The following is an 81771-nucleotide window of genomic DNA, read 5'->3' as shown; positions in this document are numbered from 1 at the left end:
GGCCCCGCGCCCCCGCGCCTCTCCGCTTGCTGCCCGGCCCTTGCTGCCACCGCACAAATAGGGGATTCCCGCTCCCTGAACGGACTGCGAGAGCCTTGAATGGATTCCACAGGATTCCCTCGCCTTCCAAAGTGTGGCTGCCCCGGTATAGCGGATCCCGGGGGAATGCCGTCACTGGCCGGGAAATCGAACAGAGACCGCCGCAGCTGGGCTGCGGCGGTCTCTGTCTGCTGTATGCGGAAAAGGCAGTGGAACGGCGCGGGGCGGGCCCCACCCGTTCCGGCGGGGCTCCCGCGGATCAGAGGTCGGCCAGCCAGTCCTCCACGGCCTCCCGAAAGTGGAGGGGAGAGAGCTGGGCTGCGTTGAAGCGGGCGGCCAGCGCCAGGACCTCCTCGCTGTGGAGGGAGAGGTCACAGAGGGCGGAGACGGGCTTCCACACGCCGCGGAGATACTGGTAGCAGAGCAGACCGTAGGCTACGTAGCGCCCCAGTTCCGGGGAGTGGAGCTCGGTACAGACCACCTGATAGGCGTACTGATCCGGAAAGGGACGTACCTCCTCCGTCAGTGCCTTGAGCTTGAAGCGGCGGAGATCCCGACGCTCGTTGGACTGCGTCAGCGCCGGGTGCCGCTGATGATACGGACGTTTCCTCTGAAGCAAAAAAGCTCGCTCCCTTCCATATTTCCTTTTACAAATCCAGAAAACAATGTTATACTGTATTCGCGCTATGGAAAAAAATTCTTACAAATCCAGACGCAGTAAAAACAACATATTCATTGTATCCGCTGGGCGGAAATTGTTCAATACCCAAAGATGGTGTAATAAACCTACGGATGGTGGAATATATTGTGGATGGGAGCGGACGGGATTGATCGCGCTGAGGTTGAGACAGTTGAAGATGGAACGAGGTTTGACCAACTCGGAACTGGCCGAGCTCACCTGTACCCCCCTCTCCACGATCGTGCGGCTGGTGAGCGGTCAGACCACCAATCCCACCTGGGACGTGATGCTGTCCATCGCGGAAGGGCTGGACGTTCCGCTGGACGAGTTCTCCGCCCGGCAGAACAAGCGCACCATCCGGGAGAACGAGATGAATCACATGCAGAAGTACCGGGTACTCGGCAGCAGCGGAAGGCAGGCGGTGGACGAGTGTCTGGAGCGGGAATATGTACAGTGGCTGAGGTTGCTGCAAAAAAAGGGAAGCAGGATCTCCTACAAGGAGACCATCGACCGGATCTATGACCTGGACAAGGAAAAGCTGGACCGCCTGCTCTCCCTGCTGGATGAGCTGGAGAGGAGAGGTCCACTTTAAAATTGGTAGGATCAATATTAAAATTGGAATAGAATTGTGCGGACGTGTGGGGCCGAAATGGTGAGAAAAGGTGGCCTGTACCGGTAAGAATCGGGCGGGAGGGTGCGAGAAGGGGAAATATGCACAAAAAACAGGGGAAATTTGATTTGACGCCATGGTGTATCATAGAAGTGAAATCAGGGGAGAGCAGCTCCCTAAGAAGAGGTGTCAGATATGTCCCTGAAGGTGGAAAAGAGAAACGCGGCGAAGGCCCATAGCGGCGCAAACAAGACGCAGAGCGGGCGGTATCCGCTGGCTCCGCTGTCCAATAACGGCGCGTCCGCCCGGGGCGGCGGCCTGTGGGTGGAGATGGCCAAATACGCCTAGGGCTCGTTTGAATACGGCCTTGCCGGGCATATCGCCGGTCTCCAAATAGGTCCTGCGTCTGAGCTCGTTTCCCGGAAAAAGAGCCCCCAGGAAGGGTTTTGAAAAATGGACCGGCGCCGCATTTGCGGCGCCGGTCCATTTTTTGCGCCGTGGATAACCCGGTTGATTCACGGACCGGGGAATGATATCATAAGGAAGACGACTTGAGGATATGGAGAGCGGATATGAGGAGACTGGCCGTTGGAATTTTAGCCCATGTATGAGCCTTACGCACCTATCCGACACCTTGATATGAAGGAGTTTTTTGGATGGGTAATCAGCAATGGAACATGCAGGTAGAGTTCAGGTTTGATTATGCGACCTACGATTTGAAGATAGTCATTGCGACGGCTGAACAGATCAACGAGCTTTTGGACAGGTTTAATCCCGCCCGAAACAAGAGATCTTCTGCGCAGGAAAATGAATTCTTGCCCACTACTGCGTTCCAAACAATTTAATACATGGAAATATGAAGGACAGGCATCTGTATTGCAAAGTGCAGATCACTGTCCTTTTTATCATATAGTGACCTGTTAAGGAGTGTTTGTCTATGTTATCCTGCGTTTTCCCTTACTACTACGGCTATGAGGCCGACCAGTTTTCCTTTTACCGCATTCCCAAGCTGCTGGTGACGGATGAACGCTTCCGGGGCGTATCCGCCGATGCCAAGCTACTGTATGGGCTGATGCTGGACCGCATGAGTCTGTCTCTACGGAATGGATGGCTGGACGCTCAGGGCCGCGTCTATATCTTCTTCACTGTGGATGAGGTGATGGAACTGCTCTACTGCAAGAGCGAGAAAGCCACCCGCCTGCTGGCTGAGCTGGACAGCAAAAAGGGTGTTGGCCTGATCGAGCGCGTCCGGCAGGGACAGGGTAAGCCGTCTATCATCTATGTCAAAAACTTTGCCGGAAAAGAACAGGCTTGAAAAATCGAAGTTCCAGACTTTCGATTATCGAAAATCAGAGGATGACGGGAGAAGTCTGCCCAGTTCAGACTTTCGGAAATCGAAAATCAAGAGTTTCGTTTATCGAAAGACCAGACATCCGAAAATCGAAATCTAATAAGACTGATAGAGTTAAACTGATTGAGTGAGAAAGAATACTGACCGAAAAAGAATAACTGACTCGCATAGACAGGGGGCCGAGAGGCCCCTTTTTTGATGAACGGAGGTGTCCTGTTGAAAACGATCGCACTTGCAAATCAAAAGGGCGGCGTGGGGAAAACTACCACAGCCGCCAGCCTGGGTATTGGTCTTTCTCGGCAAGGTAAAAAAGTCCTGCTGATCGACGCCGATGCCCAAGGCAATCTGACACAGATGCTGGGCTGGCCCCAGCCTGATGAGCTATCTCCCACGCTGGGCGACCTGATGGGGAAGATCATCATGGATCAACCCATCGCTCCCGACGAGGGCATTCTGGAGCATCGGGAGGGCGTACATCTGCTGCCTGCCAACATCGAGCTGTCCGCCATGGAGGTGACACTGGTCAACACCATGAGCAGGGAGACGGTGCTGCGGCAATATCTTTCCACTGTGGCTGACCGCTACGATTACGCCATCATCGACTGTATGCCCTCTCTGGGGATGCTGACCATTAACGCCCTGACCGCCGCAGACAGCGTGATCATTCCTGTTCAAGCCCACTATCTCCCGGCCAAAGGGCTGGAGCAACTGCTGAAAACCGTGGCTCGTGTCAAGCGCCAGCTCAATCCAGCTCTTGAGATCGACGGCATCCTGTTGACGATGGTGGACAGCCGCACCACACTCTCCAGAGACATTGGTGCTCTGCTTCGCCGCACCTATGACGGACGGGTATTTTCCAGTGAGATCCCCCGTTCTATCCGGGCAGCAGAGGTCAGTGTGGAAAATAAGAGCATTTATGAGCATGACCGCAGCGGCAAGGCGGCGCTGGCCTATGAAAATCTGACACGGGAGGTGATGAAGATTGGCAAGCAGCCTAAAAAACATCGAACTGACCAAGTTCGATGACCTGTTCAAGTCCGAGGAGGAGCGGCAGGCTGACCAGTTGGAGCAGGTGTTGATTGTCCCGGCAGAGCAGGTCTTTCCCTATGCCAGACAGCCCTACGCCATAGAACGGCCCACGGCAGACCTCGTTCGGCTGATGGACAGCATCGAGAAGTTCGGCATTATGGACCCACTGATCGTTCGCCCACGGGAAGCGGGTGGGTATGAGATCGTCGCAGGCCACCGGCGCAATTACTGTGCTGGGGCGGTGGGGATGGATACCCGACCTGTCATTGTTCGTCCGTACACGGATGAGGAAGCAGACATCCTGGTGGTGGACCTGAACATCAACCGCGAGGACCTGCTGCCCAGCGAAAAGGCCAAAGCGTATAAGCTGAAGCTGGATGCCATGAGGCGACAGGGACAACGGACAGATTTGACTTCTCTCCAAAATGGAGAGAAGTTGCAAGGAACAACATCTGTAAAACTACTGTCCGAACAGGTCAATGAAAATGTTACCGCTATTCAGCGATATGTGCGGCTGACAAAGCTCATCCCCGCGCTGTTGGAACAGGTGGACAACGGTAGTCTAAAATTTGTCCCGGCAGCCGACTTCATCTCCCACCTGACCGAAAAAGAACAAACCTACCTGCTGCTGGTCATGGAGCGTGATGAGGTCTCGCCCTCTGTTGGACAAGCCAGGCGCTTGAAGGAGTTGAGCGCCGAGGGCAAGCTGGAGGACAACATCATCGACCTCATCATGTGGGAGGAAAAGCCTCTGGAGCATAAGATCACGCTGGATGGCAAATGGGTACAGAAGCGGTTTCCCAACCACATGACGCCCCAGCAGATCAAAGACCGTATCAATAAGGCTCTGGACCTGCTGGAGCGCACCGAGCGCCGCAGACAGGAAGCAGCGCGTTAGCACCGTCCGTACACACGGGCGGTATTTTTATGCCCAGAATGGAGGTGTTAGGCATTCAACAATCAAGAATACCATGCGGTTTCCCTGTCCGGAGGCAAGGACAGCACAGCCATGCTCCTTTTGATGATCGAGAAGGATATGCCTATTGATGCTGTACTCACCGCAGACACCGGCATGGAATTTCCGGAAATGTACGAGCATCTGGACAAAATGGACGGCTATCTGTTCCAAGAACGCGGTATCCACCTGACTACGCTTCGGCATCCCAAAGGCTTTGAATGGCTGATGTTTGATGAGCCGAAACAAAAGCAGTCCTCCATTGAGAACAGGAAACGGCTGGGTGTTTCTCTTTATGGCAATGGCTGGCCCGGTGTCAAAGTACGCTGGTGTACGGGACAGCTCAAGACCCATCTCATTACCAAGGAGGTCAATCGGTTAAAGGGCAAATATCACGCGCTCCACTATGTTGGCATCGCCGCAGACGAGCCGAAGCGTATCAAGCATGACAGATACCCGCTTGTAGACTGGGGCATCACCGAAAAAGAGGCGCTCCAGATCTGTTACGACCGGGGATATAACTGGGGCGGTCTCTATGAGATCTATCACCGCTGTTCCTGCTGGTGCTGTCCCCTCCAGCGAATCGACGAACTGCGGAAGTTGCGGCACCACCATCCAGAGCTATGGCGAAAGCTGCGGGAAATGGATGAACGGGCGCTGGCCCAATTTGGGCATAATCCTTTGGGACAATTCAAGGCAAACTGGACAGTGGGGGGATTGGAGCAGAGATTTGCGGCAGAGGACGCCCAAGTCTCTGTTTTTGATCATTCCGGCAAGGAGGACAGCATGAATCAGAAGAAAAACGACCCCAAAGCTATTGAGCAGGCAGAGGATATGCTCCGTGGTGTACCGCCCCGCAATATCCTGATCTCCTTTGGCGATGAGCCGCCCAAGAGTTTGGAAGAGCGGATTCAGGAAGGGGACAAGCAGCAGAGGACCCAGAAGAAAAAACGAAAAAATGAGCCTGAGAGGTAACGAAAATGTTTGATGAAGAACGCATGATCGGTGAATACGAGGTGATCCAGTCCACCCATATCGGCGCACGGGAGCTTGTTGTTGGCGTTTATAGCGACAACCAGTATATGTGCGGTTTCTATGTGGAAAATGAAATTTTAGGTAACTGCACAGATGTCGTTGTCAGCGAGGACTATCTGGATATTATGACCGTCTATGCTGAGCGGCTGCAACATCAGGTCCAAGCGGTCATTGCCGAGCGCAAGACGGTCAAAGTGCCATTGACCCCGCTGACAGCCGAACAGTGTTACCCCTTAGATGAGCAGGGGGACTTCCTGGATAAAGTTGTAGCAGTCAAGCCCGGCTCCCTCCGGCATGAATACCGGCGCTGTGACCGGCAGCTCATCTATGTCACCAGCGGGAACGGCGCACGAGCCGAGGCACAGGGACGAGCCGTGTTCGGCATCAATATTTACACCGGGCGCACCTGTGGCCGCTGGGAGCGCAGCGACATCCTAGGCGTTGTGCGCCCGGAGCATATCCCGCCCTGGATCAGGGATAAGGTCAAAAATATCACACGACGGTTGGAGTTGGAGAAACGGGGTGGAGTCAGATGAACGAACTGTTTTTTGAATATCTCTCCATCTCGCCCCAGGGGCGTATTGAATACCTGCAATTTATCATTGATCTTGCCAACATCGCTATCCGTAATCAGGATAACCCCCAAATTGCGGCAGAAACCGTGGAACAGGCATACAAAGCACGGGAACACGCGATAAAGCTATTGGAGGAGGAAAGGAGACGGAAGCGTGGAGAGAAAAGATGCGACGAGCCTTGTTTATGAAGAAGTAAGTATACTGGACACGCCAGCCCTGTTTACGGACTGGCGCATCCATAAAGATACCGTGCCAGAGGGACTGCATTGCTATGAATTGCGCCACACAGATGAGGATTGGGGCATCCCCTGTCAACTGGCTTCTGGGATCATGGTCAACTTCTATGGCAGTATCCTGACAAGCACACCGTTCCAGTTGGACCCCGACGGTAGGTTGAGTCTGGAATATGAGGACTTTTTCTTTTCAGATAAGCACCGTATCGGTATTGAGGATTTTTTCAGAAGCCACCCTCCTGCCGAACGGGATATTGCATCTCTGAAAGTGTTCGAGCGGCGGGATACCGGACTGTTTTTCTCACAGGATGAGGCGGCAGACAATCAAAATGGCTGCATCGGCCATCTACGTGGGGACTTTGGCAGTGGGCGGCAGTTTTATACAACGTGGTGGCCTCATCAGGGAGATCGGCTGAACGGGGCTGCGTTTAAGGAGGATCTTCAGCGAGTAGTGGATTGACTGCGGCAGGGCTGCTCCCCACTGAAGGATTTATCCGCCCTGAAAGGCTTCTGCGCATTGTATGGTTCCCAGTCCGAAATTTCCGGCGCAATTCTACCATCCCACGGATTTCATATTGAAACAAATCGGTTCCAGTATATGCTCCGCTGCTTTCCGCAGAGAGGAGACTATAATTTTTACATCTACTGCTATGACAAGGAGGAGCGTGAACGATCACGCACCGTGCCGAAAAAGAATTCCCGCGTCACGACAAAAAAGCGCCATCGGCCGAAACGCTGATAAGGAGGTATCCATTTGGCCAACAAATATCAATTCATCACCGAGCTGTATCAGGAGACGCTGCTGCGTGTCACCGGCAGCTATGAACGGTGGACCGGCTTTCTCCGTGCAGCTTGTTACAACTACAAATGTCCTTTTGATGAGCAGATCCTGATCTACGCCCAGCGCCCGGACGCGACAGCGGTTCTGGAAATGAACCGCTGGAACCGGCAGTTTGGCCGCTGGGTCAACCGCGGAGCTAAAAGCATCGCTGTGTTTGGGGATGATGGGAAAAGTTTGCTTAAACTCTATTTCGATGTGTCGGACACGCATGAGACCAGACGCGCTCGCCCGCTGCCCATTTGGAAAATGAATGTGGACTTTGAACCGGCAGTCATTGAGACGTTGGAAAACACCTTCGGTGACCTTGCCGAGAAAGAAACACTGGCGGAGGCGGTACGCTCGGCCAGCCACAATGCGGTGGCAGACAATTTGCCGGACTATCTGCGGGATCTCCGGGACTGCTGTGAGGACAGTCTGTTGGAGGAACTGGATGATCTCAATGTAGAGGTCTCTTACCGCAAGGCACTGGAGGCCAGTATCGCCTATATGCTGATGACGCGGCTATCCATCCCGGCAGACCGCTATCTTTTCCCGGAAGATTTCAGCACTGTCTATGATTTCAACACCCCTGCCACCATCAACGCACTGGGCATCGCCACCAGCGATATTGCGGAGATGGGCCTGCGGGAGATCAGCCGCACGGTGATGCAGGCGCAACGGGAGCAGTTTTTTGCAAATCAGAGTCAAATCCAATATGATACAGACAAGGAAGCAAAAAATACTGATGAGGAAAGGAGTGTCCAGCATGGAGATCACTTACAGGATGCAGGAGGGCTTTCAGATCCCGAACCTGCTACTGCCCCAGGAGACGGAGGTACATCTGGGCAAGTACGCAGAGCTGCGGCGGCAGTATTTGATAAAGCACCGCAGGGTGCTCTACATCAATCTGAAGACCAGCGGCAAGCTGGCGGAGCATCTGGCGGAGATCGAGGAGAGCGCCAGAAGGATGGTGGAGCAGACCGTCCAGCAGATGGCCCAGACCGAGGGCGTGACGGAGGAACTGAAAGCCACCGACCCGGTGCGGTGGACGGGGCTGATGAACAACCTCCGGCACAGCGCGGAGGAACTGATCTTGAACGACCTGATTTACAGCTGAATGATGATGAAGAAAACGCCGGAAGTGATGTGCTTCCGGCGTTTTTGGATATCCATCTGATGGAAGCCATCCTTTTGGATGATAAAAGCCGAACTGCCAAGCGGCAGGATATTTTCAATTACTTCCAGACGGAAAAGGATTTTTCCAAGCGCACGGACTTCATCAAAAAGGCCTATCAGGATGTCTGGACGGAGGTTCTGGCGGATGATGTGCGGGTGGGCTATCACAAGCAGGAGGACGGACTTTTAATGTGGGAGGGCAGTTACCTCTCCCGCACTTCGGAATCCGTTTTTTCCTGGGGTGTCGTTACCGAAATGACGGAAAGCCTCATCGAGCGTGGCGAATACAAAATCAAGCTGGGACTGCAAAATGCCCCCGTAATGACTGAGCAGCTTTCCTTTTTCGGTGTGGCTGGGCAGGTTACGCTCTATGAAACGGAGGATGCACAGCCCACCTTATTCCCGCCCCGGCAGGTGCCCCAGATGGTCATTGACAAAGCCCTCTATACAGCGGGTAACAGCTATGGCAGTGCCTACCGCGTGGCGGCCTTCTATATGCGGGAGCATCCCGAAAAAGAAAACGTGGATTTTCTGCGCCGGGAATTTAGTGTAAATAACGGCCGGGGCATCGAACACGATGGCCGCAAGTATGCCGTTTGGTTCCAGGAGGATGGTATCCAGCTGGCCTGCGGCACCAGTGTCCGAACGGGCTATGACCGCACCACGATCATATGGGAACAGGTATCGGCGCGCATTTTGGAGCTGCTGGAGACTGGGACGTTCCTGTCTGCATCGGAGCTGGAACAGGCATCGGACAATGTGTTGATGGAAATGGCAGATGCGCTGCTGATGACGGCCCGCGATCTGAGCGAGGAGGGGCGGGACTTGGGTCTGTTCTCCCAGACACGCGCCATCCATGACCAGCCCAAGGGGTATCCGGAGCTGGATGAAGATATGGCCACCTTTGCGAAAAGCGAGGGTGGACTGACCGCTCTGGCGGCAGAGTACCACGCTTTTTTGAACGCATACGAGCAGGATCACAGCATCATGCATTTCCGACCGTCCCAGTACAACACGCACCGGATCGGCATCGTGCTGGACGGACTGGATCTGCCCCAGCGCAGCTTCACAGCTCAGCCCGATTTTCTGCGCCAGTGTAAAATGTTCATCACCCAGGACGAGATCGACCAGTATTTTCTCGGTGGGAGTGTAGAGAATCGGCTGAGTGTCTATTCCCACTTCTGCTATACCCATTCCTCGGAGGAACACCAGAAGTTTATCAAGGCCAGCTTTGGGGAGTGCAGCGGCAGTTCATGGGATGGATATGACTATACAAAAACCCACAAGGGGCTGGAGATCCGCAGGCAATATGGCAGAAAGGACTACGATACTGTCCGGCTCACCATCCCCAATGTGGTCAAGACCTATGAGCGTTTGATTGCCCAAAAACGATTCCCCGGAGAGTACGCCATCGACAAGATCCCGGAGTATGAAGCGGAGCGGCTGGCTCGCATCGTTTACCATGGCTTTTATGACGTGCCAGCGGAGATCCCGCGCCCTTACCCTGCTGCTGCGGACTTCTACGAGGCCATTCCTTTGATCCGGGAGCAGTTGACTGATCCTGAAAGGATTCGGGAGATGTTGACGGCACTGACCGCTCTGCTGGACGGCACAGATGAGGGGGACCGCCGCTACGACTCCAGAAAAAAGGCTCATGAGCAGCTTTCCCAATATGCCGCGGGCAGTTTCAGCCTGTTCAACCACCGGCATGATGGACAATTTCAGCAACCAGTCAAAACTGAACAGGAGCACACTCCCAAACCGGCAGACATTATAGCCACCTACCAAACGGATGATGAGCGCATCGCCATCACACAGTATCCAAACGGCCAGTATTATGATCTCTATGGCTATGACCCACAGACTGACTTTGCCGCATCTACCGCCGGAGGTTTCACCTTTTTTGAGGAAGCCGAAACAGCTTTGCTATCCCATCGTCCAACGGCAGTACCGGAACGGCAAGAGGATGGCCCTACGGAACCCGAGCGAGAAGAAACGGTAAAGCCGCCATCATCACTGACCGGTCCGAGAAAGAAAGAGCGGCTGGATGCTGCCGCTCCGCTCTATGCAAGCGGCATCAACTACCGCATCACAGATGACCTGCTGGGTGTTGGCACCCCCAGCGAACGGTATGCCAACAACGTAGCCGCCATCCACCTGCTGCATGAACTGGCGGCAGAGAACCGCCCTGCCACAGCAGAGGAACAGCAGGTTTTGGCCCGGTATGTGGGCTGGGGCGGTCTGGCAGACTGCTTTGATCCAAAACATAGTCGGTACGCTGAGTTGAAAGCCCTGCTCTCAGACACGGAATATATCTCCGCGAGAGAATCCACCCTGACAGCTTTCTACACACCACCCGTTGTGATCCGCTCTATTTATGCCGCATTGGAGCGCATGGACTTTTCACAGGGCAATATCCTGGAGCCAGCCTGCGGCACCGGCAATTTCCTCGGTATGCTCCCGGACAGCATGGCGGGCAGCAAGCTGTACGGCGTAGAACTGGATGATGTGTCCGGCATCATAGCCCGGAACCTCTACCAGCAGTCCAGCATCAGTGTCCGGGGCTTTGAGAAGATGGACTTCCCAGACAATTTCTTTGATGTGGCCATCGGCAATGTCCCCTTCGGCCAGTTTAAGGTATTGGACAAGCGGTATGACCGGCTGAATTTGCCCATCCATGAGTATTTTATCGCCAAAACGCTGGACAAAGTGCGTCCCGGCGGCGTCATCGCTTTTGTCACCTCCAGCTTCACCATGGATAAGCGCACCGGCAGCACCCGGAAATACATCGCACAGCGGGCCGACCTGCTGGGGGCCATTCGGCTTCCCAACAACACCTTTCAGGCCGCTGCCGGTACTGAGGTGGTGTCGGACATTCTGTTTCTCCAGAAGCGGGACAGAATGGTGGATATTGAACCGGAATGGGTCCATCTGGCCACCGATGAAAACGGCATCCAGATGAACAGCTACTTCATCGACCACCCGGACATGGTGTTGGGCGAGATGAAGATGGTGTCCGGTCCCTATGGGCCGGAGCCGACCTGCGCCCCCTTGCCGGAGCAGGATCTGAACACCCTGCTTTCCAATGCCATTCAGAACATGCATGCAGAGATCACCGACTATGAGCGCACAGAGGAACTGGGCGGCGAGGATCGCTCCATTGAAGCTGACCCCACCGTCCGAAATTTCTCCTATACCTTAGTGGATGGCAAGCTCTATTATAGGGAGAACAGCCGGATGGACCCGGTAGAAGTAAGCAAGACCGCCGAGAGCCGCATCCGGGGGATGATTGCCTTGCGGGACTGTGTGCGGACCCTGCTGGAGTATCAGACCGAGGACTACCCCGATGAAGAGATCAAAGCACAGCAAGCCAAGCTGAACACCCTCTATGATCGGTTTACCAGAGAATATGGGCTTATCAACTCGCGCGGCAATGCCATCGCATTCTCAGAGGACAGCTCTTACTTCCTGCTGTGTTCGCTGGAGGTTCTGAACGAAAATGGCGAACTGGCGCGCAAGGCTGATCTGTTCACCAAGCGCACCATCCGCAGCCATAAGCCCGCTGAGCACGTGGACACTGCGGTAGAGGGTCTGGCTCTGTCCATAGGCGAAAAGGCACGGGTAGACATGGAGTACATGGAACAGCTTACCGGCAAGAGCGAGGAACAGCTTTTTGCCGACCTGTCCGGCGTGGTATTCCTGAACCCGGACTATGAGCAGGGCGTCAACGACAAGTACATTCCGGCAGACGAATATCTCTCCGGTAATGTGCGGAAGAAACTGGCGTATGTGCAGGCGTTTGCAGCCAGCGATCCGAAGTATCAGGCCAATGTGGATGCTCTGACCCAGGTGCAGCCCACGGACCTGACAGCAAGTGAGATCTCCGTCCGGTTGGGCGCTACATGGCTGAAGCCAGACTACTACCGCCAATTTATCTTTGAGACGCTGGGAACACCCCGCAGCGCCCAGTGGGGTATTCAGGTCCACTATTCCCAGATCACCGGCGAGTGGCGTATTGAGGGCAAAAGCAAGGACAGGGGCAATGTCAAGGCCATCAACACCTATGGCACCAAGCGCATCAACGCCTATGAGATCATCGAGGACAGCCTGAATCTGAAAGATGTCCGTATCTCCGACTATGTGTATGATGCTGATGGGAAAAAGCAAGCGGTTTTGAACAAGAAGGAGACGGCCATCGCCCAGAGCAAGCAGGAACTTTTGAAGGAGGCCTTTTCCGAATGGCTCTGGAAAGACCCGGACCGCCGGGAGAGGGTCTGCAAAGCCTATAATATTCTGTTCAATTCCAACCGGCCACGGGAATATGACGGCAGCCACATCTCCTTTGACGGTATGAACCCGGAGATCACCCTGCGCCGCCATCAGGTCAACGCCATCGCCCATATTCTCTACGGCGGCAACACTCTGCTGGCCCATGTGGTAGGGGCGGGCAAGACCTTTGAAATGGTGGCGGCGTCCATGGAATCGAAACGTCTGGGGCTTTGTCAAAAGAGCCTTTTTGTGGTGCCCAACCACTTGACGGAACAGTGGGCCACAGAATTCTTGCAGCTTTACCCGGCGGCCAATATTCTGGTTGCCACCAAGAAAGATTTTGAAACCAAGAACCGCAAAAAGTTCTGCGGCCGTATCGCGACCGGGGACTATGATGCAGTTATCATCGGCCACTCCCAATTCGAGAAGATCCCCATGAGTGTAGAGCGGCAGAAAGCCATTCTGGAACAGCAGCGGGACGAAATTCTCATGGGCATCAGTGAAGCCAAGCGGGAAAAAGCGGAGAACTTTACCATCAAACAGATGGAGAAAACCCGCAAAGGCATTGAGGCCAAAATCGAAAAGTTGAACGACCAGAGCCGAAAGGACGATGTGGTGACTTTTGAGGAACTGGGCGTGGATCGGCTGTTCATCGATGAGAGCCATTATTACAAGAACCTGTTCCTCTACACCAAAATGCGTAATGTGGGGGGCATCGCCCAGACAGAAGCCCAAAAAAGTTCAGACCTGTTTATGAAGTGCCGCTACCTCGACGAGATCACAGGAGGTCGCGGCATTGTTTTTGCCACCGGAACTCCGATTTCCAACAGCATGGTGGAGCTTTACACCATCCAGCGGTATCTCCAGATGAACGCCTTGCAGGAACAGGGCTTACAGCATTTTGACGCCTGGGCGGCCAACTATGGCGAGACTGTCACCGCCATTGAGCTGTCCCCGGAAGGCACCGGCTACCAGGCCAAGACCCGGTTCGCAAAATTCTACAACTTGCCCGAACTGATGAGTGTATTCAAAAATGTGGCGGACATCCAGACGGCGGATATGCTGAACCTGCCGGTGCCAACTGCCCACTACCATAATGTGGCTCTGAAGCCCTCTGACTACCAAAAGGACATGGTGGCTTCCCTGGCAAAGCGGGCGGAAAGGGTCCGGAACCGGGAGGTGGACAGCAGCGTGGACAATATGCTGCTCATCACCAATGATGGCCGCAAGCTGGCTTTGGACCAGCGGCTGGTCAACCCCATGCTGCCGGATGACCCGAACAGCAAGTCTGCCAAGTGCGCCGAGAATGTATTCGAGATCTGGCAGCGCACCGCAGGTCAGCGCTCCACCCAGATGATCTTCTGCGACCTGTCCACCCCAAAGGACAACGGCGAGTTCAGCGTCTATAACGACATCCGGGACAAGCTGTTGTCCATGGGTATCCCGGATGAGGAAATTGCTTTTATTCACAACGCCAAATCTGAGGCCCAGAAGAAGGACCTGTTTTCCAAGGTCCGGGCCGGTCAGGTGCGTGTTCTGCTGGGCAGTACGGCCCGCATGGGCGCAGGCACCAACTGCCAGCACAAATTGATCGCGCTCCATCATGTGGACTGCCCCTGGCGGCCTTCGGACCTTCAGCAGCGGGAGGGGCGCATCATCCGCCAGGGCAACGAAAATCCAGAGGTGGATATTTATAGCTATGTCACCGAGGGCACCTTTGACGCCTATCTCTATCAGTTGGTCGAAAGCAAGCAGAAATTTATCAGCCAGATCATGACGAGCAAAAGTCCGGTCCGGTCCGCCGAGGATGTAGACGAACAGGCGCTCTCCTATGCGGAGATCAAGGCACTGGCCAGCGGCAACCCCATGATCAAAGAAAAGATGGACCTGGACATTGAGGTGTCCCGTCTGAAGCTGCTGAAGGCCAACCATTTGAGTCAGCGATACGCGCTGGAGGACGCCATCGCCAAGACCTTCCCCAGGGACATTGCGGAAACGAAGGCACGACTGGCGGGATATGGGACAGATATTGCCACAGTGAAGGAGCATACCAGCCCCAATACGGACGGATTCTCCCCCATGACCCTGGCGGGGACGGACTATGCCGAAAAGAAAGAAGCAGGCGGGGCGCTGTTGGCCCTGTGCCAGAATATGCTCTCTCCGGAGCCGACACTGGTGGGCAGTTACCGGGGCCTGACGCTGGAACTGTCCTTTGACAGCTTCGCCCAGGAGTACCGCCTGACTATGATAGGTCAGCTCCGCCATATGGTGACGCTGGGCACGGATGTGTTTGGCAACCTCCAGCGCATGGACAATCTGCTGGAGACCCTTCCCGTGAAGGAACAGACCTGTCGGGAGCGGCTGGACGATTTGCAAACCCAACTGGAAACCGCCAAGGCCGAGGTGGACAAGCCCTTTGTCCGGGAGAATGAGCTGCGGATCAAAACGGCACGGCTGGAGGAACTGAACGCCCTGCTGAACATGGATAACAAGGAACAGCCGGAAGTTGAACCGGAACCGCCAAAAAAATCAAGAGAAAAGGAGTGGGAACGATAAATGGGCTATCAGGAAAGCTGGCTCTATGTGGAGCCGCAACGTCATTTCAACAAGCTGATCCGCGCCTATGAACAGGCAGAACAGGAGGGTTATTACGAGGTAGCCGGGGCGAAGCCGCGCTCTGTCATTATCCTGAAACAGCCTTTTGGCGTACTGCCAGCAGGAACAAAGCTGCTCTGGGTATGCGGAGATCGGTGCTTTCACACATTGGGCGGCATTTTTGGCGGGAAACTGCATTGCGGTGGAAAATTCAGGCTGTTTCCCGTGGAGGAGGTGTTGGATGGTCCCACGGACCGTCGCATCGACGGCGTGGATCTGAACGCCCCCAGACGCAGCGAAAATGCGTATATGACGAGGTACAGCGCCGACAACTATGCCCACCGTTTGCGGGCAGGACTGACGAGGTAGGAGGTATTTGATTTGGCGGATGAATTACGCGAACAGCTTGAAACACAACTGTATGACAAAATGAAAGCGGAAAATACAGCCTATTTGGCGCAGCTCCAGACCCGCCCGGTGGGTGAGATCATTGAGAACGCCTATCAGATCGCATACCGGGAAAATGTGCTGTGTCTGCTCGAAGATTCCACCACTTTGACGATCCGGCAGCTTCAAACGCTGCTGGAAATGCCCGATACGATGGCTGAACTGTATAGCAGCTGGTGTGATCGGGACACAAATGAGATGGAGGTCCTGCGCGAAGGGATAGAATATTGTGCCTCCGATATACTGCGGCACAAGGCGGAGGAACGGTTTTCAGATCCTGCTGCACCAATGTTTGATAAGAGTTTCGACGATGCACACGAAGCTGACGAGCTTTATGAGTGGAAAGCCAATCATCTGCGAAATGAAGAATGTAATCGTACATTTGAGCATCGCGTAGGACTGGCTCATGCCGAAGGGCGTTTTTCGGCGTTCCTGCAGGAATGGGTAAAGGCATATGGTCTGGAACGATGTATGTTCGTTCTCTCCTGCACCATAGCCCAATGCCCAAGCGATGGCCGATATTATCCCCCGGCGCGGAAGGTGACGGCCCGGTTCCATGACCAGCGGGTGCGGTATCAGGGCTTTGCTGACCGATATAGGAACTCGGTCCATCCGGGAATCGTCAATCTGGCGATGGAGGGGTTTTTGCGAATAGAGCTGGAGAAAGGCCATAAACCCCAGTCCAAAGTGCGCCAATCGGAAAAAATCCGATAGCTGAAACAGCACTTTCTAAAGCCGAAAATGCGTGGTGTACTGATTTTGACTGTGATATTTCAAAGAATGTCATCCACAAATCAAAGGAGCAAGTGCAATAGCCGAAAAAGTTAGATTGTTTTGTTTGATGTTTGCAAAAAATGATTGATTTTTCAAAGTGCCTTTGCTAAAATTAGTTTAATTAAAGGAGGTGTTAGTATGTTGACCGAAGAGTTGATCGAATTAGCAAAGAAAGTTTGTAAACAAAAATCAGAAGAGCAAACAATCGAAGTGAAAGCTGCCCACATTGATTGTCCCAAAAGACTGTATGATACGCTATCCAGCTTTTCCAATCAGGATTATGGTGGCATTCTCCTATTCGGTCTTGATGAAAGAACAGATTTTCAAATCGTTGGTATCTATGACCCACAGGACCTTCAAAAGAAAGTGACCGAGCAGTGCTTGCAAATGGAGCCGCCAGTCCGTGCAGTGTTTAGCCTTGCGGAGATAGATGGAAAAAGTATTTGCGCTGCCGAGATTCCGTCTCTGGATATTTCTGAGCGACCTTGCTATTATCGGGGGGCTGGCAGAACGAAAGGTGCGTTTATCCGTGTAGGGGATGCCGATCTCCCTATGACAGATTATGAACTATATAGCTTTGAGTCATTTCGCAAGCACCTCCACGATGATGAGCGTGTTATAGAACGCGCTTCTCTGGATATGTTGGATCAAGACAAGCTTCAGGACTATGTCCGCCAAAAGAGCATAGAGCGTCCCGGTTTTTCTCAACTCACATTGGCACAGGCGCAAGAAATGCTGAACCTGACCAGAAACAATATACCGACATTGGCATCTATCATGAATTTCTGCATTTATCCCCAGGGGTATTTCCCTCAGCTTGCTATCACGGCGGTCGTTGTTCCGGGTACAGAAATCGGTGATATAGACTCTGACGCAGCACGTTTTATCGACAACAAGAGAATCGAAGGCACAATCCCAGTTATGGTTGAAGATGCGCTCAGTTTCTGCAAGCGCAATATGAAAATCCGGACAATTATTGACCCTGATACCGGCGCGCGAAGAGATAAAACAGAGTATCCGGTGGATGCCATCAGAGAGGCCATCCTCAATGCTCTGATCCACCGTGATTATAGTATCCACACGGAGGGCACTCCTGTTCAAATCGACTTTTTCTCCGATAGATTGGAGATCCACAGCCCTGGGAGCCTGTATGGCCGCATGAGCGTGGAGCAGCTCGGCATCGCAAAGCCAGATCTGCGCAATCCCGCATTGGCTGTCATGGCAGAAACATTGACCAGCGCCGAGCATCGGTATTCCGGTATTCCTACGATGCGTCGTACTCTGCGGGAGCACGGTCTCCCGGAGCCGAAATTTGAAAACCGTCGTAACGAATTTGTGGTTATTTTCTATAACGGAGCTGTGCCCCAGGAACCCACCCGCCAACCTGTTGCGGAGAGAACGCTTGACACCTTGGAAGATTTTTGTCGAACGCCTCGCAGCCGGAATGAGATTGCGGAGTATTTGGGTGTCAAAACAACATTTTATGCGATGCAGCACTATGTAAAGCCATTGCTGGAGTGCGGAACACTGGCTATGACGATCCCAGAAAAACCCAAAAGCCGCAATCAGAAATACTATACAGTTTCATCTTCCTGAAATCGGAAGATAGAAGAGGCACGGACAGAAATGTTCGTGCCTTTCTTTATGCCCGGAGGAGGTGATAAATCATGCCCTATGTGTCCAAGGACCAGCTTGCCCAAGCCCGAGAGATGGACCTGCTGACCTATCTGCGGCTTCATGAACCGGAGGAGCTGGTGCATTTCAGCGGCAATACCTATACCACCAGCACCCATGATAGCCTGAAGATATCCAACGGAAAGTGGTGCTGGTGGTCCCACGGGATCGGCGGCAGCACAGCGCTGGATTATCTGGTGGAGGTCCAGGGACTCACCTTGCCGGATGCCGTGGCCCGTATCACCGGCCCCATAAGCACATCCCATCCCCTGCCGAGATCCACCGAGAAAAGTTCGCCGCATTCCTTTCAGTTCCCACCCAGACACGCCGATAACCGGCGTGTTTTTTCATATCTGAGAAGCCGAGAGATCGATCCGGAGATCATCAACCACTGTATCAAGCACGGTCAGCTCTATGAGGATGCCGAGCATCACAACTGCGTGTTCATTGGTTTTCAGGGGGAACGGCCCCGATACGGGGCGCTCCGGGGGACCCTCTCCCAGAGTGCTTTCAAAGGTGATATTCCCGGCAGTGACAAGCGGTTTTCTTTCGCCGTTCCCCGGCAGGCCGGAAGCCGGGGAACCCTCTGCGTGTTTGAGTGCGCCATCGACGCACTCTCCTACCTCACCATCATCAAAGCCAAAGGTCAGGACTGGCGACAGGCCAACTGCCTGTCTCTGGCAGGCATCTACCAGCCGAGAGAGAATGGCCAGATCAAGTTCCCTTTGGCGCTGGACCAATACCTGAAGGACAACCCGCATATCGAAACGGTGGTGCTATGCCTGGACAGCGATGAAGTGGGGCGGGCGGCGTCACGGGCCATTTCAGACCGGCTGGAGGGGTACACCGTCATAGACAATCCTCCGCGCGGTGCGAAGGACTATAACGACCTTCTTCGGCAGCGGCAGAGAGCTGCGGAGCTGAGAACACACCGGCATGGCGAAAATCGCTGATTTCTTTTTCGGCAAAGTAAAAGCAGGACGAGCGCCGTCGGCGCTGTCCTGGCAAGCATAGCATTTGGCTATCCAAATGCGCTTGTTAAGGGGCCAAGCCCCCTAATACCCCCATTCTCACTTGAAAGGAAGTGTCGCTTATCCGAAAGCATACGGTATCTATTCTGCTCCGTCTTGATGAAGCCCAGCACCGCCATCTTCAAAAGCAGGTGGCGGCTTCCGGGCTGTCCACCACGCAGTTTCTGCGGGATCTGATCGAGGGCGTGGAGGTCAAGGCCAGACTGCCCAATGAACTGCCGGAGCTGCTGCGGCAGATCTCGGCGGTGGGCAACAACATCAACCAGATCGCCCGCACGGTCAACACCCGCAAGTATGCCACCAAGGAGGAACTTGCCATGATCGAGACTTTGCTGGCGAAGATCTGGGATAAGGTCAAGGACTGCTGAATGGCTATTATGAAGATCATCGCCATCCGTGACAGGCTGGACAAGCGGGTGAATTATGTGGCCGACCGGCAAAAGACCGCGCTGGACGCAGGTGTGGCCTACGCCGCAAACCCGGAAAAGACGGAACAGACCTTTTTCACCTCCGCCATCCAGTGTCGTTCCCCGGAGACCGCCTACCATGAAATGATGTCCACCAAACGCCGCTGGGGGAAAACCGGCGGTGTCCTGGGCTATCACTTCATTCAGTCCTTTGCCCCCGGCGAGGTGACGCCCGAGCAGGCTCACGCCATCGGGCTGGAATTTGTGAGCCGAATGTTCGGGGACCGATACGAGGTGGTTCTGGGGACTCATTTGGACAAGGTCCATCTGCACAATCACATAATCGTAAATTCCGTCTCGCTGACAGACGGAAAAAAGTATCATTCCAGCCCCGGCAGCTATTTCTTCGAGGTGCGCCCCACCTCGGATGAGTTGTGCCGGGAAAACGGCCTGTCCGTCATCACGCCCCAGGGCAAGGGAAAGCACTACGCTGAGTGGCAGGCAGAGCAAACAGGTAAGCCCACCATCCGCGCGATGATTCGGGAGGACATCGACAGCATCATTGCACAGGCATATACCTTTGATACCTTTCTGATGCTCTTGCAGCGCAAGGGTTATTCCGTGAAAGCCGGTCCCAACCGCAAGTTCACCACCGTCCGGCCACCGGGAGCCAAGCGGGCCATCCGGCTGGACAGTTTGGGCGAGGGGTACACGGAGACGGCGATCAAGGAGCGGCTGGCCCGACAGCGAACCCAGGGCAGGCCGCTCCAATATCATTTGCCGCAGAAATGGTACCAGCTGCGAGGGGTCATCGCCATCCTGCCAAAGAAGAAGATCAAAGGTTTTCACGCGCTGTATCTCCGCTATCTCTATCTGCTGCGGAGATCCCGGCGCACCAAGCTCCGTCCCTTGCCCTTCTCTATCAGGCAGGAGGTGGTGCGCCTGGAGCGGTATCAACAGCAGTTTCGCTATCTGCTGGAGCAGAACATTACTATCTCCGTAGAACTGGAGCAGCGCATCGTCGTTCTGGAATGGGACATTCGGACACTGACCGAAGAGCGCAGACCACTTTATCAAAAAAGGAGACTGACCAGCGATGAAGCACAAAAAATGGAATACAGTTTGGAGATCGACCGCAAGACCGCCTCCCTACGGGAGAACCGCCGGGATCTGGCCCTATGCCGCAGGATACAGGCGGACATACCGCAGGTGTCGGAACAGGTCAGGCAGGCACAGGAGGAAGAACGACCAATGAGAAAGGAGGGACCGCAGCATGAGTACCAGCGGTGAGACTGCCGATCTGATGGTCCGCGAGGGCATCCAGATCACCGAAAGCGCAGTCAAGTTGGCGGGGCTGGGGGCAAAAAATCTGGCGGCTCTGCTCATCGCCCTTGCCAACGATAATCAAAAGCTGGCGGGCAAGACCAATCTGAAACGGCTGATCCACGACGGCGAGGAGCTTGCCGTGTTCTCCGTCAAACGGGAAGATTTGAAGGGTTTCCACATGGAGAGCAAGCGGTACGGCGTACTGTACTACCCCATCATCAACAAGGTGGAACACACCGGGACTGTGGAGATCATGGCAAAGGCACGGGACGCCAAGCAGATCAACCGCATTTTTGAGCGCATGGGCTATCCCGCCCCTGTTCCGGAACAGGCCGCAAAAAAAGAAAAGTCCCGCGTTCCGTTCGAGAACAGCTCAAAGGAGCGCGGGACTGGTGCGAGAGCGTCTACCGTGCCGACTATGACGGAGAGTGAAAAACGGCCTTCCGTCAAGGCGAAGCTGGCGGCGCTTCAGGCGGCGGCGAAAGCCGGTGCAGAGGCCCCTGCCAAGGAGATCAGCAAGACCATTGCAGACAGAACACGATGAGGAGGAATTGTTTTTATGTCGAAATTAGACACCTTCATTCAAGAGAGGCAGCAGCGCTCCGAGGAGTGGAAGGCTCAAAAGACAGCGGAACGGGACGAGTTGAACGCTCTTTCCGAGAGCGGTATCCTGACCGCCACCATGGAGCCCCAGGCGTATCTCCGCTATCTGGATGTGCAGGCGGACAATCCCCGGTACAGCGCATCCAACATTCTGCTGGCGATGGAGCAGAACCCGGAGATCACTTTCATCAACAGCCTGAAAAACTGGAATGACCTGGGGCGCAGCATCAAGCAGGAGGAAACTGGTATGAAGGTCCGTGTCACCGACCCTTATATCAAGGATGGGCGGGAGCATCGGGGCTACAAGGTGGGGCGGGTCTTTGACATTGCCCAGACCACCGGAAAGGGAACTGTCCCCAAGCTGACCTTGCAGGAGAATACCCCTGAAATGGACGCCGCCCTGCGCAAGTTGCTGGATCAGTCCCCTGTTAAGGTCAATACCAGCACCACCACTTATCACGATGCCCTGTATGATCCCGCCAGCCAGGAGATCACCGTATCCACCAACTTGACGGATGGTCAGACCTTTGCGGCGCTGGCCCGCGAGATCGTCCACGCCAAGCTCCACGACCACGGCAGATACCCCTACTATTCCCGCAGTGACTGTGCGCTGGAAGCCGACAGCGTGGGCTATATGCTGTGCCGCAGCTTTGGTATCCCCGGAAAGCAGCCGGACGCCAGCAAGGTCGGCGCACTCTTTGAGGGGATGGAGCCCCAGGACCGGCGCGGCGTTCTGGACAGCTTGCAGCAGATCTTTCAGCGGATGCAGCGAGAGATCCAGCGGGAGATCTAGCCCCAGGAGCGGCGGCAGGAACCGTCCCGGCCTGCCAGATAACAGGAGGAATGGATGATGAAAAAACGAGTATGTTCCATGCTCTGCGCCGTCCTGCTGCTGTGCGGCATGACGGGCACGGCGATGGCAGCCGAGGCAGAGGTGACGGCTGTTGATCCTGCCCAGATGAGCGGTGTATTGGAGCAGGTTCTTCCCCAAGCTGCCCCCATCTATCCCGCAGAGGTGCGCGCCAGTGAGGAAAACGGTGTCCATCGTCTGGAGAAGGTCTACTACCTGACCGCCGGAGATGACCCGGCAGCCATCCCCACCAGGGATTTTGACCGGGAGGGTGTGACCTATACTCTGCTGGATGTTCTGAAAAACGACCAGACGGAAACGGATACCAAGGATCACATCGAGGTCATCACCACAGACAGCGGCACCAAGGATATGGCCGAGATCATCAAGACACTGGAGCCGGAACTGGAGGTCAGCACGGAGGACGGCTACTCCGGCATCCTTGCCCTGAACTACACCTCCATCACCGTAGAAGCGGCTGGCTACAAGACCAGCAGCCGCACAGTGTCCGCCCAACGCACTTACCCCAATCTCTCCGACCCCGACCTCTCTCTGATCCCCAAAACCATCGAAGAGAGCGGACGTACGCTGACTCTGGCAGATGTGGACTGGCAGGCTGCCGCCACCGACCATATGGACGGCTACGATCTGGCCATGCGCTATAACGCCGTGGCCACCTATACCGGAACTGCCACCAGCAAATACACCACCGGCTATACCGTTACGGCAGAGTATGGCGGCGAGATCACCAAAAGTAGCTGCAACACCATCGTCTATACAGCGGTATTCTCCGGTGTGGATAATTCCCCTGCGGATGCACAGGCCGACGGGTCTGAAAGCGATAAAACTTTTAACTATATCCTGTTACTGATCCCGCTGGGAGCAGTGATCCTGGGTGCTGCCGGGTACTTTGGCCGCAAATGGTATCTGCACTATCAGAATAAGAAACGGGGGTATGAATGATGAAACAGCGACTCTCTGCCATGCTGTCCGCCTGCTGTCTGCTGGCGGCCTTTGCTATGCCTGCTTCCGCTTTGGAGTATGACTTTCGAGCTCCGGACGATTATCTATTCGGCCAGCCTACCAGTGATGAGACCATCTATGTCACCACCGAGGAACCGGTCAACCGGGACCGGAGCAAGACTGCCGCCTATGCCCCTCCCGCCTTTGGAAGCCCTACCTCCTATACACTGAACGCCGGAGAACCGCTGACGCCCAATCTGGTAAATCAGGGCGCAAGCGGCTCTGGTATCGGCGTCGACGGTGGTATCACCGTGATGCCGCCCGCATTGTCCGGCGGCACAGCGGATAATACCGATATTTCTGGCGGAAGCGGATATACGGCGGTTACTTCTGACCTCTACTATTCCGGCGGACATCTGGGGACCCTCAAGATCCCGGTCATCGGCCTGTCCGTCAAGGTCTACCAAGGTACGGACAGCGCCGCCCTGAAAAAGGGCACGGGCCATTTTACGGAGACCAGCATCTGGGAGGGCAATGTTGCCATCGCCGCCCATAACCGGGGCGTGAACAACCACTTTGGAAAGATCCACACCCTGTCCGTGGGTGACAGCGTCAAGCTGACCACCAAGCTGGGGATCCGCACCTATGAGGTCTATTCCGTGGAAAAGATCGCCAACGATGACCTCTCGGTGCTGCATGACAGCGGAGAGAATATCATTACCCTTGTGACCTGCGTGATGAACCAGCCCTCCTACCGCTGGTGCGTTCAGGCCAAGGAAGTCTGATTTTTTGACAGCCGCGGGATGATCCGATATGCTGAAAGCACATAAAAACAAGGAGGGCTTCAGTATGAAAAAGGGGTTTCCCGGTTTTCTTGCCGGACTGCTTTGCGGAGGGTTTCTATTTGGCGGAAGTGTCGCATACGCGGCAGGGATCGTGGCAACGCCGTTTTCGGAAATGGACCAGAAACTCACACTGAACGGCAATCCCATCACCCTGACCGGCTACAACATCAACGGAAACAACTACTTTATGCTGCGGGACATTGGCAGAGCTGTGGGCTTTTCCGTGGCATGGAATGGAAGCACCCGCACCGTTGAGATCGACACCGCCAGACCATATGAGGAGGAACAGCCTGCCGATTCTGTTGCGCCAACAGATGGTTCCCGCTATGTTCCGCAAGTTGGAGATACGATCCGCTGCCCTGATGGGACGGACTATACCATCACCGATGTAAGCCGGTGGGATAAAAACGCCTTTGTCAGTGGACCGCTGGGTGAATTACCCCAGCCCACTTGTGATTGGAGCAGTTTTCCGGAAATCGAACTTCCGGCGGCTGAGGTGCGGCATTTTCAACTGGAAAGCGGCGAGTATCTCTTTATCCGCAATCTTTACGAGACGCGGCGGATGCAGTACACGCTCCAGAACCTTGCCGGAAATCATCCGGACACCAGCAAGGACGGAAAGCTGGCCTATGGCGGCAAGGGCAGCCCAGCAGTCAGTATCAAACTTTCCATTCCTTCGGAGATCAGCGCATATTCCTTCTGGCCCTGGCGTGAGAGCGAGATTGAGAACCTGTTCCATTCCTGTCCGCCCGGAACCTACTACATGGAAGCATGGGATGTGTATAAAGATGGTGTGTTTCAGCGCACCGAATATAACATCCGTGCTGTCTGACAACTGAATATCATCCACAAAGCGGTATGCCAACGGCATACCGCTTTCCTTTTACCCAAATCACATCAAGGAGGCCCCTCATGAAGAAAAGAATATTATCGCTGCTCCTCGTTTTGGTGACAGTGCTGGGGTTGTTCCCCACAGCTGCTTTTGCCGCCGCCTCAGAGGAAGAGGCGCTGGGCGAGGTGGATATTTACAACGGCGGCACAGAGATGTCCTATCTGTCCATCAACGGCCGCATCCGCACCCAGATCTATACGTATTACAATCATGTGGACAGCAATGGCCGTGTTCGTGAGATCCCGGCTTATTGCGTCAACCCCAATACCAAAGGCGTCCCGCAGAGCGTGGCTCCCGGCGAGAGCATCCAGTATCTGGCCGAGGAAAAGTCCAGTGATCCCAAGGTGATGGGCATCGTCGCCAACGGCTATCCAACAAAAGGGCTGAGTGAGCTGAAGCTGGAAAACAAGTACCATGCCTACTATGCGACCAAAATGGCACTTTGGTGCTACCTGCTTCCCAATTGGTCCATTGCTAATCTGAAAGTCAATCCCAATCTGACCGGAGTGGAGCTGGACCGTGCAAAAGCAATCCTGGCGGCGGCAAAAAGAATCTATACGAATGGCACCGGATGGAGTGAGATTTTAAGTCCGGAAATCACCTGCACGCCCGACCGCAGCACAGCCTATGATGTCACAGTTAACGAAAAACCCTACAAACAGCAGGTCTTTACCTTCTGGTCCAAAACATGGGTATGCGATTATACCGTGAATGTCGCTTTTACCAATCCGGACAGCGTACCTGTTGGTACCCGGATCGTGGACATGAACAACAACGACATCACCACCATTACCACCAGCGGCACAGGCAATGGCTACGCCGGTAAATTCAAGGTGTTGTATCCTGTGGACTCCATAGCTGGAAAAAGCGGCAACGACCAGCTTTCTTTCAGTACAGATGTCTATAAATATGCCATTTTTTACGCTGTGTGCGCGGAACAGAACAAATACGGTGAACTTCAGAATTACATGGTAGATACCGACCCCACGATCACCAAGCGCCTTTCCACATACAGCAGCTATGCCGATGAGCCGAAGGAGACGCCAGAAACTGGCCTGCGCATCCTGAAGTATGAGACCGGTACTACCGTCCCCCTTGAGGGAGCGCTGTTTGAGGTCATCGGTCCGGATGGCGACACCGTTGGCTTTTTCTCTACCGACCAGAACGGTGAGATTATGATCCCGCTGAAGCTCAGCGGAAACTACACCGTGATCGAGCGCGAGGCCCCGGCCTATTACCTGTTGGGCAAGGACACGGCTAAGAATGTCACCGTGGTCTACAACGAGATGGCAGAAGTCACCTATTATAATGACTCCTACGGAAATCTTCGGGTACAGAAAATCAGTGACATCGGCGAATATCTGTCAGGCGCCACGGTGCAGATCAAGCACATTGAAACAGGAGAGACATTGACCCGCCAGACCGGTGCTGCGGGTGTCGCTGTGTTCGACCAGCTAAAGCCGGGGGCGTGGGAAGTGCGTGAGATCGCAGGCGTCCCCGGTTGGCTGGCTGACACAGATACCGTGCAGACAATCCATGTAGTTTCCGGCTCAACGGCAGATGTGACCATTACGAACAAAGAACTCCCTGGACTGCGCATTATCAAGTATGACCGCCAAACCATGGAGGCTATGCCCGGCGTGACCTTTGAGGTGTTCAAGGATGCCGTCTCCATGGGAAAATTCCAGACAGATGAGTTTGGCGAGATACTGCTGACTGACCTCGCTCCCGGCACCTATCTGGCCTATGAGGTAGATACTGGCAGCGATGACCACATTCTGGACACCACTCCCCAGCAGGTAGAACTTCACGCCGGTGACGGCATCAAGGAATTGCTGTACTTCAACGATGTGAAACCCGGCCTCCATCTGGTAAAGGTGGACAACGCAGACCCATCCAAGGTCATCCCGAACGCTGTTTTTGAGATCAAATCTGTGGCCGGGGACTACGGCCCGGAGGAGTTTACCACCGACCAGAATGGTGAAATCGACCTCTCCAAACTGCCTATTGGTGCGTATGTTGTGACTGAAAAATCCTGTCCCGGCTATATCGTCGATCAGGCACAGCGTATTATCCAGCTCGATGGCAACGAGAACGCTCAATTTGTTTTTACGAACAGCATTAAGCCCACACTGGAGATCATCAAGCTCAGTGCGGATGGTTCGGCGCTGTCTGGCGTAACTTTCCGCATCGCTAAAATCGAGGATGGCAGCCACTACCTTGACCGAACCACCAACGACCAGGGTGAGATCAGCATTTCTAATTTGGAACCTGGGGTCTACTCCATCCGGGAGACGGTGACCACAGCAGATCATATCATTGACCTGCGGGAGTATCATGTGGAGCTTTTCCCCGGAAAGACCAGCACTCTGGTCATCGAGAACCAGAAACGGCCCAACCTGATCGTCTATAAGCATGATGCAGATACGGGTGAACCGGTTGCCAACACCGTTTTTACCGTCCGTGCGGCAGACGGCCATAGCGTGGATGAGATCAAGACAGATGCCAGCGGCAAGGCCGAGCTGAAAAACCTACTGCCCGGTGTCTATGAGATCACGGAGAAATCCGTACCTTCTCCCTATCTGCTGGACGCTCCGGCGCAGCTTGTGACCCTGTGGTCAAATCGGGATCATACGGTCTATTTTGAAAACCATAAAAAGCCCAGCCTGACCGTCAACAAGGTTTGCAGCGTCACCGGCGATCCGCTGGAGGGGACCAAATTCCGCGTGACCTATGCCAGCAACAATACGGGCAGTGGAGAGATCAACGACCTCGGGACTTTCTATACAGATGAGAATGGCCAATTTGTTCTCACCGGCCTGCGTGACGGCTGGTACAAGGTGACGGAGCTGGAGAGTGTTCCAGGCTATTCCATAAAGGAAGCCACGCAGGAGGTCTATATCCAGTCCGGCACCAGTAAAACACTGACCTTTGAGAATACCCCTCTCTCGGCGCTGATCGTCTGGAAGTACGACAGCGTGACCGGTGAGGCCGTGCAGGGCGCAGTATTTCAGGTAAAGTATTTGACTGGCACCAGCGGAACAGGCGGCACGGTCATCGGGACCTACAAGACCTCGGCCAACGGCAGCTTCACCGTGACGGGGCTGAAAGCCGGCACTTACATCGTCGAAGAACTGGCCAGCGACAGCGGCCATGTAATCGACACTGCACCCCAAACCGCCTATATCAGCGGCGCGGAACAGGATGTGGTGCAGCTTTACTTTGGGAACTCCCCCAAGGGAAGCCTGCTGATCCGCAAGATCGACAGCGTGACCCACGCCCCCTTGTCAGATGTGCAGTTCTTTGTGACAGACAGTTCCGGCGCAGTCGTAGGCAACGGAAACGGCTACTTCACTACGGACAGTGCAGGCAGTATCCTGATTGAAAACATTGCCCCCGGCACCACTTTGGTGGCTAAGGAAACCATTGCCAAGTCCGGCTATTTGCTGGATGATACGCCTCAGACAGCACAGATCAAGGCGGGTCAGACGGTCACGCTGGAATTCCGCAACCAGCCCCTGGGAAACCTCATTATCCACAAATTGTCCAGCGCGGATAAGAAAACTCCGCTGGAAGGAGTGCAGTTCAAGATCACCTATTCCGACGGCTCCTTTGTGGATGCCGAGGGCGGCAAGCAGTCCAGCAACGGGTTGTACTGGACGGACAAAAACGGTCAGATCATCCTCTCTGACCTGGCCGGGACCGTCATCGTGACAGAGGTACAGAGCATCCCCGGCTATACCATCGACCCCAATACCCAGAGCCAAACTGTGACCATCAACCCGGACGATACCCAACATCTCTACTTCTATAACGCCCTCATAGGCGGCGTAGAGATCATCAAAGTCAATGAAGCGGACAAGACCGAGCGCATCCCCAACACCACCTTTGAAATTCGGCGCGTCAGCGATGACGCTTTGGTGGACACTGTGACTACCGGGAAAACCGGCAGCGTCTTTGCGACGCTGGAGGACGGCAATTACTATGCAGTGGAGACTGAGAGTGCAGAAGGCTTCAAGCTGGATGACAGCCCCCACTATTTCACTGTGAAAGACGGGAAAACCACCAAGCTCACCGTGACCAACGCACCGATCTCTGGCATCCTGATCCACAAAATTTCCTCTGCCACAGGCAAGGGCATCTATGGCGTCCACTTCCTGCTTTACGATGGACAAAAGAATCCCATCGGGGAGTATGTGAGCGACCAGCGGGGCTATGTCTATATTGACGATCTCACGGAAAGCGGGCGCTATTACCTGCGGGAGTTGGAGAATGAGGGATATATCCCGGACACGGAACTCAAAACCGTCAATGTGAAGGCCGGTGAGACCACAGAGATCACATGGAAGAATACCCCCATTACCGCACAAATTCAGATCGTGAAGAAGTCCGCAGATGATAATCCCATCAACGGTCTGCCTGCCGAGACACTGCTGGAGGGCGCTGTGTTTGAGATCTACGACAAGGCCAATAATCTAGTGGACACCATCAAGAGCAACAGTCGGGGCCTTGCGGTGAGCAAGCCGCTGCCCCTGTCCCGGTATACCATCCGTGAGGTGAAAGCTCCGGCATACTACGCCGTCAACCCCACGGTGATGACGGCCTATCTGGAGCATGAGGGGCAGATCGTCACCTTTGAGGTGGAGAATGACAGCGTTTCCACTGGCGTGAACATCAAAAAGACCGGCCCCGCCGAAGTCATGCCCGGTCAGCCCATCAAGTACACGTTGGCGGGCATCGGCAACACCTCTACGGTACCGCTCCAGTCCTTCTATTGGCGTGATGCCCTGCCCGGTCAGGTGACTTTGGGCCGTATTGTCACCGGCACTTACAATCAGCAGCTCTCCTACAAGGTGGTCTATAAGACCAACCTCTCCGGGGATACCTACCGCACTTTGGCAGACAATCTCTCCACTACAAAAAATTATGTATTGGAGGCACAGCCTGCTGCCCTGGGACTGGCCACCAATGAGCGGGTGACGGAGTTTATGTTCGTGTTCGGCGCCGTCAAGGCCGGGTTTGGACAGGTGGAAACGCCTTATATCTACGGAACGGTTGCTAAAAGCCTGTCCAACGGGACCGGCTTTGTCAATGTGGCGGATGTGGGCGGACTTCATGACGGTCAGTGGGTCATGGGCGTTTCCCGCTGGGTAACGACTGTGTATTCCAAGACCACCGTGACTTTGCCCAAGACCGGCTACTAAGCCACAATGAAGCGAAATCGGGATTTTCGGAGCACCGCCCCCATGTGGGCGGTGCTCTCCCTGCTCGTCCTCTGGCTGGCGGCCATTCTGGCCTACGCCTATGAGGACGGCATGAATGTGTTCGATCTGATGGGGCGTTTCAGCGCGGCGCTGGAGCGCCCCTTTGCTATCCGCTGGACATCCCACACCCTGAAATTTATGGGCATTTCTCTGGTCTGCTACGCAATGGGGATTGGTTTGTACTATGCCAGCCGGGAGAACCGGCGGCCCGGTGAAGAATACGGTTCAGCCAAGTGGGGCAGCGCCAAGCAGCTCTGCCAGAAGTATATGGACCATTCAGCAAGCGGCGGAAATGTGATCCTGACCCAGAATGTGATGATCGGCATGGATGGCCATAAGCACCGCCGCAATCTCAACATTTTAGTGGTGGGCGGCTCCGGCTCGGGAAAAACACGGTTCTTTTGTAAGCCGGGGCTGATGAGCGCCAACTGTTCCTATCTGGTTACAGACCCCAAGGGGGAAATGCTCCGGGCCACGGGGCAGCTGCTTCTCGACGAGGGATACGATGTCAAAGTATTTAACCTGATCGACCCCAGCCAGTCAGACGGCTACAATCCATTCTGCTATCTGAGAGACGAAAAGGATGCTCTGAAGCTGATCGACAATCTCATCAAAAACACCACGCCCCGCAATGCTTCCAGCAACGATCCGTTCTGGGAGAGTGCGACTCGTTCGCTGACGGTAAAAAGTCAGCGGACAAACAACAAAATATAGTTGTTTGGATAACTGGTAATTCGACAGGTGGAATGACGGGGTAACGCCCTGAAACGCCTGCCCTCGGTGGGCGTGCATCGGCTGCAAAGCCGGTGTACGAAGCCCCACGACAACGGCTGAGAGCAACCGTAGCCGCCGTCAACGGAGGCCGAAAGCGGTCTGGAGGCAGACTGTGTTGCCTATAGGCCAAGGGTCTATAAAATACCCATGGTTAGAATGTTCGCCCTGGCAGGCGAACTGACGAATCCGCGAATGTACGGGTCTATAAGAAGACCATATAGAAATGTATGGGTGCGTTCAAGTGCAGCCGGTGTGGTTTAGTAGAAATTTGCCCTACGAACGACCATGTTGTGTTACAGGCACATCCCAGCCGGCAGGCTCATAGCGGAAACCTAAAGGTATAGATGCACAGATAGAATTACCGGAACGAGGAAAGGCAGCGGCTTTCGCAAGGAAGAACCCGGCGAAGAACAATAAGCGGGTGAACCGCTGCTGAAAAGTAGTGATCGAACCGAAGAAGTCCCTGTAATGGGGATGGAGGAATGGTCACAAGTCGAATTGTGGAAACAGGCATTATTCAATCCAATCATAAGGATTCGAGTAAGACCAAAAGGGTCACTTTTCCAAACGGGAGGTAATGCCTTATGCCAAAAGAAAGGAAAAAAGTTCTGTGTATGGACGCCCAGCGGCACGCCGAGTATTACGGGATGCAGCGGACATTTGACGAGCTGTACGCCAAAAGCAAAGCCGGTGAAACATTCACCGGCCTGATGAAACTGGTATTAAGCCCGGACAACATCATGCTGGCCTACAGAAATATCAAGACCAACACAGGCAGCTACACAGCAGGAACAGACAAGCAGAATATCGGTGACATTGGACGGCTTCCACCGGCTGAGGTCATCGGTAAGGTCAGAAAAATTGTCACAGGCAGCGAACACGGCTACCGTCCCAAACCAGTGCGCCGGAAGGACATCCCAAAGCCAAACGGAAAAACCAGGCCGCTGGGTATCCCCTGTATCTGGGACAGATTGGTGCAGCAATGCATCAAACAAATCCTGGAACCCATCTGTGAGGCAAAGTTTAGCAACAACAGCTATGGGTTCCGCCCGAATCGGTCAGTGGAGCACGCAATTTCCCGTACTTACTCCCTGCTGCAACGGGCGCATTTGCACTATGTTTTGGAGTTCGACATCAAAGGGTTCTTTGACAATGTGAACCACAGCAAACTGATTAAGCAGCTCTGGACTATGGGCATCCAGGACAAACAGCTTCTGTTTGTCCTCAAGCGTATCCTGAAGGCTCCTATCCGTATGCCGGACGGCAGCACGGTCTACCCGGCAAAGGGAACGCCCCAGGGCGGGATCATTTCTCCGCTGCTGGCCAATGTGGTGCTCAATGAGCTGGATCACTGGATCGACAGCCAATGGACGGAACACCCCGTGGCAAACCGCTACGGTACATGGCGCACCATCCGCACCTCCGAGGTCTTTGACAAGAGCAAGGGCTACCAGAAAATGCGGAACTCCAATCTCAAAGAAATGTTCATTGTGCGCTATGCGGATGACTTCCGTATCTTCTGCCGGAACCGAGAGGACGCGGAGAAGACTATGGAAGCTGTCACAAGGTGGATTACCGAACGGTTGAAGCTGGAGGTCTCCCCAGAGAAAACACGCATTGTCAATGTGCGAAAGCGATACTCCGAGTTCCTCGGCTTCAAAATCATGGTGTACCACAAGGGCGGAAAGTATGTCGTGAAGTCCCATATCTGTGACAAAAAGCTACAGTTGGAAGAAAGCAAGCTCGTGGAGCAGGCAAAGTGCATCGCAAAACCAGCCCAAGGGCGAACGCAGTCAGAGGAGATCGGCCTGTTTGACGAAATGGTGTTGGGCATCCAGAACTACTACAGGATTGCTACCTGCATCAGTCTGGACTGCCGGAAAATCCACCGCAGAGTCATGACAGTGCTGACCAACCGTCTGAATACGGAGACCGGCTCTCAGCTCGTCCGGGAGGGCGGTGCCATGACGGACAGCGAAAAGGAGCGTTTCGGCGCTTCTCAAATGGTGCGGTATGTGTCTGGTATCAACCGGCCAATCTACCCCATTGCGTTCATCAAGTATAAAACCGCAATCGGAATCAGCGCCGCAGTCTGCTGCTTCTCTCCGGCGGGGCGGAAAAAGATACACGATAATCTGGAGATGGATACGACCCTGTTTGCGTATCTGCGGGAACATCCGCCGAAGGGCCACAGCCTGGAATATGCCGATTGCAGGCTCTCCCTGCTGTCTGCCCAGAAGGGCAAGTGCGCTGTCAGCGGCGAATGGTTCTTGCAGCCGGACAGCATCGTGTGTCACAAGAAGGCTCTAAAGGAGCAAGGCGGCCAGGAGCGATACAGCAATCTGGTGCTGCTCCACAGGCGGTATCTGCCCTTGCTGACCGACCAGGACGCTGCCGCTCTCAAGAGTATCTGTAAGAAACTGACTGTAACAAGAAAACAACTGACCAAAATCAACAGCCTGCGCGCCGCCGCAAAACTGGCGGCAATCTGAACAACTTTCTATTGGTGATTGATTAAATGCCTGATAACACAATCGATGGAACGCCGGATGCGGTGAAAGTCGCATGTCCGGTGTGGAGTGGGGGAAAATCCGGCGATTACTTCAAAGGATTACCTATCACTATAAGCCGAGATCGCTTTGGACTCCGCCCTGATGCTATATCTCATGAGCGAAGCGCCCCCGGGGGAGCAAAACTTCGAGACGATGATGCTGATGATGGAGTACGCCCAGGTGCGGGAGGAGGACGAACAGTACCGCAGCCCGCTGGATATGCTCTTTGAAGTGCTGGAGGAAGAACAGCCCACCCATGTGGCTGTCAAACAGTATAAGGTGTTCAAGCAAGCTGCCGGTGTTGTATGCTCTAAAAGACTTCTTAATCAAGCGGTTGGGAAGTCTCTTAGAACACACAACCTAAAACCGAAGAAAGGAGCGCAAGTTATGAGAAAAAATGAGAAAATCACAGCTCTGTACGAACGACTGAGCCGTGATGACTTTGGCAAAGATGATGACCAACAGCGTGAGAGCAATTCCATATCCAATCAAAAGGCTATGTTGGAGGAGTTCGCCGCACGGCAGGGCTTTACAAACATTGTCCATTTCACGGACGATGGTATCAGCGGCACTTGTTTTGACCGCCCCGGATTTTTAGCCATGATGAAAGAGGTTGAAGCCGGAAATGTGGAATACCTCTGTATCAAGGACATGAGCCGCATGGGTCGTGACTATCTGAAAGTCGGTCAGATTATGGAAATCCTGCGTCAGCGTGGCGTTCGCCTTATCGCCATCAATGACGGCGTGGACAGTGCCAGAGGGGACGATGATTTTACCCCTTTCCGCAACATTATGAACGAGTATTACGCCAGAGACACCAGCCGTAAAATCCGTTCCACTTTCCAGTCCAAAGGCAAGTCCGGCAAGCACCTCACAGGCACGGTCATTTACGGCTATCTTTGGAACGAAGCCAGAGACCAATGGTTGGTTGACCCCGAAGCCGCCGAGGTGGTCAAGCGCATCTTTGCCATGACGATTGACGGCTACGGTCCGTATCAGATCGCCAGCAAGCTGAAAGAAGAAAAAGTCCTCATTCCGTCCGCTTACCTTGCCCGGCACGGCGAGGGCGTGAACAAAAATAAGACCTTCAAAGATGTGTACGGCTGGGGTTCTTCCACCATCTGCAACATTCTTGAAAAGCGTGAATATCTGGGACACACCATCAACTTCAAGACCCGAAAGCACTTCAAGGACAAGAAAAGCCATTATGTCCCGGAGGACGAATGGACAATTTTCGAGAATACCCATGAGCCTATCATTGACCAGCAGACCTTTGACCTTGTGCAGAAAATCCGTGGGAATGTCAGACGCTACCCAGACGGCTGGGGCGAAGCAGCTCCCCTCACGGGCTTGCTCTATTGCGCCGATTGCGGTGGCAAGATGTATGTCCACCGCACCAACAACGGCAAGCGTATTTCTCAATATACCTGTTCCCAATACAGCAAAGTCCCAGTTGGAAAGCTCTGCACGACACAGCACCGTATCAATGAAGATGTGGTACTGTCCCTTGTCTCTGAAATGCTGAAAGCCATTGCCGAGTATGCGAAGCATGACCGAGCCGAGTTTGTCCGTGTGGTGCAGGAAGCGCAGTCCAGCCAGCAGACGGCAGAGGTCAAGAAACAGCGGACACGCCTTGCCACCGCAAAGCAGAGAGTTTCCGAGCTGGAAGTCCTGCTCTGCAAAATCTATGAGGACAACATTTTAGGAAAGCTGTCCGACAGCAGATACGCCACTCTGGACGCTCAATACGAAAAGGAACAGTCCGAGCTTACCGTTGAAATCTCCGATCTGGAAAAGGCTATCAAGAGCTACGAGAAGCACGAAAAGGACGCTGACCGTTTTATCGCTCTGATTGACAAGTATGAGAACTTCGACAAGCTGACGATTGCCATGCTCAATGAGTTTATTGAGAAAATCCTTGTGCATGAGCGTGACCGCAAGGGCAGTATTCAGACCACACAGGAGGTCGAGATTTACTTCAATTTCGTGGGTCGTTTCGTTCCCCCTGCGTTTGGCGAAGTGGAGCTTACCCCGGAGGAATTAGAGGAAATCCGCAAGCGTGAGGAACGCAAGGACAGGCTCCACCAGAACTACTTGAAGCGGAAAGCCAATGGTAAACAGAAAGAGTATGAGGAGCGCACGAAAGCCAAGAAAAAAGCGGAGATTGAAGCCAGAAAACAGGCAATCCGCACCGAGGATATTGCCAGAGGGGTATTTATCCCGGTGAGCAGTTTGCCGCAGCTGGGACCGAGAAAGGGAGCGTGATTTTATGAAAGAGTTGAAACCGAGAATCCATGAGAACGGTATGGACTATGTGTTGGTGGGCGACTACTATGTGCCGGACTTGAAGCTGCCGGAGGAACGCCGACCTATTGGGCATTGGGGACGCTTGCGCCAGTCCTATCTGAAATTGCACCGTCCCATGCTTTACAACGAGCTAATTTTGTCCGGCAGGCTCCACACCGTCGTTGCCGATCTGAACGAGCAGGCGGCAGACAGGCTGGACTTGATTATCCGGCAGATGATGAAAGCCGAGGGCGTGACCGAAGCCATGAAAGCGGAAAATCAGATGTTATGGGTGCAGTCAATGAACTCCATCCGCTGCCGGGCAGAGGAAATCATCAAGACGTAACTAATCTACTGTTGAGAGAGGTAAAGCTATGATTTTGGAAGCCATGTATAATGGGGAGTTTTATCCCTGCGAGACAGTTGTACCTACATCACCGGAATACCGAAAGGCAGTCATAGCCTGTGAAAAGCTCATGGAGCAGTTGTCCCAGCGGCTCAGCAAAGAGGACTATGAGCTGGTGCAGGAACTCCGGGCGCAGACAGCAATCGCCCAATGTGAAGAAAGTGAAAGTCACTTCAAGTATGGCTTTTCCGCTGGGCTGATGTTCAGCAGGAAGCCCATGAACAAGTGCAGCAGAAGAAAGAAAAATAGATGAAGAAAGCCGCCTGAGCAGAAAGAAACTGTTCGGGCGGTTTCAGCATTCGCCAGTAGATTTATTCACACTCTTGTGATAAAATTTACTACAATAAAGAGCGTGATAGCACTAATTTTATGGGGGGATGCTTAATGAATAGAATTTTGAAAAAATTTTTACAGCGGGGTGTCGATTTAAGTCCTGTGGGAGTTGAACTCCGTGAGGATAATACAAATTATTTTTGTACCCCAAAAGGGGCATCGGTTTTTGGATGGGCAGGGATAGATGGTATCCACTTCTGTTTCATTCGTGGATTTGGAGAGATGGTTTTCTCTGTCAGCCCCATGAATACTTCTCCTGATTATGTTCATCCAGTAGCTGAAAATTTTACCGACTTTCTGCGGCTTATACTGGCTTGTGGTGATGTGGCGGCAGTGGAACAAGCGTGGATGTGGAACGAAGCACAGTTTGAAGCCTTTCTCAATGAAAACCCTACAACCCAGGAACAACAGCAAACTTTATCGGAAATTTCAGAGAAGATGAATTTGTTGTCTATGGAACAACCGTGGACATATATCAAAAACCTGCAATCTTCCTTTGATTACAGTCAGATTAAATACACAGAAGATTATTACGATAATGATATGACTTCAGAGGCAGAATTGGTTGCCCCTGAATGGAAGGTCTACTTTGATGGAGATTTCTGGGGACATCGAGGTAAAGACCGTGCCGGAAAAGAGATCAAGCTGGATAAACAATTCGATTGGGCTGGATATCATTGGGTAATTCCGGCAGCTTATTCATGTAGCAAAGGACTTGTCGTTGATTTTTGTATGCGAGTTGATTCAGAAAGCATCCGTGACTTCATGAAAAAATGGAATCTGGACTGGGAAAATGACTCATGTGAAAATTTTACCCGTGAGCAACAGATGCAGATGGAATGGGAAAACCCACTTTGTTTTAACTTCAAACCTTGCTTGAAGTTAAACGAGAAAATATTACAGACAACCCATGGCTGCGCTGTGAGCTTTAATCCTTGTCTGCCAGATGGCGTTATCAATGAGTTGGAAGCAAAATGGGCAATCGACCATTATGGGCTGGATAGTACTTATGGCTGGGTCATATGCAGAGACGTATTTCCTTGGGGAACCAAGCATCACCCTGAAATCAATAAACTTTTTCTTACAATGGAGCAGCAACCAGGACAAGTTCCAGGCTCACATTTCAAAGTTCACGCACCCGGAGATTCATTTATGTTTTCCCATCCTGTTAGCGGAATAACCCATACACTGACCGTGCAGGAAATAGAACAGCAGACAGTTCCTCAAAATAGTTTTGGTTCTGATCGCTGGATTTATCCGACACATTATATTGCCATGAGTTATACACTTACCCCTGAACCGATGGAGAACATTTCGGTTTTTGACTGTGATGAAGGCGATAGACCGATAGAAGTTACACCAGACGATCATTCGTTCCGTCCAGTTGGCAGTAGTTCCTGTTTTGTTGTTGGTGTTATTGGTGGTGCAGATGGTCCGACAGCAGTTATATATGGAACAAATTCACAAGAAAAACTTCATGCTGCTTGTTCTGCTCTGCACTTTGAACCGGTTGGTGATGATGTCGAGTGGCGTATCGTGTTCAATGTTACGCAGTTTGACAAAGAAACATTCCCAATTATCTAAAAATACCCTTAGAACTCTAAGGGCGCACTTCTATACTCTCTGTCGAGAGTAGTGCGTCCTGCGGAGCTTCATTCCCGGTCAGCAGAAGAAAACTGCACGACCGAGAATGTTTCGTCACTTCGTTCCGTCAAGGTGGCTACACCCCCTTGCGCCGCTAAAGCGGCTATCCCCTGTGGACTTGCCGTCCGCAAACGGTTTTGACAAACCGTTCGCCGCCAGCAAGTTTGAAAATCAAGAATCTTAATTTGATAAAGGAGTGTGATTCTATGAAAAAGAAATTACCCATAATCCTCTTGGGTGTTATTTTGGCTTGTGTGTTGGTTTTCGGTTTCCTTTATGCAAACAATGACATTGGTAAAACCGCAAACAGTTTAGAAGCAGACATTCGCCAATCTCAAAAAATTTTGGATGATTGGATTGTTGATGGAAGCATTTCCGACACAATGGCTGCATTTATTTCTTACCCACAGGACAAGACAGACCACACTTTTTCTGTCTATGTAAATCGCCCTGGCTTGTCTTTTGGATATTTCTTCCGTGGTGGTGGAGATATAGTTGAGGTTGATGATTACATTGCAGAGTTTGTTGTTGAGGGAAATAACGAAAGGGCATTTATCTCAATGAATACCCAAAATATTGTTCGACTTGAAGTAGATGATGGCAACGGCATTCAGGTGATTGATATTGATAGTGGCAAGCCTTTCGCCATTGTCCTGCCCCTCAATGTAGGAAACATCTGTTTCTATGATACGAATGGAAATGTTGTGGAATATCTTCGCCAACAACTTTGACCAACTTCAATTTACCGAACTGAACACAACAACTGAATACCGAAAAACTGACCGTTGACTGGTCGCAATCTGCGAAAAGTTGACGGTCTTTTTTTATCCCCAAAATCAAAAAAGGAGGTCAATCCCAATGACAAAACCGAAAACCCTCGACCAGCTCCGAGCCGAAAAGGAACGAGCTGAGACGCAGCTTGCACAGGAACAGCACAAGCTGGAGCGTCTGGAGAACAGAAAGAAGTATCTGGAGAAAGGCGAACGCACCAAGCGCACCCACCGCCTTTGCAATCTGGGCGGCACGATTGAGAGCCTTGCCCCGGAGGTCAAAGATCTCACACGCACCGAAATGACAGAGCTGATGGAACACATCTTTTCCCTGTCCGAAGTCCAGCGAGCCGTCCGTCACATGGCGATTACCCATATCAGTCAAGCGAACAGAGAAAAGGAGTTGAAAGCCGATGGCACTATTTCATCTGAGCGTCACGCAGACTAAGCGAAGCGCAGGACAGTCCGCTATTGCTTCTGCCGCCTACCGTGCCGGGGAGCGATTGTATAGCGAGTATTACGGCGAATACAGCGACTACACCCGCAAGGGCGGCGTGATCTGCTCCGACATTCTCCTGCCGTCCCATGCACCGCCAGAATACGCAGACCGCCAGACCCTATGGAACGCCGTGGAAAAAGCCGAGCGTGGAAAGAACGCCCAGCTTGCATACAGCTTTGACATTGCCTTGCAGAATGAATTTTCCCTTGAGGAAAACATCGCTCTTGCAAGGCAATTTTTGTTGGAGAACTTTGTGAGCCGTGGCATGGTGGTTGACTTCGCCGTACACCAGCCAGACCGGGAGGACGGCGGCATACCAAACCCGCATTTTCATGTGCTTTGCCCCATCCGCCCCATCGAGCAGAACGGCAAATGGGGACTAAAGCAACGCCGGGTGTATGAGCTGGACGAGGACGGCAACCGTATCCGGGACGCAGACGGAAAGTTTGTGTTCAACGCCGTTCCCACTACCGACTGGGGCAGTCCCGAAACGCTGGAATACTGGCGGCAGACATGGGCGGAGCTATGCAACGCCAAGTTTGCGGAAAAGGGGCTTGACGTTCGTATCGACCACCGAAGCTATGAGCGTCAGGGCGTGGAGCTTCTTCCCACCGTCCACGAGGGCGCAACCGTCCGGGCAATGGAGAAGAAAGGCATACGCACCGAAAAGGGCGAGTTCAACCGCTGGATCAAGGCAACCAATGCCGTTATCCGGGACATCAAGAAGAAAATCGCTCTCCTGTTCGATTGGATTGCCGAAGCAAAAGCAGAGCTTGCCAAGCCGCAGGCCCCCGACCTTGTTTCTCTGCTGAACGCCTATTACACCCAGCGCAGAGCCGGGGCGTATTCGCAGAAAGGCAAGGTCAGCAATCTAAAGGAGATGAACGAGACTTTCAATTATCTCCGGGCAAACGGCATTTACTCCCTTGAAGATTTGGAAAGCCGTGTCAGCGAACACAGTGCTGCCACAGAGAGCTTGAAGAAAACGCTGGACGAACAGACCGCCCGAATGAAAGCAATTAAGCAGCTCTATGACAGCTCCGCTGCTTTCCAGAGCTTGAAGCCTGTCTATGACGGCTTGCAGAAAATCAAGTTTGAGAAGCCCAGAGCCAAGTACAAGGCAGAGCATGAAGCGGAACTGAAACAGTTCTACGCCGCCAGACGCAAGCTGACCGGAGAGTTCCCGGACGGCAAGGTGGATATGAAAAAGCTGACCGAAGAGTATGACGAGCTGGAACTGGCGCACAACACCACCTATGGCGAGTTTAAGACCGTCAGAGACGATTTACACCGTCTTTGGAAGGTCAAGTCATGCGTAGATACTGCCGCCCGTTTTAACGAGCGTACAGAGGAACAAAAGCTCCAAAATCGACCTCAAACACGACAGAAAAAGGAGGAACTATCCCGATGAATTACACCCAAGCACAGATTGACCGGGCAAACGCCGTCAGTCTGGAAGATTTTCTCCGCACACAGGGAGAGACACTTATCAAAAGCGGACGAGAATACCGCTGGAAAGAACATGACAGCCTGACCGTCCGGGGAAACAAGTGGTTTCGACACAGCCAGAGCAAGGGCGGCTATCCCATTGATTTTGTCATGGAGTTTTACGGCAAGTCCTTTCCCGAAGCTGTCCAGCTCCTGACCGGCGAAAGCGGCGAAGGACAGACCGAAGCCACCACAGCACCGCCCACAGCGTTCCGCTTGCCCTTGCACAACCGAACAGCCGACAGAGCAATTCAATATCTTTGCGAAAGCCGAGGTCTCAACCCGAAACTGGTTGAGGCTTTTCTTCTTTCCGGGGATATTTACGAGGACGCAAAGCGGCACAATATTGTCTTTGTTGGCAGAGACCGAAGCGGTACGCCGAGATACGCCCATGTGCGAGGAACGGCAGACCCATTCAGACAGGATATTACCGGGTCTGACAAGTCCTATCCGTTCCGCTATGAGGGAAACGGCAACCAGCTTTTTGTTTTTGAAGCGCCGATTGACCTTTTGTCCTTTATCTGCCTTTATCCGCAGGATTGGCAGAAAAGAAATTATCTTGCCCTGGGCGGCGTTTCGGGCAAAGCCCTTGACCGTTTTCTTTCTGAACGCAAGGACACCCGAAAAGTGTTCCTCTGCCTTGACAGCGACACCGCAGGAAGCGAAGCCTGTACCCGACTGGCACAGTCCATTCCCGGCGAGATCGCCGTCATTCGCCTTGTCCCGGCAAGGAAAGACTGGAACGATGTTCTCCGTCAGCAAGGGGACATTCCGAGCCGCAAATTTATAGCGGAAACAATCACGCTGCGAGAGCTGCCCACTGCCCAGCCTGTCCCCATGCTCCGTATGGCAGATGTGGAGCTGACGAGCGTGGATTGGTTATGGTTTCCGTATATTCCCTTTGGAAAGCTGACCATCATACAGGGCAACCCCGGCGAGGGCAAGACCTACTTTGCCATGCGTCTTGCGGCGGCTTGCACCAACCGAAAGCCTTTACCCGGTATGGAGACCCTTGAGCCTTTCAACATCATCTACCAGACCGCAGAGGACGGTCTGGGCGATACCGTCAAGCCCCGACTGATGGAAGCGGAAGCAGACCTTGAAAGAGTGCTTGTCATTGACGATAGGGACACACCGCTGACCCTTGCCGATGAGCGCATAGCAAGGGCAATCCGGGAGAACAACGCAAGGCTGGTTATCATTGACCCGGTACAGGCGTTTCTGGGCGCAGATGTGGACATGAACCGGGCAAATGAAGTCCGTCCCATCTTCCGCAGTCTGGGAGACATTGCACAGGCTACTGGGTGTGCTATCGTGCTGATTGGACACCTGAACAAAGCCGCAGGAACGCAAAGCACCTACCGGGGATTGGGGTCTATCGACATTACGGCGGCAGTCCGCAGTCTGCTGTTTATTGGCAAGCTGAAGGACAGTCCGACAACGAGGGTGCTTATCCATGAGAAAAGCTCCCTTGCGCCGCCCGGACAGTCCCTTGCCTTTTCTCTGGGAGATGAGAAAGGTTTTGAGTGGATAGGGGCTTATGACATTACCGCTGACGAGCTTCTTGCCGGGACAGACACCGCCAAGACCGAGAGCAAGACCGCACAGGCGCAAATGCTCATTCTGGAACTGCTTGCGGACGGAAAGCGTATGCCGAGCGCAGAGTTGGAAAAGGCAGTCAATGAGCGTGGGATTTCTTCACGCACCATGAGAACGGCAAAGAGCCGTATCGGGGACAGACTTGTGACCGAGAAAGACGGCACAGCATGGGTCTGCTATCTCCGAAACTGACAACAGGAACACGGCAAGCGTGGCAAAGACGGCAAGGTTTTTATAGATACCTTAATGTTGCCGCCTTGCCTTGTTCCATCATACCGACACCGCCCGATGATGAACAGTCACCGGGCATTTTTCATTTACAGGAGGATTTTGAATGAACAATACTGCAACTAACACCGCCACTTGCCCGACTGTCAGAAAGCAGATCGGCAAGACAACCTATATCGTCCGTGTCCATTTCAGCCAGACCGCAAAAGAGACGATGGAGGACAAAATCAAGCGTCTGCTCCGTGAGGAAGTCCGCAAAATGTGACTTCTTTTTGAATTTGATGAAAAAGTCCTTGACAATTCGTCTCTGGCAAGACGGCAAAGTCCATTTTAGTGAGCGCCGCTGTCCGTCTGGCCGCCTTTAATCTGCCGCAGTATGCGGCCATGACATCCCATGATGAAATGGACTTTGGAAGCCTCGGTGAGAAAAAGAGAGCGATATTCTGTGTGATCCCCATCAACGATTCCAGCATGAACTACCTCATCGGTATGCTCTATACCCAATGCTTTCAGGAGCTTTACTATCGGGCTGATGAAAAGCACGGCGGGCGGCTGCCCATCCCGGTACGCGTCATTCAGGATGAATGGGCCAATGTGGCGCAGCCGGATTCGTACCCCAAGATCCTGGCCACCTGCCGCAGCTATAATATTGGCCTGAACATCATCGTGCAGAATATCCAGAACATCAAGGCACTTTATGAAAAGGAGTGGGAGAGCATCATCGGGAACTGTGATACTTTGCTGTTTCTGGGCGGCGGCAATGAACCGACCTCTCTGGAGTTTATAGTGAAGCTGCTGGGCAAGGAGACATTGGACACCCGCACCCGTGGGCAGACCAAGGGGAAGCACGGCTCCAGCTCCACCAACTACCAGCAGGCAGGACGCGAACTGATGATGTTAGATGAACTGCGGATGCTGGGCACTGATGACGCAGTTCTGCTCATTCGGGGAGAGCCGCCGGTGCTGGACAAAAAATACAACATTCTGCGGCACAAAAATATCAAGCGGACGGAGGATGGCGGGGCGGCACCCTATGTGCATAAGCCCCTGGGTAACTATGTTCTGCCCGATCTGCCCTATCCCTTCCGCTCGCTAGAGGATTATGAATTTATTGAAATGGAGGAACCTGATCATGAATATGAAGAAGTCCAACGAGCTGATGGAGCGTGAGCGAAAGGCTCGCCGGAGATATGGAAACGCGGTTCTTATGACGATGGCAGCCCTTTCCTGCGTCACCACTGCCTTTGCTGCTGGAGGCGATCCGCTTTCCATCGTCAACAACCTCTCCGACTTTATTTTTTCCATCATCAAGGCTCTGGGCGTTATCATCCTGGGCTGGGGCATCGTTCAGGTGGGCATGAGCATCCAGAGCCATGACGCCAGCCAGCGCACCCAGGGCTTCCTCTGCCTGTTCGGCGGCCTGCTGATCGCCTTTGCAAAGGAGATCCTGACCGCCATTGGCGCGATTTAAGTAAAAAAAGCCGGGAGGTCTGCTCTGGGGCAGATCTCCCGGCTGGTTTCTTTCCGGAGGTGAAATTTTATTGGACAACAACTGGATCGCGGACAACCTGGAAAACGCCTTTTCCACATGGAACACAAAACTTTCGGAGATGTGGTCCCTGCTGACAGAATCGCCACAGACCTTTAAGGGCGGCACCATCTGGCAAACGATCGTGACCATCAACGGCGGGATGCAAGCCATTGGCTACGGCCTTTTGGTACTGTTCTTTGCCATCGGTATCTTCCGCAGCAGCGCAAGCTTCCGGGAGTTTCAGCGGCCCGAACATATCCTGCGGCACTTCATCTACTTTGTGATGGCCAAGCTGGGCATCACCTACGGCATGGAGCTGCTGACCGACATCTTCAGCGTATGCAGCGGCATCGTGGCAACTGCGGCCAGCAGCGTGGGCGGCGTCACCGGGGCATCCGTGGCACTGCCCAGCGAGATCGTGGACGCCATTGCGGATGTGGGATTTCTCGCCAGCATCCCCCTGTGGCTGGTGACACTGTTGGGCAGCCTGATCGTCACGGTGCTGGCATTTATTATGATCCTGACCGTTTATGGCCGCTTTTTCAAGCTCTATAGTGCGTCCGGAAGTGCGGCGGTATAAGCCAAAGCACACGGATAGATGGAAATTCCGCCTATTGCACGGCGGTAGGATAAGGTAATCCAGAAAGGCAGGTGAAATAATCTCCTATCATCAGCCAGCTTATCCGGAGGGGAAACCTGATGGGGAGTGTAGCATGCTGGCAACGTCGTAAGTTGGAAAGCTATCATTCCACTACTGAACGGCAAGATGAAACGATATGAATGAGGTGCAAAGCTAAACTGCTTTAAGGGCAGTCCGAGGCGGCATACTTGAGCCGGCGGCGTAGGATAGCTGAATTCGCCGTATGTCATGGCAAATGGTGACATGTAGACACGATTTGCGAGATACCCATGATAGCCAGCCGCAGTCAGCGGAAAAGGACGAAAACCCACTCCGACATCATATCACGCTGTTTCCAGCTATCTAACCGGAGATTGCCTAAACCGGAACGCCATTTATGGCTATGGCCGCAGGACCTGAATATCCGGCAGGGCAACGGAGCCGCCGTAGTAGTCCGAGCAAGGGAAAACCTTGTACATGGCGAAGGGCGGCAGGGTATCACCAATTCACAAAAGGAAAGGTGTGTGAGACACCATGAGAAGTCCCCAAAATGTATTGGAGAGTTTAAGTTCCAAAGCATGCAACAGCAATTATCGGTATCAGCGACTCTACCGCAACTTGTACAATCCTGAATTTTATCTGATAGCGTACCAAAAAATACAAGCCAAACAAGGCAATATGACCGCCGGAACAGATGGTAAGACCGTGGATGGAATAGGCATGAAGCGTATCAATGCGTTGATTGCCAGATTGAAGGATTTTAGTTATCAACCCGCCCCGGCCCGTCGGACGTATATCCCCAAGGCCAATGGCAAAAAGCGTCCCCTTGGTATTCCCTCCTTTGACGATAAACTGGTACAAGAAGTGGTTCGCATGATACTAGAGAGTATCTACGAGCCGACTTTTCTGAATACATCCCACGGCTTTCGCCCAAAACGGAGTTGTCATACGGCACTCCAACATGTGCAAAAGAATTTTACTGGGGTCAAATGGTTTGTCGAGGGTGACATTAAGGGGTGCTTTGACCATGTTGACCATCATGCATTGGTCAACATCCTGCGCAGGCGCATTCAGGATGAGCATTTCATCGGGCTTATCTGGAAGTTCCTGAAAGCGGGCTATATGGAGAATTGGGTTTACCACAACACTTATTCCGGCACTCCGCAGGGGTCCATCATCAGCCCTATTCTTGCAAATATCTACCTCAATGAGCTGGATGTGTTTATGGCCCAATATGCCCAGACCTTTCGGCAAGGTAACAAGCGCCGTATCAACCCAGCCTATAAAAAGCCGCTGGATAAGCGGCGTGGAAAGCAGGAGTGGCTGAAACGGAACGAAAGTAAAATCTCCCCGGAGCAAAAAGCAACTGTTATGGCGGAAATCAATGAAATCAATCAATATCTGCGTACCATCCCGTATGTTGACCCGATGGATGACAGCTATAAACGGCTGGTGTATGTCCGCTATGCGGACGATTTTCTGATCGGAGTAATTGGGAGCAAAGCGGACGCAAGGCAAGTCAAGATCGATGTGGGAATGTTTATCCGAGAGCAGCTTCATTTGGAACTATCTCAGGAAAAGACTCTTATCACGCACGGAACAGACTTTGCCCAGTTCCTCAGCTTTCAGATTACCACCAGCAAGGAGCAGAACAGTACCCGCACCAAAGCGGGCTACGTTAAGCGCTCCTACACCGGGCGTATCAAGTTGTATGTGCCAAAGGAAAAATGGCTGAAACGGCTATTGTCCTATGGGGCACTTAAGATCCACTATGACAAAGACAACGGGAATAAAGAAATCTGGGAACCAGTTTGCAGGTCCAGCCTACGCAATCTGGATGACCTGGAAATCTTAAACCAATACAATGCAGAAATCAGGGGATTGTACAATTACTACCGTATCGCACACAACGCAACCGTACTGAATAATTTCCTCTATGTGATGAAGTACAGCATGTATAAAACCTTTGCTGGGAAATACCGAACGAGCATGCAGAAAATCATCCGAAAATATACCAAAGGAAAAGACTTTGTAGTGACTTATCAAAGCAAATCCGGTGAAAAGTCAGTTGTATTTTACAACCAAGGAATGCGTCGGGATACCCATGTTGACGCAACAAACCCGGACATTATCGGGCGGGCAAATGAAAATAGAAGCTACACAAGTCTTGTTCAGCGGCTAAAAGGCGGCCAATGTGAGTGGTGCGGAGCGACGGATGTGGAGATTGAAATCCACCATATCCGGAAGCTGAAAGACCTATCAGGAAAGGCGGAATGGGAGCGCCACATGATTGCGCGCAGGCGCAAAACTATGGCGCTATGCCATAACTGCCATGTTAAATTGCATGCCGGAAAACTGGACTGATACCTGGAGAGCCGGATACATTGAGAGGTGTATGTCCGGTTCGGAGGGGAGCGTTTGGAAACCTGCCGCCGAAATGCGGCAAGGCGCTGGGCGCTTACCCTACTGTACGCGGCATTGTCTCCCATCGCCCTGTCCTCTTTCGCCGGAGAGGGAACTTCCTCTTTCGGAAAAGCCTTCCTCAAAAGCTATATCGGCGTGTGCATGGAGGGGGCGGTCATCGTGCTGGCCTGTATTATCTTCTCAGCATTTGCGTCCAGCGGTTCACTGGCAATCGACCCGGACGCATCCGTGGTGTCTCAGGTGTGGAGCTATCTGGGAGAAGTCATTTTCAATATGCGTGCAGCGACACGTTGTCGTACAAACTCGACGTGGGAACAATCCTGCAACGAGGTAAAACCGACGGAGAGACTATGTCTCTCTAACTGATACTTCGAGAAGTGGAATGAAGGAGTAACGTCCTGAAACGCTTCCCCTGATACTGCGTTGGAAGAAAGGGAGCGCAATCTCCCGGACTGACACAGCACGCTGAAGTCGGCTGAACATACCCGCCCTGTTCGACCTGAAAAACGGCAGGGCAAAAGCGAGCCAGAGGTGGCCGCGGGTAATAGGCCGGGGGTTCATAACCGCATATGGCGAGTATGTGGAAACACTGACGAAATCCCGAATGTACGGATCTAAATGAAGTGCAGTCAAAAAGGCTGTTGCCGCAGTCGCGGCGTGTGTGAGGTGGAGTAAGATTGCATGTTATGAGACACCTTACGGCGTTACAGGCGCCGTCCAGCACACAGGTCTAAAGGGAAACCTAAGTGCGGTTGAAATCGAATAGAAGTATTGGAACGTGGAAAGTTCCCGACGTGGAGCCATTGCGGGCGAAGAAGCGTTGAAAAGGAAAATCGTGTCTCCACTTACCGGGGGTGCGGTATAACTTTTCTTAATCGGGAATGAAACAGCAGCCATGGTACCAATGAAGCCGTGAAGAAAGTAAGCGGTGGAGGGACGGGCTGTAGTCAGGGTAAGATTGCAAGAAAAACCATATTTCAAGCAAACTCCATAGGTTCGAGTAGGACTAAGAAAGGCCGAATCCAGATGGAAAGTAGGCCGACTATGGCAACAAAAGACAAGGCTCCAAAGAAAAAGAAACTACGTCATGCGGAATATTATGCCTTCCAGAAGATTCAAGATAAGCTATATGCCGACAGCGCAAAAGGACGAGAATTTAAGCATCTTGTAGAAATCATTGCACTCCCAGAGAATATACGGTTGGCGTATCGCAATATCAAGGCAAACAATGGCAGTCAAACCGCAGGCACAGACGGCAGAACAATCAAGGACTTAGAAAGGCGCTCAGACGAAAAATTGGTTGCACTGGTTCATCGCAAGCTGGACTGGTACGAACCACAGAGCGTCCGCAGAACAGAAATCCCCAAAAGCAGTAACCCTACGAAAAAGCGGCCACTTGGAATCCCTACGATTCTTGACCGGCTGATTCAGCAATGTGTTTTGCAGGTGCTGGAACCAATTTGTGAAGCAAAATTTCACGAACACAGTTATGGTTTTCGGCCCAATCGAAGTCAGGAACACGCATTGTCAGCAGTCAATAAAAACATTCAGTGTTCGCATTTCTATTATGTTGTGGATATTGACATCAAGGGATTCTTTGACAATGTAAACCATGGGAAATTGCTGAAACAAATATGGACGCTGGGTATCCGTGACAAAAAGCTTCTTAGTATCATATCCGCTATGCTGAAAGCAGAGGTAGCGGGAATCGGTTTCCCGGAAAAAGGAACACCCCAGGGCGGCATCATCTCACCGCTTCTGTCCAATATCGTCTTGAACGAATTGGACTGGTGGATAGCCAGTCAGTGGGAGGAAGTTCATACCCGTGAATACCGTGCAATGAAAACGAATCCCAACGGGAGTAAAAATCATGGAAACCAATATCGGATGCTGCGAAACTCGACCCGGCTGAAAGAAGTCACCTGTGTACGATATGCTGATGATTTTAAGCTGTTCGCTAAAAATTATCAGGACGCCAAAAAACTGTATTATGCAGTGAAAGGATGGCTAAAAGTGCGGCTGGGGCTGGACATAAGCCCAGAAAAATCGAAAATCGCAAATTTGAAAAAGTCGTACTCTGAATTTCTGGGGTTCCGCATCAAAGCAGTCAAGCGGGTCAATGGGCACAAAACCAAATATGTCGTTAGGAGCCATATCAGGGACAGGTCCCTCGAGAAAATATCAGAAGATTTGAAAAGGCTGATTCACAAAATCGAGTTTCCTGACCCCGGAAAGCGTTCGGAACATGCCGCGGTCACACGCTACAATTCCTATGTGCTCGGGGTCCATAACTACTACAGCATGGCAACAATGGTTAGCCGTGATTTAAGAAAGCTGGCCTTTTCAGTCCAAAAGAGCCTAAAGTCAAGACTACAAGAACGAGTAAGAACTGCAAAAGAAGTTAAGGAGCGAAAATTAAGCTGCGAAATTCCTGATTATATAAAGGTGCGCTATGGCAGCAGCCAACAACTCCGATTTGTCAATGGATATGCGCTTGCTCCGATTGGGTATGTGAAGCACGATTTTCCGAGAATGAAGAAACGTGTCATAAACAGCTATACACCAGAGGGGCGGGCAGAAATTCATAAGGCATTGGGGCATGAGATTGACAAAAATATTATGCACTATCTCATGCGTAATCCTGTCTCAAATCGTTCCACACGCTACAACGACAACCGCATTTCACTATTCTGCGCCCAGTTCGGCAGGTGTGCGGTAACAGGAGAAAAGCTACAAATCGGAAATATTCATTGTCACCACAAGAGGCCGAGGCACCTTGGCGGCACGGACGAATACAACAACCTGATACTGGTCATCGAAGATGTCCACCGCCTTATTCATGCAACAGATCCCGAAGTAATCAGGAAATATCTCAAAAAGTTAAACCTTGACCCCAAGCAGTTAAGAAAACTGAATAAACTTAGAAGTCTTGCAAATGTTGAGAGTTGTTTGAGATATGACGCAATCTAAAACCTTGATGGCAAGCCGGATGAATCGAAAGGGTTCACGTCCGGTTTAGAGCGGGGGAAAATCCAGCGATAACATCAAAGGATTACCTATCGCTATTGGTGCTGGTGGGGCTGGTCAAGACTGCCGATCACATCGCAAAGGAAATGTTTGGTCTATAACAAGAATGGGGAAGTAACAATATGGAAATCAAAATCAACAAGGAGATACGAACTTATAAGGAAACGATTTTCTTCGGCCTGTCTCTGCGGCAGTTTATCTGTGCGGTGCTGTCAGTGGGGACGGCGGTAGGGCTGTACTTCTGTCTGCATGGCGTGCTGGGCAGAGAAACTGTCAGTTGGGTCTGCATCGTAGGTGCGTCCCCCATTGCCGCAGCAGGCTTCTTTCACTATAACGGCATGACGCTGGAACGGTTTCTCTGGGCGTGGTTCAAGACCTCGTTTCTGCTGGCTGGCCCCCGTGTATGGAGATCAGAGAATTACTACCTCATGCAGCTTGGAAAGGAGGAAAAACGGCATTGATAAAGCTATTTCAAGCAAAGCACAACTCTGAACGGGATGCCTTTGCCATCCCCAAAAGCGTTCAGAGGTCCATCCCCATCAAGCGTGTCTATAAAGACGGTATCTTTCAGGTGAGCGGCAGGTTTTCAAAGACCTGGCGCTTTTTTGACGTCAATTACAAGGTTGCCTCGCCGGAAAAGCAGATGGAGCTTTTTATGGCGTACTGCACCTTTCTCAATGCGCTGCCGGTCAACGCCACGGCCAAGATCACCCTGTTCAACCGCAGGCTCAATCAAAAGGAATTTGCCCACACACTGCTGATGTCCTTCAACGGGGATGGACTGGACCAATTCCGGGTGGAGTACAACGACATCCTATCCGATAAGGCGGCGGACAGCAATAATCTCATCCAGGAGAAGTATATCACCATCTCCACCGAGGCAAAAAATGTAGAGGAGGCCAAAGCTTTCTTTAACCGGGTAGGTACCGATCTGACCACCAGCCTGTCCCGCATGGATTCTGCCATCCGGGAGATCAGCCTGAGTGAACGTCTGCGCCTGTTCCATGACTTCTTCCGCCCCGGCGAGGAGCAGGAGTACCACTTTGACCTGACGAAAACGATGCAGCGGGGCCACGGCTTTCTGGACGCCATCGCTCCGGACAGTCTCCTGTTCCAGAAGGACCACTATGAGATGGGAGACTGTTTTGGGCGTACCCTGTTCCTGCGGGATTATGCCAGCTTCATCCGGGATGATATGATCACCGAACTGATGGACTATCCCCGGAACATGATGCTCTCCATCGACATCGTGCCCATCGGTATGGACGACGCCATCAAGATGGTGGATAAGGTCATCATGTCCGTGGACTCCGACGCCAACCGCTGGCAGCAGCGGCAGAATTCCAATAATAACTTCACCGCTAATTTGCCCTATCAGATGGAGCAGATGCAGAAGGTGGGCAAGGAGTACATGGACGACCTCACCGAGCGCGACCAGCGCATGATGTTCGGTGTGGTGACGCTGACCCATCTGGCGGACAGTCTGGAACAGCTTGACCAGGACACGGAATCCCTGTTGTCCCGGACGCGGGGATGCGAGTTTGCCACCCTCAAGTACCAGCAGGAGGATGCGCTGAATACCGTCTTGCCCTACGGCCTGCGGCGGATCGACGCCGTGCGGACACTGACCACAGAGAGCACCGCCGTGCTGATGCCCTTCAAAAGTCAGGAGATCCAGGACAAGGGCGGTATCTATTACGGGATCAATGCCGTGTCCCATAACCTTATCATCTGCAACCGGGGCAATCTCCTCAACGGCAACGGATTTATTCTGGGAGTGTCCGGCTCCGGAAAGTCCATGGCGGCAAAGCAGGAATTTACTTCTCTGGCTCTGTCCACCGACCATGACCTGATCGTGGTAGACCCGGAGCGGGAATACGGGCCTCTGGTGCGGGCGTTGGGCGGCGAGGTCATCACCATTTCCGCATCCAGCGCGGAAAACTGCTATATCAACGCCCTGGACCTGTCCTCGGAGTATGGCGACGGAAAGAATCCGCTGGTGCTGAAAAGCGAGTTCATCATGTCCCTTTGTGAGCAGCTTATGGGAAGCGGTCAAGTGGGGGCGAAGGAGAAGTCCATCATCGACCGCTGTGCCGGCAATATCTATGAGGAGTATATCAAGAATTATCAGGGTGCCCCGCCTACGCTGAAGGACCTGCATCGGGATCTAATGATGCAGAAGGAGCCAGTGGCCCATGATATTGCACTGGCACTGGAGTTGTTCACCACAGGAAGTCTAGATGTATTTGCCCACCAGACCAATATCAACACCAATAACCGCATCCTCTGCTTTGACATCCTGGACCTGGGCGAGAATTTGAAACCCATTGGCCTATTGGTCATGCTGGACGCTATTTTTAACCGCGTCATCCGCAACCGGCGAGAAAAGAAACAGACCCACGTTTACATCGACGAGATCTATTTGTTCTTTGCAGGCGGCATGGGCGGCAGTCACAGCATCAACAGTTACAGCGGAGAATTTCTGTACAAATGTTGGAAGCGGTTTCGTAAATACGGAGCTACACTGACAGGTATCACGCAGAATGTGGAGGAATGTCTGTTGTCTGATACGGCCCGTATGATGTTCGCCAACAGTGAATTTCTGCTGATGCTGAACCAGGCGGCCACAGACCGAAACGAACTGTCCCGCCTGCTGGGGACCTCCAGTACCCAAATGGATTATGTCAGCGATGCCCCGGCAGGCCACGGCCTGATCAAAGTGGGCGGAGGGATCGTTCCCTTTATCAATGAGTTGCCCAAGGATACGGCATTGTATCGGCTCATGACTACCAAACCGGGCGAGGGATAAGCCATGGCCGATTTGAAAACCCGGCCCCAGATGGATAGACCCAAGCTCCGGAAGCAAGGCGCGATCCCCAAAGAGGCCGCTGCCATCCTGCAACAGCCCTTTGCAGACAGGCAGCAGCAGCGCCAGCCGGGGCAGAAAAATCCAGTGCAATATGCGACGGACAAGGTGGAGAGTACCGGCAAGCGTGGGACTGTTGCGGCGGCAGACGGGATGCGCCGTGTGGCCGGACACAAACGGAAGCAAAATCAGGCGCAGCCGCCCAGAACCGCCCCGCAGCAGGAACACCCGGTATCTCCAGAGATCTATACCCAAGCCCCGGAGACCACCTCGGAACCACCCATCTCAACGGCCCCAAAACCCACGATGGAGCGGGCCAGACAGCAGTTTGCCCAAAAGCGTCGGTTAGAAGCGGCAAGGAGTACAGAAGTCAAGCTACGCCCATCGACTATGCCAACAGCATCTGGATCGGATGGCATTTTTCCATCTGCATCAGAGCAACCCAGGGATAGCCGCGTGTTTTCGCCGCCCACTTCAAAGGAGCGTGGGCGGCGAAAGATGGTGCAGAGTACCATACAGAAGCAGCAACGGGCGGGGCAACTGGCCGAAAAAAGAACTGCCGCCTCTTCCTTCAGACACTCTGAAAAGATCCGCTCTGGACCCAGCGTTTCCGTCAAGCATCCGCCTATGGGGGTCAAGCAGACCGTCCACGGTCAAAGGGGAATATTCTCACCAGGAGCAACCCACGCACGAAAGGCAAGGCAGGCCGTCCAGCGCAAGACCCAGCAAAAGATGCTGGAGCAGACCACAAAAAAGGCGGCTCAGGCGGCGAAGGACGGTGGTCAGCTGGCCCTGCGGGCCGGTGCTGCGGTAGGTCGTGCGACGGCCTCTGCCGTCAGCTCCATCATGGCTGCTGGCGGTGGCGCGGCTGTGCAGGTGGTGCTTTTGGTAGTGATCGTCATTGGCGCTATCACCGCCTCACCGTTTGGCATTCTGTTCGCAGGAGAAAGCACAGCACCCGATACCGTGCCGGTGTCAGGTGCTGTGGCTCAGGTACAGTATGACTTCAATGCCGAGCTGATGGCTTTGCAGACAGCGGACACATACGACGATATGACGCTCCAGGGGACGATCCCGGACTGGGCGGAGGTGCTGGCCGTTTTTGCGGTGAAGGTTGCTGGAAACGATGGTGCTGACGCCGCCGATGTGGCGACCCTGGATGCTGACCGGATTTCCCGGCTGAAGGTGGTTTTCGCGGATATGTGTACCGTGTCCCATACCGTCGATGTGATCGACCACCCGGACAGTGACCCCGACGATGGCCGGGATGATAGCTGGACGGAGAAGCACCTGAAGATCGTCATCGTGCCTAAAACTGCGGAAGAAATGAAAACCGTCTATGACTTCACGGGACAGCAGATCTCTATGTTGGACGAATTGCTGGCTCACCGTGACCTTCTCATGGAACTGGTGGGTGATTTGGTCACGATCACCGCTGATGCGTCTGAGATTCTAAAGCGGCTTCCGGCAGACCTCTCGCCGGAGCGAAAAGCGGTGGTACAAACAGCCTGTTCTCTTGTCGGCAAGGTCAATTACTTCTGGGGAGGAAAATCCTCCGCCATAGGCTGGGACAGCCGTTGGGGACAGCTGAAAGAAGTCACAGCGGCGGGCAGCCCCACTACCGGCACCTACCGCCCCTATGGACTGGACTGCTCCGGTTTTGTAGATTGGGTATTCAATAATGCAATGGGTTGTGTCATCGGCCATGGCGGAGGCGCAGCCAGTCAGCACACCTATTGTTCCACCATTACATGGGAGGAAGCAGCTCCCGGTGATTTGGTGTTTTATCCTGGAGATAGCCACGTCGGCATCGTCGGCGGCAGAGATAAAAATGGCGAACTGCTGGTCATCCATTGTGCCAGCGGCGCAAACAATGTGGTCATTACCGGAAAATCTGGCTTTGCCGCCATTACCAGACCGACCATTTATTCAGCGGAGGCATCAGATGGGACTGCTTGATACACTGGCCGAGAAAATGCAATGTGAATATCTATCTGATCTGCGGTATCTTCCTCGGCCCAACATGGTGTTGCAGTGCGCTTTAGCGGAACTATCATTGGAGGAGTTTCCGGAAAGCGAATGGCTTGACGCGGCATTGTATTTGTGCGGAATAAAATGTGCTGACACCGCAGCTGCACAGCGCTCTATGCGTTCTTTTTTGTAATAGTTGTAACTGCAAAACAGCCACGAACCATTGATTTGGTTCGTGGCTGCAGCCTGTCGAAAAAGTCCCCGACAAAAGCTGGACTTTTTCGACAGGCTAATGTATAATAAGCCATAAAGAAAATAGTATGCTTTTGTCCGAGTAAGTTGGTACAAAGAAATATAGTGGCATCGTGCCCCCGTGAAAAAGCTGCCGAAAATGGCAGGTGCGGGGATGAGGAAATTCGGTGAGAATCCGGAGCAAAAGCCATTTCCGTATATATCGGAGATTGCTGTTCGCGGCGTGAGTCGGCCATTGGGGGGGGGAACCCTGAGAAGGTAGAACAGCGAGCGCAGGGCCTTTTTAAAAGAAGGCCCCAAAGGTATGAACCGGAAGACCTACGATGTTGGAGACCGGAACCGTGAAAGTGAGGCGATGGAAGTGAACACGGAAAGAGTGGGCCGTGGAAGAGAAATCTTCTATGGCCCACTCTTTCCAATTTGTGGAAATAAACGGAACTAGGTCATGCTTTTTAAGAAGAAACGCTTTAGACATGAAAGAGAAACGTCGGAAGGACAAGCGGCAAAACAGCGCCGCCGCGCCGGTCCATATCGTAATAAAGCTAGGGAGGGAAGATAAGGAAGAGCGTGCAGAGGGTCCGGCCGTTAAAATCTACAGATGGGGGTGCGGCAATGATTGGAGCAGCAGATGCTGATGGCTCTTGAGCAAATGGAGAAGACATAAGATCTAAGAGGGGGAAAACGTGTACATGAAGAAACTAAAAATAAAAAAGCCGCTGGCGGTACTGCTTGTACTGGCCATGTGTCTGGCACTTCTGCCGGCAACAGTGAGTGCGCAGTCTGCCGAAGACACGCAGGCAACCGTAGAGAACATAAAGATTGCTGAACAAGGCGGGAGCGTTCAAATCGGAGACAGACTCCCGCTGACAGTTGAATTTTCTCCGGAAACCGCGAGCGATGAGCTCGAGTGGAGCAGCTCGGATCCGACTGTGGCGTCCGTGGACGGGGACGGTGTGGTTACCGGAAAGGGGCTTGGGACGGCAACCATTACGGCCGAGACCGCAAGGAACGACGGGACAACGGCTGAGAGCACCTGTACCGTTACAGTAACAGACGATCCGTACGCTGTTCAGGTCTATATTCCTAAGGGCCTCATCGCAGAGAATGGAATCTCTTTTTATCCGACGGAGGGATTCGGTACGGATAACCGGGATACGTTTGGGGAAGAAAGCGCCATTACCGCGTATACCAAGGATGCACAGAGCGACGATCAATATGATGTTTATTCGATGACGCTTGAACGCGGAATCTACTCTTTCCGCGCCGTGGATGAGAAAGGCAACAGCCTTGGCGGCGGGGCCTTTCGGATTCCGGCCGAAGGCGGCGGGGGAACCTATCAGAGCGTAGACGACACAAAGATCTATTTGCGTCTGATTGAGTCCTATGTCGTAAATGAATACGATGGGGAAAAAGCTACTGCTGAGGACTATTCCGTCAGGCTGATGAACAAAATCGGCGTGGCGACGATGGGCGATCCCTATATAAATTCGGCTGGTTACGAGTGCTATCCCACGCTCGCATTTGTCAGTGGGAACGCACTGCTCTATTACAACGTGTTTACACCGTCCAAGGATTATGCGGTTGAACATGGCGTTGGGGCGACCATTTGGGGAAACTATGCAGTTCAGCCTGAAGAGGGAGCGGCTACCTTTGGTACAAAGCTCAACGAAACCTCCACCTTTACCATTAACGCTCCGAAAGGGGCGGAAGCGGCCCTATATACACAGGTGCTCAACTTTAACGCTGAACGGATTGACAGTGTGAAGACTGTTGATCTGGGAGACGGGACAGTAGACCATGTTTTCAATATCACACGCAGTAGTAACGTGACTTACCGCGTCTCTATGGAAGGCATGAGAACAGAGGCCGGCTTTGTGGGCAATGTCTCCGGCGATAGGCTGGAAGTCAACTTTGATGCATCTCGGTCGCCGAAAGAGTTGCGCACCTCCGGAGACGCGTTCAGCGAAAGTAGTCTGTTGCTGAATATCAATGAACGCAATAAGCTGGAGCTGGACATAGGCGAGCAGTATAAGGTGCGCGCTTACCGCGCGGCCTGGCAGATTATCCATACAATAACGGATAATATCATGGTCGAGCCGGATTTCCATTATCATGTTGTCTCTGGAGAGGACATCATCTCCATTGAGACAATGGATGGAGGCAACGCAGGCGATAACTGGGCTTGGGTCACCGCAAAGAAGGAAGGGGTGGCCATTGTCGAGGTAAGCTACGACGCGCTGGATGTAAACGACGCCGGGAAGGGCATGTGGATGACGGCCACCAGCGGTTTCTACGGCGCCACCGACCCCATTCGTACAGGGGTATTTGTGGTGACCGTGGGTGACCAATACAAAGAGATATCGGGAGTCGACTGGGATGCCGAGTACAACGTCTGCTATTTTCTGGGCGACAGTGGCGAGATGTCCATTGCCCCGGATGGGAATGACGTGACAGTCTCTGTGGCCTCTGTCCTGGGGGGGAAAATAAGCGAGTGGAGACAGGCGCCTGCTTCCGGTAAAAGCTTCCGTGTGCCGATCGAGCCTGGAAATAATGTGATCTGCATAGAGGCGGATGGAGTTACGGATTACCGCGTGGTTCGTGGTTCGCAACTTGATGTTATTACCAATAACAATGTAGAGGGGCGCGACGAGATCTACCCCGGGGATACGGTATCCGTGAGTCTGCGGGGACTCTATATGCCAATCCCTAAATTCTCCGGCATCTATAATCCGGGCTTCCCTGCCACGACCCATGTCTCTTACGAATGGAATGGAGAGGAATACAGCAGCGGCGGGATACAGTACCACATCATTGAGCCTGAGGCAAATCTATTTAAGGTGGAGATTCCCGAAACCGCGTCTGGAGCAATTACGCTGACCGGCGGCAAGCTCTCCCTTACCTCTATGGGGTCGAGCTATGGGAAGCACCGTGAACTCACCGACGTTGGGGTTCCGGCAAACTTCAATGCGGCGAGCCTGCGCATGAAGGACACTGCGCTGCCTGACATCACGATTCAGGTTTCCCAGCCCCCTGAAGGATGGACACCGGAGCAGGCGAATGAGACGGGGGATGTCTCCGCTGCAGAAACGGTAGGGACTGGCAAAACCCATACGACAAGTTACTATCCCACAGCCGGGCTGACCTTTGATCTGACGGAAGAGGAGACGGACGGGTATGTGACCGTGAGCTTTGAGGATTACGGGGTGCGGCTCGATGATGCAGATTTCAAAACGCCATTGGGTGTGATCATTGCTCCTACACAGGTTCCCTATAAGACTGGTGACAATATTGCGGAAGTCACGCTGAGACTTTTGGATGCGCTGGATATCGGCTATACAAACACCGGCTCGCTTGAGAATGCATTCTATCTGGCCGCCATTCAGAATTTTAAGCTGTCCGACGGGACACAGGTTGATTCGTTTGGAGAATTCGATTCCGGGGCGGGATCTGGCTGGATGATTACGCTCAACAACTGGTATATCAACAGCAGTACTGCGGATTTTGAGGTTGAGGACGGAGATTTTATCCGCTGGCAGAATACTTGTCAGGTTGGTGCGGATATTGGCTGTGATTGGTCGAACGGCAGTGCCGAGATCACGGGTCTGCGCTTTTACCAGACATTTGGAGAGTTGTCCCCGGCATTCGACAACAGCGTCACAGACTATACCTATACGCTTCCCGCATCGGCCGAGGAGGTACGGCTGGAGGCCATTCAGGAAAATTATTGGGCAATCCTCACTTATACCAGCAATGGAAAGACTTATAAGCCCAGAGCGCCGATACCGGTGGAGGATGGCACCGTAATCGAACTCGAATGCGCCTTTTCTGAGTACGCTGGAAATCCCCCTACAGATACAGACAGTCTGAAGATTACGATTCGGCTTGCAGAGGGAGCCTCCGCGCCGGATACAGAGCTCTCCCGGGAAAAGTTTGTGGCACTCCTGGAACGGGAAGCGACCGGTGCCGATGTCTACACCGCCACAGGTGCGATGGAGTGGGGAATTTCTGCCGGGATTACCGACGGCGCGAATCCGGAAAGCGGCATTGACCGGCAACAGCTTGTGACAATGCTCTATCGCTACGCGGAACAGGCAGGTATGAGCGTAGGAAATCGGGCCGATCTGAGTAATTATGCGGATCTGGACGTACTGGCGCCATGGGCGGAGCGCGCGATGTCCTGGGCGGTGGCAGAGGGCCTTGTCAGCAGGAGTGCTGGAAATATGCTCATGCCGAATGCCACTGTGTCTGTACGGGAAGCGCAAGACATGTTGAAAAAGCTGGCGTCGTAACATAGGATGAAGAGACATCCTGATAAGTATGTATTTATCGGTCTGCGCACCGATAAATATAGAGGTTCCCGTTAAGGGGCGGAAGGTATGTAATGGAAGCCCCGGGCGGAGAACTGGGAATACAACTTTATAAGAACAGAGGCTGAATTTGCCCCGAAGCGTCTTTATGGCGCGGGGCGGTCAGGTGTCGCGGGGTGTAAAGACCTGCGGCGCGAGGAACCAGCGTAGTACGCTGGAGACGGCTTTCAGTGGAGGCGATGATTTACCTTAGCCGGCCACTGGTTACTGTAAGCGTTAGTATGAGTACGAAATCTGTCAGCTCTCAGACGGCAGGAGCCGTCAAGGGCGACGAGTCGGTCACTGGCGAGCGTAGAGAGAGTGGTATCTTAAAACGGCGCGGGGAAGGCTGGGCTGACAGATGCGCGGGGATATCCCGCGGGCGCGAGCACAGGAGAACGACTATCCGACTACGGGTAATTGGCCTCACATGCAGTCAGACAGATTGTATGTGAGGCTACTTATCTGTGTCGAAGTGTTTGAGGGGAAAACGGTCCCCCGCGCCTCTGGACGGACGGTGTATTTGGAGGTGCGTTTATGTAAGGGAGAGAATTGTGTTTGTCCTGAGAAAATGCTGCTGATACAGGGCCTGGTTGCCCAAGGAAAGGCGGCATGTGCTCTGCCGCCCGGCGGGAGATTTGTCCCTGGTTGGTGCGGTGGAGACAAATTCGTGGATGGAAAAGAGTGTGAAACATGAAGAAAAAGAGAATGGAACGCCTGCTTTCCCTGCTGATGTGCGTCGTACTCGCGCTCTCCCAGGTGGCGATTCCCGCGGCATATGCACTGGGAGGGGATTCTACTGGGCGGCTGGTCGGCACATATGAGAATGAGACGGCTGTAGAGGACGATGGTGTTGAGCAGACCTCAGCGGAGGAAGAGCCCTCCGAGGATGAGATACAACGGATGCTTGAGCAGGTGCGCCTGCGGATTGCCGCGTTGCCGGAGCCTGAGCAGCTAAGCGGGCTAAGTGAATCTGAGCGAAGGGCGATTCTTGCCGAGTGTTTGGAGATAAACGACTTGGTTATCTCCTTTGGGATGATGCCGGATGAATCCCCTGTGGAGGAGACGGCTCCCGTGGAGGAGACGGCTCCCGTAGAGGAGACGGCTCCCGTAGAGGAGACGGCTCCCGTAGAGGAGACGGCTCCCGTAGAGGAGACGGCTCCCGTGGAGGAGACGGCTCCCGTAGAGGAGACGGCTCCCGTGGAGGAGACGGCTCCCGTGGAGGAGACGGCTTCTGTAGGAGAGCCCTCCCTGGCGGGAAGCATAAAACCAATAGCTATGTCCAAGGCCATGTCCAGCTATGGCCTTTTCAGTATCAACGCTGTGGTTGAAAGCAAATCCACCGAGGAGACCGAGGAGACCACGGAGACCACGCTTACAACCGCAGAATATGCAAAGCTGACGGAATTGCTCTCTCTCCTCTCGGAGGAGGTAGCCGATGCTTGGACAGGCACCGGGAACAGCGTCGACCCCTATGTCATTCGTGATGCGGCTGGGCTTTTTAAGCTGGCGGTAGAGATCAACGGCGAAAATTCGTCGGTATATGAGGACACATACTTTGCACTTGAAAATGACGTTGATTTGGGGAGCGATGCCTGGACGCCCATAGGCACCTCTGAACGGGCATTTAAGGGTACGTTTGACGGGAAAGGCTATACCATATCCGGCCTGTCCGTCGCCAGCTCCGCCAACAACGCGGGCCTTTTCGGATACATCGATGCGGCTGAGGTCAAAAATTTGACCGTTGCCGGAAACATTGAGGGCGGCCAGAATGTAGGCGGCATTGCGGGCTATGTCAGAGGTACGGCCACGCTGAGCGGCCTTACAAACCAGGCCGATGTAAGGGGTTCTTCCAATAATATAGGCGGTATCGCGGGATATGTGTCCAACGAAGCGGTATTTACCAGCTGTACAAATGCCGGCGCGATAACCTCAAGCGGCACGGCAGGCGGAATTGTAGGCTACGCCGCCAAAGCAGAGATGGAAGAGTGCCGGAATGAAGGGACGGTGAGCGCAAGGAACTGTGCGGGCGGACTGGCCGGTCAGCTCGCGACGGCAACGATTTCCAACGGCGCGAATGTGGGGGCGATCAGCGACACCAATGGATACTCCGGCGGGATCGTTGGACATATGAGCGCGGGCCGGCTGCAAGACTGTGAGAACGAAGGCGAGATCTCCGGCGGCAGATATATGGGCGGCATCGTGGGTTATATGGCTGGAGGCGAGGTAGACAGCTGTGATAACAGCGGCAATATTACCGTCAGTAATAATAATAGCCCGGCAGGCGGTGTTGTCGGTGAATTCGGCGGCAGCAGCGGGTCGATCACAAACTGCACCAACAGCGGAATGATTTCTGCCGGCGATCAAATTACCGGTGGGTATCTTGGAGGCATTCTCGGCAACTCAAGTGCCTATTCGGTGGCGAGCGCTGCGGTGACCGGGAATACAAACACGGGCAAGGTCGGCGGCGTGCTGTTTGCAGGCCGTGCCGGCGGAATTATGGCTTATGGACGCAGCAGTGCGCTCACGGTTGAGAACAACTGCAACCTGGGAGAGCTGGTCTATGCGGACGGACAGTACGTCGGCGGTATTGCGGGCGATCTGCCCGCCGTGGTAAAAGACAGCTTTTCTTACTATACCGACAAGGATGGAAAGGCGACCTTTGGGATAACGGGAACAAAAAGCAGCGGCGCGGTGGAGAACTCCTATTATCTGAGCAATGCCGCGGTAGAAGGGCTTAAGGGACAGGCCGTTGGGACCAAGGCGTTCCAATACGGTCAGGTCCTGTACTATCTAAATGGAGCCTCTGAGCACAAGGATGTTTGGAGTCAGGGGGAATACTACCCTGTCATCGGGACGGCGGACCAGCCTGCGGACCCGGTCTATCAAGTCAGACTTACACCTATGATAACGGGGTACACGGGTGTAAATACGGCATTCTCCGGTGAGGCTGGCGAGCGTGTGCTGGAGGAGAGCTCTACGGGCGCCAAGATCATCTATGTGGCAAAAGGGACTGAGGTTGGCTTTACCCTGTCCCACCAGACAGATAAGATCAGCGTTTCCATAACGGGTGTCACACCGCCTCCGGAAATCACGCCTGCAAATACGATCAATGAAACCATTACGGTGGACAGCGATGTAAAAATTACCTATGTGCTGGGCGACGCGGCGCTCAATGGAGCCGATACCAGTTGGTATTCCGACATGGAGCAGTCATTCTCGCTGAAGTCGGTAAACGAGCTGATCGGGCTTACGTATCTGGTCAACCAAGGCAATGACTTTGGCGGGAAAACCGTGTCCCTAGCTGGAGACATTGACCTGAGCGGTCTGGAGGCATGGACGCCTATCGGAACCGAAACCAACCCCTTCCGAGGCACCTTCAACGGTGCGGGCAAGTCTCTAAATGGGCTGAAGATCGGAAGCGCTGCTGCGCCTGCAGAGGGGGACTATCAGGGCCTGTTTGGGTATAATGCTGGAACGATCCACAATCTTACCGTGAACGGCGATATCCATAGTCTGGGGAATTATGCTGGCGGTATCGTGGGCTATTCCTCCGGGACGCTCGACGAGCTTACCTTTACAGGGAAGATCAGTGCGAAGGGCGACTACGTCGGCGGTGTCGTGGGCTATTCTTCCGGCGCCATCTCGAAATTGGTGTTTGGCGACGCCGCCGACCTAAAGGGAGAAAAGGCTTCGAATCCGACCAGCAGCGTAACAGGACGCGACGACATCGGAGGCGTTGTAGGCTATGCAGCCGGGGCGGTCAGCCAAGCGGTAAACTATGGCGCGGTAGACGGCGGCAGCAGGGTCGGCGGTATTGCGGGCAGCGGAAAAGCCGCCATCGGTGCGAACAATGCCACCAATATCAACTACGGGCCCGTAAATGCGACCGGAGATTACGCCGGTGGTATTGTGGGCTATCACAGTGAAAATGCCGCCGTCTCTTATAACCAAAACTACGGTGACATAGGTGCAGATGGCAGCTATGTCGGTGGTATTGCGGGCGCGATCAGAGGAACTACTGCAGCGGCCAATAACATCAATCACGGCGCTATTACAGCCAAAGGCGATTACGTTGGCGGTGTGGTCGGGAGCGCTTCCTCCGCAGATGCACAGAGCGGAGAGAATGGCGCGGCGCTCACTGCGGCGGTAAACGATGGCGCGGTCATCGGCGGCGACTACGTCGGCGGCATTGCAGGTCTTTCCAGGGGCACAGGGGCGCTGCATACCGCGGAAAACCACGGTGCCGTTACTGGCGGCAGTTATGTCGGCGGCATTGTAGGTGCGGCGTATGGCCCGCTGGGCAATCACACTCTGGCGACCGGTGTAAAGAATACTGCCGCAGTTGCCGGTACGGGCGACTATATCGGCGGGTTGGGCGGATATCTAAAGTCCGCCTCGTCCACAACCCGGACGGTCTCTTATGGATATAACACAGCCTCGGTTGTCGGCTCGGATACCTCCAGCTATGTTGGTGGTATTATGGGCTGGGGTGACGGCCCCGTGCAGTATAGCTATGCGGCGGGCGAATACAGCGTCATTACAGTGACAGGCGGCACAAATGTGGGCGGGCTTGCCGGATGTGTCGCCGAGAGTCTGACGCTCACTTTCTCCTACGCCTATGCCGATGTAAACGGCGGCAACGCCTTGGTCGGCGGAGTGGAGGCGGACGCCGAAGTCACTTATGAAAACACCTATACGCTGGCAAAAAAAGATGGCGAAAACGCCAAGACGGAGGCCCAGTTCTTCTCTGGAGAGGTGGCTTGGCTGCTGGGCGGTGGCGATGGGGAACGCAACAGCGCCTGGGGTCAGGAAAAAGGCAAGCTGCCGACGCTGCTTGCAAACAAACCTGTGTTCAAAGTGAGTCTGGCCAAGGAGGCTGCGCCGGAAGGTGCTGAAGTCACCGTAACGGACGGTTCCTTCGGTGTGCCCGGAGAGACGGATGCCGAGGGCAGGACCTGGGTATACGTAAGCTCTGGAGAGAAATTTGAAATAACAACCGTTACACTGGGGAGCACCGTGTACGGCATCAGCTTCCTCAACCCCCTGGAGATCACGGAAGAATCCCGGCAGACAACGGACGATAAGACCACGGCGGTCTATGCAGTCGGTCCCATCACGGCGAATTACAGCGGCGTCTACACCGTTGCACTGGATGTTCTCCCTGATTACAGGTGGTATGATACAAATCCGGAGTCGAGCACCTTTGCGATCGCCAACGAGGCGCAGATGAAGGCCCTGGCATATCTGGTAAACGGGCTGGATGGCCGGGAGGCCGTGAGTTTTGAAGGGAAGACCCTTTTGCTTGCCTGTGACATCGCTATGGTTGGTGGAAACTGGCCGGCGATAGGCACTGCGGCGGCGCCGTTCCAAGGAACCTTTGAGGGCGGGGGTTACAGGATAAGCGGCCTGACCCTTTCGTCCAATAAGGCAGACCAGGGCCTGTTCGGGTATATCGGCGGTGCCGCCGCCATTAAGAATCTGACGGTGGCCGGCACCAAAATCGTCAGCCTGGGAACAGCGACCGGCGGCATCGTCGGTACGGCAGCAGGAAACAGCACACTGTCCGGGCTCACCTTTGGCATGCCTGAGGGCGATGAGTCAGCGGTAAGCGGACAGAGTCAGACCGGCGGTGTTGTCGGTTATATTGCGGCGAACACGGTGAGCATCGAGAACTGTGCCAGCTATGGCGCGGTCACGGGGACGTCTAATGTTGGCGGCATCGTGGGACAGACTGCCGCAGGGACGACCGCAAATCCCTTTGGGATCGCAGGTGGCCGGAATGCAGGTGCCGTATCGGGTGAATCCAACGTGGGTGGAATCGCGGGGCAAATGGGTGCGTTTGTTTCCCTCAATGCCTGTGAAAATACCGGAGATATCACTGCGACGGGGACCGCCGCGGGAGGAATCGTCGGACTGGCCGGAGCAGGAAATGCAAGCACATATAACAAAATTACAGCCTGTTCAAACACAGGAAGGGTCTCAGGCACAGTAAATGTCGGCGGCATTGCCGGGTCGGTGGGCAATTACACCGACTTTGGAAGCGCCGGCGATGCCGGAGACGCTGACGCAAACGTAAACATAGGTGAAATCGCTGGGGAATTTGACGGTACCATCAACAGTGCAAGGATTGGTATAGGCGGTATCGTGGGTGCCGCAGGCACCTATGCCAGGTTCTATCAGAACAGGAATCAGGGCGCAGTCAACGGGAGTATCGTCAATACAGGATATAATTCCATCGCCGGTGTGGGCGGCCTTGCCGGCAGAACAGACCAGCGCGCAGAGTTCCATACTTGCACAAATGCGGGCGTAGTTACAGGTTCTGTCTCAAGTGCGGGCTCGAATTCCACTGCTGGATTGGGCGGTATTGCTGGCGTGGTGTCCTCCGGCAACATGATGACCAATGGCGCGGCGAACGCAACCATTCAGAACTGCAAAAACACGGGAACCGTCAGCGGAAATGCTGAGGGTACGGGATCGGGCGGTTCCGGTGTCGGTGGTGTTGCAGGCGTTACGGGTACCGGAGGCAGCTTTAAGGCCTGTGCCAATGAGGGCACCGTTCAGGGGACGATGAAGCCCTACATAGGCGGTGTTGCGGGAATCCTGGGGGCCAACAGCAGCGTGGAGTGCTCCTATCACACCGGTGTGGTAATGGTAACCGGCAAGGCGGTCGCCAGTGGCGTAGGCGGGATCACGGGATGCAACGGAGCGACCAGTTCCTCCGTAAAGAACAGCTATTCCATCGGCGAAGTCAAGGTCATCGGCTCTACGTTTGCCCCGTCGGTGGGCGGCATCACTGGAGACCTGCGCGACGGGAACAGCAACAACTACTTCTATAAGCACCGGGTCTTGGTAGGCCTCGAGGAAGGGACTTTGTCTGTCCCTGATCAGACGGGAGACGAGCTGATCGGAGGTCGGGATATCCCCGTAGAGGATGGAGCCTGCGAGAGCGGCGAGTTGGCTTGGCGCCTGGACGGCGGCGCCACTGGGCAGCGCCTGGGCGTGTGGGCGCAGGATACCGATGAGAATCGCCCCACTCTGGATACGGAAAACTACAAGCCCGTCTATCGCCTGCTGGTGGCTGAGGCAGAGCACGGCAAGGTGACCCCCTCCTGCGCTTATTTCCCGAAGGGCAGTCAGGTGACACTGACGATTACGCCGGATGAGGGCTATGTTCTCAAGGCGCTGGGGCTGAAGGATGACAGCGGAAAGTATTTCGTGCCTGACTTCTCCGCGGATGGAAAGACGGCGACGGTCACCCTCGAGGAGACCAGCGTGACGGCAGCGCCCACGTTTATGCTGGTGTCTGAGGTCGGCACCGGCCCCTACACCATCACCTTCGATTTAAACGGCGGCGCCGGTATCGTAGAGCAGCAGACAGTTGACGCCGGCGGACGGGCGAAGGAGCCAGCAGATCCCACAAAGGAAAACTTCATCTTCGCCGGATGGTACGACAAGAAGGTAGCCGGTGAAGCAGGCGGAGGATTCCTCGACAGTGAGCCCTTTGACTTTAGCACCATCGTCACGGAGAACATCGAGTTGATCGCCTGCTGGCGTCCCACAGGCGATACGGCCGCCATGGTGCTGTTTGACATGAACCGGGACGAAGGGGCTACGGGCAGCGCTGCGGTACCTATGCAGATTGTGGAGTTTGGCGGCAAGATTACCCAGCCGGAGTCTACCCCCACTTGGGAGGGGACAAAGACCGACAAGAAAGAGAAGACCTATACCTTCCTTGGCTGGTTTACTGCACAGACCGGTGGTACGGAATGGAACTTTGAAACAGAGCTGACAAGCGAGAATGCCAAGGACGGGGTGTTCACGCTCTATGCCCATTGGGACGTAAAAGTCACCATCCAAGACGGGTACGAGGTGGGCAACGCCGACGACCTGAGGGATCTGGGTATTAGCGTGGAGAATGGCGACAGCCAGAGCGGAAAGGTGATCACCCTCAGTCAGGACATTGTCCTGCCCATGGACTGGGTCAGCGTAGGGGGCACGGACAAGCCCTTTGAGGGTGAGTTCGACGGCAGGGGCTTTACGGTTACCCTGAACCCGCTTGTGACCGAACCGCTCTTCCGTGAGGTCGGTGAGGACGGCTATGTGCACGATGTGAACGTAGAGGGCGACCTCGCCAGTGCCACCCGAAGGGTGTTCGGCTGCATCGCAGGGATGAACCTGGGCCTGATAGATAACTGCACGGCGGTGCTGACGGGCGCAGGCAAAACGCTTACTCAGATTTGCGGGGGCATCGTAGGTAAAAACGGTGACGGCACTGTTAATATAATGTCTTATACAGTGCAGGTAAGCCGGGAGGGAGGAACGATAAGCAACTGTATTGCGACGATGGAGAATATGGAATCGAGTAGCAATATCATAGGTGGTATTGCCGGAGCATCGTTCGGCGGCAAAATTGAAAACTGTACGCTTACGAAAGACAGTTCCATTACGGTGCAAGCAAATTATTCTTGTGTAGGCGGTATTGTCGGCGCGGGTGGCGGAACACGAATCAATAGTTGTATGACGGAAGAGGGGGCCGTTCTAGTCGGTACAGGCGGCCAGAGCTTGTCGGGCGGCGTTGTCGGCATGGCACACAAAATAATGATAGAAAATACAGAAAACCACATGAACATTACAGGAGCAGCTTATTCTGGCGGCTTCATCGGGCAAAGCAATGAAGGCTGCACGATCAAGAACAGCCGGAACTATGGTTCTGTGACTGGTTCTGTCTACGGCTTCGGAGGTTTTGTTGGACGTTGTCTTGATGTCGAGCTGACCGATTGCGTAAACTATGGAGAAATTACGGGCACTGCCGCATCCCGCGGGGGCTGCGGCGGCCTGATCGGCAGGATCTGCAACTGGCTGAATTCGGCCGGCGGAACGGCAAGTATCCTCCGTTGCGGCAACGAAGCGCCCATCAGCGGCGGAGGGAACTACGGTGTTGGCGGATTGATCGGCTCCGTCACCGTCGCGGACTCCGCCCCCATCGAGGACAGCTACTCGATTGGAACGATTACAGGCACACCGCAATCGGAAGCGGGCTTGATTGGCGGCGGAAGCACGACGATCGAGAACAGCTATGGGCTGAAGAGCAGGGATGCGGAGACCGGATACTGGTATGATGAGGGCGGAGAATTAGAGGAGATGAGTCTGTCGTCGTTTACCAGCGGTGAGTTGGCCTACCTTCTGGACGGCGGCGCGGAGAGCGACCGAGGCGTGTGGACCCAGCGGGAACTTCCTGTGCTGGGTACGCCAAAGGTTTACCCGTTGACGCTGCAGGTCGAGCTGGATGGAACGGCAGTGCCGGCCGAGGGTTACGCAGCCATCGGCGGCAGAACGGAAAACATCTATCAGGGCGCGGATGAGGCCATCGATCTCAAGGTGACGCTCCCGAGTTATGAAAATGAGCAGTATGGCCCTCAATATGAATATCAATATTCCGTAGCGGTGATTCCGGCGGATGGCAGTGGAGAAACCTTGGACCTTGTAATGCTGGCCGACGAAACAGAGGTGAGGGTGTCCATTACTCTGGAGCAAGTCGGCTTTATTGAAGAGCCGCCAGCGCCGTCTGTAAAGCCCGAAGAACCCGGCAAGGATGACGATGAGGAGTCTGACAAGGATCCTGCTGTGACGCCGGACGATGGAGACGGCGATGGGGCGGGCGAGGGTCCCGGCGACAACAGTGGCACCGGACCTGTGGCAGGCCCCGGAGAAAATGAAGACGGCACAGGTAGCAATACAGGAATCCCGGATAACACAGGCGATTCGGAAGCTGTGGCTCCGACGACGCCTGTGCAGGAGGGCCCCAGCCAAGCGCAGACCCAGCAGGATCCTCCCCCGGCGGAAAGTCAGGCGGAAGAGACAAAACCGGAAGAAGAACAGCCGGAGGTGACGCCGCCGCCGACTCCCACTCCGACGGAAGAGGAGCCGGTCGAGTCGGACGAGCCGGAGCCGGTCGAAGAGGAGCCGTCTGCTCCCGTTGTTGAGGCAGAGCCCGAGCGGACAGGACTGTCAACGATTCAAAAGGTGGCGGTCGGAGCTGCAATTGTTGTCTGCGTGATTGCCGTCATCGCTGCTGTTGTCATGGCTAAGGGCAAGACGAGAGACAAGCAGGAAAAAGAAAAAGAGTACAAGTAATCCCTGAGAGATCTGCCCGTTCCGAGAATGAGGCGGATTGTCCCGGGAACGAAACCTGTCCACACCGGGCCGCAGTGCCAGCCCGGTGTGGACATGGCTTTTCGGTATAAAATGCGGAGGGGAAACAGGAATATATGAAAGATGCGACTCAGAGCATCCTGCGGGAAGTAAAGAAAGTGATTGTGGGGAAAAATGATGTTGTGGAAAAGGTACTTATGGCTGCGCTTGCGCGGGGACACGTATTGCTTGAGGATGTGCCGGGTGTTGGGAAAACGACGTTGACGCTTGCTTTTGCGAAAGCATTGGGATTGGAGACAAAGCGGATACAGTTTACATCCGACACAATGCCGTCTGATGTGACAGGCTTTTCCGCTTTTGACCAGAGAGCGCAGACGTTTACATATAGACCCGGCGCAATCATGACGAATCTTCTCCTCGCCGACGAAATAAACCGGACATCAAGTAAAACGCAGGGAGCGCTTCTTGAGGCAATGGAGGAAGGCCACGTTACGGTAGATGGAGTGACACATGTTCTGCCAGAGCCATTTTTGGTGCTCGCCACACAAAATCCGGTGGGGAGCGCCGGGACGCAGTTGCTGCCAGCGTCCCAAATGGATAGATTTTTGATTCGAATCAGCATTGGCTACCCGGATCACCAGAGTCAGATAGGAATTCTTCGGGACAGACAAGATGGGAATCCGCTGGATACCGTTCAGACAGTCCTTACGAAGGAGCAATTAATTGCGCTGATCCACACGGCGGGACAGGTATTTGTTCATGATGCCATCTATGACTATGTCACAACACTTGTGGAAGCCTCACGTGTCCATCCCATGGTGACACTGGGGGTGAGTCCGCGCGGAGCCCTCTCCTTGTGCCGGATGGCAAAATCACACGCTTTCTTGGACGGGCGCGAATATGTGGCGCCCGAAGATGTTGCCGCGGTATTTGCAGATGTTGCCGGACATAGATTGGTGCTCAACTCGAAGGCAAGGTTCAATGAACTTAGCTGGAAGGACGTTACCGAGGAGATCCTGCGGTCCGTCGAGATGCCTGTTGTACGGGAGATCCGATAAAATGCGAAAGATAACTCTTATCCTATGGTTATTTTGTATACTCATGGCTTCGGGGCTCTATCTCTTCTTGGGGACCGAAACATCGGCGCTCCTGCTTGCGGCAGCAGTACTTCTGCCCCCTGCTCAGTTCCTGCTGGCAGTCTATGGCGCACGCGGGTTAAAAGTAGAAGTCGTGGTGCCCAAGGCATTACAAAAGGGGAAATCCACAGAAGGGTATGTGATAATAGATAACAAAGGCTTTGTTCCAATTGTTTTTGCTCGCGTCGAGGTGGATATCTACAACATGCTCACCCGGGAGCGGCGCTTGATCGAATGCAGTACGTCTGTAATGCCACGCTCCAGCAAAAAACTGCCGCTTCTGCTGGAAAGTAGGCACTGTGGCCAAATCGTATTTACCATAGATTCCGTTAAAACCTATGATTTTTGGGGGGTATTTTCTCCGAGATCCCGCGCGACTATACAAGCCCCTTTCCATCGGATCATCGCCCCCGAATTGTTTCCCGCCAGCGTGTATATGAGAGACAGTGAGACGGAGGCATTCGATGAAGCAATACAGTATCTCGATCAAAAGGGATCAGATAAAACGGAAGTATTCCAACTTCGCGACTATACCGAAGGGGACAGCATGGGCCAAATCCGCTGGAAACTGGCGGCGAAATATGGAAAGCTTATTGTCGCAGACCCCTCGGAGCCTCTCGACCACAGACTGCTTATCATCTGGGATGGTGCTGATATCCCGGAGGATGCGTCTCCAGATGTGCCCGATGCATTGGCAGAGGCGTTTGTGACGCTGTGCGTCGGGTTGTCTGAGGGAGGCACGCTGTTTACTTTGGCGTGGAAAGGCGGAAAAACAGGGCGTACGGAGCTAAAAAATATTACGGGGCTCTCTGATATTTATGATATTGTACCGGAATTGCTCTCGCCGGAGAAAAAGGGATACACACCCTTTGATATACCGGGAAAGTGGCCTCGGGCGGCATACTTTTCTGGACAGACCCTGCCGGAGGCATATAAGTTTGCCGAAAAAATATCCGGATTCATCTGCACAAAAAATACGGAGGAATGTCCGGATGAGTTAGGCGCTACAGTTATTTTTTCACCTGAAAATTATCAAAATGTCCTAGCGGAAATGATTCTTTGATTAGGGCGGGAAATATGAAGAGAATTGCAGAGGCATCGATACCCGATCTGTTCGGAAGAGTGCTGCTTGCCCTCAGCCTATTCTATGGGGCAGGCGGTACACTTTGGAAAATCTTTGGGCTGGATACGCTGAGGACGGCATGGATGGTTCAAGTGTTCACAGGTACTGCGCTGTGTGTTTTTTTATGTGCTGTGACGAAAAAAAGAGTCAAGATTTTTATATACATTTTTGTTGCCGTGGTACTCTCTGTCGTTGCCGCTCTCATGAGCGGCTATATCAGCGACGGATGGAGTGTTGTGTTTAATCGCCTGTTTTCCGGGTTTGAACTTCGCTATGGCAGGATATTTCCCTTTTTTAAATCGGGGTTGACAAAGGCAGATCCGGATTTATGCGCCTCGTTGTTTCTGACATATCCGACAACATTACTGGCGGTCTGCGCAGCGCAGACTGCCTGTGTGCGGTCCATCTGGAGATTCGCATTTGCCATAGGGGCACTTTTTATCTGGGGGGCCGCGGTCGTATTTCGCCTGCCGGTTTCTGGGGGCGCGCCTGTACTGTTCCTATTTGCTGTTGTCATAATACGGATAAGGGCAGTATCACTGAAAACAATAACGCAGGATGGGGGGCGAATTCTGCTTCCGGCCCTGCTGACGCTGGCACTGCTTGTTGGGATGCTGGCTCTGCCCGTTGCGGTCCTGCTAGGGGATCGGGAGGCGTCGGCAGAAAGACTGCGCGATAAAGCTGCCTTTGGCATACACAAAATAAGGTATCATTCACAAGCCGGGCCTATGCCGGAGGGAGACTTGGCCGGACTGGAAGATTTTGAGCCTGAGGAGGGCACAGCGCTGTACGTTACAATGCGTGAGCCTAAAAACTTATATTTGAAGGGTTACATTGGCGAGGAGTATACTTCGAGCGGCTGGAGTCGGCTGGAGCCTGAAACGCTGGGGAAATATGCCACGACATTTTCTTGGCTGCATGAGGCGGACTTTTTTGGACAGACGCAGTACGCAGCCGCAGCTTCCGCTTTAGACGGACAAAATAAAACGGAAAGCATTAAAATTGAGAACGAGTCTGCGTGCTCTGCTTATGTGTTTATTCCATATGAACTAAAAATATTTGTCCAGCCCTTGGATAAAAATATGATTGGAGACAGTTTTGTCAGAGCAAGGGGATGGCATGGAGAACGCAGCTATGAGTATGAAAAGTTGACCTATGGCATTGAAAACTACGCCACCCTTTATACACAGCTGTTTGATGAGCAGCACAGCGGCATTGGTTCGGGATATGAGTACCTTAGCCATGAGGGGGCGTACAGGGAATTTGTCTACAACGAATATCTTGACGTGCCTTATACGGCAAAAACAGCCCTGTTGAGGCTCAAAGAACTGGCGGCAGTGCCGGAAGACATGCAAATTTCTTTTTCCGATGCCAGAAGAATCGTACTCACATGCCTACTCAACAATTTTGTATATGACGAGCATCCTGGAAAAGCACCGGAGGGGTGGGATTTTGTACAATGGTTCGTGGAAAAAGCACAAAGCGGATATGCCCCTCATTTTGCCACAACTGCGACGCTGATGTTCCGCCTGCTTGGCGTTCCGGCGCGCTATGTTGAGGGATATGCAATCAGAGAAAATGAGGTGCATACAGCACAGAATGGCCGCATGGCGATCCCCAATGCCAATGCCCATGCGTGGGTCGAGATCTATAGGGACGGCGTGGGCTGGATACCATTTGAGGTAACACCGCCCTTTGTAGCAGAAATGCCTGAGGCCACGGCGAATGGCGAAGCGGGCGGCAGCGGAAGCTCCGAAATAGCGCCTGAGCCGGAGAAGCAGCCGGAAGAAGATAGCTCGTTGTCTCTTGCGCAGATTTTGGTGACAGTGGCATTGGCGTTGATAATTTTGCTTGCTGTGGCATTTGCGGGCCTTTATTTCAGACGCCGTACAATTATGAAAAAACGCGACCGCCTGTTGAAGGATCCAAGCAATGCTAAGGCGGTCTGCTGGCAGACAGCGTATGCCGTAATGTTGCTGGAGCATATCGGGATATCCCGCGGAAATCGCTCACTTTTTGCGCTGATACCCGAGGTAGACCATTTATTGGGAAGTGAAATCGCATCCGAATTTACGGCGGTTATACATACCCAGCGTGCGGCAATGTTCAGCGATGAGGAGATTGGCGACTCTGGTCTGGACAGAGTTCACCTCTTTACGGTCAAAATCCTGGAGGAATTGAAAAAGACATCCAAAAGGCGAGAACGTATCCGCCTGAAGTGGATCCTTTGCATTTATTGATGTAGAGCGTATTTGTGAAAGAGCGGATTGAAAGCGGACTGCTGGACATAGGCCTGCTGACAGAGCCGGTGGACATCAGCCGGTATGCCTTTCAGCGAATGCCCCAAAAGGACTGCTGGGGCGTACTGGCTCCAAGGGACTCTGCCTTGGCCGAAAAGAAGATAGTCACACCCAGCGATCTTCTGGATGTCCCACTGCTGTTGAGTGGGCGGTCTACCGTGCGAAACGAGCTGGCCAACTGGTTCGGTACTGACTATGAACGGATTGAAGTTGCGGCTACCTATAATCTGATTTTGAACGCGGCCAACATGGTCAAAAATGGCGTAGGTGTGGCCTTGTGCTTTTATCTGGAAAATATCTCTGACGCGCTGCGATTCGTTCCCCTGTCTCCGAAGTTGGAGACAGGAACGGTGCTGGCGTGGAAGAAAGACCAAATCCTTTCCGCCGCAGTGGCTCAGTTTCATCAACACATCAAAAATGCTGAATAGGCATTTTTGCTCATTCAAAATCAACTTTTTTGACACCGCCAACGGCTATTCCACCGGTACCAGCGAGGAGTATCTGGGACGTGCCCTCAAGCGAAATACCACGCGGAATCAGGTGGTCATCGCATCCAAGGTCTACTTCAACGCAGGGCGTCTGTCCAAACAGGCGATTCTGCGGGAAATCGACGGGAGCCTGAAGCGTCTGGGGACCGATTACCTGGACCTCTATATCATCCATCGCTTTGACGATGAAACGCCCATCGAGGAGACTATGGAGGCGCTACACCAGCTGGTGAAGGCCGGGAAGGTACGGGCACTGGGCACTTCGGCCATGCACGGCTACCAGTTCTACAATATGCAGATGGCGGCAAAGGAACATGGCTGGACGCTGTTTTCCGTCATGGAGAACCACTACAATTTACTCTATCGGGAGGACGAACGTGAGTTGATCCCCATCTGCAAGCAGATGAATGTCTCCCTCATGCCGTACAGCCCTCTGGCGAGACCGGAGCGGAAGTCGGATTCCGCCCGTGGAAAGACTGACCGGGTGGCCGCAGGTAAGTATGACCGCATGGAACAGCAGGATATGCGGATCGTGGAGCGGGTGTGGGAGTTGGCGGAACGGCACAACTGCACCATGTCTCAGATCGCCATTGCGTGGCAGTGGAAAAAGGAGGTGACTTCGCCCATCATCGGTGCCACCAAGGCCCGGTATTTTGACGATGCCGTTGGGGCATTGGATGTAACGCTTACACCGGAGGATGTGGCGTATCTGGAAGAATACTATCTGCCCCATCCCACTGTGGGTGCCATTGATAAAAATCCTGCGCAGGGCGTGATGCTGCTGGATGAGAAGAAGTAAATCGTACATTGACTGACCGAAATCAAAGGAGGAACTAAAAATGCCCCATGTAGCCATTACCGTGATCCCAGGCCGTGACGAAGAGACTAAGCGCGCCCTGGCGCAAAAGACCCAGGCATTTCTAGTCAAGGAGTTGGGTGTAGACCCCAAATTCGTATCTGTTTCCGTGCAGGATATTCCCGTGGAGGACTGGCAGAAGGCTATGGAACAGTTCTCTGATGATATTCTGTATGTGAAACCCGGTGTATAAGGAGGAATTATCATGCTCAAACAGACAGCGGGCCGTGACGCCCTGGGAGAGTTTGCCCCTGAATTTGCACGTCTCAACGACGATGTTCTCTTTGGCGAGGTGTGAAACCGGGAGGCGGAGCTTTCCCTGCGGGACCGCACCATCGTGACCGTCACCGCTTTGATGAGCAAGGGGATTCTGGACAGCTCCCTGCAATATCACATCGCAAACGCCAAAAAGGAGGGCGTTACCGCCCAGGGAATGGCGGAGATTCTGACCCATGTTGCTTTTTATTCTGGCTGGCCCAAACGCTTGGGCGGCCTTCCGCATGGCAAAAGAGGTCTATGACCATGACTGAGCATAAAAAGAAGGTGTTGGTTATCTCCACCAGTATTCGAGGAAAGAACAACTTGGAGATCATGGCGAAAGAGTTCGTCCGGGGTGAAGAGGAGGCCGGACATGAGGTGGAGTTTGTGAGCCTGCGGGACAAGTCCATCGGCTTTTGTAAGGGCTGTCTGGCCTGTCATGCCACCCAGCGGTGCGTCATTCAGGACGATGCCGTTGCTCTGGCGGAAAAGGTGGGGCAGGCGCAGGTCATAGCCTTTGCCACTCCCATCTATTTCTACGAGATGTGCGGACAGATGAAGACCTTGCTGGACCGCTGCAATCCCCTGTATTCCTCAGACTATCAATTCCGGGACATTTATCTGCTGGCCACTGCGGCGGAGGATAGTGAGGCTGTCCCCGCAAAAGCCATCAGCGGCTTGCAGGGGTGGATCGACTGCTTCCCCAAGGCCCAATATTGCGGTTGCGCTTTCGGCGGCGGCATCGACGATCCGGGCGCATAAAAGCGGAGAGCCTGCTTCCCTGTAAAACGGGATGCAGGCTCTTTTTATATGTATAGCTCATTTAACCTTTTAGGCTTTCTCTGAGCGAAGCACGGATAGTGCTGCTTCACAGATGGGGAGCACACGCCAGAGCTTCTTGTTCCGTGCAGTCAGACAACAACAGCCGCAGGCGGCGAATGGCAGGACTTTCTCGTTTCAATTCCGGGTAAAAAATATCTCGGGGGTCCATTTTGAGCGTGCGAACCAGAGGATAAATCACCTGCATTTTGGGATTCCCCCGATAGTTTTTAATATTCAAAACCGTGCGCACATCCATGCCCGCCCGATCTGCAACCTCATTCTGTGTAAGACCAGACTCTCCACGGGCCACTTTGATCGCATCACCCAATGGGCGAGTAAATTCGTATTCCGGCATTACAGTTCACCTCATAAGTATTCTACAATACACCATGTATATGTATCGAAATACATATACAACAGAAAGGATATGAAATTGAACTGTACGCATAGCGATTCTGACAGAATGGACATGAAATTCGATGTTTAAGAGCATGCCGTCCTGCACTGTTATGTGTATTCTGGTTCACCTGCTGCAAAAAGAGTAGAAAAAAATTTAAATTTATCTGCGGGAAACGCAAGATTTGGCCCTTCGCGATTGGGATAGATAGCGAAAGGGGAAATAAACCGGCCTCTCGGTGTACGAGAGGAGGGGAAAACTCTTGAAGCTATCGCCATATCAAAAGAAAACCGTTAGACATCAATTTGACAGCCTTTGTCGGAAGGTGCTGCGGGATGAGAGCCGCAACTATAAGAAGCAGCTTGCCCGCAGAGCGGAGAAGGAAGCTAATTTTTCCGGGTTGTCAGAAGTGGAGCTGAATCAACTCTATGTGATGGATGAGTACCCCTCGGACAGCACTTACTTCGATGTGCTGGACTACCAAATCGCGGTCAAGGATGGCCGGCTGGCTGAAGCTCTGGCCGCTCTGCCGAGCAAAAAGCGCGATGTGATCCTGTTGTCCTATTTCTTGGATATGACAGATACGGAGATCGCTGAAAAACTCGAGGTAGTAGGTTCTACGATCCATCGCAGGCGGACAAGCTCTCTCGAAGAATTGAAATTAAGATTGGAGGTTTTGGAAGATGGACAGAGCGAAGAATAACCCTCATCTGCTGCCGGTCTCTGTGATCGAAGCGGCGGCAGGCGGCAATGTTGATGCGATCAACGCCGTTTTGAAGCACTACGAGCAGTACATCTCGGTGCTGGCCACCAGACGCCTGTATGACGAAAATGGTGTGCCGCACCTGTGCGTTGATGATGAAATGCGTAAGACCCTGGAGATCAAGCTGATCACGCGCATCCTCAATTTCGAGATTATTAAGGCAGCATAATTCCCAGCCCATAGGGCGGTGTGTTCCCCTTTCCATACCGCCCTTATGGGCTTTCTGTGTTTGCTGATATAAACCCTCGACCGATCAGGTCAAGGGCTTACATGGGCATACACCCCCTCTGCTCCTTGATAAAGAAAGCGTCATCGTGCGCAGCATAGGCAGACAGGCACATTTGCAGCAAAGGGAGCCGTGCGGTAAATACGCCATGACCTTTTCAAGCGAGCGATCCATATTTTAACCGGAAAGCAGACCGGCACTCTGTTGGCCAGGATCTTTGCTGCTCACAATGATACTCCCGCGTTGAACGCCCTCAAAGCATTGCGCGGCGCACCCATCAGCATGGGCCGGGGTGAAATTCCCGTGGAGCTGCTGCCAGCAGCCGCCTGTTTTTTCTGCTTTTATAGAACGGAAAAAGATGGGATATTATGAAATATAATAATAAAAACCAGCAAGATGCCTTGTTTATGATACACATATCCGAGGAATATTGCTCTACGCATACAGAGGATGTACTTACAGATGTTATACACCTTATTTTGGGAGCGTATAAACGCAAATATATAGAAAACGACCCTGCCAATTTAGCAGAAAACTGAGCCGAACCGCTTTTAATAAGAGGTTCGGCTTTTGTTTTTCAAAATTTGCGGGTATCCAAAAACTCTTATATAATTTAACTAGAAAAGAGGTCTTGGCTTATTAAAGCCTATGGGTATAAAAATACCCTTCCCAATGGTGAAGCATTGAGAAGAGCAGGTGGAAGCATTGCACCTATAAGATGAAATGATCCAAATCCATTCTTAAGTTTATCATTCCATCCTTATATGTGCAAGGGGATTTTATAAGGACGGAGGATTATGCTGCAAGAAGAGGCCTATATTATGTACTTGAGAAAATCCCGCATGGACACAGATTTTGATGAGGTTTCTGTTGAAGAGACCCTAAACCGACACAAGTCAATCCTTCAAGAATTCTCCGAAAGGAAGGGCTTGATAATTGCCAAAGTTTTGGAAGAAGTAGTTTCAGGCGAATCTCTATATGCCAGACCAAAAATGCTGAAACTTCTCGATCTTGCCAATACAAAGCAATATGCCGGTGTTGTCTGTATGGACATTGAACGACTTTCCAGAGGGTCATCATTGGAGTCTGGTTATATCATGCAGGTATTTCAGGTCAACCATTTCAAAATCGTCACCCCGGCAAAGATATATGACCTTCAGAACGAATCGGATGAGCAGTTCACAGATATGAAGTTCATGTTTAGCCGATATGAATTGAAATCTATTACGACCCGATTGGTTAGAGGAAGAAATATCTCAGCATCTGAGGGGAAGTTTATGGGTTCCATGTCACCCTACGGCTATAAAATTTATAAGTTGGTAGGTGAAAAGGGGAACTCGTTACAAATCGTCCCTGAAGAAGCGGAAGTGGTAAGGATGATTTATGGTTGGTACATTGCTGGCGATGGCTATAACACCATTGCCCACCGACTCAATGATATGCACATTCCATGCAAGACAGGACATCATTGGGTCCAGCATAGTGTAAATGCAATTCTAAATAATGAAGTCTATCTTGGGAAGATCAGATGGAAGCATGAACCGACAAAACGAGTGATGGCAAACGGGCAAATGGTGAAAAAACGCGAACTGAACAAGGATTACCTTTTGTTTGAAGGGCGTCATGAGGCCATTATCACGCAAGAGCAATGGGATAGGGTTAGAGAAGTGCAACGGAGCAAACAAACACCTTCCGTTAGAAGGGGGCGTACATTGGCAAATCCTTTCGCCAATATTTTGGTTTGCGAAAAATGCGGCTATGCAATCAAACGCAACACGCCTTCCGCAACACAGTTGAAAACCAGAACATTCCGGCCTTGGTATCGTTGCAGTACAAAGGGATGTGAGTGCATGATCTCCTACTGCGATGTTTTGAAAAGTAAGATCGTAGAAGCGATGCGTGACTGGTGGAAAAATATTTCCCTCACGATCACCTCGGAGCCAGATGAACCATCCGAAGCACAAAGACAACTCCTTGTTATGAAAAAACAAATCCAGGTACTTCAAGATCAGCAAAACAAAATATGCAGTCTACTGGAAAAAGGTATCTATACCGAGGAGATGTTTATCAAACGGAATACTGTACTTGCTGATGAGATCCGTGCTTTGCGAAACAGTATTGAAGAAGTGACCAAAATCTGTGATAATAAGAGTGAATTAGATCGGGCAAAAGAGCTGTTTCTGCCTGCTACACTTCGGGTTCTTGATTATTACGAGGACTTGACAGCAGAAGAGAAAAATCGGCTTTGGAAATTATTGATGAAGAAAATCACATATTTCCGCGACCCAACAGACCCCAATAAAATCGAAATACGCCTTTATCCCAAGTTAGGAAGGTTTTTAGATCGCTGATGAAAGAAAATGAACGAAAAATAAAACGGTGTTGTATAGGTGTCCTGGCCCATGTGGACGCGGGAAAGACCACGCTGTCGGAGGCGCTGCTGTACCGGACCGGATGTCTGCGGCGGCTGGGCAGAGTGGACCACGGGGACGCCTTCCTGGATACCGCGCCCCTGGAGCGGGAGCGCGGCATCACCATTTTCTCCAAGCAGGCCGTGCTGCCCTTGGGGGAGACGGAGCTCACGCTACTGGACACGCCGGGCCATGTGGACTTCTCCGCCGAGATGGAGCGGACCCTGCGGGTGCTGGACTGCGCCATCCTGGTGATCAGCGGCACCGACGGAGTGCAGGGGCACACCCGCACCCTCTGGCGGCTGCTGGAGCAGTACGGCGTCCCCACCTTTGTATTCATTAACAAGATGGATCTGCCCGGCGCGGACCGGGCGGGTCTGCTGGCCGGGCTGAAGCGCCGCCTGGGCGACGGCTGCACCGACTTCGGCGCGGAGGGCGCCGCGCTGCTGGAGAATGTGGCGGTGTGCGACGAGGCCGCCCTCGAGCGGTATCTGGAGGCGGGGACCCTCTCAGACGGGGAGGTGGCCGGCTTGGTGGGCGCGCGGAAGCTTTTCCCCTGCTACTTCGGCTCCGCGCTGCGCCTGGAGGGGGTGGACGCGCTGCTGGAGGGGCTGGAGCGGTACGGACCCCGGCCGGACTATCCCCCGGAGTTCGGGGCCCGGGTGTATAAGATCTCCCGGGACGCCCAGGGCGGGCGCCTCACCCACCTGAAGGTCACCGGAGGCCGCCTCCGGGTGAAGGACCTGCTGACCACCCGCCGGGCGGAGCTGGGGGCGGAG

At 53.3% G+C, this 81771-nt stretch carries 58 protein-coding genes, 2 pseudogenes and 1 riboswitch; of the genes and pseudogenes, 58 read left to right on the top strand and 2 right to left on the bottom strand.

Annotation, left to right across the window (positions count from 1 at the left end; translation table 11 throughout):
• Positions 1 to 298 precede the first annotated feature (298 nt).
• On the bottom strand, positions 299 to 658 hold the full coding sequence (locus ABUA09_RS09745) for a DUF6514 family protein (RefSeq protein ID WP_195973673.1): 360 nt from the start codon (positions 656 to 658) through the stop codon (positions 299 to 301).
• A gap of 46 nt (positions 659 to 704) precedes the next feature.
• Here ABUA09_RS09745 and ABUA09_RS09740 point away from each other — a divergent pair, with 46 nt between their 5' ends.
• The 54 genes and pseudogenes from ABUA09_RS09740 (at position 705) to ABUA09_RS09475 (ending at position 77135) form a co-directional block, all read left to right on the top strand.
• The gene (locus ABUA09_RS09740; protein WP_349949335.1) at positions 705 to 1310 is read left to right on the top strand and encodes a helix-turn-helix domain-containing protein; all 606 of its coding nucleotides are present in this window, start codon (positions 705 to 707) and stop codon (positions 1308 to 1310) included.
• Between the two features lie 213 nt (positions 1311 to 1523).
• Positions 1524 to 1676 (top strand): hypothetical protein, encoded by a 153-nt coding sequence (locus ABUA09_RS09735; RefSeq protein WP_279202570.1) that lies wholly within the window; start codon positions 1524 to 1526, stop codon positions 1674 to 1676.
• A 308-nt stretch (positions 1677 to 1984) separates the two neighbouring features.
• The gene (locus tag ABUA09_RS09730; protein WP_195615222.1) at positions 1985 to 2173 is read left to right on the top strand and encodes a hypothetical protein; all 189 of its coding nucleotides are present in this window, start codon (positions 1985 to 1987) and stop codon (positions 2171 to 2173) included.
• A gap of 92 nt (positions 2174 to 2265) precedes the next feature.
• Positions 2266 to 2622: pseudogene (locus tag ABUA09_RS09725) on the top strand (replication initiator protein A); the annotation flags it as partial.
• 255 nt (positions 2623 to 2877) lie between these two features.
• Entirely contained in the window at positions 2878 to 3705 is an 828-nt protein-coding gene (locus ABUA09_RS09720; protein ID WP_279202572.1) for a ParA family protein, read from the top strand.
• Positions 3662 to 4606, top strand: a complete 945-nt coding sequence (locus tag ABUA09_RS09715; protein ID WP_195615220.1) for a ParB/RepB/Spo0J family partition protein — start codon at positions 3662 to 3664, stop codon at positions 4604 to 4606. Before ABUA09_RS09720 ends, ABUA09_RS09715 begins: the two co-directional genes overlap by 44 nt.
• An 84-nt stretch (positions 4607 to 4690) precedes the next feature.
• On the top strand, positions 4691 to 5638 hold the full coding sequence (locus ABUA09_RS09710; RefSeq protein WP_338135500.1) for a phosphoadenosine phosphosulfate reductase domain-containing protein: 948 nt from the start codon (positions 4691 to 4693) through the stop codon (positions 5636 to 5638).
• A 5-nt stretch (positions 5639 to 5643) separates the two neighbouring features.
• A complete protein-coding gene (locus ABUA09_RS09705; RefSeq protein ID WP_195615218.1) occupies positions 5644 to 6234 on the top strand; it encodes a hypothetical protein in 591 nt (196 codons plus the stop codon).
• Entirely contained in the window at positions 6231 to 6461 is a 231-nt protein-coding gene (locus ABUA09_RS09700) for a hypothetical protein (RefSeq protein ID WP_195615217.1), read from the top strand. Before ABUA09_RS09705 ends, ABUA09_RS09700 begins: the two co-directional genes overlap by 4 nt.
• A complete protein-coding gene (locus tag ABUA09_RS09695) occupies positions 6427 to 6966 on the top strand; it encodes an LPD28 domain-containing protein (protein ID WP_195615216.1) in 540 nt (179 codons plus the stop codon). The genes ABUA09_RS09700 and ABUA09_RS09695 overlap by 35 nt, the downstream gene beginning before the upstream one ends.
• A gap of 1075 nt (positions 6967 to 8041) precedes the next feature.
• On the top strand, positions 8042 to 8443 hold the full coding sequence (locus tag ABUA09_RS09690) for a TnpV protein (RefSeq protein ID WP_349949334.1): 402 nt from the start codon (positions 8042 to 8044) through the stop codon (positions 8441 to 8443).
• A 59-nt stretch (positions 8444 to 8502) separates the two neighbouring features.
• Positions 8503 to 15327: a helicase-like domain-containing protein gene (locus ABUA09_RS09685; RefSeq protein ID WP_349949333.1), complete on the top strand. Its 6825-nt coding sequence runs from the start codon at positions 8503 to 8505 to the stop codon at positions 15325 to 15327.
• Positions 15328 to 15735 carry a hypothetical protein gene (locus tag ABUA09_RS09680; RefSeq protein ID WP_195615214.1) on the top strand — a complete coding sequence of 136 codons (408 nt, stop codon included), beginning with the start codon at positions 15328 to 15330 and terminating at the stop codon, positions 15733 to 15735.
• A gap of 12 nt (positions 15736 to 15747) precedes the next feature.
• Positions 15748 to 16527, top strand: a complete 780-nt coding sequence (locus ABUA09_RS09675) for a DUF3848 domain-containing protein (RefSeq protein ID WP_195615213.1) — start codon at positions 15748 to 15750, stop codon at positions 16525 to 16527.
• Positions 16528 to 16725: 198 nt separating this feature from the next.
• Positions 16726 to 18183 carry an ATP-binding protein gene (locus ABUA09_RS09670; protein WP_195615212.1) on the top strand — a complete coding sequence of 486 codons (1458 nt, stop codon included), beginning with the start codon at positions 16726 to 16728 and terminating at the stop codon, positions 18181 to 18183.
• A gap of 71 nt (positions 18184 to 18254) precedes the next feature.
• Positions 18255 to 19214, top strand: a complete 960-nt coding sequence (locus ABUA09_RS09665; RefSeq protein ID WP_195615211.1) for a DUF3991 domain-containing protein — start codon at positions 18255 to 18257, stop codon at positions 19212 to 19214.
• A 131-nt stretch (positions 19215 to 19345) separates the two neighbouring features.
• Positions 19346 to 19660 carry a plasmid mobilization protein gene (locus tag ABUA09_RS09660; protein ID WP_195615210.1) on the top strand — a complete coding sequence of 105 codons (315 nt, stop codon included), beginning with the start codon at positions 19346 to 19348 and terminating at the stop codon, positions 19658 to 19660.
• Positions 19661 to 20989 (top strand): relaxase/mobilization nuclease domain-containing protein, encoded by a 1329-nt coding sequence (locus ABUA09_RS09655; protein ID WP_349949332.1) that lies wholly within the window; start codon positions 19661 to 19663, stop codon positions 20987 to 20989.
• Complete coding sequence (locus ABUA09_RS09650) at positions 20973 to 21569, top strand: PcfB family protein (protein WP_195615208.1); 597 nt, start codon at positions 20973 to 20975, stop codon at positions 21567 to 21569. Before ABUA09_RS09655 ends, ABUA09_RS09650 begins: the two co-directional genes overlap by 17 nt.
• A 15-nt stretch (positions 21570 to 21584) precedes the next feature.
• Complete coding sequence (locus tag ABUA09_RS09645; RefSeq protein ID WP_195615207.1) at positions 21585 to 22421, top strand: hypothetical protein; 837 nt, start codon at positions 21585 to 21587, stop codon at positions 22419 to 22421.
• A gap of 57 nt (positions 22422 to 22478) precedes the next feature.
• The gene (locus ABUA09_RS09640) at positions 22479 to 23441 is read left to right on the top strand and encodes a hypothetical protein (protein ID WP_195615206.1); all 963 of its coding nucleotides are present in this window, start codon (positions 22479 to 22481) and stop codon (positions 23439 to 23441) included.
• Positions 23438 to 24226 carry a class D sortase gene (locus ABUA09_RS09635; protein WP_438268284.1) on the top strand — a complete coding sequence of 263 codons (789 nt, stop codon included), beginning with the start codon at positions 23438 to 23440 and terminating at the stop codon, positions 24224 to 24226. Before ABUA09_RS09640 ends, ABUA09_RS09635 begins: the two co-directional genes overlap by 4 nt.
• 64 nt (positions 24227 to 24290) lie before the next feature.
• Positions 24291 to 25118: a stalk domain-containing protein gene (locus tag ABUA09_RS09630; protein WP_349949331.1), complete on the top strand. Its 828-nt coding sequence runs from the start codon at positions 24291 to 24293 to the stop codon at positions 25116 to 25118.
• Positions 25119 to 25198: 80 nt separating this feature from the next.
• Positions 25199 to 30382, top strand: a complete 5184-nt coding sequence (locus ABUA09_RS09625) for a SpaA isopeptide-forming pilin-related protein (protein WP_195615204.1) — start codon at positions 25199 to 25201, stop codon at positions 30380 to 30382.
• Positions 30383 to 30388: 6 nt separating this feature from the next.
• Positions 30389 to 31156 (top strand): type IV secretory system conjugative DNA transfer family protein, encoded by a 768-nt coding sequence (locus ABUA09_RS09620; RefSeq protein WP_279204085.1) that lies wholly within the window; start codon positions 30389 to 30391, stop codon positions 31154 to 31156.
• A 644-nt stretch (positions 31157 to 31800) separates the two neighbouring features.
• Positions 31801 to 33708, top strand: coding sequence for a group II intron reverse transcriptase/maturase (ltrA, locus tag ABUA09_RS09615; protein ID WP_195615202.1), 1908 nt, complete (start codon positions 31801 to 31803; stop codon positions 33706 to 33708).
• 447 nt (positions 33709 to 34155) lie between these two features.
• Positions 34156 to 36033, top strand: coding sequence for a DUF4368 domain-containing protein (locus ABUA09_RS09610; RefSeq protein ID WP_054323469.1), 1878 nt, complete (start codon positions 34156 to 34158; stop codon positions 36031 to 36033).
• Between the two features lie 4 nt (positions 36034 to 36037).
• The gene (locus ABUA09_RS09605; protein WP_349949330.1) at positions 36038 to 36400 is read left to right on the top strand and encodes a TnpV protein; all 363 of its coding nucleotides are present in this window, start codon (positions 36038 to 36040) and stop codon (positions 36398 to 36400) included.
• Positions 36401 to 36428: 28 nt separating this feature from the next.
• Entirely contained in the window at positions 36429 to 36713 is a 285-nt protein-coding gene (locus tag ABUA09_RS09600) for a DUF6809 family protein (RefSeq protein WP_005944778.1), read from the top strand.
• A gap of 131 nt (positions 36714 to 36844) precedes the next feature.
• The gene (locus ABUA09_RS09595; RefSeq protein ID WP_349949329.1) at positions 36845 to 38377 is read left to right on the top strand and encodes a hypothetical protein; all 1533 of its coding nucleotides are present in this window, start codon (positions 36845 to 36847) and stop codon (positions 38375 to 38377) included.
• 266 nt (positions 38378 to 38643) lie between these two features.
• A complete protein-coding gene (locus ABUA09_RS09590) occupies positions 38644 to 39168 on the top strand; it encodes a hypothetical protein (RefSeq protein ID WP_015516227.1) in 525 nt (174 codons plus the stop codon).
• Positions 39169 to 39295: 127 nt separating this feature from the next.
• A complete protein-coding gene (locus tag ABUA09_RS09585; RefSeq protein WP_003500140.1) occupies positions 39296 to 39655 on the top strand; it encodes a DUF3847 domain-containing protein in 360 nt (119 codons plus the stop codon).
• Positions 39621 to 41117, top strand: coding sequence for a MobQ family relaxase (gene mobQ, locus ABUA09_RS09580; RefSeq protein ID WP_119972736.1), 1497 nt, complete (start codon positions 39621 to 39623; stop codon positions 41115 to 41117). Before ABUA09_RS09585 ends, mobQ begins: the two co-directional genes overlap by 35 nt.
• Positions 41114 to 42985: an AAA family ATPase gene (locus ABUA09_RS09575; protein WP_349949328.1), complete on the top strand. Its 1872-nt coding sequence runs from the start codon at positions 41114 to 41116 to the stop codon at positions 42983 to 42985. The genes mobQ and ABUA09_RS09575 overlap by 4 nt, the downstream gene beginning before the upstream one ends.
• A gap of 142 nt (positions 42986 to 43127) precedes the next feature.
• The gene (locus ABUA09_RS09570; protein ID WP_006428300.1) at positions 43128 to 43286 is read left to right on the top strand and encodes a transposon-encoded TnpW family protein; all 159 of its coding nucleotides are present in this window, start codon (positions 43128 to 43130) and stop codon (positions 43284 to 43286) included.
• Between the two features lie 68 nt (positions 43287 to 43354).
• The gene (locus ABUA09_RS09565; RefSeq protein WP_349949327.1) at positions 43355 to 44191 is read left to right on the top strand and encodes a VirD4-like conjugal transfer protein, CD1115 family; all 837 of its coding nucleotides are present in this window, start codon (positions 43355 to 43357) and stop codon (positions 44189 to 44191) included.
• Positions 44154 to 44492, top strand: coding sequence for a glutamyl-tRNA amidotransferase (locus ABUA09_RS09560; RefSeq protein WP_438268283.1), 339 nt, complete (start codon positions 44154 to 44156; stop codon positions 44490 to 44492). The genes ABUA09_RS09565 and ABUA09_RS09560 overlap by 38 nt, the downstream gene beginning before the upstream one ends.
• A gap of 70 nt (positions 44493 to 44562) precedes the next feature.
• The gene (locus ABUA09_RS09555; protein ID WP_349949326.1) at positions 44563 to 45132 is read left to right on the top strand and encodes a VirB6/TrbL-like conjugal transfer protein, CD1112 family; all 570 of its coding nucleotides are present in this window, start codon (positions 44563 to 44565) and stop codon (positions 45130 to 45132) included.
• A gap of 573 nt (positions 45133 to 45705) precedes the next feature.
• Entirely contained in the window at positions 45706 to 47535 is a 1830-nt protein-coding gene (locus ABUA09_RS09550) for a reverse transcriptase domain-containing protein (RefSeq protein WP_009261569.1), read from the top strand.
• Between the two features lie 54 nt (positions 47536 to 47589).
• The gene (locus ABUA09_RS09545; RefSeq protein WP_502880758.1) at positions 47590 to 47961 is read left to right on the top strand and encodes a hypothetical protein; all 372 of its coding nucleotides are present in this window, start codon (positions 47590 to 47592) and stop codon (positions 47959 to 47961) included.
• Positions 47962 to 48639: 678 nt separating this feature from the next.
• Complete coding sequence (gene ltrA / locus ABUA09_RS09540; protein ID WP_279202086.1) at positions 48640 to 50565, top strand: group II intron reverse transcriptase/maturase; 1926 nt, start codon at positions 48640 to 48642, stop codon at positions 50563 to 50565.
• A 179-nt stretch (positions 50566 to 50744) separates the two neighbouring features.
• On the top strand, positions 50745 to 51083 hold the full coding sequence (locus ABUA09_RS09535) for a PrgI family protein (RefSeq protein ID WP_195614340.1): 339 nt from the start codon (positions 50745 to 50747) through the stop codon (positions 51081 to 51083).
• A complete protein-coding gene (locus ABUA09_RS09530) occupies positions 51080 to 53431 on the top strand; it encodes a VirB4-like conjugal transfer ATPase, CD1110 family (protein ID WP_195614341.1) in 2352 nt (783 codons plus the stop codon). The genes ABUA09_RS09535 and ABUA09_RS09530 overlap by 4 nt, the downstream gene beginning before the upstream one ends.
• Before the next feature lie 3 nt (positions 53432 to 53434).
• Positions 53435 to 55447 carry an NlpC/P60 family protein gene (locus tag ABUA09_RS09525; protein ID WP_195614342.1) on the top strand — a complete coding sequence of 671 codons (2013 nt, stop codon included), beginning with the start codon at positions 53435 to 53437 and terminating at the stop codon, positions 55445 to 55447.
• Between the two features lie 358 nt (positions 55448 to 55805).
• Positions 55806 to 56051, top strand: a riboswitch (cobalamin riboswitch).
• A 349-nt stretch (positions 56052 to 56400) separates the two neighbouring features.
• The gene (locus ABUA09_RS09520) at positions 56401 to 60000 is read left to right on the top strand and encodes an Ig-like domain-containing protein (protein WP_195614343.1); all 3600 of its coding nucleotides are present in this window, start codon (positions 56401 to 56403) and stop codon (positions 59998 to 60000) included.
• A gap of 750 nt (positions 60001 to 60750) precedes the next feature.
• Positions 60751 to 70194 (top strand): InlB B-repeat-containing protein, encoded by a 9444-nt coding sequence (locus ABUA09_RS09515; RefSeq protein ID WP_349949325.1) that lies wholly within the window; start codon positions 60751 to 60753, stop codon positions 70192 to 70194.
• 134 nt (positions 70195 to 70328) lie between these two features.
• A complete protein-coding gene (locus tag ABUA09_RS09510; RefSeq protein ID WP_195614346.1) occupies positions 70329 to 71270 on the top strand; it encodes an AAA family ATPase in 942 nt (313 codons plus the stop codon).
• 1 nt (position 71271) lies between these two features.
• A complete protein-coding gene (locus ABUA09_RS09505) occupies positions 71272 to 72411 on the top strand; it encodes a DUF58 domain-containing protein (RefSeq protein ID WP_195614347.1) in 1140 nt (379 codons plus the stop codon).
• Positions 72412 to 72425: 14 nt separating this feature from the next.
• Positions 72426 to 74711, top strand: a complete 2286-nt coding sequence (locus tag ABUA09_RS09500) for a transglutaminase-like domain-containing protein (protein WP_195614348.1) — start codon at positions 72426 to 72428, stop codon at positions 74709 to 74711.
• Positions 74712 to 74725: 14 nt separating this feature from the next.
• Positions 74726 to 75199 (top strand): LysR substrate-binding domain-containing protein, encoded by a 474-nt coding sequence (locus tag ABUA09_RS09495; RefSeq protein ID WP_195614349.1) that lies wholly within the window; start codon positions 74726 to 74728, stop codon positions 75197 to 75199.
• On the top strand, positions 75189 to 76058 hold the full coding sequence (locus tag ABUA09_RS09490; protein ID WP_347568452.1) for an aldo/keto reductase: 870 nt from the start codon (positions 75189 to 75191) through the stop codon (positions 76056 to 76058). The genes ABUA09_RS09495 and ABUA09_RS09490 overlap by 11 nt, the downstream gene beginning before the upstream one ends.
• Before the next feature lie 40 nt (positions 76059 to 76098).
• Positions 76099 to 76308: a tautomerase family protein gene (locus tag ABUA09_RS09485; protein WP_195614351.1), complete on the top strand. Its 210-nt coding sequence runs from the start codon at positions 76099 to 76101 to the stop codon at positions 76306 to 76308.
• A 12-nt stretch (positions 76309 to 76320) separates the two neighbouring features.
• Positions 76321 to 76645, top strand: a pseudogene (locus ABUA09_RS09480) (carboxymuconolactone decarboxylase family protein).
• Complete coding sequence (locus ABUA09_RS09475) at positions 76638 to 77135, top strand: flavodoxin family protein (protein ID WP_207743415.1); 498 nt, start codon at positions 76638 to 76640, stop codon at positions 77133 to 77135. Before ABUA09_RS09480 ends, ABUA09_RS09475 begins: the two are co-directional and overlap by 8 nt.
• 106 nt (positions 77136 to 77241) lie before the next feature.
• Here the strand turns inward: ABUA09_RS09475 and ABUA09_RS09470 are convergent, their stop codons facing one another.
• A complete protein-coding gene (locus tag ABUA09_RS09470) occupies positions 77242 to 77550 on the bottom strand; it encodes a helix-turn-helix transcriptional regulator (protein WP_195614353.1) in 309 nt (102 codons plus the stop codon).
• A 304-nt stretch (positions 77551 to 77854) separates the two neighbouring features.
• Here ABUA09_RS09470 and ABUA09_RS09465 point away from each other — a divergent pair, with 304 nt between their 5' ends.
• From ABUA09_RS09465 to ABUA09_RS09450, 4 genes are all read left to right on the top strand, one after another.
• Positions 77855 to 78295, top strand: a complete 441-nt coding sequence (locus tag ABUA09_RS09465; protein WP_195614354.1) for a sigma factor-like helix-turn-helix DNA-binding protein — start codon at positions 77855 to 77857, stop codon at positions 78293 to 78295.
• Positions 78276 to 78524 (top strand): helix-turn-helix domain-containing protein, encoded by a 249-nt coding sequence (locus ABUA09_RS09460; protein ID WP_279202791.1) that lies wholly within the window; start codon positions 78276 to 78278, stop codon positions 78522 to 78524. The genes ABUA09_RS09465 and ABUA09_RS09460 overlap by 20 nt, the downstream gene beginning before the upstream one ends.
• Before the next feature lie 854 nt (positions 78525 to 79378).
• A complete protein-coding gene (locus ABUA09_RS09455) occupies positions 79379 to 80932 on the top strand; it encodes a recombinase family protein (protein ID WP_349949324.1) in 1554 nt (517 codons plus the stop codon).
• Positions 80932 to 81771 (top strand): GTP-binding protein (locus tag ABUA09_RS09450; protein ID WP_349949323.1); only part of this gene is annotated, 840 nt, incomplete at its 3' end. The genes ABUA09_RS09455 and ABUA09_RS09450, both read left to right, overlap by 1 nt.

The organism is Intestinimonas sp. RTP31139st1_F5_RTP31139_211217 (assembly GCF_040226735.1).
GTDB classification, from domain to species: Bacteria; Bacillota; Clostridia; order Oscillospirales; family Oscillospiraceae; genus Intestinimonas; species Intestinimonas butyriciproducens.
The sequence above is the reverse complement of the archived record's forward strand: the minus strand, read 5'-3'. Positions and strand labels throughout refer to the sequence as shown.

Coding starts and splice junctions, on each gene's coding strand:
- ABUA09_RS09700 (WP_195615217.1), top strand. CDS start 6,231: ATGAACGAACTGTTTTTTGAATATCTCTCCATCTCGCCCCAGGGGCGT.
- ABUA09_RS09665 (WP_195615211.1), top strand. CDS start 18,255: ATGCCCTATGTGTCCAAGGACCAGCTTGCCCAAGCCCGAGAGATGGAC.
- ABUA09_RS09575 (WP_349949328.1), top strand. CDS start 41,114: ATGAATTACACCCAAGCACAGATTGACCGGGCAAACGCCGTCAGTCTG.
- ABUA09_RS09585 (WP_003500140.1), top strand. CDS start 39,296: ATGACAAAACCGAAAACCCTCGACCAGCTCCGAGCCGAAAAGGAACGA.
- ABUA09_RS09635 (WP_438268284.1), top strand. CDS start 23,438: ATGATGAAACAGCGACTCTCTGCCATGCTGTCCGCCTGCTGTCTGCTG.
- ABUA09_RS09470 (WP_195614353.1), bottom strand. CDS start 77,550: ATGCCGGAATACGAATTTACTCGCCCATTGGGTGATGCGATCAAAGTG.
- ABUA09_RS09455 (WP_349949324.1), top strand. CDS start 79,379: ATGCTGCAAGAAGAGGCCTATATTATGTACTTGAGAAAATCCCGCATG.
- ABUA09_RS09560 (WP_438268283.1), top strand. CDS start 44,154: ATGAATATGAAGAAGTCCAACGAGCTGATGGAGCGTGAGCGAAAGGCT.
- ABUA09_RS09610 (WP_054323469.1), top strand. CDS start 34,156: ATGAGAAAAAATGAGAAAATCACAGCTCTGTACGAACGACTGAGCCGT.
- ABUA09_RS09605 (WP_349949330.1), top strand. CDS start 36,038: ATGAAAGAGTTGAAACCGAGAATCCATGAGAACGGTATGGACTATGTG.
- ABUA09_RS09740 (WP_349949335.1), top strand. CDS start 705: ATGTTATACTGTATTCGCGCTATGGAAAAAAATTCTTACAAATCCAGA.
- ABUA09_RS09515 (WP_349949325.1), top strand. CDS start 60,751: ATGAAGAAAAAGAGAATGGAACGCCTGCTTTCCCTGCTGATGTGCGTC.
- ABUA09_RS09630 (WP_349949331.1), top strand. CDS start 24,291: ATGAAAAAGGGGTTTCCCGGTTTTCTTGCCGGACTGCTTTGCGGAGGG.
- ABUA09_RS09730 (WP_195615222.1), top strand. CDS start 1,985: ATGGGTAATCAGCAATGGAACATGCAGGTAGAGTTCAGGTTTGATTAT.
- ABUA09_RS09520 (WP_195614343.1), top strand. CDS start 56,401: ATGAAGAAACTAAAAATAAAAAAGCCGCTGGCGGTACTGCTTGTACTG.
- ABUA09_RS09505 (WP_195614347.1), top strand. CDS start 71,272: ATGCGAAAGATAACTCTTATCCTATGGTTATTTTGTATACTCATGGCT.
- ABUA09_RS09685 (WP_349949333.1), top strand. CDS start 8,503: ATGGAAGCCATCCTTTTGGATGATAAAAGCCGAACTGCCAAGCGGCAG.
- ABUA09_RS09655 (WP_349949332.1), top strand. CDS start 19,661: ATGGCTATTATGAAGATCATCGCCATCCGTGACAGGCTGGACAAGCGG.
- ABUA09_RS09640 (WP_195615206.1), top strand. CDS start 22,479: ATGAAAAAACGAGTATGTTCCATGCTCTGCGCCGTCCTGCTGCTGTGC.
- ABUA09_RS09460 (WP_279202791.1), top strand. CDS start 78,276: ATGGACAGAGCGAAGAATAACCCTCATCTGCTGCCGGTCTCTGTGATC.
- ABUA09_RS09500 (WP_195614348.1), top strand. CDS start 72,426: ATGAAGAGAATTGCAGAGGCATCGATACCCGATCTGTTCGGAAGAGTG.
- ABUA09_RS09525 (WP_195614342.1), top strand. CDS start 53,435: ATGGCCGATTTGAAAACCCGGCCCCAGATGGATAGACCCAAGCTCCGG.
- ABUA09_RS09590 (WP_015516227.1), top strand. CDS start 38,644: ATGAAAAAGAAATTACCCATAATCCTCTTGGGTGTTATTTTGGCTTGT.
- ABUA09_RS09670 (WP_195615212.1), top strand. CDS start 16,726: ATGTTGACCGAAGAGTTGATCGAATTAGCAAAGAAAGTTTGTAAACAA.
- mobQ (WP_119972736.1), top strand. CDS start 39,621: ATGGCACTATTTCATCTGAGCGTCACGCAGACTAAGCGAAGCGCAGGA.
- ABUA09_RS09650 (WP_195615208.1), top strand. CDS start 20,973: ATGAGTACCAGCGGTGAGACTGCCGATCTGATGGTCCGCGAGGGCATC.
- ABUA09_RS09680 (WP_195615214.1), top strand. CDS start 15,328: ATGGGCTATCAGGAAAGCTGGCTCTATGTGGAGCCGCAACGTCATTTC.
- ABUA09_RS09720 (WP_279202572.1), top strand. CDS start 2,878: ATGAACGGAGGTGTCCTGTTGAAAACGATCGCACTTGCAAATCAAAAG.
- ABUA09_RS09485 (WP_195614351.1), top strand. CDS start 76,099: ATGCCCCATGTAGCCATTACCGTGATCCCAGGCCGTGACGAAGAGACT.
- ABUA09_RS09535 (WP_195614340.1), top strand. CDS start 50,745: ATGGAAATCAAAATCAACAAGGAGATACGAACTTATAAGGAAACGATT.
- ABUA09_RS09600 (WP_005944778.1), top strand. CDS start 36,429: ATGATTTTGGAAGCCATGTATAATGGGGAGTTTTATCCCTGCGAGACA.
- ABUA09_RS09645 (WP_195615207.1), top strand. CDS start 21,585: ATGTCGAAATTAGACACCTTCATTCAAGAGAGGCAGCAGCGCTCCGAG.
- ABUA09_RS09620 (WP_279204085.1), top strand. CDS start 30,389: ATGAAGCGAAATCGGGATTTTCGGAGCACCGCCCCCATGTGGGCGGTG.
- ABUA09_RS09625 (WP_195615204.1), top strand. CDS start 25,199: ATGAAGAAAAGAATATTATCGCTGCTCCTCGTTTTGGTGACAGTGCTG.
- ABUA09_RS09475 (WP_207743415.1), top strand. CDS start 76,638: ATGACTGAGCATAAAAAGAAGGTGTTGGTTATCTCCACCAGTATTCGA.
- ABUA09_RS09490 (WP_347568452.1), top strand. CDS start 75,189: ATGCTGAATAGGCATTTTTGCTCATTCAAAATCAACTTTTTTGACACC.
- ABUA09_RS09705 (WP_195615218.1), top strand. CDS start 5,644: ATGTTTGATGAAGAACGCATGATCGGTGAATACGAGGTGATCCAGTCC.
- ABUA09_RS09735 (WP_279202570.1), top strand. CDS start 1,524: ATGTCCCTGAAGGTGGAAAAGAGAAACGCGGCGAAGGCCCATAGCGGC.
- ltrA (WP_195615202.1), top strand. CDS start 31,801: ATGCCAAAAGAAAGGAAAAAAGTTCTGTGTATGGACGCCCAGCGGCAC.
- ltrA (WP_279202086.1), top strand. CDS start 48,640: ATGGCAACAAAAGACAAGGCTCCAAAGAAAAAGAAACTACGTCATGCG.
- ABUA09_RS09570 (WP_006428300.1), top strand. CDS start 43,128: ATGAACAATACTGCAACTAACACCGCCACTTGCCCGACTGTCAGAAAG.
- ABUA09_RS09690 (WP_349949334.1), top strand. CDS start 8,042: ATGATACAGACAAGGAAGCAAAAAATACTGATGAGGAAAGGAGTGTCC.
- ABUA09_RS09595 (WP_349949329.1), top strand. CDS start 36,845: ATGAATAGAATTTTGAAAAAATTTTTACAGCGGGGTGTCGATTTAAGT.
- ABUA09_RS09550 (WP_009261569.1), top strand. CDS start 45,706: ATGAGAAGTCCCCAAAATGTATTGGAGAGTTTAAGTTCCAAAGCATGC.
- ABUA09_RS09510 (WP_195614346.1), top strand. CDS start 70,329: ATGAAAGATGCGACTCAGAGCATCCTGCGGGAAGTAAAGAAAGTGATT.